We start from the raw sequence: 112,281 nt of genomic DNA on the forward strand, positions 1-112,281 counted from the left end.
GCTGTGACGCGTTGTGGGCTGCGGCGGTGGCGCTACGGGCTGCGGCGGCGGCGTTGCGGGCTGCGGCGGGGCTGCGGGGATGCGGCGGGCCCGGGTGCCCCATGCGGACATCTCGCGGAAGCCCGGTCACAACACCGATAGCCTGGCTCCCGCGGGACACACGCAGGAGCAATCTGGACTCCGCCGCGCTCCCACCGCAGCCGCGCCGAGGGTCTAACGTCTAGGTGGTCCCGCGCGCGCTCGGCCGGGGCCACCGACTTTCGGAGGTAGGGTCCGTGCAACTGGAGAACACCTTCACCGTGCCCGTGCCGGTCGACCAGGCGTGGGCGGTACTGCTGGACATCGAGCGGATCGCCCCCTGCATGCCCGGGGCAACCCTCACGTCGGTCGACGGCGACGACTTTACCGGCACCGTGAAGGTCAAACTCGGCCCGGTCAGCCTCACCTTCAGGGGTTCCGGAAAGTTCGTCGAGCGCGACGAGGCCGCCCACCGCGTCGTCATCAGCGCCAACGGGGCCGACAGCCGCGGCGGCGGCACGGCCCGGGCCACGGTCACCGCGACGCTGATAGCGGAGGGTGACGAGACGCGGGTGAACGTCTCCACCGACCTCGACATCACCGGCAAGGCCGCCCAGTTCGGCCGCGGTCTCATCGGCGACGTGAGCGGCCGGCTCATCGGCCAGTTCGCCGACTGCCTGGCCGGAAAGCTCGCCGCCGGGTCCTCAGCCCCGTCGTCGCCCTCTTCCTCGCCGCCGCCGTCATCCTCCCCGTCGTCCGCGCCGTCGGTCTCCGCCTCGGCCGGTTCCTCCACGCCGAGTCTCGCGCTGGACGAGTCGCGGGCCGGGGAGCCGATCGCACCGGTGCAGCCCGAGGCCGAGGCGATCGACCTGCTCGCGGTCTCCGGCGTCGGGGCGGCCGTGCGGCGCGTGGTGCCCTACGTGGTGACCGCAGCGGCGGGGTTCGCAGTGGTCTTCGGCATCGTCTGGTGGATCCGCCGCCGCTGACCCGATCGCTCCCGCGTTGCGCAGCTGCTCGGTCCGCGCTGCATGTGCTCGGCGCGTTGCCGTGTGCCCGGCGCGTTGCGCACGTGCTCCTGACCGCGCTGGGCGGTCTTGATCCACAGTGCCGGTTGGTCCGATATGGTGACACTGAGTTACTGTCGGACAACCGAAGGTGATGTCATGCGCGACACCGGTAGACGGCGCCGCCTGGGCACCGTGGCGCTCGCGGCGGTCGCCGTGCTCGCCCCGGGACTCCCGGCGAGCGCCGCACCGCCCATGGGGATCGTGTTCAACGAGGCCGCGGCGGGCGAGTCCAACGGCTACGTGGTTCTGCTCAAGGAGCCGCCGGGGGCCCAGAGCGCCGCCCAGGCCCAGGCCGCCGTTGCGGACGCTGCCGAGAAGATCGCCCAGCAGTACGGTGGGGAGGTCCGCGAGCAGTACAGCAGCGCGGTGCGCGGCTTCGCGATCGACAATATCGACGAGACGAAGGCCGCGCAGATCGCCGCCAACGCCAACGTGGTGAGCATCGAGCGCAACATCCTGCTGCACGCCGACGCCACCCAGGCGTCGCCGCCGTGGGGCCTGGACCGCATCGACACCCACCCGAACGCCCGCGACAACACCTACACCTACCCGAACTCGGCCCCGGACGTCACCGCGTACATCCTCGACTCCGGCATCCGGATCAGTCACAACGACTTCGGCGGCCGCGCCTCCTACGGGCGCAACTTCGTCGACCGCAACGTGAACTACTACGACAACCCGGACAACGCCGACAACAGCAACGACCCGGCCAACGCCGCCGACTGCGACGGGCACGGCACGCACGTCGCCGGCACGATCGGCGGCACCAGCTACGGCGTGGCCAAGCAGATCTCGCTGGTCGCGGTGCGGGCGCTGGACTGCAGCGGCAACGGCTACCTGTCCGAGGTCGTCCACGGCGTCGACTGGATCACCGCGTACGCCGTGCACCCGGCCGTGGTCAACATGAGCCTCGGCTCGGACACCCCGACGATCATGCTCGACGCCGCCCTGAAGCGCTCCATCGCCTCGGGGCTCACCTGGTCGGTCGCGGCCGGCAACGGCGACGCCAACAACAACCCGACCAACGCCTGCAACAACTCGCCCGGCAACATCGCCGAGGCGATCGTGGTCGGCGCGGCGACGATCGACGACAAGCCGGTGCGCTGGTCCGACTACGGCCCCTGCGTGGACCTCTACGCGCCCGGCGTCGGCATCACCTCCGACTGGATGACCAGCGACTCGGCCACCAACACCCTCGACGGCACCTCGATGGCCTCACCGCACGTCGCCGGCGCGGCCGCCCTGATCCTGCAGGACCACCAGGGCTACAGCCCGCGGCAGGTCCGCGACGCGCTCGTGCAGGGCTCGTCGGTGGGCGTGCTGAACATGTCGTCCTACCCGGCGTACGCGCGGGTCGGCACCCCGAACCGGCTGCTGTTCATCCGCCAGAGCGACCCGCCGCGGCCGGTCGGCAAACCGCAGAGCCTGTTCAACCCGAAGTACGGCACCACCGAGGTCTACGCGCGCTCCGACGCCGGCGACCACCTGATCTACGCGTACTGGTCCGGGGACTGGTCGAACTGGACCGACCTCGGCGGCTCGCTGCAGGGCGACCCGGCGGTGCTCTACAACCCGCGGTTCGGCACGACCGAGGTCTACGCGCGGCTGGCGAACAACCATCTCGGGTACCGCTACTTCTCCAGCAACTGGTCGGCGTGGATCGATCTCGGCGGGAACCTCGCGGGCAGCCCCGCGGTCATCTACAACCCGAAGTACGGCACGACCGAGGTGTACGCCCGCACGGCGAGCGGCTCCCTGGCGTACACCTACTACTCGGGCGGCTGGCAGGGCTGGATCGATCTCGGCGGGACGCTCACCGGCGACCCCGGTGTCCTGTACAACCCGAAGTACGGCACGACCGAGGCGTACGCCCTGACCAGCGCCGGCCTCTCGTACGTCTACTACCTCGGGGCCTGGTCCGGCTGGATCAACCTCGGCGGCACGGTCCAGGGGACACCGGCGGTGCTGTACAACCCGAAGTACGGCACGACCGAGGTGTACCTGCGCACGGCCACGAACGAGCTCGCGTACGTGTACTACCTGGGCGGCTGGTCCGGCTGGACGGGGCTCGGCGGCTCGCTCGACGAGGACCCGGGGGTCGTCTACAACCGCTCGTCGGGCACGACCGAGGTGTACGTCCACACGCCCGGCGACGAGCTCAAGTACGTGTACTACCTGGGCGGCTGGTCCGGCTGGAACAACCTCGGCGGCAACACCGACGGCAGCGCTTCGGTGCTGTACAACCCGCGGTTCGGCACCACCGAGGCCTACACCCGCCAGCAGGACGGGCACGCGTACTACAAGTACTACGCCGGCGGCTGGTCGGACTACATCGACCTGACCCCGTGATCCTCGGCTGATCCGGTGGCCCGCGCTTCGTTTCGGCAGGCGCGGGCCGCCGCTGTTCAGGCCGGTCCGGACCCCGGGTACGGGTAGCCGTACGGCGCCGGCGGCAGCGTGAACGTCGCCACCTCGTCCGGCGCGCGCCCCGAGGCGGCCCAGCCGGCCAGCGCCGCCCCCGTCGCCGGTGCCATCATGATCCCGGTCGTGAAGTGCCCGCCGGCGAACCAGCCGTTGGTGACCCCGGGCAGCCGGTCCACGACGGGCTGCCGCTGCTCGATCTGCGGCCGGAAGCAGCACCACCGGTGGCTGATCTTCGCGTCGGCGGCCGCCGGGATCAGGGTCGCCAGGGCTTTCGCCATCGGGTCGGCGATCTCGGGCCGCACGTCGCGGCTGTGGTCGCCCTCGTCGAACGTCCCGCCGCAGACCACCCCGCCGCCGGGCAGCGGTGTCCCGCCGCCGAAGGGCCCGGACAGGACGCTGCCGAGCCGCCACGGCCCGGGCGCGACCGCGAGCATATGGCCCTTGACCCAGCGCTGCGGCACCCCCCGATGCCACGGCGGCGGCACCAGCCCGGTGGCCACGATCAGCGCGCCGGGGGTGAAGTCGCCGGCCGTCGTGTGGACGGTGCCGACCCGGTCGCCGCGCACGGACACCCCGAGTAGCCCCACACCGGTCACCACCTGCCCGGCCCGCGCCGCGAAGGCCAGGGCCAGCCGCAGCGGGTCGACGGCGAGCTGCCCCTCGGCCAGCAGCGCCTCGGCCCCGTCGGGCAGCCGCACGTCCGGCTCGAGCTCCCGCACGTCCCGCTCGTCCAGCAACCGCAGCCCGCCCTGGTCGCCGGGGCTCGGTCCGGCGAGGTTGGGTCCGGCCAGGTCGGGCGCTCGCCGGTGGGCCTGGTCCGCGAGGGTGCCGGCCGGGCGGATGTCCAGCCAGCGGGTCGGCCAGGTGCCGATGGCGCCGTCCCATTCGGCGTCGAGGTCACGGTACAGCTGCCGGCTCCCGCGCCCGAACGCCACGAACTCGGGGCTGTCCGTGAGCACGTGCAGGTCCGGGGCGATCGCACCGCCGTTGCCGGAGGACGCGCCGGGCGCCAGCCGCAGCGCGCGCTCGATGAGCACCACCCGCCCGAGCCCGGCCCGCCGGGCGAACACGGCCGCGGCGAGCCCGATCGCGCCGCCGCCGACCACGAGGACGTCCGGGCTGCGGTCGAGGTCCTGCGGCCGCCCGGGCGCGAGCAGGCCCCGCTCGTCCGCGTTCAGCCGGTCATCCCAGACAGTCACACGTTCCACCCGGCAATTGTTCCTCACGTATGGGCAATTTTGGATCACGGTCGGTCCCGCTTCGGCCGCGCTCGATCGAGTCCGGCTCGTTCCGCGTGATCGACTCCGGCGGCTTCGCTTGATCGGCCCTGGCCGCACTGGCCGCCCGGCCCGGCTTGCGCAGCATGATCGGCCTCGGCTTTCTGATCAGCGGAAAGCTGCGCTGCGAAATAGACCGTCTGCGATCTAGACTGAGTGCCGGGCCAAAGGAGGTCTCCGATGTCACTGCTATCGGCGCTGGACTCCAGGCACACGGTCGCGCCCGAGGGCTACAGTCGCTGGCTCATCCCGCCGGCGGCGCTCTCGGTCCACCTGTGCATCGGTCAGGCGTACGCCACGAGCGTCTACAAGAATTCGCTCATCGCCCACTTCGGCGTCAGCCAGACCGCGATCGGCATCATCTTCAGCATCGCCATCGTCATGCTCGGCCTCTCCGCCGCCGTCGGTGGCACCTGGGTCGAACGCAACGGACCGCGCAAGGCCATGTTCGTGTCGGCGTGCTTCTGGGGCGCCGGGTTCCTCGTCGCCGCCCTCGGGATAAGCACAAAGCAACTGTGGCTGGTGTACTTCGGCTACGGCGTTCTGGGCGGCATAGGTCTCGGCATCGGGTACATCTCGCCGGTCTCGACGCTCATCAAGTGGTTCCCGGACCGCCCCGGCCTCGCCACGGGCCTGGCCATCATGGGCTTCGGCGGCGGCGCGCTCATCGCCAGCCCGCTGTCGCGCCAGCTCCTGTCGCTCTACGACGCCGGCTACGACCCGGGCGACGCGAAGTCCGTGGCCGGCGGGTCCGCCCTCGTCCTGCTCTTCGTGACGCTGGGCATCGGCTACTTCCTCATCATGATGTTCGGGGTCTTCAACGTCCGCGTCCCCCGCGACGGCTGGCGCCCGGACGGCTTCGACCCGGCCGCGATCCGCGAGAAGCCCCTGGTCACCACGGCCAACGTGAGCGCCGCCAACGCGCTGCGCACCCGCTCGTTCTGGCTCCTGTGGGTCGTGCTGTTCTGCAACGTCACCGCCGGCGTCGGCATCCTGGAGCAGGCCAGCCCCATGATCCAGGACTTCTTCCGCGACAACGGCGCCTCGACCGTCACCGTCGCCGCCGCCGCGGGCTTCGTGGGCGTCCTGTCCCTGTTCAACATGGCCGGCCGCTTCGCCTGGTCCTCCACCTCGGACGTCATCGGCCGCAAGCCCATCTACATGATCTACCTGGGCGTCGGCATGGTCCTCTACGCCCTCCTGGCCTCGGTCGGCCACACCGCCACCGCGCTGTTCGTCCTGCTGGCGGGCTTCATCCTGTCGTTCTACGGCGGCGGCTTCGCCACCGTCCCCGCCTACCTGCGTGACCTCTTCGGCACCTACCAGGTCGGCGCCATCCACGGCCGCCTCCTGACCGCCTGGTCCGCCGCCGGCGTCGCCGGCCCCCTGATCGTGAACCGCTTCCTGGACGCGCAGGGCAAGCCCGGCACTCTGACCGCGTCGGCCTACCAGCCGGCCCTGTTCACCATGGTCGGCGTCCTGGCCGTCGGCTTCATCGCCAACCTCCTCATCCGCCCGGTGCCACAGCGCTACCACGAACCCGCCCCCGAGCCCGAGAAGGTGGCGACATGAACAACCCGCAGTCGACCCGCTTGATCGTGAGCTGGGCCCTGGTAGCCGTCCTCCTGGGCTACGGCATCATCGAAACCATCATCACGGCCGTCAAACTGTTCGGCTGACGCCCAGCCGAGCCGGGGCCGACCGCACCCAGCCCGGCCTTGCCGTCAACGTAGTCGCCGCAACGTCGCATCTACCGCGGCGTTGCGGCCGACCCGGCCTGACGCCGCCCTTCCTCGAAGAACGCCAGCAGACCGGGCAGCTCCCGGACGGGATGCGCGGCCCCGAACGACACGTTCCAGAACTCCCCGCTCCGAGCCTCCCAAGGCCCCACGTACGCATACGGCTCGTCGATCGTGGCGTCCCCGGCCGACACCCCGTAATTCACCTCGTCGAGCGAGACCCCGAGGTCGAAATGCTCCGGCCAGAGCACCGGCACGACATCACCGCTGAAGGCCCGCAGAGCAGCATCCCCAGCCGCGAACGCGTCAAGAATCCCCGCCGCGTCATCAACGACGACAAGGTCCTCCGCCGAAGCCCCCGACCCATCCGGGTAGAGACCCTCCGGCGCCCCGATCTCAACGCCGGCCGCCGCCGCCACCTCACCAAGCGTCAACCCGGCGAGGGCCACCCGCCGCCCGTCACCGAGCACGAGCGAGTCAGCCGTCACCACCAACTCCGGCGCGGCCACGGTCCCAAATCCGCCGCCCTCCACCCGCAGCCGAATCGTCTTGCTGGCCCGATACTGCGGCCCGGCCAGCACCAGCTCCGCCAGCCCATGAAGAGAACGTCGCGTCAGGTTGCTCACCACCCCATGATGCCTGCCCACCAACCCGCGAGCCCTCGCACCCGCGTCTCCTCGGTGATGAAGCTGCGCACTTTTCCATCAACCACCCGACAACGTCGCGTTGTGACGGCGGCCAGACCCGGCTCGCTCGCCCACGCACGACGGCCGCGCCACACGACGGCAAGGGGCTCTGCGCCACGGCCGTGCGGATGGTTCAGGCCGGGTCGATGCCGTTCTTCGCGATCACGGTGCGGTACCACTCGGCGCTGGCCTTGCGCCGGCGCTCCCTCGTCTCCGGGTCGACCCGGATCAGGCCCCAGCGCTGCGAGTAGCCCTCGGCCCACTCGAAGTTGTCCAGCAGCGACCAGACGTGGAAGCCCTGCAGGCGCACGCCGGCCTGGATGGCCTTGTGCGCGGCCGTGAAGTGGTCGCGCAGGAACGCGATGCGGTCGTCGTCCTTGATGTCGTTCGTGGTCGGCATGCCGTTCTCGGTGATCGTCAGCGGGATGTCGCCGTAGTCCCGCTTGATGCGGGTCAGCAGGTCGTACAGGCCGTCGGGGTAGATCTCGAGCCAGGTCGCCTGCGTCGTCGGGTGCTTCGTGACCCGGCCGCCCTGCGCGGTGACGAACACGGGGTTGTAGTACTGCACCGCCAGCAGGTCCGCCTTCTCGCCGATGATGGCCGGGTCGCCGTCCCGGACGGCCGTGCGGATGGGTGCGTTGGTGGGCTGCCCGGCCAGCCACCCGTCGGGGTACTTCCCCAGCAGCACCGGGTCCAGCCAGCGGCGGTTCTCCTCGACGTCGACGGCGGCGGCCTGTTTCGCCGCTCCCGCCGAGCCGTCCACGGGGTACACCGGGGACAGGTTGAGGGCGGCGCCGATCGTGCCCTTCCGGCCGGTACCGCGGAACGCCTTCACCGCCAGGCCGTGGGCCAGCAGCAGGTGGTGGCCGGCCACGGTGGCCGCGCGCCGGTCCTTCTTGCCCGGGGCGTGGATGCCGGTGGTGTACCCGAGCGACACCACCGTCTTCGGCTCGTTGAGGGTGAGCCAGGTCGTCACCTTGTCGCCGAGTGAGTAGAACATCTGCTGGGCGTAGTCGGCGAACCACTGCGCACAGTCGCGCTGCTCCCAGCCGCCCTTGTCCTGCAGCGCCTGCGGCGTGTCCCAGTGGAACAGCGTGGCCATCGGCGTGATGCCACGGGTGAGCAGGCCGTCGACCAGCCGGTGATAGAAGTCGAGACCCTTGGCGTTGAGCGCACCCTGGCCCTGCGGCATCACCCGGGACCAGGAGATGGAGAACCGGTAGCTCTTCAGGCCCAGGTCCTTCATGAGGTCCAGGTCCTCGTACACCCGGTGATAGTGGTCCGCCGCGACGTCACCGGTGTCGCCGCCGAGGGTGCGTCCGGGCTGGTGGCTGAACGTGTCCCACACCGACGGCCCGCGACCGTCCTCGGCCGCGGCCCCCTCGACCTGGTACGCGGAGGTCGAGGCGCCCCACGCGAATCCCTTCGGGAAGGCGAGGCCGCCGGGTCCGAGCGTCGGTGCTTCGCCGGCTGTCCGCGCCGGCGTGCCCGTGGAGGTGCTGGCTCCGGGCTTGTCCGGTGAGCAGCCGGACACGACCGCACTGACGGCGGCGAGGGTGAGCACGTGGCGCCGTCGCATCCCAAAGACGGTAACGGGTCCGCGCCAGCGTTCCTTACTTGTCCCTATGCAGTTGGCGCCGGCACGGAATCCCTCGCGCGCCGCCGGGTTTGATGACGGCCCTGCGGATGGCCCGTCTTCAGCGCCCCGAACGCTAGACCCGGGGTACGACACTTTTCGGGCGACCCGCTCCGACCAGGCCGCACACCGCTGCACGGAGGACCGCGGACAACGAAGAGGATCGCGGAGCCGAGGGCCGGAGACGACGAAACGGCCGCCCCCGAAGCGGGGAGCGGCCGTCGCGGTGACGCCGGGATCGAACTCAGTCGGCGAGGTTGACGATGCCCTGAGCCCAGCGGAAGTACTTGTTCGTGCCCAGGTCACGGACGGTCTTGATGTTGAACGCGGCGAGCAGCTTCTCGGCGTCGCCCTCGCTGACGCCGGCGATCGCGGTGACGGGGGCGTTGGCGATCTCCTGCGCGCTCTTGCCTTCCCATTCCTTCATGAGCTTCTTTTCCAAACCAAGCATGTCGCGCTCCTTCTCTCGGTGGAAACCCGCGTCAGGCTACGTCGCGGGCCTACCCGCTGCAACGTCAGAGGTCGCGGCCGAGTGTGCCGTTGTGCTTGCCACATCGGCCGTTTCGTGGAGATGATCGGCTGATGAACAGCCAATGGGGGCTGACGATCCCGCTGACCGGGGTCCCGCTGCCCGATCACGCTGCGTTGCTCGCAACGTTACCGGACCTCGGGTTCACGGACGTCTGGACCTCCGAGGTCGCCGGCACGGACGCGTTCACCCCGCTGGCCCTCGCGTCGGCCTGGTCACCGCGGTTACGGCTGGGCACGGCCATCGTCCCCGTATACACCCGCGGCCCCGGTCTGCTGGCCATGCAGGCGGCCACGCTCGCCGAGACCGCACCCGGCCGGTTCGCTCTTGGCATCGGATCGTCGTCACCGGTTGTGGTCGGCGACTGGAACGCGGTACCTTTCGAACGCCCGTTCGAACGGAGCCGGGATGTCCTCCGGTTCCTGCGATCGGCGTTGGCGGGCGAGCTCGTCAACGGGTCCTTTGACACCTTCACAGTGCAACGCTTTCGCCTCGAGCGCCCACCGGCCGTACCGCCGAAACTGTTGTTGGCCGGTCTTCGTGGGCGCATGCTGCGCCTGGCGGCGGCCGAGGCCGACGGTGCGGTCCTCAACTGGCTGTCCGTCGAGGATGTGGCGACCGCGCGCGCCGAGCTGGCCGGCGCGCCCGAGGGCTTCGAGATCGCGGCGCGCATCTTCGTATGTCCGACGGAGGATGCCGACGAGGCCCGGACGACCGCCCGGCGGATGATCGCGGCATACCTGACCGTGCCCGCATACGCGGCGTTCCATCGGTGGCTGGGACGTGGCGCGGTGCTGAAGCCCATGTGGGATGCATGGGCGGCCGGGGACCGCAAGGGAGCACTGGCGGCGATTCCGGATGAGGTCGTCGACCAGCTGATCGTCCATGGCTCGGCCGATGTGTGCCGAGCGCATGTCGAGCGGTACGCCGCGGCGGGGGTGACGACGCCGGTGATCGCGCTGCTGCCGACCCGGGAGCTCGTGGCCGGTGGAGCGCCGGCACTGCTGGAGACGTTGCGGCGCCTGGGAGCGCGGACGTGAACGGTCCGAAGAGGGTGCGAGAGGTGAGGGCGCGGGCGTGAAGGTCGACGGGAAGGTCGTTGTCATCACCGGAGCGGCCGGTGGCATCGGAGCCGCACTGGCCCGGCGGTTCGCAACTGCACAAGCGGCGGCATTGGTACTGGCTGATCTCGACGGATCCGCGGCGTCCGCCCTGGCCTCGTCCCTGCCGGGGGAAGCGATCGGCGTCGAGGCGGACGTCACCAGCGAAGAGCAGGTCGCCGAGCTGGTCCAGGAGACGCTCGGACGCTACGACCGCATCGACCTGTTCTGCGCGAACGCCGGCATCACGAGCGGTGCCGGGCTCGAGGCGCCGACGGAGCTCTGGGAGCGGACCTGGGCGGTGAATGTGCTGTCCCATGTGTACTCCGCGCGCGCCGTGCTGCCATCGATGCTCGAACGAGGGTCCGGCTACCTGCTGCACACCTGCTCGGCCGCCGGGCTGCTCACGGCGGTCGGCGACGCACCGTACGCGGTGACGAAGCACGCGGCGGTGTCGTTCGCGGAGTGGCTGTCCATCACCTACGGCAGCGACGGTATCAAGGTGAGTGCGCTGTGCCCGCAGGGCGTCGACACGCCGATGCTGCGCGACGGGCTCAAGGAGGGGCACATCGGTGCCAAAGTGACGGCGGCGGGTGGGGCGGTGCTGTCGGCCGAGGACGTGGCCGAGGCGGTCGTGGAGGGGCTCGACGCCGAGAAGTTCCTGATTCTGCCGCACCCCGAGGTGGCGAAGTACTACCTGCACCGCGCCACGGATACGGATCGATGGCTCACCGGGATGCGCGGCCTGCGCGACAGTCTCGCATGAGCATGCGGCAACCTGACGTGCTGCAGGCGGCGCTGGATGTGGTGGTGCCGTTCGTCCGGGGGCGGCCGGGGCGGTCGATCGTCGGCATCTGCGGGCCGCCGGCCGCCGGGAAGTCCACGCTGTCCACCGCCCTCTCCGAGGCGCTGAACGTCCACGATGGACTGTCGAGTGTGGCGGTGCCGATGGACGGGTTCCACCTGTCCAACGTGGAGCTCGATCGGCTCGGGCTGGCCGATCGCAAGGGGGCGCCGGAGACGTTCGACTCCGCCGGGTTCGTGCACCTGCTGCGGCGGTTCCGGGCCGGTGAGGACCTCGTCTACGCGCCGAGCTACAGCCGGGCCCTGCACGAGTCGATCGGCGGCGTCATCCCGGTCCCGGCGGACGTGCGGGTCATCGTCGTCGAGGGCAACTACCTGCTGCTGGACCACGGGCCGTGGGCGTCCGTACGCGGCCTGCTCGACCTGGTGCTGTATCTCGACGCGCCCGACTCCGTCCGGCAGGAGTCGCTGGTCCGGCGGCAGATGGCCAAGGGGCTCGAGCTGCCCGAGGCCAAGGACTGGGTGTTCCGCAGCGACGAGCGCAACGCCGCCGTCATCGCCGGCACCCGCGACCGCGCCGACCTGATCCTCACCCGCTGACCGGACCAGCCTCAAGCCCGAACCGGCGCCAGGCCTGAAGCGGCGCCAGATGCCGGCCGAACCGGCGCCGAGTGCGAACCGGCACAAGTGCGGGCCCGCGACGAATGGGGTCGAGCTGCCGGCTAATCCAGTCCGGTGCCGAGGGTCCAGTTGGCGGCGATGCCGGTCAGAAGTTCGGTCAGGTCCTGCTTGGTCCGGCCCCGGACGAAGATCCACGGGGATTCGAACTGGTCGACCCGCAGCAGCTTGCCCGGGGCCGACAGCCAGAGCGTCGGGCCGGTGCCCGGGCTGGGGTACGTCCGGTATTCGGGGAAGGGCACAGTGGCGTAGGTGCCCTGGAGCTGCTCGACCAGGGCGGGTTCGACCTCCGCGCCGTTGTACAGGTCGTCGTCGGCGAAGACGGTCTCGCAGAGGGCGAAGTCGGCGGCGGCGAGCGAGAACCGGTCCAGGTACGGCTGCCAGGGCTCGCCTTCGTGCCGGTAGAGGACCGGTGGGTCGTCCTGGTGCAGGTCCGCCACGGCCCATTCGGCGGTGTACTGGTTCTCGTCCCTGATCACCACGAACCCGTCGTCGACCTCCAGCCGCGCCGGCGCGACGATCGGGTCCTGGCCGTCCGTCAGCTCGGGGCGGCGGCCGAACCGGCGGTAGAAGGCCGCGACGGCGGCGGGTAGTGGGAGCGCCGCCGCGGCGAGCTCCTCGGCGGTGCAGCCGTCGGCGGGCGCGACGGGACGGCCGAACGCGGCGAACAGGTCGGCGATGAACAGCCAGGCGTCGTCGGGCGTGCGCAGCCCGGGGCCCATCAGTCGGGCGACATCCACGCGGCGGAGCATACGGCGGCGTCGCCGGTATCGGGAGGGTCGGCGTCAGCGGGCGGGTAGGGGCTCGTCGTCGGGATCGTCCACGCCGAACAGCCGCGCGGCGTTGGTCCAGCAGACCGCCTGGAGCCAGTCCTCGCCCAGGTCCAGGCGCTCCAGGGATTGGAGCTGGTGCTCGTACGGGTACGGGATGTTGGGGAAGTCGGTGCCCAGCAGTACGCGGCCGGCCACGCCGAGTTCGCGGAGCCGGGGCAGGAGCGCGGAGGGCGGGGCGCCGAAGAAGTCGGTGAAGACCATGGTCGTGTCCAGGTGTACCCCGGGGTACCGCTCGGCCAGGTCGAGGAAGCCCTCGTACTCGGGGGCGCCCAGGTGCGCGATGATCGCCACCAGGCCGGGGTGGCGGCGCAGGACCTCGCCGAACGGGTCCGGGCCGGTGAAGCCGTTGGCCACCGGGTCCGAGCCGGCGTGGACGACGACGGGGACCCGGGCCTGGGCCAGGCTCGCCCACACCGGGTCGAGGACGGGGGTGCGCGGGTCGTAGCCGCCGACCTGCAGATGGGCCTTGAAGACGCGGGCGCCTCCGGTCAGGGCCCGCTCGACGTACCGGGTCACGTCGGGCTCGGGGAAGAACGTGGCGCTGGACAGGCAGCCGGGGGTCCGGGCCGCGAAGTCCATGGTCCACGTGTTGAGGTCCGCGGCCAGGCCGGGGCGGTGGGCGTAGGCGAGGGCGGTGAAGTGGCGGACGCCGAAGCTGCGCAGGAGGGCCACGCGCTCCTCGTCGGAGCCGCGGTAGCGGATCGGCCAGGGGCGGCCGATGAGCGGGCCGGCCTCGTCGAAGTACGCCCAGATCCGGCGCAGCAGCCGCGGGGGCAGGAAATGCGTGTGGACGTCGAAGAGCCTCATACGCACGTCACCGTTCCCCGCGGCCGCCGCCTCTACACGCTTCGCAGTCGCTTAACGCGGGGACTCCCAGGTCGACGGCGACTCGCCCGGCAGCACCGTCTTCTTCGCCTCCTCCGGGTCCGGGACGCACGGGCAGATCACATCGCTGGCCAGCGGCGCCAGCCTCGCCCGCACGGCCGGGAAGTCGGTGGCGCAGGGCAGGTCGAGCCAGAAGCTCGCCGGCAGGCTCTCGGGAAAGGTGGCGGCGATGAGCTCGGGTGCGTCGGCGAAAGCCACCTTGAAGCGCTCGTAGGCCTCCTCGCGGGACTCGAAGCGGTAGGTGGAGATCTCGGGCGAGTGGTCGATCGCGGCGCGGAGCTGCTCCGTCTGCTCCGCAGTGGCATCCGAGCGCAGGACGGCGCGGGCCTCGGCGGGGGTGCAGACGGACGCAGCCGGCTGCTGGCCCGGCGGATCGAGGGTGAGCCAGAAGCCGCCGGTGATCGCGAGCAGCAGGGCGGTACCCCCGGAAATGGCTGTGTAACGACGGCGGCGCGCGACCGCGGGAATGCGGTCCGCTCCCGAGGGGTGCAGAGTCGAGCGGGCGTGTTCGCCCAGGTCGCCGAGGGCGGCGCGGAGGCGGTCGTCGTCGAACTGCTCGTCGGCGTCAGGCACGGTCGTCCACCTCATCCGTCAGGTGCTTGGCCAGGGCGATCCGGGCTCGGTACAGCCAGGTGCGGACCGCACCCTCGCGCACGCGGCAGAGCTCGGCGATCTCGGCGACCGGGAGGCCGGCGAGGTAGTAGAGGACCACGGCGCGGCGCTGGTCGGCCGGGAGCGTGGCCAGGGCGCGCTCGAGCGCCACCCGTTCCGGGCCGGGGCCGTCGACCGGTTCGGCCCGCTGGCCGCGCCAGTGCCGCAGGGCGATGCGGGCCCGGCGGATGCGGCTGGTGGCGAGGTTCCAGGCCACCCGGCGGACCCAGGCGGCGGGGTCGTCGTAGCGGGAGATGCGTCCCCACCTGGTCCAGGCGCGGGTGAACGCCTCCTGCGTCACCTCCTGCGCCTCCTCGGCGCTGCCGAGGTACACCGCGAGCTGGCCCGCGATGGTCGCGAACGAGGCGGCGTAACACTCCGCGAAATCGGGCGGCATGGCCCTCCCGGCGACGGCCGGCGGCGGGACGCCGTCGAGCGTGTGGATCGTCGTCATACCACCTACACGCCCGGCGGCACCCCGGCGTCACACGGTTCAGGCCGGATTGTCGGCGTGGGTCAGCGTCTCCCACGCGACGAACAGGTTGTTGCTGCCGGCCGGGCGGGACTGCTCGGTCAGCCGCTGCGTGTTCGTCATCGCGATGCCCAGGCGGTTGTGCAGGGCGTTGTAGCCGACCTCGGTGATCGGGCCCAGGCCGAGGTTGAGTTTGCCGCCGCACAGCCAGGACGGGACGCCCTCGCCCAGCTGGTACTTGCTGTGGAAGCCGAGGGCGTGGCGCAGCCGGTCGGCGATCTCCGGGTACACGTCCTGGCCCTGGATGCGGGTCGTCTCGGCGATGTGCGAGATGGCCGAGATGCCGTAGCCGGTGTGGGTGAAGTCGCGGCACGTCTCCTGGGCGATGCCGTCGGCGAAGGTGCCCTGGCCCTGCCAGTAGTTGACGATCTCGGATTTCGTGTCGATCGAGCCGATGCCCTTGGGGTAGGCGCCGTCGGTGGCCAGGTACAGGTAGGCGGGGACGCGGGCGCGGAACTTCGTCATCACCTTGTCCCAGCTCGCGCGGTCCTCCAGGAACACGGAGATCCCGATCGCGGCCTCCAGCATCGACAGTTCCCAGTTGCCGTTGCTGGTGCTGCCGGCGATGACCTTCGGGAGGTACACGGTGCGCAGCATGGTGGCGAAGCGCGCCTGGTTGGGCCAGGTGCCGTAGGTGTACCGGATGATCTCCGCCGCCCGCGGCCAGGACGACCCCGCCCAGCCCGTCTGCAGCGGCGCGTTGCTGTTGGTGTGCTCCTTGATCGTGGCCGACCAGGCGTCCATGATCGCGATGGCCTTGTCCGCGTACCGGTTGTCGCGGGTGATGAACCAGGCGAGCGAGAGCGTGTAGGCGGCGATCGCGTCCTCGCGCTCATCGGTGCAGCCGTTGTTCGGGTTGGAGTAGGAGCCGCACTCGACCGTCGCCCGCGGCTTCGGGGTGCGGGTCAGGGACGCGTACTTCGAGCCCATCATCTGGTCGTACGCCGGCTTCCAGGGCTGGGCGCCGGCCTGGACCTTCCCGCGGACGAAGTCGAGCTGCGCCTGGCTGACCAGGACCCCTGGGTGGGCGAACGTCGCCGGGGCGGCGGCCGCGGCCACGGTGGCGGTCTGCGGGGCCCGGGCGGTGGAGGAGGCGGCGGAGGCGTACGTGGCGCCGGCCACCGCCACGGCGGCCGCGAGACCGGCCGCGCCGAGCAGGATGATGCGTCGTCTCATGACAGGGAAGCCTCTCGTAACTGTTAGGCAGTCTGCCTAACGCGTCGCGAGCTGCCCGGGGAAGTCGGCACATCGAAACTTAAGAGTTCGTTGGGGTGCCGATCAGGTAGCGGACCCAGCGGCCGGGCGACCGCTGGGCTTCGCTGGCAGACTGTGGCCTGTGCCGAATGAGAATCCGACCGGGGTCGTCATCCCGAGCGTCGACGGCCGGGCCAGCACCTCAGCGCTGGGACGCTCCGTCGTCGCCGACGCGCTGCGCGGTGTCGACCCGGTCGGGGCCCGGGGCGCGGAGTCGTCGACGAACTGGCGCCAGGACTACCTGGTGCACTTCCGGCGGCTGATCGAGGCCGGGCTGCCGTCCCGCGAGGCAGCCCTGACCATCGCCCGGGACGGGCTCGCGTCACTGCATACGCGGATGCGGTACCGCGGAAAAGCCGACGGCGCCGAAGAATCCCTCGACGCCGCGTTCAGCGCCGCGGGTCCGCCGCTCACCACCGTCACCGTCACGGGCCGGGGCGAGGCCGAGCGGGAGCTGACGGTGCCGTACCGCGGGCAGCGCCTCGCCGGGGCCGAGCTCGACCGGCAGCTCGAACGCTGGGTCGCGGCCGGCACGATCGAGCGCTCCTGCGCCGACACGGTCCGGACCGTCGCCGCCAACCCGGACTGGCTGTCGCTGCCCGACCGGCGCGTCGCCGTCCTCGGCGCCGGCGCGGAGATGGGGCCGCTGCGCGCGCTGCTGCGCTGGGGCGCCGACGTGGTCGCCGTCGACCTGCCCCGCCCGGCGATCTGGCAGCGGCTGACGACCCTGGCCGAGCGGTACGCGGGCCGCCTGCACCTGCCGGCCGCCGGCGACGAGCGCGGCGCCGACCTGCTGCACGACCTCGGCCGGGTCAGCGACTGGATCGAGGGCCAGGAGGGGCGGCTGGTGCTCGGCAACTACGTGTATGCCGACGGAGCCCTGAACGTCCGGGTCGCCATGGCCGTCGACGCCCTCACGACCCGCCTGCGGGAGCGCCGCCCCGACCTGGCCCTCGCGTTCCTGGCGACCCCGACGGACGTGTTCGCGGTCCCGGACGACGCGGTCGACGAGTCCACCCGCCGCTACGCCGAAGCGACCGGCATCGGCCGGTTCCGGCGGCCGCTGCGCCTGGTGAGCGCCGGGCGCCTGCTCACCCGCAACTACCCGCCCGGCCTCTACCCGGGGATCAACGACAGCCTGGTACCGCAGCAGGGCCCCAACTACGCGCTCGCCAAACGACTCCAGCGCTGGCGAGCGGCCGAGGCCCGGGCCGCCGGCCTCCCGGTCTCCCTCGCCGTCGCCCCGGCCACCCGCACCCGCAGCGTGGTGAAGAACCGCCTCCTGGCCGCCGCGTTCGCCGGCGCCCACCGCTTCGGCATCGAGATCTTCGAACCGGCGACGAGCAACACGCTCATGGCCGCCCTCCTGGTCCACGACCTCACCGCCAACCGCCCGGCCGAGGACCACCCCTGGCAGGACGAGGCGTTCGCGGCGGCACACGGCGGCCTGTGGCGCCAGCCGTACTCGGCCCGCAGCGCCCTGGGCATCGCCGTCCTGATGGGCATAGGCGCGACCCGCAGCTGACGGACCGCGCGCACCGGCAGCGGGCCCCGGGGCACCGGCAGCGGTGTCAGCGGTGCGGGCGGTCGCGTCAGGGCGCTGGCGGGGCCGTGTCAGCCGGGGCCGCGAAAGTGGGTGCATCGAACACACCGCTGAAGGAGCGCCCACCATGACGATCACCCTCACCGACCAGGACAAGACCACCCTGCGCATCGCCGCCTACGGCGCCATCACCCTGCTCTCGGCGGCCGGCGCGGTCGGCGGCTCACCGCACCGGATCGCCACCAACGGCAGCCTGGCTTTGGGCTCCGCCACCGGACCGATCGGGCACGTCCTCGCCGACTACCCGAAGGGCAAGGACCTCAACGGCAAGTCGGTCGCGGAGATCGCCGACCGGGTCCTGCCGGCCCTGACCGCGGCCATGGCCCTGCTGCGGGCTCAGGACCCCGACGAGGCCGCCAACTTCCGCGGCACCGTCGTCACCGCCATCGAATCGGCCGTGCACAACAGCCAGCCCACCCCGGTCATGACCGACCTCATCCGGAAGATCACGCAGGCCCTGGACGCCGCCTGAGCGCCGGCGGACCGCCGACGAGCGTGGGCCACAGGACCGCGATTGGTCCTGTGGCCGTCGTCGCTGCGGGTCGCGGTGGCCGTCGCGGGCCGGAACCCGGAGGTCAGCCGAGCCAGCCGGGGCGGACCAGGCCGGCCTCGTAGGCGAAGACGACCAGCTGGGCGCGGTCGCGGGCGCTGAGCTTGATCATGGCTCGGCTCACGTGGGTCTTGGCCGTGGCCGGGCTCACGTACAGCTTCGCGGCGATGTCCTCGTTGGACAGGCCCGCGCCGACCAGGGCCATGACCTCGCGCTCCCGGTCGGTCAGCGTGTCCAGGGACATCGGGGCCAGGGGTGCGCGGGAGCGGCTCGCGAACTCCTCGATCAGGCGCCGGGTGACGCCGGGGGAGAGCAGGGCGTCGCCGGCCGCGACCGCGCGCACGCCGCGCAGCAGGTCCACCGGCTCGGTGTCCTTGACCAGGAAGCCGCTGGCGCCCACGCGGAGGGCCTCGAAGACGTACTCGTCGAGGTCGAACGTCGTGAGGATGACGATCCGGACGTCGGACAGCGCGGCGTCGGCGGCGATCTGGCGGGTGGCCTCCAGGCCGTCCAGGATCGGCATCCGGATGTCCATCAGGACCACGTCGGGGCGGGTCCGGCCGGTCAGGCGGACGGCCTCGGCGCCGTCGGCGGCCTCGGCCACCACCTCGATGTCGGACTGGGCGTCCAGCAGCGCCCGGAAGCCGGCCCGCACCAGGGCCTGGTCGTCGGCCAGCAGTACCTTGATCACGGTGCCTCTTCCTCGCGCAGGGGGATGCGGGCCACGACTTCGAACCCGCCGTCCGGCCGGGGGCCGGCCTCGACCGAGCCGCCGAACGTGGCCGCCCGGTGCCGCATGCCGGGGATGCCGTTGCCGCCCGGCTGGGGCTCCGCCGCTGACGCCGCTGACGCCGGTGGCGCCGGTGGCGCCTGGGGCGGCTGAGCGGACGCCTGGGGCGGCTGAGCGGGGCTGTCCGGCGCGCCGACGCCGTTGTCGGACACGGTCAGGGTGAGCTCGCGCGGAGCGTAGGCGACCACGACCGTGGCGGTGGCCTCCGGGCCCGCGTGGCGGCGGACGTTGGTCAGGGCCTCCTGGACGATCCGGTACGCCGCCCGGTCGACCTGCGGCGGCACGGGCCGCACCGGCCCCACCGTGTCGACGGTGACCGGGAGACCGGCGCCGCGGGCCTCGCCGGCCAGCCGCTCCAGGTCGGCCAGGCCCGGTGCGGGCGTGCGGGGAGCAGCCTCGCCGGGGTTGAGGCCGGCCAGGACGGCCCGGGTCTCGCGCAGCGCCTCGGCGCTGGCGTGCTTGATCGCGGCCAGGGCGACCCGGGCCTGCTCCGGCTGCTCGTCCATGAGGTGCAGCCCGACACCGGCCTGGACGTTGATCAGCGAGAGGTGGTGGCCGATCACGTCGTGGAGCTCGCGGGCGATGAGGAGGCGCTCGTCGCTGGCCTGGCGACGGTGCTGCTCCTTGCGGGCCTTCTCCTCCTCGGCCCGCGCGAGGGCCTCCTGGTGGGCGCGGTCCCGGGCCATCTGGGCATACCGCTGGCCGCGCACCCGCGCCCCCTCGCCGAAGAACGCGATGATGACGCACCACACGCCGATCGCGATCAGGTGGCCCAGCGAGGCGTTGGGCAGGACCAGAACGACGAAGGTGGTGTACGCCGCTATCACCGCCAGCCACGTGAGCCAGCGGAAGCCGGCCGACAGTGCCGTGAAGACGGCCACGATGGCGGCGATGAAGCCGGGGCCGTTCGGGTAGAGCAGCGCGAAGTAGGCGACCGTGGCACTGAGCGCACCCGCGAGGCTGAGCAGCGGGGACTTGTGCCGGAAGAGCAGGGCGGCGGGGCCGGCGACCAGCAGCAGGTAGCCGGTGCGGTCCAGCGCGTCGGGGTCGGCGCCGAAGGCCGCGGCCCGGGTGCCCAGGACCTGGATGAGCGCGATGAAGATGACCAGCGGGATCGGGTGCGGGCCGTTGAAGTGCCGGCTGCCGCGGCGCTCGATGCGCTCTTCGAAACGCTTGAACTTGCGCTCGAGGCGCGCGGCACGGTGCTCGCTGGCCCAGGGCGCATGTCTCACAGCTCAAACCGTAGTGGAGGCGGCTCACCAGCGGCATCGGCTCCGGGGTGCGGCGGGCGTACTCCCGGGGGAGTACACGGCGGCCGCGGCTGCGTCGCCGGTGGTACCGCACGAGCCGTCCCCGGTGCGACGCGCTCGCCGCCGCGGTTCGGCACGCTGGAGTCCATCAACGGAAGGGGGCCGAGAACATGGCCGGCGAGAGAGTACGTGCTTCGGACGAGGAGCGCGAACAATACGCCAACATGGTGCGGGCCGGCATGACCGAGGGCCGGCTCACGCTCGAGGAGGGGGAGGAGCGGCTCGCGGGGGTGTACGCCGCGAAGTTCCGGGACGAGCTGCCGCCGCTCACCGGGGACCTGCCCGAAGGGGGCCGGCGCGGGCTGTACGAGACCCCGGACGCCAAGGAGCGCTTCGCCAAGGACTCGCGCCGCCACCTGTGGGGGCACGCGGGCTTCGTCGCGGTGATCGCCGCCGTGCTGACCGGGCTGTGGGCGCTCTCCGGCGCGCACTTCTTCTGGCCGGCGATCCCGCTGTTCTTCATGGCGTTCGGCCTGGCCCGGCACGCGCGCTGGCGGGCGTACGGCGGGCACCCGCGCTTCGGCCGCGGGCCGTGGGGCCACCACATGCATCACCAGCGCGGACCGTGGGGGGCCGCGTCCGACCGTCAGCAGGGCTGGAGCCGCTGACAACCCCGGGGGCCGCCGTCGCCACACGGCGGCCCCCGCGTGACCAGCAACGCCGGAGAAAAGCCCCGCGTGACATTTGCAAGGTCAGCAACGTCGAAGAGCAGAAGCCGCCGACTCGGGGAGAGCGTCGTGTTTGCATCATCTCTGGAGCTCAAGGGCCGGACCGCGGTCGTGCTGGGCGGCCCGGACGGGGTGGCCGCCGCCGTGTGCCGGCTGCTGTCCGAGCGGGGCGCCCGGGTCGCCGTGGTCGGCGCCGACGAGGCCACCCTGGGTGACCTGGTCGACGAGCTGCGATGGAACGGCGCGGAGGCGGTCGGGATCGCCGCGACCGGCCTGGAGTGCGCGGACGCGGCGGCCATGGACGCCGTCCGGCTCAGCGTCCTGGTCGAGCTGGGGGCGCCCGAGCTGCTGTTCGTCCTGCCGGGCCCGACCGGCGGCACCGGCTGGCAGCGGACCGTCGACAGTGGACTGACGTCGACGTTCCTGGCGCTGCAGGCGTTCGTGCCGGCGATGGCCGAGGCCGGATACGGCTCGGTGGTGACGCTCGCACCCGTCGGGGCCGACCCGGCCACCAACGCGGTCGGCGGGGGCGTGACGGCGCTCACGCAGCACTACGCCCGGCTGTTCGCGACCGCGGGCGTGCGGGCGAATGTCGTGTCCTGGACACCGTGCGACTCGACCGTCGACGACGCCGCCTTCGCCGCCCTCTACCTGGCCTCGGACGCCGCGGCGCGGATGACGGCAACGACACTCGACGTTGCGGGCACATTGATGCGGCTGTAGATCCTATGTACGAATGACCGTCCACCTGGGATAGTCACTGCGCATGATGGGCTCGTCGCACGCGCTTTCCGGTGCGGCCGTCTGGTTGACCGGATCCCTCGCGCTGGACCAGCTCGCGGGCTTCCACCAGACGCCGCTGCAACTCGCCGTCGGCACCGCGATCTGCGCCGGCGGCGCACTCGTGCCGGACCTGGACCTTTCCGGCCGGGTCACCCGCCGGCAGGGCGGCGCGACGGTGGCGCACACGTTCGGCGTGTTCTCGCTGTTCCTGGCCGAGTGCATCGAGAAGCTCTCGCTCGGCGTCTACCGGCTCACCCGGATGAAGTACGACCCGCCGCGGCGCAACGGCCACCGCACGCTCACGCACACCATCGTGTTCAACGTCGGCGTCGGCTACGGCACCCTCGCCCTGTGCGAGGCCTACGGCAAGTGGGCCGTCATGGGCGTGCTCTTCTTCGCGTTCGCCCTGGCCCTGCGCGGCCTGTTCGAGCGCTGGGCGGAGCGGGCCGGCTGGCTCATCGTCACCCTCGCCTCGGCCGGTGCCGCCTTCATCGTCTACGAGCGCCTCCCCGGCGACCGCGGCTATCCGCTGCTGGGCGTGGCCGTCGGGGTCGGCGGCCTCATCCACCTGCTCGGCGACATGATCACCCGGCACGGCTCGCCGATCCTCTGGCCGATCCCGACCGGCCGGCGCATGTGGCGCTGCTTCGGCCTGCCGCACCGGATCGCGCTGACCGCCGGCGACAAGACCGAGACGGTCCTGCTGCGCACCGTCTTCGCGACCGTCGCCGTCTTCGCCGGCGCGTTCCTGGTGGCGCCGATCCTCCTGCACCGCTTCGACATAACCTTGGGCACGTGAGCGAAACCCGGCTGGTCATCGTGATGCGCACCGACCTCGGCATGGGCAAGGGCAAGATCGCCGCGCAGGCGGCCCACGCGGCGGTCGGGGCGGCGATGCGCAACCAGCGCACGGCCGCGTTCGCCGACTGGTGGCGGGCCGGTCAGCCCAAGGTGGTGCTCAAGGTCGCGGACGAGGACACGCTCGGCCTCGTCGTCGCGGCGGCCGAGGAGGCCGGGCTGCCGGTCGAGGTCATTCACGACGCGGGCCGCACCCAGGTGGAGGCCGGCACGGCGACCTGCGCCGCGATCGGCCCGGCCCGCCAGGACGCCCTGCAGCCCGTCACCGGGGCACTGTCGCTGCTGTGACCAGCTCGGCCAGGCGCTCGGCGTCGCGCTGGGCCTGGCCGGCGCAGCACGTGTTGATGAGCACGTGGACCTCGTCGGCGTCGGCGGCCAGCATGTGCAGCCGCTCGGCCCAGTCGGCCAGCTCCCGCTCCGAGTAGGCGTAGCGGAACTTGTCCTCCTTCGAGCCGCGCTCCCAGGCCGGGCTGTGGCCGTGGAACCGCACGACGGCCGGGGAGGCGGTGACGGCCAGCAGCGGCGGTACCGACGAGGAGAAGCCCTGTGGCATGTCGACCGCGACGAACGACGTGCCCGTGCGCTGCAGCATGAGCAGCGTCTCCAGGGACCGCTGCGAGTTCGCGAACCAGGAGCCGTGCCGCAGCTCGACCGCGGCGGCGAGCGGGCGGCAGCGGGCGATCGTGTCCTCGATGCGGCGGATCGCGGCCTCGCCGTACGCCAGCCACGGCGGGAACTGCAGCAGCACCGTCCCGAGCCGGTCCCGCAGCGGTTCGAGGGCGGTGTGGAAGCGCCGCCACAGCTCGTCGAGCGTCTCCGCGGGCAGGTCGGATCGGCGCAGCATGCCGGTGGCGCCCGGCGGGCGGAGGTCGGCCGGCAGGGTCCGAGCCTGCGCCGGATGCCCGGTGAGCAGCGCGTACGCCTTGACGTCGAACGTGAACCCGGGTGGTGTGGCGGCCGCCCAGCCGGCCGTCATCTCCGGCGCCGGAATCGCGTAATAGCTGGTGTCGGCCTCGACCAGGTCGAACCGGCCCGCATAGAAGGCCAGCCGCTGGGCCGAGGTGCGGACTTCGCGGGGGTACCACCCGGAGGCCAGCAGTTGCCGATCCGCCCACGACGCCGTGCCGAGCCGAATCACACCCATGTAATTCAGTGAAACCCGTCAGCGCCGACCCCGCCACCCGAGCGGACCCCGATGGTGTGCCGAGCTCCACACCCGCATGAACCGCCTGGGGCTACCACCAGTAGTTGTCCTGCGGGGTGTAGGGCTGCTCCAGCTCGGCGATCTCGGCATCGGTCAGGGTGAGGTCCAGGGCGGCGACGGCGTCGGCCAGGTGGTGCGGCTTGGTCGCGCCCACGATCGGCAACGACACCACCGGCTTGGACAGCACCCACGCCAACGCGACCTGAGCCATCGGCACACCGCGGGCCTCGGCAACGGTGTGGACGGCGTCGACGACCGGCTTGTCGACGTCGCGGTCGAAGGCCTTGGCCACGGCGTCGGTCGACGAGCGGGCGGTCTGTTCGCCCCACGGCCGGGCCGCGCGACCCTTCGCAAGGGGTGAGTACGGGGTCAGCCCGACGCCCTGGTCCAGGCACATCGGGATCATGTCGCGTTCTTCCTCGCGCTTGAGCACGCTGTACTGGTCCTGCATGGCCGAGAAGGTCGTCCCCCCGGCCAGCACTGAGGCGTGCTGCATCTTCGCGAACTGCCACGCCCACATTGACGACGCCCCTAGATAGCGCACCTTGCCCGCCCGGACCAGGTCATGCAGGGCCGACATCGTCTCTTCCACCGGCGTTTCGGGGTCGAAGCGGTGAACGTAGTACACGTCGATGTAGTCGGTACTCAGCCGCCGCAGCGAGGCGTCCGCCTGCTCCAGGATCGCCTTACGGGACAGGCCGCTGCCGCCGGGCCCCTCGTGCATCTTCCCGCTGACCTTGGTGGCCAGCACGATGTCTTCTCGTCGAGAAAACCGGGTGATCGCCCGCCCGACGAACTCCTCCGACGTACCCGCCTGGTAGACGTTCGCGGTGTCCCAGAAGGTGACCCCGAGTTCGACCGCCTGCCGGAAGAACGGCGCCGCGGCGTCCTCGTCCAGCGTCCACTGGTGCATGCCGGTGGCGGCGTTGCCGTAGCTCATGCACCCCAGCCCGATTCGGCTCACCCGGAGCCCGGTGCGACCCAGCCGTGTGTACTGCACCTCCGACCTCCCTCTCATTTGTCCCGTTTGATTCGTTCCGGCCGCACGAGCCGGCCGCCGCTATCGCCCCGGAACGGGCATGCCGGCGTAGCCGGTGCCATCCCGACCGGCGTCCTGCGTGATGCTGGGGCGGCAACCCATGCGGGTGCCTGATCGTGTCATCTGGTCGTGCCGGTGCGCCGCTTCTGGGTCATGGCCAGGTGGGTCGTTTCGGAGTTGAGAGCGTGGGCCGGCAGTGGTGTGGGGTCTGGGCGATCACCGCGGACGCCGTCGAGCATCATCGTCAGGTAGCGCTCGTACAGCGTGGGCGCCAGGTCGCGGGTGCGCTCCATGACGGCGGACATGGCGGTTTGGATGAATGCCACGTCGGTCGGGGCGAAATCACGGCGCACGGCTCCGTGCTCCTTGGCCCGGTCAACCAGGGCAACGACCAGGGGTGCGATGCGCACGCGGACGTCGTTGATCCGGACGTCGCCGAGCGTGCGATCGTTGAGGATCTGGTCGAGTCCCCGGTCGGCGAGCTGCAACCGCAGGGTCCGTTGCAGGTACTGCGCCAGCCCCTGCCAGGCGTCGGGCACCTGCAATGCTTCGTGAGCGGCCGCCTCGACGGCCTCCAGCCGCTGCTCGAACACCGCGTCGATCACCGCTTCCTTGTTGGGAAAGCGCCGGTAGGCCGTCCCCACGCCCACGCCGGCGTGGTGGGCGATGTCGTTCAGGGTGACGTCCAGCCCGCGCTCGGCGAACAGCTCGCTGGCAGCGTCAAGTAGCCGTTGCCGGTTGGCTTCAGCGTCGCGGCGCAACGAGCGGGCAGCGGGGGTCATGACCCGAATCATAACAGCAAGCGGATATTCGATATCCGTTTAGGTGCTACGGTGGAGTAAGCGGATATGCGATATCCGGTACGCAGCACTTCCCGTCTTTGACGGCAAGGTCGCGAACCACAGGCTTGAGCAGGAACGAGGGCCCCTGTATGACGGCGGCACCAACCACGGCAGCTCCGGCGATGGCTACCCAGGGGCAGGTGAGCAGCCCGCGTCGTGCGCTGTTCGCCGCGCTGCTCGGCTTCTTCATCGTCACGTTCGACGCCGTGGTGGTGAACGTCGCGCTGCCGACGATCAGTCACGATCTGCGGACCAGCATCGCCGGTCTGCAGTGGGTCGTCGACAGCTACACGTTGCTGTTCGCCGCGTTCCTGTTGACCGCCGGCGCCCTGTCGGATCGTGTCGGCGCGCGACGTGCCTTCGGCATCGGCGTGGCGCTCTTTGTCGCGGCGTCGCTCGCGTGCGGGCTGGCGCCCAGTCTGCCGGTGCTGGTCGCCGCGCGCCTGGTCCAAGGCGCGGCAGCCGCGGTGATGATGCCCTCCTCCATGGCACTGATCAGCCAGGCGTATCCGGATCCGGTGCGGCGCGGCCGGGCGGTTGCCCTGTGGACCCTCGGCGGCGGGGTGGCCTCATCGTCGGGCCCGGTACTCGGCGGCCTGCTCAGCGCGGCGAGCTGGCGCTCGATCTTCCTGATCAACATTCCGGTCGGCGTGCTGACGTTGTACGCGCTGCGCGGCGTCGGGCGCTCCCCGCGCCGTGCCGCCTCGATCGACTGGGTCGGTCAGGTCACGGCGATGCTGGCGATCGGCGGCTTGACGTTCGGCGCCATCGAAGCCGGCGCCATTGGCTTCGCCCGGTGGCCGGTCCTGCTGGCCTTGGCCGTGGCGGTGCTCGCCATGGTGATCTTCGCGATCAGCCAGTTCCGCGGTCGCCATCCGATGCTGCCGGCACACGTGGTGGCCAACCCGACGGTGCGGATCACCGCCGCGATCGGCTTCGCGTTCATGGTCGGCTACTACGGCTTGCCGTTCGTGTTCACCCTGTACCTCCAACAGGTCCGGGGCCTGTCGGCCTTCGCGACCGGAGTCCTGTTCGTGCCGATGATGTTGGTCGGCGCAGCGCTCACCTCGTTCGCGTCGCACATCGTCGAACGCCTTGGCTACCGTGTCCCCGTCATCGGCGGGCTTGTCGTCATGGCGATCGGCCTGATCGTGCTCGGCTGCCTGCCCGCGTCGGCACCGGTCGCCGTGCTGTCCGCGGTGATGATCCTGATCGGTCTCGCCGGCCCGCTCGTCATGCCCCCGACGATGGGCGTGTTGCTCAACAGCGTGCCCGAACACAGCTCCGGCATCGCCAGCGGCGTGTTCAACACCAGCCGACAAGTAGGCGGAGCCCTCGCCATCGCGGTCTTCGGCGCCCTGCTCGCACAGCCGGCCAGCTTCATGACCGGCGTGCGCGACAGCCTGATCGTGGCCGCTGCCGTGGCTGTGCTGGCGGCAATCACCGCACTACGACTACCCCACCTACCAGCTGGCCAGCCGGATAAGCGCGTCGCCCACGGCACGGCCTGATGGCCGAACTGGACGCCCGGAAGCCGCGCCCGCACCAACCGTCCCATCGAGCCCGCTCAGCCAACGAAGGAGAACGCACATGACGCAGACAGGTCAGGAACCTTCGGGCGCCCAGAAGATCTTCGGCGACTTCGCGCCCGGACTGGTCCACTTCACCGACGACGTCCTGTTCGGCGAGGTCTGGACGCGCAGCGAACTGTCACCGCGCGACCGCAGCCTCGTGACGGTGGCCTGCCTGGCCACCAACGCACGATCCAGGCAAGGAGAAACCCGATGCGGCTGATACCGCTCAACAGCACCGTCAAGACACCGGCCGAACGCTTCACCGGTGACGTCTACCTAACCATGATCAAGACGCCCGAGCCGCCGTCACGGCTCGTCGCCTCGCTGGTGCGGTTCACGCCGGGCGCCCGCACCAACTGGCACGCCCACGCGGTCGGCCAGACGCTGTACTGCACCGAAGGCGGCGGCTACGTCGTCAACCGCACCGGTCAGGTCATCGTCCTACGCGCCGGCGACAGCGTCTGGACCCCACCCGGTGAAGAGCACTGGCACGGCGGCACAGCCGACAACTTCATGTGCCACCTGGCCCTGCTCGAAGCCGGCGAGCACGGCGACGGCACGACCTGGCTGGAGCCGGTCACTGACGACGACTACCGGGCCGCCGCACGCCGGGCCGGACAGCGATGAAAATCGCGATACTCGGCACCGGCACGACGGGGCCGCCTCCGCCACAGTGACGATGATCGCTTAACCTTCCCGGGACTTCGGGAGGTCGCGGGTGAGTGCGCTGGTCATGCGGCACAGCCGGGAAACCGGTGTCAGCGAATGCTTTGCGCTGCGGCTGGCCGACGAAGCCGGCATGGTGCAGGCGGTGAACGTAGTGCGGGCCGCCGGGCTGCCGCTCGAACTGGCGGCCGCCGCGCGGGCGATGCCGCCCTATCGCGGCCAGCGCAGCAACCAGGGCCTGTGGTGGCTGGCCACGACCGGCCGGCACGTCGGCTACGAGTCGTGGCTGGAGCGGGACCACCTGACGCTGCTGGCGGGGTAGGGGCAACCCCCGAGCGGTCCGGGTGGTCAGCGGGATCGAGCGGAATCGGTGAGCCGCGAAGAATGATCTCCATGACCACCCAGGATGATCCCCTGACCGCGCAGAGCATTTCCCGGTTTCGCCGGGCTGCCCTTGCCCTCGTCGTACCGCTCGCCGTGGTGGTGACGGTCGCTGCGTGTGGCGATTCGTCGGCGCCGACAGCGGCGCCCGCCGGCTCGGCCGCTTCGGCGTCGGCGAACGCAGCCGGGCCGGCGAGCTCGGCTCCGGCGGCGGGCCTGCACATGATCAGCAACAACGGGCACCGGCTCGCGTTCTACGTCACGCCGGGGCACTTGCCGGCCATCGTGTTGGACTCCGGTGGCGGCGAGGATCACACGCAGTGGAAGGACATCGTCCCGCAGCTGTCGAAGGCGACCGGGTCGCAGATCATCACGTACGACCGGGCGGGGCTGGGTGACAGTGACGAGGTGAAGAGCCCCTGGGACGGCCAAGCGGCCGCCGCTGATCTGCAGGCCGGTCTGCGTGAACTCGGCGTCACCCGCAACGTGGTCCTCGCCGGGCACTCACAGGCCGGAGAGGTCGCCCACTACTTCGTCCTCGCGAACCCAGGCGTGGTCTCCGGGGCGGTCCTCATCGACGCGAACCTGCCGCAGTTCTTCACCGAAACGGAGAACCAACGTCTCGTCGCGCTGAACGCACCGCAGATCGAAGAACTTAAGAAGGCGCCCTCGACCAAAGCGAACCGTCAGCTCATCGCCACGGCTGACAACTTCGGTCCCACGCACGACGCGTTCCACAAGGTTTCCTGGCCCGGCAGCGTCCCGGTCATCTACATCGTGTCGGAAAAGACGCCCTTCGACGGATCCCCGCAGGACGTGCAGCTGTGGCGCGATGCGGCCGCCGCGTTCATCAAGGCCGGGCCCGACCGCACACTCGTCACCGCCGAGGGAAGTTCGCACGAGAGCCCGACGGACAAGCCTGCCCTGGTACTCAAGGAAATCGAGCAGATGGCCGCCACGGTCGGGTGATGGCTGTCGGGCCGCGGATGTCAGGGCCGGCGAGGCGGGTTGACCGCCTTCGCCGGGACGGGCCGGCAGCGGCCGGTGATGGTGCTGCGGTACTGGTCGGAGCTGTCGGAGCGGGAGATCGCCGAGGTGCTGCGAGTCTCCCGCGGTACCGTGAAGTCGACCGCGAATCGGGCCTTGGCACCGTCGCGGCCGCCGTCCCCGGAGCCGCTGTCACCGTCACCGAGCGCGCGCGGTCAACGGCGGCGGTGCCAGCGCAGCGGTCGGGGGTCGAACGTCCACAGGAGACGGCGCCACCACGGGCGGCGGGCGCGCAGGTCGTCCACGTAGGCCGTGGCCTGGGTCGTGGCCCGCACGGCCTGCGGCTCCCCGGCGCCCCCGGCACCGGCGAACGCGACCGCGTTGACCAGGGTGGCCAGCTCGTCGACCGGCGGGACCGACGGGCGCAGGGCGCGGCCCGGGGCGTGGGCGCGGGGCTCGGCGGCGCTGGCGGCGTAGCGGGCGATCTCCCCGGCCGTCAGGTGCGCCGGGGCGGGGCGGCCAGCCTGGCGCAGGCCGACGAGGACCTCGTTCCAGGCGGCGTCGATCCGCACCGACGGCGGCCCGGTGGAGAACCGCTGCCGGCGGCGGCGCGCGACGAGCAGCGGTATGGCCACGAAGTACGCGATGAGCAGGAGTAGCACGGCACCGGCAGTACCCCCGAACAGCACACGACTGTCAGCGGAAGCCTCAATCGGCGCCGTCGACGCGCCCGCCGAGTGGGAGGCCGGCACGCTTGTCACGTCGGACGGCGGGGGCACCGACGGCGGCGGGGGGTTGGAAGGCGGAGCCTTCGGCTTGAAGTCGTCCTCGACCGGGCGCTGGACGGTGTCCGACTTCGGCAGCGGGTCGAACGCCACCCAGCCGAAGCCCTTGAACTCGACCTCCGGCCACGCGACCGCGTCGGCGCCCTTGATCTCCGCCGAGCCTTTGTGGGTCTGGAAGCCCACGGCCACCCGGGTCGGCAGGCCGGCCAGCCGGGCCAGCACCGCGAACGCGGCGGTGAACTGCTCCGAGGTGCCCTTCTGGCCGCCGAGCTGCTTGTTGCCGAAGAGGAAGTGCTCGACGTTCGGGTAGGAGTGCCCGCTCGGCGCGTCCGCGACCAGCTTGTAGTGCTCCTCCAGCCACTGCTGGATGGCGAACGCGCGCTGGTACGGGTTGGAGACGCCCTCGCCGAGGTGGCTGCCGAGCTGCGCGATCGAGTCCGGGACCTTGCCCGGCAGGGCCAGGAAACGGCCCGCCTCCTCGGGGGCGGGGACCTCGGCGACGAAGAGTTCCTGATCGTCGGGGCGGGGCTTCTGACGGGACGTGACGGTGTACTGCAAGCCTCGGCGCAACGGATCGGCGAGCGCGATGGTGCCGGTGTCGGCGTCGTAGGCCACCCGCACCCCGTCGACCCGCTCGGGGGTGGCGATCCCGGGCAGCAGCCGGCCGTCGAGCCCGTCGATCGTGATGGTCTGCGTCACCTCCGGACCCTCGCCGTCGGAGCGGCCCAGGACCCGGCCGGCGTTGCGGTACACGGAGCCGATCCGCCACGTGACACCGTCGTAGTCGTTGAGGACCGCCAACCGGATGACGGGCTCCTGCTGCGCGCCCGGCCCGGGGGTGACGACGGCGTCGAAGAGGTGCTGGTCCTTGTTCAGGTTCCAGCCCGACAGGCGCACGAGCGGGTTCTCGTCGAGGGCGTCCAGCTGCGGCGGGGTCACGTAGTTGCGCGGGTCGACGGGGGTGTCGTTGCCCTGTTCGGCGACGGTCGGGCCGAGCAGCTGCGACAGCAGGACGATGACCGCGAGCCCGGCCGCCGCGCCGCCGCCGACGCGCAGGCCCAGGGTCCGGCGCTGCCGGCCGGTGAGGGTGTCGCCGCCGAGGTCCGGCCGCGCGCTCGCGATCAGGCCGAGGATGGCGAGGGCCGCGTAGGCCATCGGGGTCCACGTCGTCGCCCGGGCCGCGGTCGTGTCCGGCCCGACCAGGTAGAGCGCGGCGCCGAAGAGCGCGGTCGGCGCGCTGTAGGACAGGAGCACGCGGTGGTACCGCACCCCGGCCTCGGCCGCCGCCAGCCCCGCGAGCCAGGTGGCGATCACCGGCAGCAGGACCGTGTCGGGCTGCGGCTCGATCGGGATCAGGGCCGTGAGCAGGCGCGGGATGCTGTTGGCGAGGGCCTCCCGGGCCACCTGCGGCACCGCGCCGGAGACCTGTCCGGCCTGGGCCGACACGCGCACGGTCACGAACACCATCACGGCCAGGCCGAGGACGGAGGCGGGCGCGGCGGTGTATGCGGGCAGCCGGCGCACGGCCACGCTGATCAGCACCGAGGCGGCGGCGGCGATCGTGACCAGCAGCGGCAGCAGCGTGCCGTTGTAGATGGGCGCCAGCTGCAGCCCGCTCAGCACCAGCAGCCCGAACAGCACCACCGGGACGACAACCCGTCTCACGACGGTGCCTCCGCAGGCTCCGGCACCGCCGCGTCCTCCCTGTGCCGCTGGGTCGCGGCCACTCCGCTTCGCTCCGTACCGCTCACCACTGCTGCACCCCGTCCCAGGCGGCGGCGAACTCTTCGCCGTCGCGCACGGCGAGCACGACGACCCGCTCCAGGGCCGGCCGGGCGTCGCCGAAGACGCCCGCGACCAGCGTCGGGTAGGCCGTGCGCAGGGTGCTGACGTGCGACAGGTCCGGGTCCCCGGTGAGGTAGATGAGCGTGTCCCCGACCCGCTGCGTGCGCAGCTCCTCAATCGACACATCCGAAAAATCGGAAATGTCGGCTTCGGCCAGCAGGTCGAGATAATCGCGAGTGGTGCGACCGGTGGCGGACCGTCCCGACAACAGCCGCAGCGCGATCGGCAGTTCGTCCCGGAACGCGGCCATCACCAGCGAAGCCGCGGCCTCGCAGGCCGACTCGAACAGCGACGGGTCGGGGTAGGAGGAGCGGCGGTCGTCCAGCAGCACCGCCAAGCGCGGCAGCGACGTGTCCAGCTGCTCGCGGACCATCAGCTCGCCCACCTTGGCCGAGGTCCGCCAGTGCACGCGGCGCAGCTCGTCGCCGACGACGTACTCCCGCAGCGTGTCGAACGTGATCGTCCCGTGCGGCACGCGGTCGTCGCGGCCGTCGAGGGAGCGGGTGATGCCCGTCGGCACCGCGGTGAGGCGGTGCACCCGCGGGTACACCCACACCTGCGACGTGCCGCCGTAGCCCCGGGCCAGGGCCATGAGCCCGAGCGGGTCGCGGCGCACCACCCGGAGCGGGCCGATCGCGACGACGCCGCGGCGGTCGGTCGGCACCGGATACTGCGCGGTGGTCTCTCCGCCGGCCTTCAGACGCAGCAGGGGTACTGCCACAGTGCTCGCCCCGCACCGGTCGTGCGCGATGAGCGTGGCGCCCCGCACCCGGCTCGCGTTGCCGACCCGCAGCGTCACCGTGCTGGACTCGCCGCGCATGACCCGGTCGGGGTCGACGGCGCGGGCGACGGTGAGCCGGGGCCGGAACCAGACGTATCCGGCCGCGAAGAGCAGCGACGCCACGCACGCGGTGCCGAGGACGACGAGGTGGCGATATCCGAAGACGAGCCCGGCGACGAGCAGCACCGCGGCCGCCGCGACCAGGCCGGCCCCGCGCGGGGTGAGCCGCATCAGGCCGCCCCGCCCGCGAGGATCGGCGCCAGCACGTGCGCGGTGCGGCGCATCAGGCCGCGACGGGGGAGGGCACCGGCACCGCCTCGAGCACCTGGCGGACGACGTCGGCCGGGGCCACGCCGCGCACCTGGGCGTCGGGGGAGAGCACGAGCCGGTGCGAGAACACGGCCTCGGCGAGGGCCTTGAGGTCCTCCGGCACCACGTAACCGCGGCCGTCGGTCAGCGCGTAGGCGCTCGCGGCGCGGGTCAGCGCGATGATGCCACGCGGGCTGACGCCGATGCGGATCTGCGGGTGCGCGCGGGTCGCGTTGCCGAGCTTGACCGCGTAGGCGAGCAGCGGGTCGGCGATGTGCGCGCGCCGGGCCAGCCGCACCAGGTGTGCGACGGTGGCCGTGTCGCTGACCGGGTCGAGGGCCTCGGGGGAGCGGGTCACGGCGCCGCGCAGCACCTCGATCTCGACCGCCTCGGCCGGGTAGCCGATGGAGAGCTTCATCAGGAACCGGTCGAGCTGCGCCTCCGGCAGCCGGTAGGTGCCGTCCATCTCGATCGGGTTCTGCGTGGCGACGACGAGGAAGGGCCGGGGCACGCCGTGGCGGACGCCGTCGACGGTGACGTAGCGCTCCTCCATGACTTCGAGCAGCGCCGACTGCGTCTTCGGCGAGGCCCGGTTGATCTCGTCGGCGATGACGATGTTGGCGAACACGGGGCCGGGGTGAAACTCGAAGCCGCGGGTCGCCTGGTTGAAGATCGTGACCCCGGTGACGTCGGAGGGCAGCAGGTCGGGTGTGAACTGGATGCGCCGCCACTGGCCCTGCACGCTGGCCGCGATGGCGCGGGCCAGGGTGGTCTTGCCGACGCCGGGGACGTCCTCGAGCAGGACGTGCCCCTCCGCGAGCAGCGCGGTCATGGTCAGCCGGACCACGTGCGGCTTGCCGAGCACGATCGACTCGACGTTGCGCGCGAGCCGGCCCACCAGCTCGGTTGCCGCTGCGAGCTCCTCGGCGCTCGGCGGGCCCTGTTGCGTTGACTGCTGTTCAGCCGAGACGACCACGGTGCTCCATCAGCATTGCTTGAGCGGCGTTGTGCCGTTGGGCAGATTCAACCAGGCGTAGGGGATGTAGTTCTCGCCCTGGAACGCGATCTTGATCCAGATCGCGGTCTCCTTGCCGCCGTAGGGCTTGGCGTTGATGCTCGTGCCCGTGCTGGAGTTGGCCCAGCAGATCGCGGTCCAGCTCTCGCCGTTGAAGGTGTCGCCGATGCCGGAGCCGGACTGCGAGGGCGCCTTGTAGACCCAGATGCCGCCGCCGCTCGCGGTCTTGCCGCAGTAGCCGGGGTCGTTGCACACCACGGTGCCCTTGTAGACCGGCGTGCTGACGGACCCGGTGCCGTTGGCGGTCATGCCCGCGCCGTTGGTGACGGTGACCGTGTAGGCGTAGGCGGTGTTGGGCCACAGGCCGCCCAGCGTCAGCGAGCCCGAGCAGGCGCCCGAGGTGCTGGTGCCGCCGGCCTCGAGCTTGCACGTGCCCGGTGAGCCGCCGTCGGTCGCGGTGAAGCGCACGGTGATGGAGTTGAGCGCGGCGGTGGCGCCGGCCACGGTCATCTTCGGCGCGGCCAGCGTGGCCCCGGAGGCGCTGGCCGCCGCACTCTGTCCCGCTTTGTTCACCGCCCGCAGCTGGATCGTGACCGCCTCGGCGTCCTTGAAGCCGGTGAACTCGTGGGTGAGCGCGGTGTTGATGGTCGACTTGGTGCCGTTGACGGTGGCCTCGTAGCCGGTCAGCGGCGAGCCGTTGTCGGCCGGCGCCTTCCAGGTGGCGACCACGGTGCCGCGCTTGCTCGTCGAGGCCTTCAGGGTCAGCCCGGTCGGCGCGCCCGGCTTGTTGAACGGCACCACCGACGGGCTCAGCGGCGACTGCCCGGAGCTGCCCCCGATGTCGTTGATCGCGGCGACCTTGAACGCGACCTGCGTCCCGTACGGCAGCTCCCCGGCCGGCACCGCGAACTCCGGCTTGGCCGACTCGAACGTCTTGGCCTCGCCGCTGCCGACGGTCGTGATGACGTACTTCGCGATCTTGTGCCCCTGGCCGTTGGCCTCCGGCCACGTCACCGCGACGGTCCCGTCCGGGTTGGCCGTCGCGGCCACGCTCACCGGCGCGTCGGGGACGTCGCGGGTCGGGGTGACCGGGTTCGCGGCCTTCTTCGGCCCGTTGCCCTTGGCATTCACCGCGTAGACCGTGAATTTGTACTGCGTCCCGTTGGTCAGCCCCGTGATGTCGATGGCCCGCTGGCTGGCACCCACCTCGTGCGGGGCCGCCCCGTCGCCCTCGACCACGTACTTCGTGACGGCGCTCCCGTTCGGCGGCGCCGCCGTCCAGGTCACCCGGGCGGTCGTGTTGCCGGCGACGGCGTTGACCCGGGCCGGCGCACCGGGCGCGGTCACCGGCGGCTTGGTCTGCTGGGCCGGCGGTGGCGCGGGCGGGGCGTCACCGCCGAGGACGTCGTTGGCGTACTTGTCCACCGTGGTCACGTGGTTCTTCGCGTCCACGACCCGGGCCGTCGAGCCGCCGGGCGCGTTGATGAACATCCGGTCCTCGCGGACCTCGATCTCCAGGGGTTTGCCGCCGGCCTGGATGCGGATCGGGTCGAGGGCCTTGCCCTGCGCGTCGAGCACGTAGACGGTGCCGGAGGCGTCGTCGGCGCAGTAGAACCGGGCCGACCAGGCGACGCAGGGCTGCAGCTTCGGGCTGTCGCCGGGCACCGTGAAGTCGCTGACCTTGTCGTTGTCGACGACGTAGACGTGGCTGCCGTCGACGACGGTCACGGGCACGTCGCCGCCGACGGTCCGGTCCGGCATCCCGCCCTCGCCGTCGAGCTTCAGCGGCACCTTCTTCACGGCGTCGCCGCGCACCGTGGTCAGCGTCGTCGCGGTCTTGTCGAGCACGGCCACGCCGGAGTCGAGGATGGACAGCGCCAGGTCGTGGTTGGGGTCGGCCACGCCGACGGTCCTGACCTTGGCCGGGTTGCCGGTGGACCCGCCGCCCTGGCCACCCGCGCCCTGACCGCCGGCGCCACCCGCGGGCGAGGCCGGTGTGATCTTGGCGGCGTCGATGCCGACGACGGTGCCCTCGGACGGCACCAGCAGCCACAGCCGGCCACGGTCGTCGAACGTGCCGGCGGAGATGCCGGGCGGGAAGCTCAGCGTCTCGCCGACCGGCAGCAGCGTCATCGGGTCGAGCTGGCGGACCTGGCCCTGCACGGTGTCGACGATGAAGGCGGTGTCGTCATGCACGGCGACGGTCACGCCGAGCCCCGGCGTCGACTGGGTGGTCGCGCCGAGCGTCAGGCTGGACAGGTCGAGCACGCTGACCTTGCCGGTGTTGAGGTCCCGGAGGATCACGAAGCGGTCACTCTGCGTGACCTGCATGCTGTGCCCCTGGGCGTCCGCGATCTTCGTGCGGGTGTCCACCTTGCCGGTGACGCCGTTGACCCGGGCGACCTCGCCCTTGTCCGCGCTCCACAGCCAGGCGCTCACGTCGAAGCTCGCCACGGCGTGGTTCGCCGCGCCGGTGCCCCACAGCGTCAGGCCCAGCACCGCGACCAGAGCGACGATCGTGCCGCCCGTGATCAGCGCACCACTGCGACCGGACCGTAGATTTATCGCCACTGCTCCACCGCCATCCCGGCCCCCTCCGGCAAACCGGCGCCCATCATATTCCCGTCGATGAGTGCCCGATACCCGGTCACGGAGCGTGGTTGTTGCACTATTTGCGCTTCGTGCATACGAGGTCGGACAGCTGGACGTCAGAGGTGCTGTAGACGGCGGCGACGGTGAAGCAGTATTCGAGCTTGGCGTTGAGGCCGTTGATCGTGTACTTCGTGGTGCCCGCCGGAAGCCCCTGGAGCTGGCGCATCGCGCCCTCGGTGCCGCCGGCCACGATGAACGGCGACGCCCCCTTGGTCGGGTCGGTCCAGGTCAGCGTGACGCTCGTCTTGTCGTCCTTGAGCTGCAGGTTGCCGGGCGCCCGCGCGTTGCCGGGCGCGGCCGCGGTCGGGGACGGCGGCGGTGACGGCGGGCCGGACGCGGGCGCGGCGACGGTCCCGGCCGGCTCGGCCCCGGGATCGTCCCCGCCGGCCGAGATGAACGCCACCGCGGCCGCGATCCCGCCGCCGATCACCGCCACGATGATGATGACCAGCACGGCGATCATGGGGGAGCGCCGCCGGGTCGCGTCCGCCACCGGGCGCGGCCCGACCGGCACCGGACCCGGCGGTGACGACACCGGTCGATCGAACCGAGGGGGCCCGGACACCGGCTGATCCGCCCAGGACGCCGGCGGTGGCCGGTCGGACCAGGACGTCGGCGGCTGCTGGTCGGCCCACGGTCCGGACGGCCGCTCGGCCGGCCACGGCGGCGCGGACGCGGGCGGCTGGCCGGTGCGCTCCGCGAGCCCGGACGCCGCCCGCTGCCACGGGGCGGGCTGATAGTCGTCCTCGTCGTCGTAGTCCTCCACGACGGGATCGGGCTCGGCGTACGCGGGCTCGGCGTACGCGGCGGCGGGCGGGTGGCGCTCCTCCTCGCGCGGCGCCGGCCGGAAGATCGGCCCCTCGTCCACCGGTGGCCGCGGCGACAGCGGCGTGAGCGGGTCGAACGTCACCGGCGGCGGTGGCACGTGGACGTCGCCCTCCGGGTCCGGCAGCCCCAGGTACTCCCGCGCCGCCCGCACGCTCGGATGCCCCGCGCCCAGCGCCTGCGGCCCGTGCGTGACGACGAGGTTGTAGCGCCGCTTGGCCTCGAACACGTTGCCGAGCGCGTCGGCCACCCGGGCCAGCTCGAACGACAGCCCGAGCATCGCCGGGTGCCCGTCGCCGAGCCGCTGGTAGCCGGCCGCGAGCCCCTCCTCGAGGACCCGCCGCGCGTCGTTGAGCTCGCCGATCTCGGCGTGGTAGCGGGCGAGCTGCACCGTCGCGGTGAGCACGTCGGGGTCGTCGCTGCCGGCGCGGGCCGCGGCGTCGTCGACCGCCTTGTCGAGCAGCACCAGCGCACCCCGCTTGTCGCCCTGCGCGGCGATCGCGCGGGCGCCCTGGACGGCGTTGGCGAGCTGTGCGGACGTCGACACGCGAACACTCTGCACTGTTCCGAGGCCCGTCCGCCACTCGCCGGGGGTGCAGGGGGCGGAAGCCCCCTGCTCGGGGCGGGAGCGAAGCGGCCCCGAAATCCCCTGCTTCTGGATTTGAGCCCCGTTTGGTGGATCGACCGATACTTGTCGTATGGCGACCGATTCGCTTGGCCAGCTGCCCGGTGCCCGTGAGGGCCGCGACCCCCGGCGGGCCATCAAGCGCGGCCCGAACCGGCTTCCGCCCGAGGTCGTGGCGGCCAACCAGCGGGAGCGGCTCTATGACGCGCTCGTGCACACGGTCGCGGAGAAGGGTTACGCCAACGCCACGGTCAGCGACATCTGCCGGGCCGCGGGCGTGACCCGGCCCGCCTTCTACGCGCTGTTCGCGGGCAAGGACGACGCGCTGATCGCGACATACCGCCACGGCACCGGCCTGCTGTTCAAGATCATGGATGACGCGTACCGGGCCGAGCCGACGTGGCGCGCGGGGGCCCGGGCCGCGCTGCGGGTGATGCTGCAGGTCCTGGCCGAGCTGCCGGCGTTCGCCACCACGGCCGTGGTCGAGATCGACGCGGCCGGTCCGCACGGCCGGGCCGAGCGGGCCCGCATGCTGCGCCGGTTCGACCGGTTCTTCGCCGACGCGCCCCGGACGGCCGGCGTGGCGATGCCCGAGGAGCTGGTCGAGACCATCGTCGGGGGCATCTACGCCACGGTGTACCGCTACGTCGCGAGCGGCCGCGTGGAGCAGCTCCCGGCCCTGCTGCCGACGATCGCCTACTTCACGCTCGTGCCGTTCGTCGGCCGCGAGGAAGCCGCATTGGAGTTGCCCGACCGTGGCCTTCCGGGCCCGGCGAAGCCCGCGGAGTGCCGCATCACACCGTGACCTTGGAATGCGATTTACCCGATATGTCCGCAGCGATCGGGCGTCGCATTCTTTCCTTTTACTCTCCCGGCGGCCCGGGCGTTACCTCAATTGGTGCGCTCGGTTACTCAACAGCGCTTCGGGCGCCGTTTCAAGAGCGTTTCAAGAACGAAGAGCCGTCACGAGGTGTACCGCACCCTCGCACGCTTCGTCGAACGCGTCCTGCGATCCGGCCGCCCGCGCGAGCACGTACCCGCCCTGGACGGTGGCGACGATCGCCGCCCCGACCGCGCGGCCGGGTCCGCCCCGCCCCGCCCCGCCCCGCAGCTCCCCGGAGGCCTGCCACTCGCGTTCCTACCGGTAGGGACGTTCCCCCGATCGAGCTAAGCACCTGTTCCCGATCGAGTGAACGCACGTGCCAAGTCTTCAAGGCGTGCGTGCGGCCCGGAGTGCGTACGTGCGCGGGCCGTTCCAGCGAGTGCGGGCGTCGGCCGGCTCAGGCCGTGCGCGGCGTCAGCCGGCCGGGCAGGGCCGAGCGCTGGTGCGGCACCCGCGGCGCGTGGGTGCGGTGCAGGGCGGCGCGGAAGTTGCCGGGGGACTGGCCGGTCTCGCGGGCGAAGAAGCGGCCGAAGTTCGTCGGCTCCTCGAAGCCCAGCTGCCGCCCCACGTCGGCCACCGGCAGCTCGCTGATGGCCAGGACGCGCTTGGCCTCCAGGGCCACCCGCTCGTCGATGAGCTGCTTCGCGCTGCGGCCGGTGACGGCCAGGCTGGCCCGGGTCAGGGTGCGCACCGAGCAGCGCAGCTGGTCCGCGTAGTCCTCGACCCGCCGGTGGCGCACCTCGCGCTCGAGCTCCCGCCGCAGCTGGCCGATGAGCAGGTCGGCGGGGCTGCGCCGGGGCACCGGGGCGAGGGCCGAGATCCGCATGAGCAGGACCGCCACCGAGTGCCCGATCAGGGTCGAGCCGAACGCCGTCCCGCCGAAGCGGACCTGGTCGACCCCGATCTGGGCGATCTCGGCGACGATGGCGTCCTCGTCCTCGCCCGCGGGCTGCCAGCAGGCCGGTGCGAACGGGTCGGCGAGCAGCTCGGGCAGCGGCAGCTCGGGCAGGATGGCCGCCGGGAACGTCAGCACGGTGGCGTCGAAGCCGGCCTGGCGGCCGAACTGGTGGACCTGCCCGGGGCGGCCCCACAGCAGCGTGCCGGGGCGGCAGGCGTAGGTCACGAAGTCCAGCGCGTGCGTGCCCTGCCCGGCGGTGACCAGGATGATGACGTGGTCCGCCGTCTGCACGGCCGAGTGACCCAGGGGCAGGTCGCTGAGGCGCGCCGCGCCGACGGGGTCACCGGAAAGGCCGCCGAAACTGACCATGACCTGCCCGACTGTACCGAAGGCTCGCCAATAGGCAACCTGAGCAGAGCGTTTACACCCGGATGCCGGCGACCGCGAGCTCGGCGATGCGGACCGCCTCGAACGCCGTCCCCAGCTCGTCCAGGCGTTCCGGGGAGAGCGCTTCGCGCAGCTCCGGCAGCAGTACCGCCTCCTCGTGCTCCACGTGGTGGCGCACGGCGGCGATGAACTCCTCGAGCTTGTCGTCGAAGTCCGGCCCCTCCGGCGAGATGCGCTGCAGGTCGTGCAGCAGCCGCTCGGCCTCGTGATGCTCGTCGGCGCCGTGGTGCGCCTCGTCGGCCGAGGGCAGGTGCGGGTACACCTGCTGCTCCTCGGCGTGGCTGTGTGCGGTCAACCGGGCGGCGCACTCGTCCAGCAGCAGCTGGCGGTCGCCGTCGGCGGTGCGGAGGCGCTCGAAGAGCTGCTCCATCATCCGGTGGTCGGTCGTGATCAGCGTGACGGCGTCGGAAGCCATGTGGTCCCTCCTTGTTTCGTCCCTTCCACGGTCGCGCGTGGGGCCGGGTCGTCGCGGCCGAATGGCCGAAACGGGTCCGGCACCTGAAGATCAGAGGATGGTTTCGTACCTGTTCGTCGCCGGTGCCCGGCCCGCCTCCCTCGACGACGTGGCCCCGATCGGCCCGGGTGGCTGGGTACGGCTCCCGGCGGGTGAGCCGGGCCTGCGGGCGACCAGGGCCGTCGTGACGCCCGGCCTCGCGGGGGTGTGCGCGCCGGCGGCGGCCTCGGCGTCGGAGCTGGCCGCGCTGGGGGCCGCCCTCGCCGAGGCCGAGGAGGCGGCCGGCCTGGCGATCGGCCAGGTGCCTGTCATCCCGGTGGTCGAGACGGCGGCCGGGCTGCTGGCCGCGGCCGAGCTGGCCCGGGCCCCGCGGGTGGCCCGGCTGCTGCTCGGTGAGGCCGCGCTGGTCCGAGAGCTGCGCCTGACGCCGGGCCCGGACGAGCGGGAGCTGCTGTGGCCGCGCTCGATGGTGGTGGCGGCGAGCGCGGCGGCCCGGATCGGGGCCCCGCTGGCGGACATATGCCCTGATCGCGACCGGTTCGCGGAGTCCTGCGCGGGGCTGGCCCGGCTCGGCTTCGGCGGCCGGATCTGCGCGGATGACCATCAGCTGAAGCTTGCCGCTGAGATATTTGCCTGCGCATGAACATTGTCGGTTAATCATATTTTCTAACGACAATGAGTAACAGTATGTGTTGTCGACAATGCATTCTGTTACCATTGCGGCGGAGTAAAGTAAACATCACACGAGGGTTGCTCATATCGGAAGACATCAGTCGGAAATCGGTCCGGTCCAGCCGTTTGGGTCCGTACGGGTTGACATAGCACCGGCGAACGGATGAGGCGGAAACAGGCGATCGTCGTTCGATCACGTACGTCGGTATTGACACAGATCGGCCGCTCTGTGATTGTGCACAACGTCGATGCGACAGCCGGGAGATTGGGCCTCTTGCCCTGCTCGGCTCGGTCCGCGTTCGACGCGCATTGTCAATCTCGGATGCCTGCGGGGACTTTTCGTGACCCAAAGCCAGAGTTCGTTGCCCGTGCCCGCCCAACGGCAGGGTCGCGACCCTCGGCAGAGCCCCGACCGTCGGCCGACCCGCCACACCGCCGCTCTCGCCCGCCGCGACCAGTCGCTGCCTCCGGGTCGCGGCGCTGACGAGCGGCGCTCCGGGCAGCGGGCCGGCCGCCGCATCGTCGACCAGCTCCGCCTCATCGTCGCCGTGCCCCTCGTCGCCGTCGTCGTCTTCGCCGGTGTCGCCTTCTTCTCCACCGTCCAGGAGGTGAACCAGGCGCGGACCCTGCAGGACCTCTCCGCCCTGGCCACCGACGCGGGCGGCCTGGCACACGCGCTCCAGCGCGAACGGGCCGCGGCCGTCAACGTCGTCCTGCGCAACGAGGCGACCCAGCAGGACGCGTTCCAGCAGCAGGTGCTGCTGACCGACGACGCCGTGCACAAGTACGGCAACCAGCGCGACAACCTCGCCGGTGGCGGTGACTCCGACACCCTCGGCCGCATCGACCAGGGCCTCGGATCGCTGTCCAAGCTGCGCGACCAGGTCCGCAACGGCAAGCAGGCGTCCGTCTCGGCCGTCGCGTTCTCCTACCGGATCATGATCGCCGACCTCCTGGACTACCGGGAGTCGGTGGCCCGCTCCGGTGCGCCGACCGACCTGGCCGACGAGATCCGGGCCGCCGCCGCGCTCGCCCGGGCCGCCGAGGCCGTCGGGCAGCAGCAGGCGGCCGTGCTCCGCGGGATCGCCGCGGGCGAGCTGACCCCGGCGCTGCAGCAGGAGATCACCGCGACCCGCACGAGCTTCACGGAGCAGTCGGTCGCCTTCAACGCCCTCGCCCCGGTCGAGTGGCGGACCTGGTACGAGCAGGCCGGTATGGGCGACCAGGTCGTCGCCGCCCAGCGCCAGCAGGACCAGGTCGGCCGCACCCAGCCGGGCACCCGGATCAACCTCGACTCGGCCGCCTGGATCAACGCGATGTCCGGCTACGAGGGCCTGCTCTACCAGGTCGAGCAGCAGGTCGACGAGAGCATCGAGCAGTCCGTCGCGGTCGTCCACGACGACCAGATGACGCGGGCCGCCCTGCAGACCGCGGGCGTGGTCGTCGTGCTCCTCGTCGCCATCGTGCTCACCGGTTTCGTCGCCCGGCGCCTGACCCGGCGGCTGCGATACCTGCAGGACGCGGCCCGGACGGTCGCCTACGACCAGCTGCCCTCCGTCGTGGCCGAGCTGCGCGCCGCCGCCCCCGGCACCGTCGACCCGGACGAGGTCGCCGACCGGGCGTCCTCGACCCTGGTGGTGTCCGGCTCCGACGAGGTCGCCGACGTGGCCACGGCCTTCCGGGCCGTCCACCGCGAGGCCGTCAAGATCGCCGGTGAGCAGGCCGTCATGCGGTCCAACGTCGCCGAGATCTTCGTCCACCTGTCCCGCCGCGAGCAGCGACTGGTCGACGCGGTCCTGGCCCAGGTCGACCGGGTCGAGCGCGACGAGACCGACCCGGACCGGCTGCAGGAGCTCTACCAGCTCGACCACCTGGCCACCCGGATGGCCCGGATCAACCTGAGCCTCCTGGTGCTCGGTGGCTCCGGCGCCGCCCGTGTCCGCCGCGAGGACGCGCCCCTTGGCAAGGTCCTGCAGGCCGCGATCTCCCAGATCGAGCACTACGTGCGGGTCCGCTTCGGCAGCGTCGACGACGACGTGGCCGTGGTCGCCGAGGCCGTCGACGAGATCGTGCACCTGCTCGCCGAGCTGCTCGACAACGCGACCGGCTACTCGCCGCCGGAGTCCGAGGTGTGGGTCACCGCCCGCGGCCTGGGCGACCGGGTGATCGTGCAGATCGTCGACACCGGCGTCGGCCTCTCGCCGTCGCGGCGGGAACAGCTCAACGAGCTGCTGTCCCGGCCGCCGGCGATCGACATCGCCGCTGTGCGCGCCATGGGTCTGACCGTGGTCGGGCACATCGCCGCCCGGTACAACATCCAGGTCGCGCTGCGCCCGGGCCAGCACACCGGGACGCTCGCCGAGATCATCATCCCGAAAGAGGTCTTCCGCCCGATCCTGGCCTCGGAGCGGGGGCCGCAGCTCACCACGGCGACCGTCGGGGCGCCCAACGGCAACGGATCCCGGCCCGGCGGTGGTGGTGGCGACCTGTTCACCCCGCAGCCGCGGTCCGAGCCGAGCCTGTTCGAGGTCCCGGCCCCGGCCCAGCAGTGGGCGACCCAGGAGCTCACGCCGATCAACTCCTCGGCCGCGACCCAGGTCTTCCAGGCGCCGGACTACGACGCGCCCTACGACCCGGCTCCCTACGAGTCCGCCGCCACGACCCAGGCCACCTCGTCCTACCCGCCGGTCCAGCCGGCGCCGCACGCCCAGCCGGCCCCGCCCGGGCCCGGCATGTGGCCGCCGCTGCCGGAGCCCGAGGTCCCGGCGATCCTCGCCTCGGCCGAGGACGACGCGATGGAGCTGCCGATCTTCAAGTCGGTGAGCGGCTGGTTCCACGTGGACACGCCGCCCGAGCTGCAGGCCGAGGCTCCGGTCAGCGCGCAGCCGGCCATGGCGACGGTCGCGGCGGCGGCCGCGGCGCCGGAGCCGAAGAACTGGGAGTCGTCGGCCGACGCCGGCTGGCGCACCGCCGCGGAGGCGGCGACACCGCAGGTCAGCTCGACGACGGCGGCGGGTCTGCCGGTCCGGGCGGCCGGGCGGCACCTGGTGCCCGGTGCGGCCGAGCCGACCCAGCAGCAGCCGGGCCGGCAGGTCGAGACCGGCACGCCCAAGCGGGACCCCTCGCGGGTGGCCGCGGCGATGTCGGCATACGCACGTGGCGTCGCCAACCGACGCCCGCAAGGCTGATGGGCTCCGGGGGGAACCGTTGGGATGGATATGCAACAGCTGGAGAGGACCACTTCTGTGACCGACCCGAGTAATCTCGGTTGGCTGCTGGATAGCTTCGCGAGCCGCACCCCCGACGTCAGCCATGCGCTGGCGATCTCCACCGACGGTCTCGTGCTGGCCCACACCCGGGCCCTGCCCCGGGACCGGGCCGACCAGCTCGCCGCCACCGGCAGTGGTCTCGTCGCGCTCCTCGCCGGCGCGGCCCGCTTCTTCGACGCCGGCCAGGTCATCTCCAACGTGACCCAGCTCGACGGCGGCTTCATGTTCTGCATGGCGTTCAGCGACGGCGCATCGATGCTGGTGCTCGCCTCGCCGAACGCCGACGTCGGCAAGGTCTCCTACGAGATGACCGAGCTCGCCAACCGGATCGGCGACGCGCTGACGCCCGCGATTCGGGGCCAGATGTGACCGATCCGAATCGGCGTGGTCGCCCGACCGCCGTCAAGATCATCATTGCGGGCGGCTTCGGCGCGGGCAAAACCACGCTCGTCGGCGCGATCTCGGAGATCCCGCCGGTGACCACCGAAGCCGTCATGACCGCCGCCAGCCTCGCGCACGACGACGCGTCGCTGGTGCCGGACAAGGGCAGCACCACGGTGGCTATGGACTTCGGCCGCATCACGCTGTACCAGGACCTGGTCCTGTACCTCTTCGGTACACCCGGCCAGAAGCGCTTCTGGTTCATGTGGGACGAGCTGTGCCGGGGTGCCATCGGAGCCGTCGTCATCGCCGACACCCGGAGGCTGGCCGACTGCTTCGGCGCCATCGACTACTTCGAGAACCGCCGCCTGCCCTACGTCGTCGCCGTCAACAACTTCGAAGGCGCGGCGCGCTACCACCTCGAGGACATCAGGGACGCACTCGCTGTGCACCGCAGTGTCCCGATGCTCGATGCCGACGTGCGGTCACGGTCGTCGGCCAAGGAAATCCTCGTCGCCGTGACCGAGCACGCCCTGGCGCAGCGCGCCGGCGTACGCCGCTAGAAACCCCCCTCAAGGAGAGTAATGTTCCTGCCCCGACGTTTGGTCAGCATCGCGCTGGCCACCGGCCTGGTGCTCGCGGGCGCCGGATGCGCCAAGGATGACGACGCGAAGTCCGACAGCGCCGGCGCGGCGTCCACCCTGAAGATCGGCTTCCTCGGCTCGCTGACCGGCACCTACCAGGCCGTCGGCACCGACCTGAAGAACGGCTTCGAGCTCTACCTGAGCCTGCACGGCAACAAGCTCGGCGGGCACCCGATCGACCTGAAGGTCGCCGACGAGGGCGACGGCGCGCAGACCGCGGTCCCGGCCGCGACCAAGCTCGTCAAGGAGGACCAGGTCCTCGCCGTGACCGGCATCGTCGGCGGTGGCTCGGTGGCCGCCGTCGCGCCACTGCTGAGCCAGGCGAAGATCCCGCTGATCGGCTCCAACGGCCGCCCCGAGCTCAAGGACCTCAACGGGGTGTGGACCACGAGCTTCATGTCCTCGGACCCGGGCCAGTCGATCGCGCAGTACATCAAGGACAAGGTCAACGGCCCGGTCTTCGCGATCGGCCCGGACTACCAGGGTGGCTACGACGAGGTCGGCGGCTTCACCACCGAGTTCGCCAAGATCGGCGGCCAGCTGGCCAACAACGGCGGCAAGACGCTGTGGACGCCCTTCCCGGCGACCACCAACTTCCTGCCGTTCTTCAGCCAGATCAAGGCCAGCGGGGCCAAGGCGGTCTACACCTTCTACGCCGGCAAGGCCGCGATCGACTTCGTGAAGCAGTACAAGACCTCGGACATCAAGGACCTGCCGCTCTACGGCGCGTTCCTGACCGAGGGCTCGGTCCTGCAGGCCGAGGGCGACGCCGCCAAGGACGTCTACACCACCTGCAACTACTCGCCCGACCTCGACAACGAGGACAACCGCAAGTTCGTCGCCGCCTGGCGGCAGAAGTTCCCTGACGTCACCCCGACCACCTACGCGGTCGCGTCCTACGACGCCGCCGCCGTGCTCGACCGGGCCATCGCCGCGGCCGGCAGCAACGTGACCTCGGAGACGATCAACGAGCAGGTCGGCAAGCTGGGCCAGATCACCAGCCCGCGCGGCCAGTGGCAGTTCGGCAAGAACCACGCGCCGGTCCAGAAGTGGTACCTGCGCCAGGTCCGCAACGACGGCCGCGCGCTGGCGAACACGCTGGTGCAGGACCTCGCGACGGTCGGCCAGTAGTCAGTTGGACGCGTACCTGATCCCGGCGGTCGACGGCGTGGCCTATGGGCTGCTGCTCTTCGTCGTCGCCGCCGGGCTCACCCTCGCCTTCGGCGTCGGTGATGTGCTCAACCTCGCGCACGGGACGCTGTTCGCGTTCGGTGCCTACGCCGCCGCGAAGATCAGCGACGGCAGCTGGGGCTCTCTCGCGCTCGCGGTGCTGGTCGGCACCGCGGCCGCGGGCCTCGGCGGCGCACTGCTCTCCGTGCTGCTCGTACCGCTGGCCGGTCGCGGCCACCTCGCCCAGGCGCTGCTCACGTTCGGCGTCGCGCTGGTGGCCGGCGACCGGCTCACGGCCCTGTTCGGCAAGGACGACCTGCCGATCGCGGTGCCGCCGGTGCTCGACCGGTCGATGGACCTGTTCGGGCACACCTACCCGCGCTACCGGCTGGCCCTGATCCTCGTCGCCGCGCTCATCGCGGCCGGGCTCGGCCTGATCGTCACCCGCTCCCGGGCCGGCAACTTCGTGCGCGCCACCGTCGACGACCGCGACATGGTCGCCATGCTCGGCGTCTCGCCGATGACCGTGCGCACCAGCGTCCTGGCCGGTGCCGGCGCCCTGGCCGGCCTGGCCGGTGCCCTCGGCGCCCCGATCATCGGCGCCGGCCCCCGCACCGGCGACCAGGTGCTGCTGCTCTCCCTGGTCGTCGTGGTCCTCGGCGGCATGGGCTCGATCGCCGGCGCGCTCGTCGCGGCCATCGCGGTCGGCGAGATCCAGAACATCATCGCGCCCAACTGGCCCGCCGTCGCCCCCTTCGCGCTGTTCGGCGCGATGGCGATCGCCCTGGCCGCCCGGGCCCGTGGCCTGCTGCCCTCGGGACGGTCGGCATGAGATTCCTGAAGTACCTCCTCACGGTGGCCGTGCTGGGCCTGCTCGTCTCGTTCGCGTGGACGCTCGACCGCTACGCCACCGGCATGCTGACCCGGATGCTCATCATCGGCCTGCTCGCGGTCAGCGTCGCCCTCCTCACGGGCGTCGCCGGCCTGCCGACCCTGGGCCAGACCGCGCCGTTCCTCGTCGGCGCCTACACGACCGCGATCATGGTCAGCAACGACATCAGCGTGGGCCTCTGGCACCTGCTGGCCTCCGCCGGTACCGGCGCGGTCTTCGCCCTTGTCACGGCACCACTGGTCGTCTATGCCCGCGGTGTCGTGGTCCTGATGATCACCCTCGCGCTCGGCGAGCTCACGTCGACGATCGCGGGGCAGTGGAAGTCCCTGACGCACGGCACCGACGGGTTCACCAGCTTCGCCGCCATCCAGCCGCTGCCGGGCCTGGTCGACCTCGACACGGACGCGTCGCGGTACCTCTACACGCTCGCCGTCGTCGCCGTCCTCGTCGCCGTGGTCCTGCTCGTGCTGCGCTCACCGGCCGGCGCCCTCCTGCGGGCCACCCGCGACGACGCCCGCCGGATGAAGGCCAGCGGCCACCCGGTCGCCGGCTACCTCACGGTCGCCTACGTCGTCGCCGGCGCCCTGGCCGGTGTGGCCGGCGCGCTGCTGTTCACGGTGCAGTCGTACGTCTCGCCCGGCGACGGCGGCTTCGACGTCGCCGCCCTCATCCTCCTCGCGATCGTCATCGGCGGCGCGACGTCGATGATCGGCGCCCTCGTCGGTGCCGGCCTGGTCGTCGCCACCCGGGACTGGGTCGCCGAGGCCGGCCACGCCCCGCTGCTCTTGGGCCTGCTGTTCATCGCCTGCGTGTACCTCCTGCCCAACGGCCTGCTGGGTGAGCACGCGGCCCTGTCCTTCCTGGGCCGCCTCGGCCGCCGCCGCCCGCCGGCCAGGATTCCGGCCCAGCGGAGCCCGCGCTCCACCGAGCAGGAGGTGGCCCGATGATCCTGCGCGTGGAGAACCTCGGCCGCCGCTACGGTGACCTGGCCGCCCTCGACGGCGTGGCGCTGCGGCTGGCGCCCGGTGAGCGCCGCGCCCTGATCGGCCCCAACGGTGCCGGCAAGTCGACGCTGCTCAACCTCGTCGCCGGCGCCCAGCGCCCGACGACGGGCCGGATCCACTTCAACGACCGCGACGTGACCCGCGTGGGCGCCGCCCGCCGGGCCCGCCTCGGCATCGGCCGCACCCACCAGCACCCGGCCGTCTACCCGACGCTCACGGCCATGGACAACGTCCTGGTCGGGGCCCGGCGCCCGTGGGGCCGGCTGCGCCCGAACGCCCGCGAGTACCTGGCCACGGTCGGCCTGGCCGACGTGGCCGGGGTCAAGGCCGGAAGCCTGTCCCACGGCCAGCGCCGCCAGCTCGAACTGGCGATGGCCCTGGCCGGCGAGCCCGCCCTGCTCCTGCTGGACGAACCGGCCGCGGGCCTGGCCCCGCCGGAGATCGAGCTGCTGGCCGGCCTGCTGGCGACGATGCCGAAGACGGTGGCGGTCCTGCTGGTCGAGCACCACCTGGACCTGGTGTACGGCTTCGCGGACAACGTGACCGTGCTGCACTCGGGCCGGCACGTGCACACCGGCACCGTCGCCGAGACCAGGCGCTCACCGGAGGTCAAGGCCGCCTACGCAGGAGTGACACCATGACTTTGACCGTCGAGGGCGTCCACTCCGGCTACGGCGGCGGCACCGTCCTGCACGGCGTCGACCTGTCCATCCCCACCGGCGCGGCCCTGGCCGTCCTGGGCCGCAACGGCGCCGGCAAAACCACCCTGGTCCACACGATCTGCGGCCTCATCAAGCCGAAGGCCGGCCGGATCACCCTGGACGGCAACGAACTGGCCGGTCGTCCCGCGCACCGAGTGGCAAGAGCGGGCATCGCACTGGTACCGCAAGGACGCCGCGTGTTCCCGAGCCTGACGGTCGCGGAGCACCTGACCCTGTCCCGCCGCCGCGGCGAGTGGACCGTAGCGCGCGTCCTGCAACTCCTGCCCCGCCTGCAGGAGCGCATGCGCAACCGCGGCAACCAGCTCTCCGGCGGCGAGGCCCAGATGCTCGCCATCGCCAGAGCCCTGCTGACCCAGCCGACGGTCCTCCTGCTGGACGAGCCGTGCGAGGGCCTCGCCGTCGACCTGGCCGACCGGGTCCGCGCCGTGGTCGCCGAACTCGCCCGCGCCGGCCTCACGGTCCTACTGGTGGAGCAGCAGCCGGAGCACGCCCTGGCGGTCGCCGACCGGGTGGCCCTCCTGGCCGACGGCATGGTCGCCGCCACCCACACCGCCGCCGAACTCCGAGCCGACCCCTCCCTGACCGACCACGTCCTGAGCGTCGCCAGCCACGCGTAGCCGCTCCCGCGTCACGGCCGCATCGTAGGAACCGGCTCCGCGGCCGCGGCGGCCGGTTGCGGTTGCTTGCGGCGCGTGGACAGGATCGAGCCGGCCAGGATCAGGGTGAACGCGACCCCCGTCAGCCAGGTCACCTCCTCGCCCAGGACGAAGAAGCCGAGCACGACGGCCACCGCCGGGTTCACGAACGTGATGACCGTGGCCCGCACGCCGCCGACCTCGGCGATGAGGGCGAAGAACAGGACGAAGGCGAGGGCCGTGCAGATCACCGCGAGTGCGACGGCGGCCAGGGCCGGGCCCGCGGTGACGTGCCGGGCCAGGTCGGGCAGCTTCGGCACCGACACCGGCGCGAACATCACCGCGCCGGCGACCAGCGAGGCGGCGGCGACACCGTAGCGCGGTACGTCCGAGAGCCAGCGCTCGATGATGAGCGGGCCGCTCGCGTAGCAGACGACGACCCCGCCGAGTTCGAGCAGCGCCACCGGGCCGCCGCCGCCCGCGTGGAACCCGAGGAGCACGGCCACGCCCGCGAAGCCGACCAGCAGGCCGCCGACCCGGGCCGCGGTGAGGCCCTCGGCCCGGTTGGTGAGCCGGGCGATGACCGCGGCCACGAGCGGCGTGCCGGCGATGACCAGCCCGGTGAACGAGCTGTCGACGTGCCGTTCGGCGTCGGAGAGCAGCAGCCACGGCAGGCCGATCTCCACGATCGTGTACGCCAGCAGCGGCAGCCACGGCCGCACCGACGCGCGCAGCTCCTTGCGGGCCAGGGCGATCGGCAGCAGCAGGACGGCCCCGATCGCGGTGCGCACGAAGACCAGCTCGGCCGGCCCGATCTCCCGGACCGCGACCTTGATCAGCAGGTATGGAATGCCCCACACGACACACATGGCGCCGAACAGGAGCCAGCCACGACGACTCATGCCCCCGATTCCACGCCCGCCGGTCGCCTGCGGTCTTGAACGCTATTGCGGAACGCGCCCGGTGTGACGCCCGTGACCCGTTTGAACCACCGCGTCAGGTGGGCCTGGTCGGCGAAGCCCACGACCCCGGCGACGTCGGCCGGTGAACGCCCCGCGGCGAGCAGATGCCGCGCATGACACACCCGCTCCAGCACGAGCCACGCGTGCGGCGGGAAGCCCGTCGCTTCGCGGAAGACCCTCAGCATGTGGTACGGCGACAGCTCCACCCCCGCCGCCAGTTCCCGCAACGACGGTGCGCACCGCAGGTTTGCGAGGAGCCGGTCGCGGATCGCATCCACCTTGCGCAGCGCCGCCGCGTCAGCCGCCTTGAGCCCGCGCTCCCCACCTCCCCGCCCCTCGGACCGCCGCTCACCGTGCCGCTGGATCACCGCCGCGAACGCCCACGCCAGCCGCGACTGCGCGGCGAGCGGGTCCACTCCGGAGGTCAGCTCCACGTGCGCGGCCCGGATGAGGTGCACGCTGCGCGGATCGGTGACGACCGGCTCGCGGAAGTGCGCCCGCTCGGGGTGACCCTCGAAGAGCAGGGACTCGCTCGGGTACAGCACCCGGTAGGCCCACCCCTCCGGACGCACCCCCATGCCGTCGTGCGGCTCACCCGGCTCCAGGATCGCCAGGCTCCCGACCCCGGCCCGGCGCAGTGCACCCCGGTAGTGGAACTGCTCCTCCCCGCACGTGACGACCCCGATCGCGTACGTCGCATGACTGTGCCGCACGAACTGATGCCGCCGATAGCTGGCGGTCAACAGGTCGAGCGCATGCCGCCCGTCGTCGACCCGCGTCCATTCCGCCGACTCCGCCATGCTGCGAACGTAGCCCTCACACCGGTCACTTGACAGACCCCGCCAGGGCGCTCGATATGTCGGGCGCTGCGCGCCCCGCTTCGCTCGACATATCGGATTTATACCCCGACGGGTCCCGTGCCGGACTTCGTACCACGTTCGCCAGGTCACTATCGGGAAGGGTTGTCGCCGATAGGTTCCCGATATATCGTCGAACTATCAAGAAGACGATGAGCCGCCAACCGTTGGCGGCGAGCCAGCGAAATGGGGGATGCGACATGCGGTCGCAACACGGATTCTTCGACACGGGCGCCTGGCAGCGCGGGTTCGGCAGCTTCATCCCGCCGTTCCCGCCCGAGGGCGGACGCGGCGGCTGGGGCGGGCGTGGACACCACGGCCACGGGCGCCAGAGCGGACGGGGCCGCGGTGGCCGCCCGAACGTCCGCAACGCGGTGCTCGCGCTGCTCAACGAGCGGCCGATGCACGGATACGAGATGATCCAGGAGCTCGAGCAGCGCACCGGCGGCATCTGGCGGCCGAGCCCGGGGTCGGTGTACCCCACGCTGCAGATGCTCGAGGACGAGGGGCTGATCGTCGCCGAGGAGAGCGGGGGCCGCAAGCGGTTCGTGCTCACCGAGACGGGCCGGCCCGAGGCGGAGACCGCGGCGCAGAACGCGCCGTGGCAGGAGTACGGCGACGAGAACGTCTCGCAGGCGCAGGAGTTCCGCGACGCGGCGTTCGGGATCATGGACGCGCTGCGGCAGGTGGGCTTCAACGGCACGCCCGAGCAGCGGGCCCAGGCGCTCGAGGTCCTCACCGAGACCCGGCGCAAGCTGTACGCCATCCTCGCCGACTGACCCGGCACCACAACCAGTTCCCACAGACGCGATCCCCGGGGCGTGCGGGCCCCGGGGATCGACTGACTGCGCAAAGGACTGCCGCCATGCGCTGGTGGACCGTTCGCTCAGACCCGTCGCTCGCCGATCCGTCGCTGGCCGGGCTGTCGCTCGCCGGGCCGCCGCGGGAGCCCGCTCAGCCGGCCCCCGCCGTCCTGGCCACACAGGAACCCGCCGCGGCTCTCGCGGCGGCGGCTGGACTGGAATTTCGTATTACGGCCGGTGAGCCGGGTCCTCGTTGCGCCCGCCCAACGCCGCCCACACCTCGTTGACCGTCTGGAACTGGGTTCCGGCCGGAAGGGCTTCCAGAGCGTCGAGTACCTCGTCGGGGGCCTCCAGCTCCGTGGCGCCGGCGATCAGGTCGTCGCGGTCGCCGGGAAGGCTCGCCATCGGGATGTACCGGCCGAGATTGCTTCTGGCTTCGACCTCATCCGGCGTCATGCCGACCGGTGCGCCGCCCGAGCGGTCGCCCTCGCCCTCGGGGTCGACCTGGCGGGCCTCGAGTGCGTCTTCGCGCCGGAGCCGCTCGTCGAGCGCGGCGCCGTGCTTCGTGTTTCCTCGTTCCATGAAGACGCAGCTACCCGGGCGAAATCCCCCGAAACGGGCTCACCCCCGATTGAGAATCTCCGCGCCTGGGTAGCCGTTCACCATCCGCCCGACATACCCGGACTCCGAACCCCCCGAAGTGCCGGCCGGGCGCGTACCAGGAGGTGAGAGCACAGTGGCACGCATCGGGCAGCTGTTCGGCGGTCGCGGCGCGACCGACCGGGACGGCGACGGGGTCGACGACCGCGCCGAGAGTCCCGCCGTCGACCGCAACCACAACGGCGTGGACGACCGGGCCGAAGCCGCGAGCGAGACCCGGACGTGGCGCCTCAGGAGCCGGCACGACAAAGACGGCGACGGGGTGGACGACCGTACCGAGGCGAAGACCACGGGCACCATTCCGGCCGTCGGGGTCATGGACCGCGACACCGAGACGCCCACCATGCGCCGCACCATCGACCGGGAGCCGGTCACGGAGCCGGTGACCGAGCCGGTGCCGGTGCGCCAGGCCCCCGCGCGGGTGAGCCTGCTCGCCACGCTCGGCGTCATGCTGGGTGTCGCGGGCGTGGCGGTCGCGCTGACCGGTCTGCTCGCGCCGTGGGCGATCCCCGTCGGCGCGCTCGGGCTGCTGTTCTCGTTCGGCGGGATCATCGCCGGCGTGCGGCCGAACGTGGCCGGCCGCGGGCTCGGGACGCTGGGCGTGCTGATCAGCGGTACCGCCGTCGTCTTCGGCATTTTGGCCATGACCGGCCAGGTCGGCTGGCTCGACAGCAACGTCGACCAGGTGGCGCGGCTCAACGACTGGCTGGACGCGCAGCTGCCCTGGATGAAGGACTGGTGAACCTGATGGCTCCCCGCAAGCCGCGCGACAGTGACCTGCCCTCGACCCTGCAACGCTCGGACAAGCACGCGCAGGCGACCTGGCAGAAGACTCACGACTCGGCCGCCGAGCAGTACGGCGACGGCGAGCGCGCGCACCGCACGGCCTTCTCGGCGCTCAAGCACACGTACGAGAAGGTCGGCGACCACTGGGAGCCGAAGGACGAGGCCGGCCCGAGCGACGCCCAGTCCGCCCAGCGCGGGGCGGCGGCGCGCAACCGGCCGAAGGAGACCGCCGAGGGCGTGGACGCCAACGCCTCGAAGCAGCACCTGCTGGACCTCGCGCGGCGCCTGGAGATCCGGGGCCGCTCGCGGATGACGAAGGCGGAGCTGGTCGAGGCGCTGATGAAGGCCAACCGCCGCGAAACGGCCCGCGCTCGCGACTAGCGACGACGCACGCGCGATGCCCGCCGGATCGGTCCCAGGACCGGTCCGGCATTCGCGTGCCCGAGCCGCGCACCAGCCCCGATGCGAACAGGTCGCCACCGCCCAGCGGAGCCGCGTGCGTGCTTCGCGCCATCTGCAGCGGCAGTGCGACACCAATGCGATCGTTATGAGCGCCAGGTTCTTCGCAAATGCGATATATGACCTGTCAGGGTATAACCCGATATGTCGAGCGGAGCGCGGCTCCGAAGCGGCCGACATATCGAGCACACCGTCATCGTCACCACCGCTTGAAATTCGACCGCCGCAGGCCCCACGAATCGTCAAGCCGTTGCCGCGCGGAAATGTTCGTCGACTCGCGTGCGCATGGGCCGCCGGTCGGAAATTGGCCGGTTCGAGGGGCACCGCAAATGTGCGCTCGGCCGATGGTGAGTACCGGAGTAGTGTGGGCGCGACCGTAGTTTGGTTGCGCGATCGGTGGTTGCGGTCCGTCTGGCGCTGCGTGGCCCGTCGTGGTCGGTATTCGGTGGTGACGATTCGTGGCGCCTGCGCGGTGGAGGAGATGATTGCCGTTCGTGGGTGGTGCTGTTTGTCGTGGTCGGTGTTGGTGGTGATGATTCGGGGCTTCTGCGGTGGTGAGCAAAGAGATTATTGCTGCTCGCGGGGACTATTTACGCTTGCAGTGCGGCGGCTTTGTTCAGCAGTACTGCCCGTTCCCGCTCGTTCGTGCAGAGCCGGGCGGCCAGTTGCAGTTCCGCGCGCGCTTCTGATGCGCGGCCGAGGCGGGTCAGCAGTTCGCCGCGGACGGTCGGCACCAGGTGCGAGCCGGGGAGGCGGTTCTGCGCCACCAGTTCGTCGACCATGGTCAGGGCGGCGGCCGGGCCGGTTGCCATGGCCACCGCGACCGCGCGGTTCAGCTCGACCACCGGGGACGGGGCCACGCGGCCCAGGGCCTCGTAGAGGACCACGATGCGGTCCCAGTCCGTCGCCTCGGCCGTCGGCGCGGACGCGTGGGTGGCGGCGATCGCGGCCTGCAGGCCGTATGGGCCCAGGCCGCGGGTCGAGGCCTTCACCAGGGCGGTCAGGCCGCGCCGGATGGCGGTGTGGTCCCAGCGGCGGCGGTCCTGGTGATCGAGCAGGACCGGGGAGCCGTCGGGGGCGGTGCGGGCCGGGAAGCGGGCGGTGGTCAGTTCGAACAGGGCGAGCAGGCCGTGTACCTCCGGCTCGTCCGGCTGCAGCGCGGCCAGGGTGCGGGCCAGGCGGACCGCCTCGTACGCGACGTCGGGGCGCAGCAGGCGGTCGCCGGACGTGGCCGTCGAGCCCTCGGTGAAGATCACGTAGAGGACGCTGAGGACGCCGCCCAGGCGGTCGCGGCGTTCGCTCGCGGCCGGGAGCTCGAACGGGACACCCGCGGCCGCGATCGTCTTCTTGGCCCGGGTGATGCGGGCCTGGATCGTCGGGACGGGCGCCAGGAACGCGCGGGCGATCTCCTCGGTGGACAGCCCGGCGACCACGCGCAGGGTCAGCGCCACCCGGGCCTCGCGGGAGAGGACCGGGTGGCAGCTGATGAACATCAGCGCGAGCACGTCGTCGTCGATGCGGTCGGGGTCGAGGCCCGCGTCGGCCGGCGGGTCCGCCGGTGACGCCAGCTCGGGGTCGGCCGCCAGCAGGGCGTAGCGGTCGTGCAGGGCGGCCCGGCGACGGATCGCGTCGATCGCCCGCCGCCGGGCCGTGGCCATCAGCCAGCCGGCCGGGTTGGCCGGGGCGGTGGCCGGCCACGACACGAGTGCCTCGGCCACCGCCTCCTGTGCCGCGTCTTCCGCCAGCCCGAAGTCCCCCGTGAACCGGGTCAGCGCGGCGACGATCCGGGCCGACTCGATCCGCCAGACGGCTTCGACGTCGGCCGGGCCCATCAGGCGTCGCCGCCCAGCGGCTTCTCATCGTCGCCGGCCACCCGCCGGACCTCGATCTTGGAGCCGCGGACCGACGGAATCCGCCGGGCCCACTCGACCGCCTCCTCCTTCGAGGCGACGTCGAGCAGGAAGTAGCCGCCGAACAGCTCCTTCGTCTCGCCGTAGGGGCCGTCGGTGACGACCGGGGTCTCGCCGCTGAAGTCGACCACGACGCTGTTGTCGGCGGTGTCCAGGCCCTCGGCGGCCAGGAACACACCGGCCTTGACCAGCTCCTCGATGTAGGAGTAGGTCTTCGGGGCGAGCTCCTCGAAGTTGGCCATGATGGCCGCGTTCGACTCGTCGGTGCCGCGCATGATCAGCATGTACTTCGACATCCCGCTGCTCTCCTCAACTCGCGACGGCCGCCGGTCGGCCCTCGCACACCCCCTTGTCGAACGGGCGGCCCCTGGATCGACACGGCCCCGGAATTTTCTACAGCGTGATCACCGTGCGGAGCACCTCGCCGCGCTCCATCTTGTGGAAGGCCTCCTCCACGTCGCCGAGGGATGCGGTCTCGGAGACGAACTTGTCCAGCGGCAGGCGACCCTGCAGGTGCAGGTCGACGAGCATGGGGAAGTCGCGGGAGGGCAGGCAGTCGCCGTACCAGCTGGACTTGAGCGCCCCGCCGCGCCCGAAGACCTCCAGGAACGGCAGGGTGAGCTGCATGTCGGGGCGCGGCACGCCGACGAGGACGACGGTGCCGGCCAGGTCGCGGGCGTAGAAGGCCTGCTCGTAGACCTGCGGCAGGCCGACCGCCTCGATGACCACGTCGGCGCCGAAGCCGCCGGTGAGGGACTTGATGGCCTCCACCGGGTCGGTGTCGCGGGAGTTGACGACGTGGGTGGCGCCGAACTCCTTGGCCCATTCGAGCTTGCGGTCGTCGAGGTCGACGCCGATGATCGTCGACGCGCCGGCGAGGCGGGCCCCGGCGATGGAGGCGTTGCCCACGCCACCGCAGCCGAAGACGGCCACGGAGTCGCCGCGGCCCACGTTGCCGGTGTTGACGGCGGCGCCGATGCCGGCCATGACGCCGCAGCCGAGCAGGCCGGCGACGGTGGCCGGGGACTCGGGGTTGACCTTCGTGCACTGCCCGGCGGCGACCAGCGTGTGCTTGAGGAAGGCGCCGATGCCCAGGGCGGGGGAGAGCGGGGTGCCGTCCTTGAGCGTCATCTTCTGCTTGGCGTTGTGGGTGTTGAAGCAGTACCAGGGGCGGCCCCGCAGGCAGGCGCGGCACTGGCCGCACACGGCCCGCCAGTTGAGGATCACGAAGTCGCCCGGGGCCACCTCGGTGACGCCGGGGCCGACGGACTCGACGACGCCGGCCGCCTCGTGGCCGAGCAGGAACGGGAAGTCGTCGCTGATGCCGCCTTCGCGGTAGTGGAGGTCGGTGTGGCAGACTCCGCAAGCCTGCACCTCGACACGTGCTTCACCCGGTCCCGGCTCGGGTACAACGATGGTCTCCAGGCTCACGGGGCGGCCCTTGCCGAGGGCAACGACACCTTGCGTCTCGATTGGCATACCTGCCGTCCTATCAGAGAAAGTTGGTAAGAAGGCGCGATGAGTGCGGAAGATCTGCGGCGGGTCGCCAAGGAGAGTTTCGGCTGGGAACGGCTCCGCGACGAACAGTTGCGCGCGATGGAGGCGCTCATGGCCGGGCGCGATGCCCTGGCCGTGCTGCCCACGGGCGCGGGGAAGTCCGCCATCTACCAGGTGCCGGCGCCGCTGCTGCCGGGGCCCACGATCGTCGTGTCGCCGCTGCTCGCGCTCCAGCAGGACCAGATCGCGTCGCTGACCGCGCGCAACCACGAGGACCTGGTCGCGGTCCGGCTGTCCTCGGCCGAGGGCAAGACCGAGCGCGAGGAGGCCCTGGAGTCGCTGCGCAAGGGCGACGCCGAGTTCGTGTTCCTGACGCCGGAGCAGTTCGCCGACCCGGCCCGGGTGGCGCAGATCAAGGCGCTGAAGCCGAGCCTGGTCGCGGTCGACGAGGCGCACTGCGTGTCGGCCTGGGGGCACGACTTCCGCCCCGACTATCTGCAGCTCGGCCAGTTCATCCGGGAGCTCGGCCGCCCGCCGATCGTCGCGCTGACCGCGACCGCCTCGCCGCCCGTGCGCGAGGACATCATCGAGCGCCTCGGCCTGCGCGACCCCGAAGTGGTCGTCACGGGTTTGGACCGCCCCAATTTGTACCTCGAGTCGGTCCACTGCGCCGATGAGGACATCCGCTACCGCCGTCTGGTCGCCCGCATCCAGGAGTCGGAGATGCCGGGCATCGTCTACGCCCCGACCCGCCGCGCCACCGAGGAACTGGCCGAGGCGCTCACGAAGGAGGGCCTGGACGCCGTCGCCTACCACGGCGGGATGAGCGCGGGCGACCGCGAGCGGGCCCACGAGGCGTTCCTGGCCGACCAGGTCCCGATCATGGTGGCGACGACCGCGTTCGGCATGGGCATCGATAAGCCCAACATCCGCTGGGTCAACCATGTCTCCCTGCCCGACTCCCCGGACTCCTACCTGCAGGAGATCGGGCGAGCCGGCCGCGACGGACAACCCGCGCACGTGCTGCTGCTGCACCGTACCGAAGACACGGGTTTGCGGAAGTTCTTCAGCAACGTCTCCGTCGACACGGACGAGGTCGCCTCGCTCGCGGCCCTGCTGCGGGCGGCCAAGGAGCCGCTGACCCGCGCCGAGCTGGAGGAACAGACCGGGCTGGGGGAGCGCAAGCTCGGGCAGCTGCTGGGCCTGCTGGAGGAGGTCGGCGCGGTGCGCATGCTGCACGGCGGGAAGGTCAAGGCGCCGCGCTGGGCCCCGGCCCCGGCGAAGGCGGCCGAGCTGGTCGCGGCCCAGGCCGAGCGGCAGCAGACGACGAGCCGGTCGCGGCTGGACATGATGCGCAACTTCGCCGAGACGGAGCAGTGCCGCGGGCGGACCCTGCTGGCCTACTTCGGTGAGCACCTCGACGGCACCTGCGGGCACTGCGACAACTGCACCGACGGCAGCGCCGAGGCCGGGCTCGCCGCCGCCGAGGACGCCCCGTTCCCGATCCACGCCGAGGTCCGGCACGGAGAGTGGGGCAAGGGCGTGGTGTTGTCCTACGCGGGCGAGCAGATGACGGTGCTGTTCGAGCAGGTCGGGTACAAAACCCTCTCCGTTCCGGTCGTCAAGCAGCACCGGCTGCTGCGGAAGGCGTAGTCCCGCGCAGGACGCCGCCGGACTCGGTGAGCACCGCGTCGAGGTCGGCGGCCGGCAGGGGCCGGGAGAAGTGGTACCCCTGCGCCTGCGGGCAGTCCAGCTGGCGCAGTCGTTCGGCCTGCTCCGGCGTCTCGACGGCCTCGGCGATGGACGACAGGCGCAGGCTGTTGCCGAGCTCGACGATCGCGCGGGTGAACGCCAGCTCCTCGGCGACCTCGCCGCCGGGCGTGAACGCGCGGTCGATCTTGAGGATGTCGACCGGCAGGTGGCGCAGGTAGGACAGTGACGAGTAGCCGGTGCCGAAGTCGTCGACGGCGATCCGCACGCCCTCGGCCCGCAGCCGGAACAGCAGGTCGGTCACCTCGTCGGCCTCGGCCGAAACCAGCACCGTCTCGGTGATCTCCAGGATCAGCGCCGCCCCGGGCAGCCCGGCCGCGTCGAGGGCCTCGATGACGGTGTCGGCGAAGCCGGGCTCGCGCAGCTGGCGGCCGGAGACGTTGACGGTGACCGAGATGCCGAACCGGTCGTGCCACGCGCGGGCGTCCCGGCACGCCTGTCGCAGCACCCAGGCGCCGATGGGCACGATCAGGCCGTACTGCTCGGCGACGGGCACGAAGTCCAGGGGTGGGATCGGAATGCCGTTGCGGGACCAGCGCAGCAGCGCCTCGACGGCGGTGACCCGCCCGGTCGCCAGGTCGACCACCGGCTGGTAGTTGACGGTGAACTCGGCGGCCGCGATCGCCCGGCGCAGGTCCGCGGCGATGCGCATGTGCTCGGTGCGCTCGGTCGCGAGCCGCTCCTCGTAGGCCGCGAGCCGGTTCTTGCCGGCCGCCTTGGCCGCGTAGAGGGCCAGGTCGGCGTTGCGCAGCGCCTCCGACGGGGTGGCCGGGGCGGCGAAGAGCAGCGACCCGACGCTGGCGGTGATCGACAGTTCGCGCTCGTGGACGACGAACGGCTGGCCGAGGTCGTCGATCACCTGCCGGCCGGCCGCCGCCACCCGCTCCGGGGTCGCCTCCTCCATGAGGATCGCGAACTCGTCACCGCCGAGGCGCACGAGCGTGTCGGACACCTCGACGACGCCGACGAGCCGGGCCGCGACCTCGATGAGCAGCGCGTCGCCGGTGGGGTGGCCGTAGGAGTCGTTGACGTCCTTGAACCCGTCCAGGTCGAGCAGCAGCAGGCCGTGCATGGCGTGCGTGCGGGTGAGCGAATGTTCGAGCCGCTCCTGCAGCAGTGCGCGGTTGCCCAGGCCGGTGAGCGCGTCGTGCAGGGCGCGGTGGGTCAGCTGCTGGCGCAACGCGTCCTGTTCGCGCAGGGCCTCGCCGAGCGCGACGGCGTGCGCGTCGAGCTCGAGCACGCGGCGGTTGGCGAAGCGGACGAGCTGGCTGAGCCGGGCGATGAACAGGACCGACGTGACGACCGAGGTGGCGAGCGGGACGATCACCCACGAGCGGGACGGCAGCGGGGCGGCGACCAGGAGCATGGCGATGGCGACGACCGGGCCGACGAGGGCCAGCACGGAGTACAGCCAGACCCGGTGGCGGGGGATGACCAGCTGGGACCGCTCGGGCCGGCCGGCCGCCGCGGCCATCGACGGGTGCAGTGCGGCCGTGCCGATCAGGGTGTACGCGCACAGGTACAGCGACGTCGAGAAGCTGTCCCCGCCGGGCCGGCCCGTCCACGCGAGCGCGGCGTAGTAGACGACGTCACCGGCGATGACCGTGGTGATCGCGGCCGACACCAGGGCGTGCGCGGGACTGCGCACGCTGGCGGTGAACATCATGCGCGCGGTGAGCACCACGAGCACAAGATCGATCGAAATGTACGTCACGTGACTGATCGCGGGCCCGGTGCCGACGTGCCGCTCGAACAGCAGCGGATAGACGATGAACGTCCAGGCGAGCGCGGCCACGCCGGAGGCGACGATCCCGGAGTCGATGAACCGCTCGGCGCGCGGGCGGGCCGGGTCGGGCCGCACCCAGCGCAGGGTGCCCAGCGCCATGAGGACGTACGAGCACAGGAACGGCCCGTCCTTCCAGGCCGGGGTGGTCAGGTGCCCGGTGATTCCGTACTGCGCGGCGTAGACGACGGCCGCCGCGACGGAGCACCACAGCCCGGCCGCGAAGTACGCCCAGCCGCGCCGCTCGGCCGGCCGGAACCGGCGCATCCCCGCGGTGACGGCGGTCGCGGCGGCCACCCCGATCAGCGTGTACAGCCCCTGCCGCGCGAGGACCGGCAGGAACCCGCCGGCGGCGACGGCCCCGAGCCCGAGGCCCGCGTACCAGCGCCATCCCGCCATGGTCTCCTCGCACTTGCCTTTTTGTCCGTTATGTTCATCAGGTGGTATCGGCAGTCCAGGCATGTTCGTGAGGATTCGCGCGGGGGCGCGGGGGTAGGGAGCGCGGCATGAAGGTGGCACTACTCGGACCCATCGCCTGGCGCACGCCGCCGCGGGCCTACGGCCCCTGGGAGCAGGTCGTCTCGCTGCTCGCCGAGGGCCTGGCCGCGCGCGGCGTCGACGTCACGCTGTTCGCGAGCCTGGACTCGGTGACGGCGGCCCGGCTCGACGGCGTCGTCGCGCACCCGTACAACGAGGACAGCACGTATGACGGGCGGGTCTGGGAGGCGATCCACATCGCGCACTGCTACGCGCGCAGCGCCGAGTTCGACCTCGTGCACAACAACCTGGACTGGCTGCCGCTCGCGATGAGCGATTTCTGCGGTACCCGCCTGCTGACGACCGTGCACGGGTTCTGCTCGGAGGCCATTCTCCCGGCCTATCAGCGGGCCCGGTCGCAGTATGTGTCGATCTCCGACGCCGACCGCGGCCCCGGCCTCGACTACGCCGCCACGATCTACCACGGCATCGACGTGCGGCAGTTTCCGTTCCGCGCGGAGCCGGGCGACACCCTGGTGGCGTTCGGGCGCATCCACCCCGACAAGGGCACCGCCGAGGCCGTGAAGATCGCCCGCGCGACCGGTCGCCGCCTGCTGATCTGCGGCCCGGTGCACGACCGGGCATACCACGAGGCGGAGGTACTGCCACACGTCGACGGTGAGCAGATCGTCTACGGCGGCAACGTCGGCCCCGCGGAACGGGCCGAGATCCTGGGCTCGGCCGCCGCCCTGCTGCACCCGATCGGGTTCGCCGAGCCGTTCGGACTCTCGGTGGCCGAGGCCATGATGTGCGGTACCCCCGTGATCGCTTATCCGCTTGGCTCTATGCCCGAGATCGTCGACGAGGGGGTGACCGGATATCTCGCCACCGGATCGGCGGAGGCCGCCGGAATGCTCGACGACGCCCTGAAGCTGGACCGGGCCCGGGTCCGCGCCCGCGCGCTCGAACGCTTCTCGGCCGACCGCATGGTCGACGACTATCTGGCGCTCTACCAGCGAATCGTTGGCGGATAGTACTTAAGGCTCCCGGCCGTCGGCCGAACCTGGACAGTGTGTGGCGGCCGCGACTTCTCGCGGTGACGCGGACGGCTCGGCTCCGGCAGCGACGTGGCAGGCTGCCGGAGTCGACGCCATCCGGAATCTTTGCGTGATCGAAGGCTGGCATTGCGTCACCGGCAACCCTAAGCTCTCGGGGGCGGAGGGATGCTGTGAGTACTGTCGATGTCACTGAGCGTTTGGACGCGGTCGAGCGCCTCATCGTCGGCTGGGACTTCCCCGGTGCCCGCGAGGAGGTCCAGCGGCTGCTCGACGAGCCCGGCCTGGCCGACGACGACCGCCTGACCGCCCGCCGGCTGCTGGCCGAGGTGCTGCGCGAGCTGGGAGAGCTCAACGCCGCCTACGACCTGGCGGAGGCGGTCGCGACCCAGGCCGAGCGCCGCTACGGCCAGCTCGACCCGCGCACCGTCCACGCCGTCGCCGTGCTCGCCGCGGTGCGCCACGACCACGACGAGTGGGACGAGGCCGAGCGGCTCTACCACCGGGTCCTCGACAGCGGCATCGACGAGGACGGCACCGACCCGGTCGGCCGCGCCGTCCGCCTGGCCCGGGTCAACCTGGCCCTCCTGCAGCGCGACCGGGGCGAGACGGGCCTGGCCCTGGCGATGCTGAACGCCGCCTACGTCATCCACCGCCGTGAGTACGGCGCGGACGACCTCGACACCATCCGCATCGCCGCTGAGCTGGCCGCGTTGCAGTACCAGACGGGGGATGTCCTGCAGGCGCGGCGGCTGTTCACGCTCGCGCACGCGGCGGCGCGGGCGCGGCTCGGGACCCGGCATCCGTTCACGAAGGCGGTCGAGTGGGAGCTGGCCGCCGTCGAGCCGCCCATGCCGTCGGCGCCGTTCTCCGTGGTTCCGGTGCCGGTGGTGGTGGACCCGGTGGTCGTGCCGCCGCCTCCAGCTGCGCCGCCGCCCTCGGTTGCGCCGCCTGCGGTTGTACCGCCTGCGGTCGTTGGGGAAGGTGCGTCTTCGCCGTCGCCGTCGCCGTCTCGCTCGCTGTGGCCGCTGATGTCGCTGGTGGTCGTGCTGGTGCTGGCGGTCGGCGTGGTGGCCGGGTTCTTCCTCCTGCACCGGGGCGGTCCGGCCGCCGTGCCGCAGGCCGCGTCGTCGACCAACGCCGGGATCTCTTCGGCATTGCCGACTTCGCCGGCTCTGTCGACTGTATCGACTTCGTCGGCTTTGACAGCGTTTGTCGTGCGGGACTTACAGGTCCAGGCGGCCGGCAAGGAGCTGACCGTCACCTGGGTCGCGCTGCCCGTGAGCGTGGTTGTGGCCCTGTCCCGGGGCGGCGCGCCCGCGACCGTGCTGGGGACGGTGCCGCCGGGCACGACACGGTACGTGGTGAAGGACATCGACCCCTCCGCCGCCTACTGCGTCGTGCTCGGCCCGGTCAACGAGGCGGTCACCATCACCCCCGCGACGTCAGCGTGCACGTCCGGTCGCTGACAGTTTCCTGCGCAGATTCCGCTACCGGGCTAGGCGTACGGTCAGGTTTGCCGGGTATAGTCGCCGCGATGCGGCTTACAGACCGGACCCTCAATCTGCTGCCGAGGCAAGTAGCGGAGCTACTGCGTAAGAAGCGCGAGACGGTGAAGTTCATCATCGTCGGCGGTCTCTGCTACGTGGTCAGCCTGGTCCTCAACTACGGCCTCCGGTTCACGGTCTTCGAGGAGAAGCCGGTGACCGCGCTGACCATCGCCAACGTCGTGGCGACGGTCGTCTCCTACTTCCTCAACCGCGAGTGGTCCTTCCGCACCCGCGGCGGCCGCCGGCGCCACCACGAGATGCTGCTCTTCTTCGTGGCCAACGGCATCGGCGTCATCCTCAACTCGGCGCCGCTCTGGGTCGCGCAGTACGTCTTCGGCCTGCACAAGCCCAACATCAGCTCCGCCGCCGAGGAGCTCTCCGACTTCATCTTCGGCATGATCATCGGTGTCGCGGTGGCGATGGTGTTCCGCCTGTGGGCCTACCGCGTCTGGGTCTTCCCCCACGACGACGTCCGCCCGGCGCCGAAGCGCTACGAGCCCCCGGTCCAGGCCGCCGCCGTCCCAACCCCGACGGCCACCGACTCGTCGAACGCGTAAGTTTCGCCGTCTCTTTTTGCTCGCTTCTGCCTTCCCCGACCGCCGCCGCATCGGTGTGTGCTTTCAGGGCGACGAAATGTGGGTGCTTCGCGCCGCGACATTGTCGGGTTGTGCTCTCAGGGCGACGAAATGTCGGGCGCTTCGCGCCGCGACATTTCGGACTTATACCCCTTCGCCGGATATTTCTGATTCGCACGAATTGTGCTTACGCTGAGCTTATGGCGGGCTTGGGAGAATCGTTGTGTGGCTCGGCAACTGAGTTTGTTCAATCGGGTGGAAACGGCTTCGATGCGCGACCGGACCAGGTCGCGGAATTATTCTGCGGTGAACGAGCAGTTCCGCCGGGAACATGCCAGGCATCGCACCTGGGGACTCACGCAACGACACGCCGAAAAGCTGCGCCGGAATGAGGAAATTCGAAACGCGGCGGCGGCAAGGGCGGCGGCGGTGGTTGCGAGCACGAGCGCGGGCGCGGAAGACGATTGTCGGCGGCTTCCAATATCGTCGGCCCGACCGCTGGCCCGACTTGAGCAGCCTCGGCAGATCGAAGGCTCCACCGAGCGGTTGCCTGATCGGCATGAACAGACTGAGGGCTCCACCGAAGGCTTGTCCGAGCAACCTGGGCGGGTGGAAGGCTCCACCGATGGTGTGCTTGAGCAGCCTGGACAGGTCAAAGGCCCCGCTGGGCGCTCATCGGAGCGGCCTCGGCATCCTGCCGGCGCCATCGAGTGCTCGGTAAACCCATCGCCTCACCGCACCGACGCGCGGCGGCCGCACAAAATCATGCCGTATGGCGTTCGAGGCGCAATTACTACGGGTCGGAATCTGCTTTTTTCGCCGCAGGCGCCCACGGATCCGGGACCATCGAATGGTGACCACGACGAGCCCGGCAGGAAACGACGGACCCCGGCCACCGATCGGGCGACCAAACTGCGGTCGCGCCTACACTACTCGGTAGTTTGCCCGCGGGGACGTCACGTGTTGCGGTGCAAGTCCGAGCCCGGTTGGAGGGGCACCGCAATTGTGCGCTCGGCCGATGGGAACTACCGGAGTGGCGTGGGCGCGACCGTAATCTGGTTGCGGTTCGTTGGTTGCGGTCCGTAGGTCGGTGCCGGGTCCGCCGTGGTCATCGTTCGGTGGTAACGATTCGAGGGCGCCTGCGGCGACAAAAACAAAAGGTTGCGATTCGTTGTTGGCGCGAGCCTGATGGTGGTGGACGCCGGGGTGGTGGGTACCTCGCGCTTACGCCGTTGAGCCTTGGAACGGTCGCCCTCGGACCGGGTCGCCCTCGGACCGGTCGCCTTCGGAACGGTCACCCTCGAAACAGTCAGCCTCGGACCGGTCGCCTTCGGAACGGTGGCCCTCGGACCGGTCAGCCTCGGAACGGTCGCCCTCGGAACGCAGCCTCGGATCGGCGTGCGGATCTGGCTGAGCGGTGAGCCCTCGCTGTGCGTCGCTTCCTTCGTGGGGGTGCGGTGTTTGCGGCAGGGGTCTCCCGCGTGTTTCTGCAGCGTGCGGGTCAGGTCTCCGCGCTGGTCAGAACGTGATGTGGTCGGCGTCTGGCTCGGCGGGGGCGCCCAGGAGTTCGTGGACTCCGGCTATGCGTAGCTGGCGGTGGACGAACGGGCTGGCCCTCGACACGACCAGGCGGACTCCCTCGGCGCCGGCCTCGCGCTGGGCTCCGACCAGGGCGCCCACGGCCGCCGAGTCCAGGAATGTCACGAGGCCCAGGTCTACCCGCAGGGAGCTTGGGCGGCGGTCAGCTGCGGCGGAGACGATTTCCTGACGCAGCGTGGCCGCGTTGCTGTGGTCGATCTCGCCGCGGACGGAGAGTACGGTCGATCCGTCCATCATGACGTTGACGGTCACCGACATACTCATGGCGTGCCCCAGGCTGTCACGCGAACAGCATAAGAGCACTTCCCGCCGGGCGCAGCGGGCGGCGTGCCAAGGTTCACCGCTGCGTGCACTACGGCACATCGCGTCGGCCATTGGTGCAAGAGCGTGCACGGAGCGTGTCGAAAGCTCCCCGGGGAATGCGCACGGAGCGTGCGGACGGAGGCGGGGGTGCAGGGGGCGAAGAGCCCCTTGCCCGGGGCGGGAGCGAAGCGGCCTCGGAATCCTCTGCGGTTTGCCCATGGTCTTTTCCATGGTCCAGACCGGCAGCCTCGGGAATTCGCGCCGGAGGTGAGCAGGGACCGGCCGGGTCAGTGTGCGGGTTTTGGTGGTTTGTGCGCGAGGTGGGCTGGAAGCGGCCGTGTCAGTGCGGCGGGGTTGGTCGTTTTGTGTGCGAGGTGAGCTGGGACCGGCCCTGTCCGTGCGCGGGCTTTAGTGGTTTGTGCGCGAGGTGAGCTGGGACCGGCCCTGTCCGTGCGCGGGTTTTGGTCGGTTGTGCGCGAGGTGGGCTGCAAACGGCCGTGTCAGTACGCCGGTTTCGGAGGTTCGCCCGGGATGTGGTCGGGGCAGTGCAGGCGCAGCTCGCGGTAGCCGAACGGGGCGTCGACGAACCAGCAGTGGTGTGGCGTCGGGGTGCCGGGGTGGCGGTAGCCGTCGAAGAAGCGACACGACACGCACATGCGGGTGACGGGGATGCTGCCCTGTTGTTGCAGCAGGCCGATCCGCGCGGTGACCATCCGCAGGAGGCGGGCCTGCTGCGCGTCGGAGAGGCCCTCGACCTCGGAGAGCAGCTGGTCGGCCCAGTTGGCCGGGGCGGGAGTGGTCGCGAGGCCGCGGTCGGTGGCGGCGACGAGCATGTCGCGCGCCGCGTAGGACGGGGCGGGGCGCATCTCGACCAGGCCGTCGGCGATCAGCGGGGAGAGCAGGGCCATCGTCGCGGCGACCGTCGAGCCGAGCTCGCCGGCGAGGTCGGAGAGGCGGTACGCCCGTTCGCGGCGGCCGAGCAGCAGCATGATCTGCCGGTGGGCGGGCGGGAGGCCGTGTGCGGGCGCCGGTCCGTCGACGGGGGCCATCACGGCCACCCGGACCAAGCCGGCGACGAGCTTCTGGGCCTGCGCTTCCATCGGCACGGTACAACCTCCCAACCATCGCAACATTAGTCCGGCACGTCGATCAACAGGGACGGCGACGCGAAAAACTGACGCTAACGAGATCTTCGTTTATCCGGCAATATCGGACAAAAGGGCGTACGCTCTGCGCACCAAGTTCGGTTGCAATGGGGGTACAGCATGGGTGTTACACGGGCCATCGCGTCGGCGGCGGTGCTGCTGACGGCGGTCGGGGCGGCGGAGGCGGCGGTGCCGGGCGCGGCGCAGGCGGCCGGTGCGGCAACGAACGCGCGGACGATCCGGCTCGTGTTGACCGTGGCCAAGGGCGAGTCGACGGTCCCCGCGCAGCAGCGCGCGTCGCTGACCTGCCAACCGGCCGGCGGCAGCCACAAGCAGGCCCGGACCGCATGCGCGGAGCTGGCCAAGGTCGGCGGCCGGTTCGACCGTCTGCAGCTGGCCGGCGGCGCCTGCACGATGGTGTACGACCCGGTCACGGTGACCGCGAGCGGCCGCTGGAAGGGCCGCAAGGTCGCGTACCAGCACACGTTCGGCAACGCCTGCACGCTCACCACGACGACGGGTGCGGTCTTCAGCTTCTGAGCACTTGCCGAGTGCTGCATGTTTGCGCCGCTACAGACGGCCGTGGTGCTGCCGATGAGCAGGGCAGATCCGACCGTTTTGGGGGCTCGACATGCCCGGAGTGCTCTCCTGGCTCATGCCGAAGGTCAGGCTCAGCGACGCCGCGTACCGCTCACGGCACCGCGCGCTGACCGTCGTGCTGTGGCTGCACCTGCCGATCCTGATCGTTGTGAGCGTCGTCAACGGCCACAATGTCGTCGGCGCGCACGCGCACGGTGAGGCCTGGCTGGTCTGGTGCTTCAACGCCGGCGTGCTCCTGTGCGCGCTCGCCGGCGGCATGGCCCGCACCCGGCGCGGCGGCTCGGTGGCGGTCTCGATCGGGCTGCTGCTCGGCGCGATGGCGCTCGTGCACGCCGGCAACGGGCTCACCGACCTGCACTTCCACTTCTTCCTGGTCGTGGGGCTGGTGAGCCTGTACCAGGACTGGGTTCCGCTCTTCCTCGGTGTCCTGCTGGTCGGGGTGCATCATCTGGCGATCGGCATGACGATGCCGTGGATGGTGTACTCCACGCCACTGGCTCGCGCTCACCCGATCTGGTTCTCGCTGCTGCACATCGTGTTCGTGGTGGGCATGTGCCTGACGCAGCTGGCATATTGGCGCTTCGCGGCCGTCGCCGAGGCGGAGGCCGACATCGAGCGTGAACACGTCGCCGCCGAGAATCAGTTGCAGCTGCGTGCGGCGGCCGAGAGCGCGACCCAGCGCGAGGAGCGGGCGGCCGCGAACGCCGCCGAACAGGTTGCTCGCAGTGAACAGCTCGGCCGTCGCCTGGAGACCGTTCTGGCCGACGTGGCCGACGCCGGTGTCCGTCTGGGCGCCGAGGCCGGCTCCGCGATGGAGAGTTTCGAGTCGGCGCTGGCCGGTATGAACACCACCGTGCAAGGCGCCGTGCACGACGTGGAAGCGGCGCTCACCGACTCGAACCATGCGCGTTCGGTCATCGGCGAACTGGAGACGGCGATCGCGGACATCGCCACGGTCGCCGGCCTGATCCAGGCGGTGGCCGACCAGACGAAGCTGCTGGCGTTGAACGCGACGATCGAGGCGGCCCGGGCCGGGGAGGCCGGCAAGGGCTTCGGCGTCGTGGCCAACGAGGTGAAGGAGCTGGCCGCGCAGACAGCGGCGGCGACCAGCCGGATCGAGGCCACGGTCGGCCAGGTGGTGGCGGGCGCGACGGCGGCGGCCGGTGCGGTTGGCGGCGTCGCCGATCGCCTCGGCACGGTGGCGACGGCCCAGCGCGAGGTGGCCGCATCCCTGCACGAACAGACATCCCTGGCGGCGACAACGCGCAGCTCGGTGGCGGCCGCCGCCGAAAAGGTGAGCGCGACCGCACACCAGTCCTAGGCGTCCGCTCAACGCATGACCTCTCCCGCGGTGAGCACGATCTTCCCGGTGGTGGAGCCGCGTTCACCCAGCTCGTGGGCCTTCACGACCTCCTCGAGGGGCAGCACGGCGTCCACCCTCGGCCGCAGGAGCCCGCGCTCGACCAGATCGGCGACCGCGAGCATGCCCGCGCGGTCCGCCTCGACCACCATGAACACGGCGCGCCGCCCCTGCGCGGCGGCGACCGGCCCCAGCGCGGCCTCGGCCGGCGAAGCGAGCGACACGACGAGGCCACCGGGTCGAAGGGTTCGCAGCGACCGCGGCCCGTACTCGCCGCCGACCGGGTCCACGACCACATCCACGTCCGAGACGACCTGGGCGAAGTCCTCGGCCCGGTAGTCGACGACCCGGTCGGCACCGAGCGAACGCACAAACTCGTGCTTGGCCGCACTGGCCGTGGCGACGACCTCGGCCCCCAGCGCCTTGGCGATCTGCACAGCGACGTGCCCGACCCCACCGCCGGCGGCATGAACGAGCACGCGCTGACCGGGCCGGACCCGCGCGACGTCCACCAGCGCCTGCCACGCGGTGAGCGACACGAGCGGTAGCGCCGCCGCCTCCTCGTGCGACAGTGCGCGCGGCTTGCGGGCCAGGTGCCGGGCGGGGGAGACGACGAACTCGGCGTACGTGCCGGCGGGCTCCGGCTGCCGCGGCATCCCGAACACCGCGTCGCCGGGCGCGAACAACGTGACCCCGGGCCCGACCGCCTCGACCACGCCGGACACATCCCACCCGAGCGGCACGATCCGTCCGAGCATCCCGCCGGAAGCGCGATGCCAGAAGTCGGTCGGATTCACGCTCGTCGCGCGAACTCTGACCAAAACCTGCGCGAATCCCGCCTCCGGCCTGGCCTGCTCAACCACGCGCAAAACCTCGGGCCCGCCGAACACATCCTGGCTGATCGCTCTCATGACGACGATCGTGCCGTCCGCACCGCGACCCTTCGAGTGGCCGGATCGCCAACATGTGCGAAGATCCGGCCATGCCTCCGCACCGTGTCGTCGTTCTGGCGGTCGACGGCGTCTATCCGTTCGAAATGACCATTCCCAAGCGCATCTTCGGTACTGCCCAAGCGCCGGACGGTTCCCCGCTGTACGAAGTGCTCACCTGCGGCGTGCACCCGGGCTCGGGCCCCGGCACAGTGCGCACGGACGCCGACTTCAGCCTCGCCGTCGACCACGGCGCGGAACTGCTCTCCACAGCCGGCACCGTCGTGATCCCGCCGTTCGTGGGCTGCGGGGACGACTCGCGCGGCGCGGACGCGTTGCGTGGCTTGGACGACGCGCGCGATTCGCGTGGCTCAGACGCATTGCGCGATTTGCGCGGCGCGGACGGCTTGCGTGGCGTGGACGGCTTGCGTGGCGTGGACGGCTTGCGCGGCTCGACTAACTTGCGCGACGCGGACGGCTTGCGTGATTTGCGCGGCGCTGACGGCTTGCGTAACTTGCGCGGCGCGGACGGCTTGCGTAACTTGCGCGGCGCGGACGGCTTGCGTGACTCGCGCGGCGCGGACAGCTTGCGCGGCTCGCGCGGCATGGACGGCTTGCGTGATTTGCGCGGCGCGGACGGCTTGCGTGGCGCGGACGAGTCGGTGGCGGCGGGTGGCTCGGGTGACGAGTGGCTACCGCCGTTGCTGGCTGCGGCTCTCGACCGGATCGCTCCTGGTGTGCGGATTGTGTCGATCTGCACCGCCGCGTTCGCGCTGGCTGCCGCTGGACGGTTGGACGGACGGCCGGCGACGACCCACTGGAATCGCGCCGCCCGGTTTCGAGCGGCGTTTCCGCAGGTCGAGCTTCGTCCGGATGTGCTGTTCGTCGATGACGGTGACGTGCTGACCGCGGCCGGTGTGGCTGCCGGGGTGGACGTGTGCCTGCACCTGGTACGCCGGGATCACGGCAGCGAGGTCGCGAACCGGGTGGCTCGGCTGTGCATCGTGCCACCGTGGCGGGACGGTGGTCAGGCGCAGTACGTGGAGCAGCCGGTACCGTCGGCGGAGTCGACCGGCACCGCGGGCGTGCGCGAATGGGCCCTGGAGCATCTGCACGAACCTCTGACCTTGGCCGCGCTGGCCGCGCAGGCCCGGATGAGCGTCCGGACCTTCAGCCGGCGGTTCCGCGACGAGGTCGGCCTGACGCCGCTGCAGTGGCTGACGGCCCAACGGGTCTCGTACGCCCGCAAGCTCCTGGAAACCACCGACTGGCCGGTAGACCGCGTGGCCGCGGCGGCCGGCTTCGGAACCGGGGCCTCGCTCCGCCTCCACCTGCACGCGACACTCGGCGTCGCACCGATCGCCTACCGCTCGACATTTCGCGCCACCACCTCCACCGCGTCCACTGCGCACGCCGTGCAAGCGACCGCCACGTCCGCTGTGCGCGAGGTGTAAGCGACTGCCATGTTCACCGTGGAAGTGTGCTTGCGGCTTCCACGTCCGCTGTGTCACTGGGCGCGCCGTGCCAGCGACTGCCATGTCGTCCTGAGTGCGTTCGTGTGTGCGGCCTGCGGTTTGCGCGGGTCGGCGTCGGCCGCGTGGAAGGGCGCGTCGCTGAGCGAATCGGTTGTGTCGTGCGCTACTCGGGCGGGTCGTTGTCGTTTGGCGGCGGCGGGAGGGCTTGGTCCGCGCCGGTGAGGTGGCGGAACACGGGGCGTAGGAGGGCGATGACGGCGTCGGGGTTGGCGGTTTCCAGGCCGCTCAGTTTGAGGAGGTACCGCTCGATCAGGATGCCGTGCGTGATGGCGCCGATGATGCCGGCGCGTAGGCGGGCGTCCTCGCCGGCGATCGCCTCGGTCAAGCCGTCCAGGCGGGGGGCGGCGGCGGCTCGGAAGCCCTCCTCGGCGTCGTCGTGGGTGAGCATGGAGCGCAGCACGGCCAGGGAGCCGACCGGTTCGTCGTGCAGGCGCCGCGCCAGGGAGGCCAGGAGTTGCTCCGCGACCTGGTCGGGCGGGCCGTACGGGTCCTGCTCCGCGCTCAGCTCGGCGGCCCGGGTGAACAGTTCCACCTTCGAGCCGAAGTAGTGCATGACGAGGCCGCCGTCCACGCCCGCTGCCGCCGCGACCGCGCGGATCGTTGTGCGCTCGTAGCCGACGTCGGCGAACATCCGCTTGGCCGCCTCCAGGATGCGGGCTTCGGTGTTGCGGCGCTGCTCGGCGCGGGTGGACATCGGGCCATTCTATGAACGCACAACCAGTACCCCCAAATTTGATTGAACGCACGTTGACTGAACTATCGTGTTCGTTCTACGCTCGTTGAATGAAACCAGATGTGGTGGCGAAGGCTTCGCGATCGGTGGTCGAACGGGTGCTGGAGGCGGGAAAGCGGCAGGACTCGGCGGCGTTCGTCGCGCTGCTGGCGCCGGACGCGGTGATCGAGTGGCCGTATCGGCCGGAGGGCGTGCCCGGTCGCCTGCAGGGTCGCGCGGAGATCTTCGCGTTCATGGACCGGGCGGCGCGGTCGCTGGTGACGTTCGACGAGTACCGCGACGTCGTCATCCACGAGACCGCCGACCCCGAGGTCACCATCGTCGAGTACGAGGTGTTCGGCCGCGTCACGAGCACGGACGGGCCGTTCCACCAGACAGTCATCGCGGTGATCCGGGTCCGCGACGGCCTCGTCGTGTCCTACCGCGACTACATCAACCCGCTGCCGCTGATGGCCGTGCTGGCCGCCCAGCAGCAGACCGAAGCCGGGCCGGACGCGAACTAGCTCGCGGGGTCCGGTGCGTGCGTGCGGAACGCGGGGGCCAGGACCACGATGCCGGCGGCCAGGATCGCCGGGATCACGAACGCCCAGCGCAGCGACAGGCTCTCGGCGACGGCGCCGATCAGGCCGGCGCCGACGATGAAACCGACATAGTTGAACAGGTTGACGCGCGCGATCGCGATGCCGGTGCCGGCCGGGTCCAGGCGACCCGCGGCCGAGAAGGACTGGGGGACGACCAGGGACAGGCCCAGACCGACCACGGCGAACCCAGCGATGCTCAGCGCGGGCGTGCCGGACGCGGCGACCAGGATCAGGCCCAGCCCGCCGACCACGCCGCCGACCGAGACGACCGCGGTCGGGCTGAACCGGCTCACCAGGCGGTCACCGGCGGTGCGGCCGAGGAGCATCGTCGTCTGGTATGCGGCCAGGCCGAGCGCCGCCACGCTGGTGCTGGCGTGCAGGACCTTCTCGATGAAGACCGAGCTCCAGTTGGACACGGCCGAGTCGGCGATGAACATGAGCATCATGGCGATGCCGATCAGGACGATCGGGCGCCACGGGATGCTCGCCTCGACGGCGGCCTGGGTCGCGGCCGGCGCTTCGAGGGCCTCCTCGGCCCGCCGGAGCTGGCCCGGGCCGGCGATGAGGGCCAGGAGCACGCCGATCGCGCCGACCGTGGCCAGGGACGCGCCGATCGACCAGTGCAGCCGGGCGGTGCCGGAAGTGGCGAGGGCGCCGAGGATCGCGCCGGCGCTCCACACGGCGTGGAAGGAGTTGAGGACCGGGCGGCCGTAGCGGCGCTCGACGCCCACACCCTGCATGTTCATGGTCGCGTCGACCAGGCCCAGCATCAGCCCGACGAACACCAGCGCGAGGTACAAATGCCACCGTTGCGCGGCGAAGCCGGTCAAGGCGATGGCCAGGCACACGCCGGGCCCGCCGGCGCGCAGGACGGGTGAGCTGCCGAACCGGGTGCTCAGCAGGCCGGCGACGACGCTGCCGATGCCGGACACCACCGGTACCGCCAGCAGGACCAGCGACAGCTGCGTGTCATCGAAACCGAACTTCTTCTGCAGCGTGGCGACCTGCGTGAGGAGGCCGGCGAAGCAGAACCCCTGCACGAGGTACGCCCCGGCGACGGCGATGCGGGCACGGCGGTCGCGCGGGCCGACCTCGTCGCTCGCGGTGGCCGAGAGCTGATCCACTGGCCGGCTCCTCGATGAAGAGAAGTGAAATTAATTCGGAAGCATTGCCGACCGTGCGGCCTTGCGCAAGAGCACCATACGGTGCGCTTGGACCGTCGCGGCGTACCCGACGAGCGTCAGCAGGTGAAAGAGGTACAACCAAAGCCCCACGGCCACCGTCGCGCCGACGCCGTCGAGCCCGCCGAACGGCGTGCCGAGGTCGAGCGGAAGTGCCCAGAAGAGCACGAAACCGTGCGCGAATCCGGAGACATTTGCCGCCGTGAACGAGCCGACGGCCGTCGTGACCGCCCAGCTCGGGCGCAGGGGTGCGATCAGGCGGTACACCAGGATGACCACCGGGCTCAGCGCCAGCCAGACGATCAGGAAGCTCAGGACCACCGACCACACCGCCGTCCAGCCGCCCGCACGCAGGTGCCGGGCCGGCCCGCCGAGCGCGGCCAGCAGGGCGAGGACCAGCACCGGCCCGCAGGCGAGCAGCGGCAGGACGAGCAGCCGCCCGAGCCACCCGGTCGTCGCCCCGCCGGCCTCACCGGACAGCGAGGCCAGGCCGCGGCGCAGCCCCTCGCCATACAGCGTGGCCGGCACGAGCGCGACGAGCGTCAGCCACCACGACATGCCGATTCCGGCATCGAGCAACACATTCGCACCGGCCGCCATGCGCGTGGGCATGGCGGCCACCACCGGTTGCGCGAGACGGTGCACGTTTGCGCCGCCGACCAGCCCGGCACCGAGCCGCAGCACGAGCAGCCCCACCGGCACGACCGCGATGCCGGCGTAGAAGGTGATGGCAGCCGCGTGCAGATTGAGGTCACGCCCGCGGAAGAACTTGCCAACCAGCCGCGCGAAACGAACGATCACTCCGGAGAGGTACCCACCTGAGCGCGAAGCAGAACCGCGAGAAAATTGCGCAGCAGGTTGATGCCGTCGAAGCTGAGTACCGATTCGGGGTGAAACTGCACACTGGCGAACGTCCGCCCGCGCAGCGCGTGCACATCCCCGTTGGCGGGATCGCACGCGACCTCCACCGGCCCGTACGCGGTTTCGAGCACCGTTCGCCGGTCCACCGCCGCCGCCGACTGCAGGTCACGCACGCCAATGACCGTGGCGCCAGGTCCGAGTCCGTCTATCGAGCGTTCGTGCGGTGCGCGTTCGTGCGGTGTCTGTTCGTGCGGTGTCTGTTCGTGCGGTGCGCGTTCGTGCGGTGTCTGTTCGTGCGGTGTCTGTTCGTGCGGTGCGCGTTCGTGCGGTGTCCGTTCGTGCGGGGCGCTTGCCGTCGCGGTGTCGTGCGGTGCGGGTTCGTACATCGTGGTTGCCGATGTGGGTTCGTGGGTGGCGGTGAAGGTTGAGTAGAAGCCGACCCGGGTGCGTTCGCCGAACAGGTCGATCTCGCGCTGCATGCCCTGGTACGGGTGGGACTTGCGGTGCAGTGGCAGGCCGAGCAGGCCGGCGGTGAGCTGGTGGCTCAGGCAGATCGCGAGCATGGGCTGTCCGCGTTCGAGCAGGCCGGACACGAGTTGGCGCATGCGGGCGATCTTCGGATCGTCCAGCTGTCGCGGATCCCCCGGGCCGGGTCCGGGAATGACCAGGTCGAACTGTTCGTCCGGGATTTCGCGGTGGTACTGCACGAGCGTCGTCGACAGCCCGAGCACGCGCAGTTGATGCACGAGCATGCCGGTGAACGTGTCCTCGGCGTCCACGACTAGCACGCGCCGGCCGGCGAGTTGCGGATCCACGGCCATTCCGTCACGCGGCTGCAACCAGAACGGCGCCAGCGACACGTTTCTGGCCACGAGCGCCGCTTGCACTTGCGGATCCGACACCAGGGTCGCGGGCGGCGGCGTCGGCGTCGCGGGCTCGTCGTTGCCGAGGCCGAGTGCTCGCAGTACCCCCGCCGCTTTGGTGTGGGTTTCCAGCACCTCGCCCTCCGGCGTGGAGTGCCGCACGAGCGTCGCCCCCACCGGGACTCGGATGCGGCCGGCGGAACTGATCTCCGCGGTGCGGATCAGGATGGGTGCGTCAAGCGTCTGCCGGCCCCGGGCGTCGCGGCCGACCAGGGCCAGGACCGCGCCGTAGTATCCGCGGCCGCGGCGCTCGTGGCGGGCGATGACCCGGCAGGCGTTCTCGAGCGGGCTGCCGACGACCGTCGGCGCGAACATCGTCTCGCGCAGCACGTCGCGGACGTCGCGGGAGCCGCGGCCGGCCAGCAGGTACTCGGTGTGGACGAGATGCGTCATCTCCTTGAGGTACGGGCCGATGACCTGCCCCCCGAGGTCGGCCACGGTGGCCATCATCTTGAGCTCCTCGTCGAGCACCATCGACAGCTCGTCGATCTCCTTGCGGTCGGCCAGGAAGTCCAGGACGGCCGGCTTCGACGGGGCGCCGCGCAGGGTACCGCTGATCGGGTTCATCATGACCAGGCCGTCGTCGACACTGACGTGTCGTTCCGGCGTCGCGCCGACGAGCGTCCGAGCACCCGTGTGCACGAGGAATGTCCAGTACGCGCCGCGTTCGTGCGTCAGCAACCGGCGGAAGACGGTCAGCGCGGCCGCGAGGGGGTCGCCTTGCAGCGTCGCCTCGAACACGCGGTGGATGACGAAGTTCGAGCCCTCGCCGCGGCCGATCTCCTCGCGCAGCACAGTCTCGACGATGGACGCGTACTCGTCGTCGCTGATGTCGAAACGTGCGTCTTCGAGCGCGATCGGCGTCTCCGGCAGCCGGGCGATCAGGTCGGAAACGCTCACTTCGCGCCGCTCGGCGATGTGCAGGACGGACAGCGGGGTGCCATCGTCGATGCAGTCGAATGCACGTTCGCGCACTTGGCGGAACGGCACGAGCGCCAGGCACTCATCCGGGATCTCGGCGAGCGTCTCCACCACGGACACCGGCCCGGTGAGCACTTCGACGACGTCCCGGCCTTCCCGCCGCAACAGAGCGAACGGCGAATCCATGGCGAACGGCGTGTTCACGGTGGACGGCGTGGACTGCGCGGACGGCGTGTCCAGCCCGAGCGGCGTGTTCACCGTGGACGGCGTGTTCAGCGCGGACTGCGGGGATGGCGTGTCCAGCCCGAGCGGCGTGTTCACCGTGGACGGCGTGTTCGGTGCGGACTGCGCGAGCTGCGCGGACTGCGTGTTCAGTGCGGACTGCGCGGATGGCGCGGATGGCGTGTTCAGTGCGTGCGGCGAGTCCGGGCCGGGTGGCGTGCTCGGGTCGGGTGGCGTGCTCGGGTCGATCAGCTGCATGGCTTTCCCTTCGGGATCGGGAGGCGGTCGCCGTCCGGGTCCCCGGGAAATGCGAAGCGGCCGCCTCAATGGGCGGCCGCGGAAGAATGTCGCGCGGAAGTGGGCCGCCTGGTCAGGCGGGCCACCAACTGGTCATTCGCGCGGTCATGGGCAAGAGCGTACGGGAAGCCACCGCCGGCCGTACACCCTCGCCCACCGATCAGGCCGGTGTCGCCCGAACTGTCCGCCCGCCCGCGCCGGCGTTCACTTGTTCACCGACCCCATTTCGGCGTACCGGGCGCCGGCCACGTCCCGGCCGATCGACAGCTTCTCGATCGCGGCGAGGTCGTCCCGCCCGCGCTGGCGTTCACTTGTTCACCGACCCCATTTCGGCGTACCGGGCGCCGGCCACGTCCCGGCCGATCGACAGCTTCTCGATGGCGGTGAGATCGTCCCGCCCGCGCTGGCGTTCACTTGTTCACCGACCCCATTTCGGCGTACCGGGCGCCGGCCACGTCCCGGCCGATCGACAGCTTCTCGATCGCGGCGAGGTCGTCGGCGGTGAGCGAAACGTCAAGCGCGGCCACGTTCTGCTCCAGATACGTGCGCCGCTTCGTGCCCGGGATCGGCACGATGTCGTCGCCCTGTGCGAGCACCCAGGCCAGGGCGAGCTGTGCGGGCGTGACGCCCTTCGCCGTGGAAAGTTGCTGCACCTCAGCCACCAGATCGAGGTTCTTCTGGAAGTTCTCGCCCTGGAACCGCGGGTTCGTGGCCCGGAAGTCGTCCGCGCCGAACTGCGACGGGCTGGTGATCTCGCCGCTGAGGAAGCCGCGGCCCAGCGGGCTGTAGGCGACCAGGCCGATGCCCAGCTCCCGGAACAGCGGCCGAATCGCGTCGTCAGGGTCGCGGCTCCACAGTGAGTACTCGTACTGCCCGGCCGTGATCGGATGCACGGCGTGCGCACGGCGGACACTGTCCGGTGACGCCTCGGAGATGCCGAGGTGGCGTACCTTGCCCGCGGCGACCGCCTCGGCGAGCGCGCCCCACGTCTCCTCGACGGGGACGGTCGGGTCGACGCGGTGCTGGTAGTACAGGTCGATGTGGTCCACGCCGAGCCGCTGCAGCGACGCGTCGACGGCCTGGCGGACATACTCGGGCCGGCCGTTGATGCGCCGGGTTCCGCCGTCGCGCTGGATGCCGAACTTGGTGGCCAGCACGACCTGGTCGCGGCGGCCGGCGATGGCCCGGCCGACGAGCTGTTCGTTTGTGAACGGACCGTACATGTCGGCGGTGTCGAGCAGGGTCACGCCGAGGTCGAGTGCGCGGTGGATGGTGGCGATGGACTCCGCGTCGTCACCGGGCCCGTAGAACTCGCTCATGCCCATGCAGCCGAGGCCGAGCGCGGATGTCGTCAGTGCACCGAGGTTTCTGTTCCGCATGCCACCAACGTTGCCCCTTCGAGCGCGCTCGAAGTCAAATAAACCGGAAGTCCAGCAAACCGACGACAGACAAGACCGACGTCGGACACAAACCGACGTTCGACGGCAGACAAAGTCGGCGTCGGACACACAAACCGACGTCCGACGACAGACAAGACCGACGTCGGACACAAACCGACGTTCGACGGCAGACAAAGTCGGCGTCGGACACACAAACCGACGTCCGACGACAGACAAGACCGACGTCGGACACAAACCGACGTCCGACGGCAGACAAAGTCGGCGTCGGACACAAACTGACGGCGGACACAAGCCGACGTCCGGCGGCGGACAAAGCCGCGGCAGACACAAGCCGACGTCAAATAGACTTGCCCGACATGGAAGCGGGTTGGACCATCGCCGAGGCGTCCGAGCGCACCGGCCTCACGGCGCACACATTGCGCTACTACGAACGGGCCGGACTGCTGGCGCCGCCGGAACGAGCGACGAGCGGGCATCGGCGGTACTCCGAACAGGACCTCGGCATGCTGCGAATCCTGACTCGGCTCAAAGCCACCGGCATGTCGATCGCCGAGATGCGCCGCTACGCCGAGCTGTGCCGCATCGGCCCGGAGACGTATGACACGCGGCGGGTGCTGCTGGAGGAGCATCGCCAGCAGGTCCTCAGCCGGATCACCGCCCTGCAGACCGACCTCGAGCTGATCGAGGCCAAGATCAAGCACTACGCGGAAGGGGACACCCGCGACCTGGCCAGGCCGTAGAGGCACACGAGCGCGGCCAGCACCATCGGCGTCCCGTCCCGGATCAGCCCGTCCGGACCCAGCAGCAGGTAGCACAGCGCCGGCTGCACCAGCAGGACGAAGACGGAGATGCAGCCCAGCAGCAGCCGGGCCCAGCCGTGCCCGAACAGCGTGACGAAGCTGATGATGCCGGCCACCAGGCCGATGACCAGGCCGAGCACGAACCACGAGACGACCAGCGGGACCGAGATCTCCGGCCGCAGCCGCGGCGTCGCGAACAGCGAGCCGAGCGCGACCAGGCACGGCACGAACATCAGCGCGGAGTAGGACAGGGCCGCCACCCGGGCCGTCAGCACCCACGGCGGGATCGGCCGGCGCGGCTTGCGGCGGGTCAGGTGCTCGTCGATGCCGGGGGAGCGGAACAGCATCCACACCACCGCCGTGCACAGAACGCCAAGGACGGCCAGTCCGGCGAGCACCGGTACCCGGGGCAGGAAATCGCCCTCTTTGGGCTGCACGAGTCTGGCCGAGGCGAACACCGTCGTGACGGCCAGGATCAGCCCCAGCGGCCGGGCGGTGAGCCGGCCGAACCGGACCTCGCGCATCAGGAACAGGAACCCGATCGCCCGCAGCAGCGCCCAGAACGTGCGGACGCCGAGCCCGAAGCCCCCCTCGGCCGAGTACTGCAGGTTGATGACGTCGACGGCCATGGTCGCGACGGCGGTGAGCAGCAGCAGCCGGCGCAGGCGGCGGCTGGCCGGTGTGGGCGCAGGCGGCCGCTCGAACCGCACGAAGTCGCCGAGTGAGCGCCCCTCGCCAGTCATGCAATCGCACGCTACGGCATGGATGATCGCCGCGCTCCGCGACAGGTGTGCGCGCGTGTGACAGTGTGCGCGTCCTGTGGTCACTGGTGACTCGCGCTTCGGGGTTTGGTACCGCGAACACGGGTATGACTTCTCGTCGCAGCACATATCGTTGGTGCATGCTCGAGCACCTGCGCGTCCTGGTCGTCGACGACGAGCCGGATCTGTGCGAGATCGTGCGCCGAGTGCTCAGCCGGGCCGGGGCCGAGGTCCTGACCGCGTCCGGGCTGGCCGGGGCCGAGCGGGTCCTGGCCGACCACCCGAAGAGCATCGACCTGGCGATCACCGACCTGAAGCTCAACGAGGGCTCCGGCGTCCAGGTGGCCGAGGCCGTCCGCGCGAGCAGCCCGGACGCCCTGGTCATGTTCATGTCGGGGCTGCCGTACTTCGACGCCGCCGTCATCGATCTCGGGCCGGACGCGTCCGTCATCGCCAAGCCGTTCCGCGCCACCGAACTGGTCGACACCGTGCAAACCGCACTGATCAGGGCCGGGAGGGTCCCGCCGGAGGGTTAACGGGCGGGCGCGCCGGGGCATAGGGACCGTGGAGGTGGCGCTCGTGACCGCTGAGACCGAAGACTCGAGCACGCACGCGTTGGCGAGTGCGCACGAACAGGCCCGTGCGCGCGAGCAGCAGCGCGCAAGCGGGCATAAGCCGGGCGACGACGGGCGCGACCAGGACGATGACGGGCGCCGGCGGGACGAGGATCCGGTGGAGGGCGGCCCGGACAAGCCCACGGAGCTGAGCAAACGGACCTGGTTCGGCGTGCTCAAGCGCACCGTCAAGGAGTTCAACAACGACAACCTCAGCGACTGGGCCGCCGCCCTGACGTATTACGGGGTGCTGTCCATCTTCCCGGGCATCCTGGTGCTCCTGTCGGTCTCCGGGCTGCTGCTGACCGGCAAGACCCAGACGGCGGTACTCGACAATGCCCGCCAGCTGTTCCCGGGCTCGATCGCCGGCCCCATGACCGACGCCATTGGCGAGCTGCAGAAGGGTGCCCACGTCGCGGGTCTCTTCGCCATCATCGGCCTGCTCGGCGGGGTGTGGACGGCCTCGGGCTACGTCGGCGCGTTCATCCGCGCCGCGAACGCCATCTACGACGTGCCCGAGGGCCGCCCGATCTGGAAGGTCCTGCCGATCCGCCTCGGCATCACGATCGCCGTCGGCACCCTCATCGCCGCGGCCGCCCTGAGCATCGTGTTCACCGGCAAGTTCGCCGAGCAGGCGGGCGGCTGGGTGGGCCTGTCCAAGCAGTCGGTGCAGGTGTTCGACATCGCCAAGTGGCCGGCGCTGCTGGTCGTGGTGATGCTGATCCTGGCCATCCTGTACTGGGGCGCACCGAACGCCCGCCACCACGGCTTCCGCTGGATCACCCCGGGCGGCATCCTGGCCGTGTTCATCTGGCTGGTCGCGTCGGCCGGGTTCGCCGTCTACGTGTCGAACTTCAGCTCCTACAACAAGACCTACGGCGCCCTGGGCGGCATCATCGCCTTCCTGGTCTGGCTGTGGATCTCCAACATCGCGATCCTGCTGGGCGCCGAGTTCGACGCCGAACTCGAGCGCGGCCGCGCGATCGAGGCCGGCCTGGAGCCGGAGGAGGAGCCGTACGTCCCGCTGCGCGACGACAAGCACATCAAGCAGGACCAGGCCCAAGGACTGAGTTCGTGAAATCCAGAAGCTAGCGCGTCGAGGGTGTGAGGGCGGCGCCGACCTGGCCGGCCAGGCCGGACATCTCGTAGGCGACCTGAGCCACGTCGCAGCCGTATCGGGCCAGCGACGCCAGGCTGGCCAGGGTGTCGCCCTCGCCGAGCGCGATCACGAACAGCAGGCTGTGCCCCATCTCGACGATGGTCCGCACGACCGGGCCGGAGTCGGTGGCGGCCGACAGGCCCTGCGCGAGCGACACGATCCCGGCCACCATCGCGGCCAGCTGGTCGGCCCGGGCCGGTGACAGCTCGTTGGAGGCCGCGACCAGAATTCCGTCCCCGGACACGGCGACGGTGTGCAGGACGCCGTCGACGCGGGACGTGAATCCGGTGAGCAGCCAGTCCAGCCCCGTGGTCGGTGTCATGCCGACTTTCGCCCCTCCGTGATCGCGTGCCGGTATGCGGGCGGCTGGAATTCGGTCATCAGGTCCCGCACGGCCTCCGGTTCGAGGACCACGGTAGGCCCGTCGGGCGTCTGGACGAGGCCCGGTACGACGGGTACGAGGGTCGAGCGCGGGTGCGGCACATCGACGGGTTCGCCGCCGGGGAGGGCCTGGCCGCGTTCGAACGGGCGGGGCGGGAGGCGGCGGGCGACCGGCGGGTCGGTGGCCGGCGAGGGGGAGTCGAGGACGAGGTCGGCGGGCAGGTGGACGACCGCCCGCAGGCCGGTGCCGGACGGCGGCGGGCGCAGGGTGACCGTGAGGCCGTGGCGGGCGGCCAGGCGGGCGGCGACGGCCAGGCCGGTGTGGTGGGCCTCGGCCGCGTCGAGCGGGGGCGGGTCGCTGAGGCGGGCGTTGAGCTCGGCCAGGCGCTGCGGGTCGAGGCCGGGGCCGCGGTTGGCGACCTCGACGACGGCGGCGGTGCCCTCGCGGCGGCCCTCGACCAGGACGGGGCGGTCGGGCGGGCCGTAGCGGGTGGCGTTGTCGAACAGTTCGGCCAGCAGGTGCACGACGTCGTCCACGGCGTCGGGGGCCACGTGGACGTCGGGCGCGATCATGGAGTACTCGATGCGGGGGTAGTCCTTGATCCTGGACTGGGCGGCCCGCAGCAGGTCGAGGAGGGTGACCGGGTCGCGGCGGCCGATGCTCGTGTCGGCGCCGGCCAGCACCAGCAGGCTCTGGTTGTCGTGGCGGATCCGGGTGGCGAGGTGGTCGAGGGCGAACAGCTGCGACAGCCGGTCCGGGTCGGCCTCGTCGCGCTCGGCCGCGTCCAGGTGGTGCACGAGTTCGTCGGCGAGGCGCTGGCTGCGCCGGGCCAGTCCGATGACGGCGGCCGAGGTGCCGACGCGTAGGGCCGTCTGCTCCGCGACGGCGCGCGCGGCCTCTTGCCGTACCACCTGAAATGCTTCTGGATCGATCGGCGTCGTGGACCGGGGGCGCGGCGCCCGGGTGGTCCGGACGGCGAGCAGGATCGATGCGACGATGACGGCGAGCAGGGCGGCCAGGCCGATGGCGAGGGTGCGCTGCTGCTCGGCCCGGGCGGCGCCGGCGGTCGCGGCGGCGTCCGTGCCGGTGAACCCGGTGAGGGTGGTGAGGGCGTCCAGCGCGGGCTGCGGGTCGCCGCCGAGGCCGTTGGGGACGTGGGCGAGCCGCTCGCGCCAGGACGCGGGCGCGGTCTCGCCGAAGCGGCGCAGGGCGTCGAGGTGGGCGGCCTGGTGCGCGGCCAGGCTCTCGTGCCACGCCGGCGTGTCGGCGCCGCGCCGCTCGAGGATCTGGATCTGCGCGAGCTGCTCCCGGGCGACGGCGAGCCAGCCCGACGCCCGCAGCAGGCCGTTGACGGCGGCCGGCGCGGGGCGGCGCGGAAGATCCTGACGCAGCTCGACGACGTCGCTGATCATTTGGGTGTACTGCATGAGAAAGCCACCGGCCGCGACTTCCTGCGGCGCGGCGGCGACCCGTTCCCGCAGCTCGGCCAGGCCGGCCGGCACCTGCGGCAGTTGCTCGTCGGTGGCCGGGAACTGCGCGGTGTACGCGGCCCGCGCCTGCCCGGTCCCGGTCAGCAGGAGCGTCAGGGCGGTGTAGCGCTCCTTGCTCAGCTCGGTCACCGCCCGGTCGGCCGCGCCGCCGGTGCTGACGAGCGCGCGGGGGTCGTCGAGGCGGCCGCTCGGCCCGGCGTACAGGTAGGCGGCCACCCCCGCCGCCGCGAGCAGCCCGAGCAGGGGCAGCAGGAGAATCGTGACGAGCCGCGGGCGCCCCGCGGGAGCAGCATCGATCGGCACCGCTACCCCCTGCCATAGTCCGGTTACCTATGGGTACCACCCTTCGCGTTGGGTATGGAAGAGATGACTTTGAGTGACTTTGAGTGAAGGGCCCATTTGTACGCATTCATCTGCATGGCCGCGGCACTTAAGCAAAAACAAAGGCAAAGTTGAACCGGGCGCGCACCGGCCGCCTTGAGGGCTGATCAGCCGCTCACTAGATTTTGCACCGTGCCAGAGCGGCTCTTCTCGGATGACCCGGGCGACGCGCCCAAGCAGGCGAAGGGCGCGTTCTTCTCCGACTACACGGGTGAGTTCCCCGTGCCCCGGGCCCTGCAACACGCCGGCGGCGCCGCCGACGACACCGCGGCCGACCCGGCAAAAATCAAAAGGGCAGCTGGTCCGGTACCGGCCTGGCTGCGCGCCGGCCGCCCGACGCTGCACGAGCTGACCCGTAACCGCCGCCAGGCCCTCATGGCGCTCGGCGGCGGCGCCGTCGCCCTCGGTGCGATCGGCACGACCGCCGCGGCCGTGTTCGGACCGCCGTCGGCCGACCCCGACGACTTCGTCAAGACCGGCAGCGGCGGCGGCAACATCTCCCCCCGCGACGCGGGCTCGTTCTCCAACCGCGACGCCAGCTACACCAGCGGCCAGGGCGACCTCAACGACCTCGGCGCGTCCGGCACCGCCGACACCCCCTCGGCGGCCGCGGTCGCCGCGATGCGCGCCACCCCGCGGTTCCCGACCCCGCTCAACCGCGACCCCGTCCTGCACCTGCTGCGCCGGGCCACGTTCGGCCCCACCCCGGCCGACATCGCCCTGGTCAAAGAGGTCGGCATCGACGCCTGGATCGATCGGCAGCTGGACTGGGAGCAACTCGCCGACCCGGTCGCCGACGCCGCCCTCAAGGCCGTCCCGACCGCCACCATGACCACCGCGGAGATCCGCTCCACGGTCAAGGACGGCGACAACAAGCCGCAGACCGACCTCACCAAGGCCGTCATCGCCCGGCAGCTGTGGAGCAGCCGCCAGCTGCTCGAGGTGATGGTCGACTTCTGGAACAACCACCTGAACGTGACCAGCCCCTTCGACGGCGGCTGGGACGTGCGCGGCCCCTACGACAGCGGCGTGATCCGCAAGCACGCCCTCGGGAAGTTCTCCGACCTGCTCATCGCCTCCGCGCGGGACCCGGCGATGATGCGGTACCTCGACAACACGTCCTCGGACCGGCGCAACGTCAACGAGAACTACGGCCGCGAACTGCTCGAGCTGCACACGGTCGGCATCGACGGCGGGTACAACGAGAAGGACGTGCGCAACTCGGCCTACCTCATGACCGGGCGCACCGCGACGCGCGACGGGGTGTTCAAGTACGAGCAGAACAAACACTGGACCGGAGCGGTCAAGGTCCTCGGGTTCCAGCACGCCAACAAAGCCGCCAAGGACGGCCTCGCGATCGGCGACGCCTACCTGATGTACCTGGCCACACACCCGTCGACGGCCCGCTACATCGCGCGCAAACTCTGCGTGCGCTTCGTCTGCGACACCCCGCCGCAGGGCCTGGTGGACCGCCTCGCGAAGACCTACCAGGAGAGCGGCTCGGCCATCGTCCCGGTCCTCAAGGTGCTGTTCCGCTCCCTGGAGTTCTGGATCGCCACCGGCCTGAAGACCCGCCGCCCGCTCGAGAACTTCATCGCCACCGGCCGCGTCGTCGGCACCACGCCGGGCGCGGACACCGCCAAGGCCCTGGACGACATGTACCAGTTCACGAGCAAGCTCGGCCAGCCGCCGCTGGGCTGGGGCCCGCCCGACGGCTACCCCGACGTCGCCAACGCCTGGAGCTCGGCCGCCGGCATGCTGGAGACGTGGAACGCGCACCGGGCGTTCATGCAGCAGCAGTGGAAGGGCCTCAACAACCCGACGGCCGCCAGCCTCGTCACCCAGCCCGCCGCCACCCTGGGCACCTACCTCGACGTGCTGGCCAACCGCCTCGTCTTCCAGCCGATGCAGCCGGCCGAGAAGGACGCCCTGATCAAGTTCCTGGGCTCCAAGGCCGACACCCGGATCACCGACACCAACCTCGGCGGCAAGCTGCCCCTCCTGGCCCCGCTGATCCTCGACTCCGTCTACCACGCGCTGCGGTGAGGTTCGATGAGTGACGTCCCGGACGGCGAGCGCCGTCCCCAGAACCTCGACGAGCTGCGGCGGCACGGGCCGAACCTCTGCGAAGCGGCCCTGCGGGTGCACGCCGAGAAGGTCACCGACGAGCTCGCCGCCGAACGCGACCGCTGGAGCAAGGGCTTCACCCGCCGCCGCCTCGTCCAGGGCGCCGGCTTCGTCGGCGTCGCGGCGCTGGGCACCCAGCTCGTGACCAGCCGCGTCTCGTTCGCCGCGCCCGAGGACAACAAGAACACCCTCGTCGTCATTTTCCTGCGCGGCGGCATGGACGGCCTGTCGGTCGTGGTCCCCGGCGACGACGCGAACTACAAGCAGATGCGGCCCAACATCGCCGTGCCGATGGCGTCCATGAAGGCCGTCGGCCGCGGCTTCGGCCTCAACCCGGCGATGACCTCCCTGTATCCGCTGTGGGACGCCGGCAAGATGGCCGCCGTCCACGCCGTCGCCTCCCCGGACGCCAGCCGCAGCCACTTCCAGGCCCAGGACGCCCTCGAACGCGGCGCCGCCTCGGTCGCCGTGCGCACCGGCTGGCTCGACCGGGTCCTGGCCCAGATGGGCCCCGGCACCACGTTCCGCGCGATCGCACAGGGCTCGGCCCTGCCGCGCTCCCTCGTCGGCGGCGAGCAGGCCATCGTGCTCAACGGCATGCGCGACTTCCGCATCGACAACGACAACATGCGCACCCAGACCATGGACGCGCTCAAGACCCTGTACACGGGCCTCGACCACCCCCTGTCGACCACCGCCGGCTCCACCCTGCAGGCGATCTCCACCGCGCAGAAGCTGGCCACCACCCAGTACCGCCCGGCGGAGGGCGTCACCTACCCGGGCGGCGGCCTGGCCGACCGCCTGCGCGACATCGCCCAGCTGCTGAAGGCCAACGTGGGCCTGCGCATCGCCGCCCTGGACGTCGGCGGCTGGGACATGCACACCAACCTGGGCAGCATCAACGGCGGCGACATGAAGAACTCGCTGACCAACATGTCCGACGCGATCGCCGCGTTCTGCACCGACATCGGCCCCCTGCTGGAGAACACGACGATCGTCACGATGAGCGAGTTCGGCCGCCGGGTCCAGGAGAACGGCAACGCCGGCGTCGACCACGGCCACGGCAACGCGATGCTGCTCTTCGGCGGGGGCATGAACGGCAGCAAGGTCCACGGCAACTGGCCCGGCCTGGCCGCCGGCAGCCTCGACCAGGGCGACGTGGCCGGCGCCAACGACTACCGCGACATCCTGGCCGAGATGCTGAAGAAGCGCTTCAGCGTGGCCGACTCCGCCGCCATCTTCCCCAACCACGACTTCAAGCAGCTCGGCGTCTTCAAAGGCTGAGGCCGGCCGCCCGGGGCCCGGGCGGCCGGCAGTGCAGCGTGGGCTCAGCCGAAGTGGGCCGGTGCGGCCTCGGCCCCCGACGGGGGGCGGTCGCCGGCGTTGTTGCGGACCATCAGGATGACCACCGCGGTCGCCACCGCCATCAGCACGGCGCTGGCGATGAAGGCCACGTTGTAGCCGTGGATCGCCGCGTGCGCCTGGGTCAGCGGGGAGCCGGCCTCGGTCGCGTGGTCGGTGATGTACCCGGCGACCGCCGTCGTGAAGATGGTGTTCAGCAGCGCGGTGCCGAGGGAGCCGCCCACCTGCTGGGTCGTGTTCACCATCGCGCTGGCCACACCGGCGTCGTGGTCGGCGATGCCGGCCAGCGCGAGGCTCGACATCGGGACGAAGACCAGGCCCATGCCCAGGCTCATCCCGATGAACGCCGGCAGGATGCTCACCGCGTAGCTCGAGTCCAGGTCCAGGCGGGTGAGCCAGACCATCGAGGCGGTGGCGAGCACGCCGCCGACCGACATGAGGACCTTCGGGCCGGTGCGGGGCAGCAGGCGCGAGGCGATGACGGCGGCCGCGATGATGCCGCCGGAGAAGGGCATGTAGGCCACGCCGCTCTTCAGGGCCGACCAGCCCATCGTCTGCTGCAGGTAGAACGTCATGAACAGGAACATGCCAAGCATGCCGGCGCCGAGCAGGACCGAGACGAGGTAGGAGGCGCCGCGGTCGCGGTCGAACAGCACCCGCAGCGGCAGCAGCGGATGGGCCGTGCGCGCCTCCCAGAAGAGGAACGCCGCGAGCAGTACCACCGCCGAAGTCAGCCAGGCGATGGTGACGCCGGAGCTCCAGCCGTCGGTCGCGGCCTTGGTGAAGCCGTAGACCAGGGCGACCTGTCCGGCGGTGGCCAGGACGGCGCCGGGGATGTCATAGCGCGTGTCACCGGTGGCGCGGCTCTCCCGGACCAGGGGTACGGCGGCGGCGAACGCCAGGATCGCGATGGGAATGTTCACCAGGAGGCACCAGCGCCAGTCCGCGTATTCGGTCAGCACACCGCCGGCCAGCAGCCCGATCGCGGCGCCGCCACCGGAGATGCCGCCGAACACGCCGAACGCCTTCGCGCGCTCCTTGGGCTCGGTGAACGTGACCGTGATGAGCGACAGGGCGGCCGGAGCGAGCAGGGCACCGAAGAGGCCCTGCAAGGCCCGCGCGGCGAAGAGTGTCTCCGCGTTGACCGCGGCCCCGCCCAGGGCCGACGCGCCGGCGAAGCCGAGCAGGCCGATGAGGAACGCGCGCTTGCGGCCGAAGTAGTCGGCGACGCGGCCGCCGAGCAGGAGCAGGCCGCCGAACGTGAGCGTGTAGGCGGTGACGATCCACTGCCGGTCGACGGTGGAGATGTCCAGCGCCCGCTGGGCCGACGGCAGTGCGATGTTCACGATCGTGCCGTCGAGGACGACCATCAGCTGGGCCACGGCGATGACGGCCAGCGCGAGCCAGCGCCGCGGATCAGGCGGTACCAAAGAAGATGATTTATCGGTTATGTCCGTCGTCAGGACAGCATCGTTCGCCATGAAAACCGCCTTTTGGGGCGCACGCCCCCGAAGTGAAAGGTCCCTCAGCCGCGCTGAAGGACAGGAATCAGCACGCCGTCGATGAGCCGGGTCACGAAGGCTTCGTCGAGCGGGCCGTTCTGCCACATGCGCCGGCTCGTCACCATCGCGTGCAACACCTCGTGCAGCAGCTCGGCCGACGTGCCCTCCGGCACCTCGCCGCGCTCCGCCGCCCGTTTGAGCATCGACTCGTACATGCTGTGCTTGGTCTCGTATGCACACCTGAACAGGACCTCGGCCAGCTCCGCGTTGTGCGTCGCCGCCGTGAGCAGCCCGGTGAACACCGCGCCGTCCGCCCCGCAGGCGGCCGTGCACACGGCGCTCAGCTGAGCGTAGAGATCACCGCGCAGGGAACCGGTGTCGAGGGGCTCCGTTGCCCCGCCGTATCGGTGCTCGACCGCCTCCATGACCAGGTCCGGCTTGCTCGGCCAGCCCCGGTAGATGGTCGCCTTGCTGGCGCGGGCCCGCGCCGCTACCGCGTCCATCGTCATCCGGTCGTAGCCCACCTCGCCGAGCAGTTCGAAGACCGCGTCGCAGATGGCGGCGCGGCGCTCCAGGTTGCCGGTCGTGATAGGCACGGGATCAACGTAACCCGTCCGGCCCACCGAAACGAAACGGTTTCGTACACCTCTTGTGTGAGGGGTGCCACACGGTAACTTTCAGCGCCGGATCCTGGTCAAAAGTGTCGCCGGTGACCGCTCCTTGACCGTCCGTTATGCACACCGCGAGCGTGTTGCGACATGAGGCGCTCACTCGCCATTGCGTGCATCGCCGTCGCCACCGCCACCGGGGGTGCGGTCATCGTGACGCAACCCGCGTTCGCCACCGCCGGCTGCACCGTGAAGTACACGATCGGCACCCAATGGCCGGGCGGCTTCGGCGCCACCGTCGAGTTCACCAACACCGGTGCCGCCCTGAACGGCTGGCGCCTCGAGTGGGACTTCGTGGCCGGACAGGGCGTCCAGCACATGTGGCAGGCCGCGCCCAGCGTCGCCGGCCTGCACGTCACGGCGAGCAACGCCTCGTTCAACGGCTCGGTGCCCTCCGGCGGGAAGGTCGTGTTCGGCTTCAACGGGTCGTGGACGACCAGCAACCCGGTGCCGGCGGTGTTCACCCTCAACGGCGTCACCTGCAACGGGGGCGGGCCCAGCGGAAGTGCGAGTGCGAGCCGGTCCGCCAGCGCCAGTGCGAGCCCGTCCGCCAGCTCCATTCCGGATGCGCATGTCGACAACCCGTTCGTGGGCGCCAAGGGGTACGTGAACGCTGACTGGTCGGCCAAGGCGGCGGCCGAGCCGGGTGGCGGCCGGGTCGCGGACACGCCGACCGCCGTGTGGATCGAGCGCATCGCCTCCGTCCCGGACGTACGCCGCCACCTCGACGCCGCCCTCGCCCAGGCGACCACCACGAAACCGGTCGTCATCCAGTTCGTCCTGTACGACCTGCCCGGCCGCGACTGCACGGCACTGACACCCACCGGCGAGCATTCGATCGACGACAACGGCCTGATCTGGTACAAGACCGAGTTCATCGACCCGATCGCGGCGATCATGGCCGACCCGAAGTACAGCCGCCTGCGCATCGTCAACCTCGTCGAGGGTGACGCCCTGGCCGACCTGATCGTCGGCGAGCACATGCCGTCCTGCAACCTGGCCGCGGCCAGTGGCGTCTACGTACAGGGCATCCAGTACGCGCTCAACAAGCTGCACCGCGCGAACATCTACAACTATCTCGGCATCGGCCACCACGGGAAGCTCGGCTGGGACACCGAGTTCGGCCCCGCCGCCACCCTGATCACCGACACCGTCCGCGCCACCACCGCCGGGCTGAGCTCGGTCGACGGGTTCGCCGACAACACCGCCGACTACGGCGCGACCACCGAGCCGTACTTCACCATCAACACCACCGTCAACGGCGTCCCGGTCCGGCAGTCCCGCTGGGTCGACTGGAACATGTTCGTCGACGAGTCCACGTACACCCAGGCCTTCCGCGCCGCCCTCATCGCCAAGGGCTTCCCCGCGACCACCGGCATGCTCATCGACACCTCCCGCAACGGCTGGGGCGGCGCCGCCCGGCCCACCGGCCCGAGCACCTCGACCTCGATGGACACGTTCGTCGACGGCAGCCGCGTCGACCGCCGCGCCTACGCTGGCAACTGGTGCAACCAGATCGGCGCCGGCCTGGGCGAACGCCCGCGCGTGAGCCCCGCCCCCGGCATCGACGCGTACGTCTGGATCAAGCCCCCGGGCGAGTCCGACGGCCCCGGCACGCCCGGTGCGGACGGCTTCACGTACATGTGCGACCCGACGTGGACCGGCAGCGGCGGCGGCTACCACCCCACCGGCGCGATGCCCGGTGCCCCGGTCCGGGGCGCGTGGTTCCCCGCGCAGTTCCAGCAACTCGTGACCAACGCCTACCCGGCGTTGTGACAAATGCGGAAAGCTCCGGTGGTACTGCGCGAGCCCGCTGCCGCCTATCGTCAGGTCCATGACAGAGCTGTCGACCGAGCGCCGCCTGTGGTCGCTCTATGAGCCCCTCCACGCGGTCAGCTACTTCGCCCCGCAGGGCCGGGCCGCGTTCGAGGAGGCCGGCGTCCGCGGATTCTGGCGGGGGTACTTCGCCGGCCGCGCCGCCCCGCTCGGACCCGTCGGCGCCGCCCCCGTCATCGCCGCGTTCTACGGCTTCGCACCGCAGATGGTCCACCGGGCCCTGCCCGACATCTGGACCCGCATCACCCCCGAGGCCGCCCTCGAAGCCCGCCTCGAAGGTGCCCGCCGCGCCCTGACCCCGGCCGTGGCCGGACTGTCCGGCATCGACGAGGCCGCGGCCCTGCTGCGGGAGGCCGCCTCCGCCGCCGAGGTCTACGGGCGCATCCTGGCCGCCGCGAACGCCGCCCAGCCGTGGCCCGGCGACGACCTCGGCACCCTCTGGCTGGCCGCGACCGTCCTGCGCGAGCACCGCGGCGACGGCCACCTGGCCGTGCTGCTGGTCGAGGGCCTCGACGGGGCCGAGGCGATGGTGTGGCGGGTGGCCCTCAACGACGGCCGCGGCCGCAAGCTGGCCCAGCCCGCCCGCGGCTGGAGCGACGAGGAGTGGGACGCCGCCCGTACCCGGCTCCACCAGCGCGGCTACCTCGACGGCGAGGGCACGGCGACGGAGAAGGCACGGTCGGCGTACAAAACCCTGGAAGAAACCACCGACCAGCTCGCCGCGCGACCGTGGCAGGTGCTCGGCCGGGACCGGACCGAGCGCCTCGCGGAGCTGCTCGCCCCGGTCGCCGAACGGATCAACGCGGAGCTCGGCCCGTTCTACCCGAACTGGATCCAGCTGCCGACGCCCGCACGGGGCGCTTCCTGACCTAGGCCAGCTCGGGGTGTTTCTTGAGGTAGGCCGCGATGAACGGGCACTGCGGCACGATCCGCCGGCCGGCGTCCTTGGCCAGGGTCAGGGCGCCGTTGGCGAGCTTGCTGCCCACGCCCTTGCCCTCGAACTGCGGCTCGACCTCGGTGTGCGTGAACACGATCTCGTCGTCGGTCGCCTTGTAATATGCCCCGCCGGCCAGCTCCCCGTCGACCCGGATCTCGAACCGGTGCCGGTCCGGGTTGTCGACCACCTGGAAATCCATGTTCAGGACGCCTCTCCGCGCACGTCGGCGTGCGCCGCGGGGATGCTGCCGAGCCGTCCGGCCTGGTAGTCCTCGAACGCCTGCGCGACCTCGGCCTTGGTGTTCATGACGAACGGACCATACATCGCGACGGGCTCCCGGATCGGCTGCCCGCCGAGGAACAGCACGTCGAGCGCGGGGTGGCTGGGGTCCTGCTTGGCGTCGGCGGTGAGGGTGACGAAGTCGCCGTCGCCGAACACGGCCAGCTGCCCGAGCCCGATCGGCCGCCCCTTGGCCCCGACGGTGCCCTTCCCGGCCATCACGTAGGCGAGCGCGTTGAAGTCCTTGCGCCACGGCAGCGTGAGCGACGCACCGGGCGAGATGGTGGCGTGCACCATGGTGATCGGCGTGTAGGTGACCCCGGGCCCGGCGTGCCCGTCGAGCTCACCGGCGATGACCCGCAGCAGCGACCCGCCGTCGGGGGAGGTGAGCAGCGAGACCTGCCCGCCCCGGATGTCCTGGTAGCGCGGTGCCACGAGCTTGTTCGCCTTGGGCAGGTTGACCCACAGCTGGAACCCGTGGAACAGCCCGCCGCTGACGACGAGGTGCTCGGGCGGCGTCTCGATGTGCAGGATTCCGGACCCGGCGGTCATCCACTGGGTGTCACCGTTGGTGATCGTCCCGCCGCCACCGTTGGAGTCGTGGTGGATGAACTCCCCGTCGATGATGTAGGTGACCGTCTCGAACCCGCGGTGCGGGTGCCAGGGCGTTCCCTTCGGCTCACCCGGCGCGTAGTCGACTTCGCCCATCTGGTCCATGTGGATGAACGGGTCGAGCGCGCGCAGGTCGACGCCCGCGAAGGCCCGGCGGACGGGGAAGCCCTCGCCTTCGTACCCCTTGGGCGCGGTCGTCACCGACACGACCGGCCGCGCCTGCGACGCGATCGGGTCGGGCGTGCCGACACGGGGCAGTGCGAGAACGTTGTCAACGGTGATCGCGGGCATTGGGAGGCCTCCAAAACTTCCGGCTCTGACGCCACCTCAAACGGTACTTGCTGAGCAAGTATTCCGCAAGTCAACAAAATCTGGGTTCGGTCCGGACCGAACGATCGGCGGGGAGGATGGGGGCTATGAGTTCCGACGCCGCTGACCTCGCTTCGCTGGCCATGCTGCTGGCCGATGAGACCCGGGCGGCCATGTGCCTGGCGCTGCTCGACGGGCGGGCGTGGACGGCGGGGGAGCTGGCCGCGCACGCCGGGGTCGCCCGGTCCACCGCGACCGAGCACCTCGATCGGCTGGTCGGCGGCGGGCTGCTGGCCGAGGAGCGGCAGGGGCGGCACCGGTACGTCCGCCTTGCCGACGCGTCCGTGGCGCACCTCATCGAGGACCTGTCCGCGCGGCTGCCGCCGCGGCCGCCGGCGCCCCGGAACCTGCGGCAGGCCACCGCGGCGGCGGCCATGAAACGGGCCAGGACCTGCTACGACCACCTGGCGGGGGAGCTGGGGGTGGCGGTCGCCGACGCCATGACGGCACGGGGGTTGCTCAACCAGCGAAGCGGGTTCGCGCTGACGGACGCGGGGCTGGCCTGGCTGACGGCCGAGGCCGGGGTCGACGCGGCGCGGTTGCAGGGGCGGCGCCGGCCGCTCGCCCGGGGGTGCCTGGACTGGACCGAGCGGCGGCCGCACCTGGCCGGTGTCGCGGGCGCGCAGCTGTGTGCGCGGTTCCTGGAGCGGCGGTGGGTGGTCCGGATCGGGTCGACGCGGGCGGTGAAGGTGACGCCGGAGGGGCGCAGCGGGCTGCGGGCGCTGCTGGGCATCGATTAGTTTCCGGAGCGCCTGGGTAGACAGCGGTCAACGCAATGACGTGACCTCTGGAGGCTGACGTGTTCGCTGTGATCGCCGCGATCCTGTTCGCGGTAGCCCTGCTGGTCGACCTGCTCGGCGCCGATACCGGGCCGATCTTCGATGCCGGGACGCTGAGCCTGGCCGGGTTCCTGTGTATCGCGCTGCACCTGGCCGGTGTGGGCGCGTGGACCTCCAGCCGCTGGGGGAACCGCCGCCGGGCCGGGCGGCGATAGGGTTCCACCCATGGACGGTGCTCTGGCGCTGCTGCTGGTCTTGAGTGTGTTCGCCGCCGTCTGCGCCGGGCTGGTCCTGCTGGCCCGGCGCATCCGGTCGCGCAATCTGCACGGCGGGCTCATGAGCGTCGCCGAGGAGCTCTACCTGCCGTCCGCGAAGCGGCTGCGCGGGGAGACGCAAGAGGTCCGCCAGGCCGAGCAGAAGTCCGGCGAGAAGCCGTAGTTCTACGCGGTCCAGGCGGACAGATCCGGGCCCTTCGGCACGACGCCGGACGGGTTCAGGTTGGCGTGGGTGCCGTAGTAGTGGCGTTTGATCTGGTCGAAGTCCACCGTTTCGCCGAACCCCGGTGTGTTGTACAGCTCCCGCGCATACCGCCACAGGTGCGGCATCTCCGCGAGCTTGTTGCGGTTGCACTTGAAATGGCCGTGGTACACGGTGTCGAACCGGACCAGCGTCGTGAACAGCCGCACGTCGGCCTCGGTGATCCGGTCGCCGAACAGGAACCGGCGGTCGGCCAGCCGGGCCTCGAGGGCGTCGAGGCGGGCGAACAGGCGCTCGTACGCCTCGTCGTAGGCCTCCTGGGTGGTGGCGAACCCGCAGCGGTACACCCCGTTGTTGACGTCCTCGAAGATGTCCTGCATCAGCTGGTCGAGCTCGGGCCGGAGGTCGGCCGGCAGCAGGCCGGGATCGCGGGTGGCCAGGGGCGCCCAGTCGGCCGAGAGGTCGAGCGTCAGCTGCGGGTAGTCGTTGGTGACGACGTGGCCGGTGACGGTGTCGACCAGCGACGGGACGGTCACCCGGCCCGCGTAGGCGGGGTCGGTCGCCGCGTAGGCCTCGGCCAGGAAACCGATGCCCAGCACCGGGTCGCGGCCGCCGTCGTCGAGGGTGAAGCGCCAGCCGCGCTCGTCGCGGATCGGATCGACCGTGGCGAGCGAGATCGCGTCCTGCAGGCCGAGCAGTCCGCGGACGATCACCGCGCGGTGCGCCCACGGGCACGCCCGCGACCAGACCAGCCGGTAACGCCCGGGCTCGAGTGGCCAGCGGCCCTGGTCGTCGGGGCCCTCGCCGGGCCCGGCCGCGGACTCGGCGGTGACCCGGCCGGTGAACCGGTTGGGCTGCCGGACGAACGCGCCGCGAGCAGAGGTCTCCGCCGTTGTCATATCACCCAGACTAGTCCGCGTGACCGTTCGTGTTGAGCGCCGTGAGCGCGGCGGAGTGGCGCATTGCACGGGGCCGCCCGCTTCGTGGCCGGCGAGGGACACCACGGTCAAGGCATAGGGTGATCGGCGTGGTGAACAGGAATGACGTGGAGGCGGCGGCCCGGCGGATCGAGGGCTACATCCGGCCGACCCCGTCATACGAGGTGCGGCCGGGCCTATGGTTCAAGCTGGAGCTGCTCCAGCACAGCGGCTCGTTCAAGGCGCGGGGCGCGTTCAACCGCATCCTCACCGCCCGCGAGGCGGGGACGCTGCCCGCGGCCGGTGTCGTCGCCGCGTCCGGCGGCAACGCGGGGCTCGGCGTGGCCTACGCGGCCGCGACCCTCGGGGTGCGGGCCGAGGTCTTCGTGCCGGTGACGGCGCCCGCGACGAAGGTGGCCCGCCTGCGGGAGCTCGGCGCGCACGTCCACCAGCACGGCCGCGAATACGCCGAGGCCTACGCCGCCTCCGCCGCCCTGGTCGCGCAGACCGGGGCGATGTTCGTGCACGCCTACGACCAGCCCGAGATCGTCGCCGGGCAGGGCACCCTCGGCCTGGAGCTGCCGCCGGCCGACACGGTCCTGGTCGCGGTCGGCGGCGGCGGGCTCATCGCCGGGGTCGCGGCCGCGATCGGCGACAAGACCCGGATCGTGGCGGTCGAGCCGGTCGGGGTGCCGACCCTGCACGCCGCGCTGGCCGCCGGAGCGCCGGTCGACGTGGGGGTGGACAGCGTCGCCGGCGACTCGCTCGGGGCCCGCCGGGTCGGTGCGATCGCGTTCGACCTCGTGGTCCGCAACAACGTCGCCAGCGTCCTGGTGAGCGACGACGCGATCGTCGAGGCCCGCCGCCGCCTCTGGCGCGAGCACCGCCTCGCCGTCGAGCACGGTGCCGCGGCCGCCCTGGCCGGCCTCGACCAGATCGACGACCCCGGCACCACGGTGGTCGTCCTGTGCGGCGCCAACACCGACCCGTCGACGCTGTACGCCGAGCCGGCGCATGCCGCCGGATGAGGTCTTCGACGCCGCGCTGCAGAAGTTCCTGGCCCAGCAGCGGGTCGACATGCGCGCCCTCGCGGCCGAGCTCGGCATCGGCCGGGCCACCCTCTACCGCCGCGCCGGCGGCCGCGACCAGGTGCTGGGCCACGTGCTGTGGTACCTCACCGACCGCAACCTGGACCGCGCCGTCCGCGCCGCCGAGGGCCGCACCGGCGCCGAACGCATCACCGCGGTCATCGGCCACTTCCTGAACACGGTCAAGGACCAGCCAAGCCTGCGCCACTTCCTGGCCACCGAGCCCGAGGCGGCGCTGCGCATCCTGACGTCCAAGCGCGGCATCGTCCAGGGCCGCGTCGTGGACCATCTCGAAGCGCTCATGCACGAGGAGATCGCGGCCGGAAACTTCTCGCCGCGGCCGGATGCCAGAACATTGGCGTTTGTACTCGTCCGAATCGGGGAGAGCTTCCTCTACGCCGACGCGATAGCCGACGGCGAGCCGGACGTCGAGGCAGCCTTGGACGTGATCGGGCGGCTGCTCTCGGGATAGGAGCGGCCATGCTGGTGAAGGCCGATGTGTGCATTGTGGGCGGCGGCCCGGCCGGACTGGTCCTGGCCCTGCTGCTGGGCCGGGCCGGCATCGACACGGTGGTCCTGGAGAAGCACGCGACGTTCCTGCGCGACTTCCGCGGCGACACCGTCCACCCGTCGACCCTGCAGCTGATGGACGAGCTCGGCCTCGGCGCCGAGCTGGCCCGGCTCCCGCACCGGATCGTGCGCGACTTCCGGATCACCTACGAAGGCGGCGGCACGTTCCGCCCGGCCGACTTCACCCGGCTCAATGTGGCGCACCCGTACATCATGATGCTGCCGCAGTGGGACTTCCTGGAGCTGCTGGCCCGGCACGGCGACTTCGCCCTGTACCGCGGCTGCAACGTCGTCGCGGTGAACCGCCGCGACCGCCGCGTCGTCGGCGTGACCGCGCAGAGCCCGGACGGCCCGGTCGAGGTCGTGGCCCCGCTGACGGTCGCCTGCGACGGGCGGCATTCGACGGTACGGCGAGATCTGGGCCTGCGATCACGTGACTTCGGCGCCCCGATCGACGTGCTGTGGTTCCGCCTGCCCCGCGAGCCGACCGATCCCGAGGGCCTGGCCGGCCGGATCGGCGCCGGCCGCCTCTTCATCGGCATCGACCGTGGCGACTACTGGCAGCTCGGCTGGGTCGTCCCCAAGGGCGGCGACCAGCGCATCCGCGCCGCCGGCCTGGAATCGTTCCGCGCCGCCATCGCCGCCGGCGTCCCGTACCTGGCCGAGCGCGTGAGCGAGTTGCGGGACTGGGACCAGATCAGCACGCTGACGGTCCGGGTCGACCGCCTGTACCGCTGGCACGTCCCCGGTGCCCTGCTGATCGGCGACGCCGCCCACGCGATGAGCCCGGTCGGCGGCGTCGGCATCAACCTGGCCATCCAGGACGCGGTGGCCGCCGCCCACGTCATCACCGCCGCGTTCGCGAAGGGCCACCCCCCGACGGACCGGGACCTGGCCGCCGTCCAGCGCCGCCGCACCTTCCCGACCGCCGGCACCCAGCTGCTGCAACGGGCCTTGCAACAGGCAGTCCTGATCCCCGCCGTGACCGGCCGCCCGCTCCGCCCACCGCTCCCGGTCCGCCTCCTCGACCGCTACCCACCCCTGCGCGCCATCCCGGCCCGCCTGCTCGGCATCGGCCTGCGCCCCGAACACGTCTGAAGGTTCGTCAGCCTCCGTCAGGCGGCCAGTCCGTGGCCGGCCGCATGACCGGGCCGTGCTCGTCCACCTGGACCATCGGCTCGGTGGCGGGCTCGGCGCTCGCGATCAGCGCGCTGGTGTCGTTGTTCAGGAACCAGTCGCCGATCTCTTCCTTGGTCATGGCCGCGAAGTAGGGCAGTTCACTCATCGTTGCTCCTTGCGAGCCAGGTCTCGAACTCGGCGGCGCTCATCGGTCTCGCGAGCACCACCCGCCACGAACCGCCCAGATAGCTTAGGGCGCGAATGACTTGTAGGGCCATAGGGCCATCTAGCGCTGCCATGAGCGGCAGGTGGGCGATGGCGCCTGGCGAAAATTAGTACATGTCGGATTCGTCCATAGACCGTGGAGACTGCGGCTGGACAGAGGCAGTACCTTCTTCGCATGGCCACGGTGCTGCTGGTTGAGGACGACCATGTCGTGCGGGGTGCTCTGTTGCGCTCCCTGACCGACCGGGGTCACACGGTGCACGCGGTCGGGACCGCTCTGGAGGCGCTGCGCCGCTTCGCCGCCGAGACGCCCGACCTGGTCGTGCTCGACCTCGGGCTGCCCGACCTGGACGGGGCGGACGCGCTGCGGATGCTGCGCGGCATCGCGGACACGCCCATCATCATCGCCACCGCCCGCGACGACGAGGCGGAGATCGTGCGGCTGCTCAAGGCGGGCGCCGACGACTACATGATCAAGCCGTTCACCTCGGCCCACCTGGACGCGCGGATGACCTCCGTGCTGCGCCGCACGGGACGGGCGAGTCGCGAGGAGCCCACCGCCATCGAGGTGGGAGGCTTGCGGGTGGACATCGGCCAGCGCCAGGCATACCTGCACGGCGAGCCGCTGACCCTGACCCGCAAGGAGTTCGACCTGCTGGCGTACCTCGCCGCCCGGCCCGGCCGGGTGGTCTCACGCCGTGAGCTGTTGGAGGAGGTATGGCGGCAACCCTCAGTGGGCGAGGACCAGACGATCGACGTGCATCTGTACTGGCTACGCCGGAAACTTGGCGAGAGCGCGTCAGCACCCAGATACCTGCACACCGTGCGGGGCGTGGGCTTCAGGTTCAGCGCCCCGGACTGAGGCGCACCCTCGCCTACGTCTCGGCGGCGGTCTCCACGATGGTGGCGCTCGCCTTCCTGATCCCGCTGGGGCTCGTCGTCCAGCAGCTCGCCCGCGAACGTGCCCTCGCGGACGCCGAACGCCAGACCGCCGTGGTCGTGGCGGTCCTCACCGTGACCACCGACGAGTTGAGCATCGAGCGGGCCATCGCCAGCACCGGCGGTCCGGCGGTCACCCGTGTCTCGGTGCACAATCTGGGCGAGTCCGGAGCCGAGATCGGCATGGGCCACGCCGCGGCCGGTGACCTCACCCGGGCCGCGGACGCCGCGGCGCCGGTCATCGCCGACGTGCCGGGCGGGGAGTCCTACCTGGAGCCGGTCGACCTGGGCGCCGGGCGCACGACCGTGGTCGAGGTGTTCATCCCCTCGTCCGAGCTGTCCAACGGGGTCGCGGGGGCCTGGTGGGCGCTCGGCGCGGTCGCGCTGGGGCTGATCATCGCCTCGGTGTGGGTGGCCGACCGGCTGGCCTCGCGGATCATCGTGTCGGCCCGGCAGCTGGCCGGGGCGGCGGGCGCGCTCAGCGAGGGGTACCTCGATGTGCGCATCGACCCGCAGGGCCCGGCCGAGCTGGCCGACGCGAGCACCGCGCTCAACCTCATGGCGGACCGGATCATGGCGCTGCTGTCCAACGAGCGCGAGCTCGTCGCCGACCTGTCGCACCGGCTGCGCACCCCGCTGACCGCGCTGCGCCTGGACGCCGAGACGCTCGACGACTCGCAGGACGCCGACCGCATCCGCGACGCGATCGCCGCGCTCGAGGTCGAGGTCGACAAGCTGATCCGGGCCATGCGCGAGCCGATCGACGCGCACTCGCCGACCCCCGACCGCGGCGAGCGGGCCGACGGGGCGGCCGCCACGACCGGCGACGAGGGCTGTGACGTGGCCGAGGTCGTCCGGGACCGGATGATGTTCTGGTCCGCAGTCGCCGGTGACCAGGAGCGCGACTGCAAGTCGATCGGCACCGACGCCCCGGCCCCGGTCAACGTGCCCAAGGGCGAGCTGGCGGCCGCGCTCGACGCGCTGATCGGCAACGTCATCCGGTACACCCCCCAAGGTGTGCCCTTCGAGGTCGCCGTCACGCGGCGGGAGGACGGTTACGTCGTGCTCCGCGTCGAGGACGGCGGCCCCGGCATCCCCGACCCGGAGCTGGCGATGCAGCGCGGCGAGAGCCAGCAGGGCTCGACCGGCCTGGGCCTGGACATCGTGAAGCGGGTCGCGATCGCCGGCAACGGCACCGTGAACATCGGCACCAGCTCGACCCTGGGCGGGGCGAGCGTGGTGATCGTCATGACGGACGCCGACCCGGCGCCGCAGGAGGAGGCCCCGCCGCCGCCGCGCTGGCTGGTCGGGCGGCTGTCCAAGGAGCCCAACGAGCGTCGATCCCGTCGCCGTCAGTCATAGGCAGACACTCGGCCATATGACGGGAACAAGTTTCATTTAGGTCTGTCTTAACTGGGTCCTTTCGAGTGGAACGCGGCCGTGCCACGTGGCTATGGTCAGCGCGTTCCCACGTGGACGCCTGGCCCTCACCCGCCTTGCCACCCTCGAAGGCCCGGCGTCCCGCGCGCGGCGCGGATCGGTACTTCTGCCCTGTGCCGATCCCCGCCGCGCGCCTCTTTTCCCTCCGGAGGACCCGAGCGTGCAAGCGCGACCCGAGAAGCCCCGCCGCCTACGCCGCATCGTGATGATCTCCGCGGTCGTCACGCTCGCCGCGGGCGCGGCCATCGCCGGAACCGGCTCCCTGTTCCACGAGAAGGACCGCGGCAACAACCCGACGGCGATCGCCCAGGTCCCGGGGAACGACCCCGACCAGGGCCTGATCTACGAGGGGCTGACGCCGGCGAAGAAGGGCGAGCCCTGCGTCGGTGGCTACGTGCTCACGGAGCGCGACCAGTGCAGCCACGGCCCGGACAAGCCGCCCGCGGGTCTGAACGTCAAGACCGTCGCCGCGCCGATCGCCGGCGCGACTAAGGACGACCTGCCGGCGGTCGACACCGCCGCGGTACCGCAGGAGCAGACGGTCCTGGCCGACGAGAACGTCGCCGAGGGCGCCACGGACGGCTTCGCGGTACTCCCGGACGCGGTCGCCGCCGACGGCACCGCCAACTTCACGATCGGCGCCAGCGGCGTGGCCTGCGACGGCGACGGCGTGACCGGCAAGCGCGTCCAGGTCCTCTACGTGCGCGACGTCAACACGGCCAGCCAGTTCGCGAAGTACTTCGAGTCCTTCCGGACCTGGTCCGCCGGGGTCGACACGATCTACAACGCCAGCGCCCAGGAGACCGGCGGCGAGCGCCACGTGCGCTTCGTGACCACCGCCGACTGCAAGGTCGACGTGCGCGAGGTCGAGCTGCCGGCCGGCGGCCTGGCCACTTTCGACGCCACGATCAACGGCCTCAAGGCGCTCGGCTACAACCGCACCGACCGCAAGTACATGATCTTCGGCGACTCCAAGGTCTACTGCGGCATCGGCACCTGGGCCGGCGACACCCAGGCGGGCGTCAACAACCGCAGCAACGGCGGGCCCGGCTACGGCCGCAGCGACAGCGGCTGCTGGGCCGCCTCCGTCGCCGCCCACGAGCTCGGCCACAACCTCGGCGCGGTCAACAACAACGCCCCGAACTCCAGCAAGCACGGGCACTGCGTCGACGAGAACGACCTCATGTGCTACGAGGACGCCGACGGCGTCGTGATGCAGTTCAAGTGCGGCACCAAGACTGAGCGCAGCCACGACGTGCGCCTGGACTGCAACCACGACGACTACTACAACACCAACCCGAGCCCGGGCAGCTACCTCGCGAACAACTGGAACGTGGCCAACAACCAGTTCCTGATCTCCGGTGGCGCGTCCACGCCGCCGCCGACCCCGACGCCGACGACGGCCGCCCCGACGCCGACGAAGACGACCGCTTCGCCGACGCCGACGAAGACCACGTCCTCTCCGACGCCGACGCCGACCACCGCTTCGCCGACCCCGACGAAGACGGGCACGGCCACGCCGACGCCGACCCCCACGCCCACCAAGACCTCCACCGGTGGTCTGAAGGAGCTGCGGACCAGTGCTGTCGATGCGACCTCTGTACGTCTGTCCTGGGACGGTGCCGGGGCGGGCACCCGCTATGCCGTCCTCGTCAACGGCCGTACCATCGGCCGGGTGGCGGCAACCAACGTCCGGATCGTCGGCCTGCGCCCCGACACCGATTACCAGATCGGGATTTCGGTCGCGAAGAACGGCACCCTGACCCAGTTCACCAACACGGTCGCGGTGCACACGGCCACGGCGAACACCCCGGCCGTCGGCGCCTGGACGGTGTTCGGCAACAGCCTCACCGGCGGTGCGGTCGACGTCTTCGGCGCCCGCCGCGCGGCCGGCACGCCGGCGATCCTGTACAGCCGGCACAACGGCGCCAACCAGCAGTGGAAGCTCGAGCAGACCGGCAATGCGTTCATCGTCCGCTCGAAGGCGACCAACGAGTGCCTGAGCACGGCCGGTGACAAGGACGCGGCCGGCGCCACGGTGGTGCAGACGGACTGCGGCACGGCGCTCAAGTGGACGGTCACCAAGACCGACTACGGCATGGCCCTCACCTCGCCGTCCGGCCTGGTGGTCGGCGTGAGCAACAACGAGTACTTCGGCAGCCGCCTCCTGGTGCTGCAGAAGGCCTCCGGCGCGAAGTACCAGAGCTGGGTGCCCCAGCAGGTATGACGCACCCCCTGAACGACCGTCCCGGCCCGGCGCCCCTGTGGCGCCGGGCCGCGGCGTGCGTGGTGGCGACGCTGATCGCCGTGCTCGGCTTCGCGAACCCGGCGGCCGCGCACGGCGGTGTCGTGCTGACCCTGCACGGTGACGGGGCCGGCTCGGTCTGGGTCACCGCCGTCTGGGAGGACGGCCACCCGGTCACCGAGCCGATCGGCATGACGATGCTGGCGACGTCCGGCACCGGCCAGCGCGTCGGCCCGGCCGCGCTCAAACGCAACGGCGACGCGGTGACGTACACCGGAACCCTGACCCCCGGCGATTGGACCGTCGTCGCCGACATGGGCACCCCGGCGATCGGCCGCTGCGAGGGCGTCCTGCACGTGGCGGCGGCCGGCGCGACCCCGGCCCCCGATGAGAAGACCTGCGCCCCGCCACCCGCCTCGGCTTCCCCGGCCCCGCAGCCGTCTTCTTCTTCCTCATTGTCCTGGCTGTGGTACTCCCTGGGCGCGATCGGCGTGCTGGGCGTTCTCGCGCTGCTGTTCCTCCGCCCGTCCAAGCAACGCCCCAAGCCCGCGCGTTCGTCCCGCGGCTCGTCGTCCTCGCGCTCGAAACGGCGCTGACCAGCCTCTTTCGTCGCTTTACCGATATAGACTTGACCGGTACAGCGGGTCGGGTCTACTGTCCTTTTACAGGCAGGTTTACCGGTACAGACGGAGGAGATCCGCGATGAGTACGTTCCCGTTCGCCATGATCGTGTCCCAGTCCGCCCTCTCGGAGCAGTACGGCTCCGCGTGGAACGGCGAGCAGTTCGAGTACCACAGCGCCCTGCCCCACGCCCCGGTGATGGTCCACGACATAGCGGTGCGCCCACCCCGCGCCTACCGCACCCGGGCCGCCCTGGCCGCGACCCTGCGCCGGGCCGCCGAGGTGGTGTCCCCGGCCCCGGCGGTGCGTTCGCGGCCGGCGCGTTAAGGTTCTGCGGGGAGTGCACAAATATCGACAATGGGGAGGCGCTGCGGTGGGAAGGGTGACCCTGCAGACGATCGCCGACCGGGTCGGTGTGAGCCGGATGACGGTCTCCAACGCGTTCTCCCGCCCCGACCAGCTGTCCCCGACCCTGCGCGACCGGATCCTGGCCGTCGCCGACGAGCTCGGCTACGTCGGCCCCGACCCGGCCGCGCGGGCCCTCGCGCGCGGCACCACCGGCGCCGTGGGCATCCTGCTCACCGACTCGCTGAGCCAGGCCTTCGGCGACGAGGTGGCCACCACGTTCCTGGGTGCCATCGCCGACGAACTGGCCCCGACCGGCCTGGGCCTGACGCTGCTGACCACCAACCAGGCCGGCAGCGTCATCCCGGCCCGGGACGTGGCCATGGACGGCGCTCTGGTCTACTCGTGCGACCCGGAGAACACCGGCGTCGAGTGGCTCGTGCGCCGCAAGATCCCCCTGGTCTTCATCGACCAGACCCCCGCCGAGGGCATCCCCGCCGTCAACGTCGACGACCGCGCCGGCGCCCGCGCCGCCGCCCAGCACGTGGTCGACCTGGGCCACCGCCGGGTAGCCGTGGTCACCTCGGGCGTCCGCGGCCGCCACGGCCTGATCGGCCCCGACAACACCGGCGACATCATCGACGGCTACGTGGCCGCCCAGCGCCTCTCCGGTTGGCTGGACGCCCTGACCCCGGCCGGCATCAGCCCCGCCATCGCCCGCGAGCCGCACGGCGACCCCGACTCGGGCTACCGCGCCGCCCGCCGCCTCCTGGACGCCCCCAACCCCCCGACGGCGATCGTGTGCTTCTCCGACGCCCTGGCCCAGGGCGTCATGGGCGCCGCCGTGGACGCCGGCCTGTCCGTCCCCGACGACCTCTCGGTGGTCGGCTTCGACGACAGCCCCGCCGCCGCCCGCATGCGCCCCCCACTGACCACCGTCCGCCAGGACATCCTGGCCAAGGGCCACGCCGCCGCAGCCGCCCTGACCCAGGCCATCGAGGCCGCCCGCGTCGGCGAACCCCCCGCCGCCGAACACCTCCGCCTCCCGGCCGACCTGATCGTCCGAGCCAGCACCGCTGTGCCTCCAACAGCAGGTGGGTAGACGAGCCTCCACCACACCCCTCACAATCCACGCCGCTAGGTCACGGCCTCAAAGGGGCTGCGCCACAATCCGCGCTGTGTCTCCCAAAAAGCAGGTGGGGAGACGAGCCTCCACCACACCCCTCACAATCCACGCCGCTAGGTCACGGCCTCAAAGGGGCTGAGCCCAAATCCGCGCTGTGTCCCATCTTGCGGGAGAACGGCCTCACGAACGCGACCTCGATCTCGTTCATCCCCCACTGCTGCCTGGACGCCGGTCGCGTCCAGGGGCCGGACGGTTCGGCCGCCGCCGAACGATCGAGGTCATAGCGTGAGGCCATGCTTTCCTTCCCAGTGCCGGAGCCGGACCCGGCGTCGAATGGCATCGGCTGGCTGCGGGCAACGGTCAGCCGCTTCGCCAACGGCCCGGTCCACGCCCGCCGCCGCGCCATCGTCGAGGAGTTGGTCGCCGGCGTCGACCCCGGCGACCTGCGCCGGCCGTACGCCGGGCATCCGGTCGCGCCGCTGGCCCGGGCGCTGGGTGTCACGGAGCCGGCGATCGTGAACGTCGTTGCGGATGTCCGGGTGGCGGCCGCGGCGTACCAGACGGGGGACACCGCGGCCGACCCCGCGGTCGACCGGCTCGTGTCGGTGTTCGGCGGCCGGTACGACGAAGCGACGGCCGCGCACATCCAGTTGCTCGTCCAGGCCTGCGACGCCACCGCGAGCCTGATCGAACGCACCCGGACGCGCATGTCCGGCGAGCGTGCGCGAACGCACACCCGGGACGAGCGTGCGCGAACGCATACCCCGGACGAGCGTGCGCGAACGCACACGTCGGACGAGCGTGCGCGAACGAACACCCGGGACGAGCGCGCGCGAACGCATAACCCGGACGAGCGTGCGCGAACGCACACGTCGGACGAGCGTGCGCGAACGAACAGCCGGGACGAGCGTGCGCGAATGAGCACGGTGGACGAGGTCTTGCGCGACGATCCGCCCGTGCTCGCCACCCGTCGGGTCGATCCGGACGGCAATGTTGTCGCGGTTTCGCTGTCCGGGATGCCGTTCGGTGCGGGTCCGCGCGCGTGTCCCGGTCGCGAGTTGGCCATGGCGCTCGTGGAAGGGGCGCTGCGGTGAGCCCGGATGGGGTGGGCGGGGATGCGGTGAGCGGGGATGCGGTGAGCCCGGATGCGGTGGGCGGGGAAGCGATGGGCGGGGATGCGGTGAGCCCGGATGCGGTGGGCGGGTTCGCGCACCTGCATGTGGCCGGACGCCCGCTGATCCTGCCCAATGTATGGGATGTCGCCGGAGCCCGGGCCTTGGCCGCCGCCGGGTTCGCCGCGGTCGGGACCACGAGTCTCGGTGTCGCCGCCGCGCACGGCATGCCCGACGGCGAGGACGCGAGCGTGGGCCAAACCATCGCGCTCGTCGCTCGCCTGGCCGGGCTGCCGATCCACGTTACCGCCGACATCGAGCGCGGCTCCGTCGCCAGTGCGGTGGCCGCCGCGGAGGCCGGGGCGGCCGGAGTGAACATCGAGGACGGTTACGGCGATCCCGACGTGCACGCCAAACTTGTCCGCGACATCAAACGCGCAGCGCCTGGGCTGTTCGTCAATGCGCGAACGGACACGCACTGGCTGCGCGCGGGCGACATAAGCGAAGCGATTCGACGCATCCAGATGTATCGCGACGCCGGTGCCGACGGCGTGTTCGTGCCCGGCGTGCGCGAACCTGCCGACATCGCGCAACTTGCGGCGGCGACCGAGGCGCCGCTGAACGTGCTCGCGCTACCGGACGGGCTCACCGTCGCGGAGCTGGCCGCGCTCGGCGTGGCGCGGATCAGCGTGGGGTCCCTGCTGTTCCGGGCCGCGCTCGCTGCGGTGGTGGAGACGGCTCTGGCAGTACAAAGGAATCAGGCGGTCAGAAAGGATCTTCCGACCTATCGGGACGTCAACCCTTGACGGTTCAGGCGGGCAGCGGGCGGGTGCTTTCGCGGCGGATCAGGGTGGCCTGGGCCGGTTCGATCCGCGGGGCGTCCGTGTTGTGGGTGTCCAGGGCCATCGACATTGCGCGGGCGCCCATCTCGGCCAAGGGGAGGCGGACCGTGGTCAGGGGCGGGGTCACGTCGCGGGCGATCGGCATGTCGTCGAAGCCGATGAGCGAGATCTGGTCCGGCACGGTGATGCCGCGGGCCCGCAGGGTGCTCAGCGCGCCGACCGCCATCTGGTCGTTGAGGGCCACGACGGCGGTCAGGTCGGGGGAGGAGTCCAGCAGCGCGGTGATCGCCTCGGCGCCCCCGTCGCGGTCGAAGCCCGCGTATGCCACCCGCCGGGCCGGGACCGTGCCCCGGAACTCGCGGGCGGCCCGGCGCAGACCGGCCAGGCGGTCCGTGGTCGTGGTGAGCACTTTCGGGCCCGCGATGACGCCGACCTTGCGGTGGCCGCTGCCGAACAGTTCGCAGCCGGCCAGGTAGCCGCCCTCTTCATTGGCCGGCATCACCGCGTCGCCGGGCAGCTCGTGGCGGCCGATGACGCTGACCCGGCCGCCGGTGCGGGTGTATGCGGCGAGTTTCGCCTTGAGGGCCTTGGTGAAGGCGGCGTCGTGGTACCCGGAGCCGGCGAGGACGATCGCGGCGACCTGCTGGGCCCGGAGCAGTTCGACGTACTCCAGCTCGCGGGCCGGGTCGCGGTAGCTGTTGCAGATGATGACCAGCCGGCCGTGCGTGGTGGCGACCTGCTGCAGGCCGCGGGTGATCTCGGCGAAGTAGGGGTCGGAGACGTCGTGCACGATCACGCCGACCGCGGTGCGCTGGGCCCGGGCCAGGAGCTGGGCGTGCGCGTTGGGCACGTATTGCAGCTCGTCGACGGCTCGCAGTACCCTCGCCCGCAATTCGTCTGTAACGAGTTTCGTGCTGCCGCTGATGATCCGGGAGGCCGTTGCCGGTGACACACCCGCGCGGCGGGCTACGTCGGCGAGCGTTGCCATCGCGATGACCCCTATCTGTCCATCTCACCGTTGAACGGGCCGCGGCGACAACTTTGTGCATTGACCCGTGCTCAGCGTACCGGCTAGCCTCAGGAAAGCGGTTTCCTGCACTGGGGGTACGCCATGAAATCCTATTTGCCGGGCGCGGTCGGCGTGTCCCGCCTATCCGTGTATGACACCACTGCACCCGACGGGCTGCACGGTGGCACGCCGCACATGCATCTCACATGCTCCGAGGGGTACGTCGTGATCGCCGGCGAAGGCCATGTGCAGACGCTGTCCGGGGAGGGGTACCGCGAGACGCCGCTCAAGCCCGGAACGGTCGCCTGGTTCCGGCCGGGCACCATTCACCGGCTCGTCAATGAAAACGGCTTGCAGCTGGTGGTGCTCATGCAGAACGCGGGGCTGCCGGAGGCCGGCGACGCGGTACTGACGTTCCCCGTGGACGTACTGGGCGACCCGGACCGCTACACCGCCGCGGCCACGCTGCCCGGCGGCCCCGACCCCGGCCCCGCGTACCGCCGCCGCGACCTGGCCGTCACCGGTTTCCTCGCGATGCGCGCGGCCGGGCCGAAAGCGTTTACCGAGTTCTGCCGCGCGGCCGCCGCGATCGTCGCCCCGAAGCTCGGCGACTGGCGCCGGCGCTGGGAGACCGGCCCGCTCGAGGTGGCGCTGGAGACCGGCCGCCAGCTCGACGCCCTGGAGAAGTCCGACGTCGCCCACCTGGCCGGTGGCGGCATCGAGGTGCTGGCGAAACCCACCGAGTCCGGCAAGCACGGCATGTGCGGCCTGCTCGAGACCTATATCCCTGTTTCTGATTGACCTCCCAGTTTTTCCGCGTAAAGGAGTCTCGTGAACCGCGTTCCGATCGGCATTGTCCTCAACGGCGTGACCGGCCGCATGGGGTACCGCCAGCACCTCGTCCGCTCGCTGCTGGCCATCCGGGAGGAGGGCGGCCTGCCCGCCGGTGACGGCCGCCGCATCTGGCCCGAGCCGATCCTGGTCGGGCGCAACCCGGCCAAGCTGCAGGAGATCGCCGAGCGGCACGGCCTCACCGACTGGACCACCGACCTCGACGCGGCCCTGGCCCGCGACGACGTCCAGATCTACTTCGACGCCCAGGTGACCCAGCAGCGCGAGAAGGCCATTCGCGCCGCGATCGAGGCCGGCAAGCACATCTACACCGAGAAGCCCCTGGCCGATGACACCGCGGCCGCCGTCGACCTTTATCGCGCGGCCGTCGCCGCCGGGGTCAAGCACGGCGTGGTGCAGGACAAGCTGTTCCTGCCCGGCCTGCGCAAACTGGCCCGGCTCGTGGAGGGGGGCTTCTTCGGCCGCATCCTGTCCGTCCGCGGCGAGTTCGGCTACTGGGTCTTCGAGGGCGACTGGCAGACGGCCCAACGCCCGTCCTGGAACTACCGGTCCCAGGACGGCGGCGGCATCGCCGTCGATATGTTCCCCCATTGGCAGTACGTCCTGGAGCGCATCTTCGCGCCGGTCCGCTCGGTGCAGGCGACCATCGTGACCCACATCCCGTCGAGGGTCGACGAGGCCGGCGCCGTGTACGAGGCGACCGCCGACGACGCGGCCTACGGCACGTTCGAACTCGAGGGCGGGATCGTCGCGCAGGTCAACTCGTCGTGGGCGGTCCGGGTGTACCGCGACGAACTGGTCGAGTTCCAGGTCGACGGCACCCACGGCAGCGCGGTCGCGGGCCTGCGTGAATGCCACATCCAGCACCGGGCGGCGACCCCGAAGCCGGTGTGGAACCCGGACCTGCCGGCCACCGAGCAGTTCCGCGCGCAGTGGCAGCGGGTGCCGGACAACGAGGAGTTCGACAACGGCTTCAAGGTGCAGTGGGAGCAGTTCCTGCGCCACGTCGTCGACGATGCCACCTTCCCGTGGGACTTCGCCGCCGGCGCCCGCGGCGTCCAGCTGGCCGAGCTGGGCCTGGAGTCCGCCCGCACCGGCCGCCGCATCGAGATCCCGTCGCTGGACCTGTAAGGCTCGGCAAGCCGGACTTAACCGAAACATCCGATATATCCGTTGCGGAGCGGCGGACATATCGCGCACAAGGCGCGCGTTCGCAAGTGTTCATTCGTGCAAGACGCGTGCGCGAGCGTGCGTTCGAACGTGGCCGTGTGCGTCTGGGCTTGCGC

At 71.3% G+C, this 112,281-nt stretch carries 108 protein-coding genes; 62 read left to right on the top strand and 46 right to left on the bottom strand.

Translation table 11 applies throughout. The annotated features are described in order from the left end of the window. The first annotated feature begins 275 nt into the window (after positions 1-275). Together ACIA8L_RS15490 and ACIA8L_RS15495 are read left to right on the top strand one after the other, a co-directional pair. Positions 276-1,004: an SRPBCC family protein gene (locus ACIA8L_RS15490; RefSeq protein WP_395904724.1), complete on the top strand. Its 729-nt coding sequence runs from the start codon at positions 276-278 to the stop codon at positions 1,002-1,004. Between the two features lie 177 nt (positions 1,005-1,181). Further along, positions 1,182-3,434: a S8 family serine peptidase gene (locus ACIA8L_RS15495; RefSeq protein ID WP_395904726.1), complete on the top strand. Its 2,253-nt coding sequence runs from the start codon at positions 1,182-1,184 to the stop codon at positions 3,432-3,434. Between the two features lie 56 nt (positions 3,435-3,490). On the opposite strand, the gene ACIA8L_RS15500 is transcribed toward ACIA8L_RS15495, so the two are convergent. Next, positions 3,491-4,717: an NAD(P)/FAD-dependent oxidoreductase gene (locus ACIA8L_RS15500; protein ID WP_395904727.1), complete on the bottom strand. Its 1,227-nt coding sequence runs from the start codon at positions 4,715-4,717 to the stop codon at positions 3,491-3,493. A 255-nt stretch (positions 4,718-4,972) separates the two neighbouring features. Between ACIA8L_RS15500 and ACIA8L_RS15505 the strand changes: the two genes are divergently transcribed. Continuing rightward, complete coding sequence (locus ACIA8L_RS15505) at positions 4,973-6,358, top strand: OFA family MFS transporter (RefSeq protein WP_395906286.1); 1,386 nt, start codon at positions 4,973-4,975, stop codon at positions 6,356-6,358. Between the two features lie 178 nt (positions 6,359-6,536). Here ACIA8L_RS15505 and ACIA8L_RS15510 read toward each other — a convergent pair whose 3' ends face one another. The 3 genes from ACIA8L_RS15510 to ACIA8L_RS15520 form a co-directional block, all read right to left on the bottom strand. Further along, positions 6,537-7,151: a hypothetical protein gene (locus tag ACIA8L_RS15510; RefSeq protein ID WP_395904729.1), complete on the bottom strand. Its 615-nt coding sequence runs from the start codon at positions 7,149-7,151 to the stop codon at positions 6,537-6,539. Between the two features lie 193 nt (positions 7,152-7,344). After that, positions 7,345-8,790, bottom strand: coding sequence for a GH1 family beta-glucosidase (locus ACIA8L_RS15515; RefSeq protein ID WP_395904731.1), 1,446 nt, complete (start codon positions 8,788-8,790; stop codon positions 7,345-7,347). 301 nt (positions 8,791-9,091) lie between these two features. Then, positions 9,092-9,298, bottom strand: coding sequence for a hypothetical protein (locus ACIA8L_RS15520; RefSeq protein WP_395904733.1), 207 nt, complete (start codon positions 9,296-9,298; stop codon positions 9,092-9,094). A gap of 149 nt (positions 9,299-9,447) precedes the next feature. Here ACIA8L_RS15520 and ACIA8L_RS15525 point away from each other — a divergent pair, with 149 nt between their 5' ends. The 3 genes from ACIA8L_RS15525 to ACIA8L_RS15535 are packed head-to-tail and all read left to right on the top strand — an operon-like array spanning position 9,448 to position 11,880. Further along, positions 9,448-10,416 (top strand): LLM class F420-dependent oxidoreductase, encoded by a 969-nt coding sequence (locus tag ACIA8L_RS15525; RefSeq protein WP_395906288.1) that lies wholly within the window; start codon positions 9,448-9,450, stop codon positions 10,414-10,416. A 37-nt stretch (positions 10,417-10,453) separates the two neighbouring features. Next, a complete protein-coding gene (locus ACIA8L_RS15530; RefSeq protein WP_395904735.1) occupies positions 10,454-11,242 on the top strand; it encodes an SDR family oxidoreductase in 789 nt (262 codons plus the stop codon). A 2-nt stretch (positions 11,243-11,244) separates the two neighbouring features. Continuing rightward, the gene (locus ACIA8L_RS15535; RefSeq protein ID WP_395904737.1) at positions 11,245-11,880 is read left to right on the top strand and encodes a nucleoside/nucleotide kinase family protein; all 636 of its coding nucleotides are present in this window, start codon (positions 11,245-11,247) and stop codon (positions 11,878-11,880) included. Between the two features lie 122 nt (positions 11,881-12,002). Here ACIA8L_RS15535 and ACIA8L_RS15540 read toward each other — a convergent pair whose 3' ends face one another. The 5 genes from ACIA8L_RS15540 to ACIA8L_RS15560 are packed head-to-tail and all read right to left on the bottom strand — an operon-like array spanning position 12,003 to position 16,035. Continuing rightward, a complete protein-coding gene (locus ACIA8L_RS15540) occupies positions 12,003-12,698 on the bottom strand; it encodes a hypothetical protein (protein ID WP_395904739.1) in 696 nt (231 codons plus the stop codon). A gap of 45 nt (positions 12,699-12,743) precedes the next feature. Then, a complete protein-coding gene (locus tag ACIA8L_RS15545; RefSeq protein ID WP_395904741.1) occupies positions 12,744-13,598 on the bottom strand; it encodes an amidohydrolase family protein in 855 nt (284 codons plus the stop codon). 51 nt (positions 13,599-13,649) lie between these two features. Further along, complete coding sequence (locus ACIA8L_RS15550) at positions 13,650-14,249, bottom strand: permease-like cell division protein FtsX (RefSeq protein ID WP_395904743.1); 600 nt, start codon at positions 14,247-14,249, stop codon at positions 13,650-13,652. Further along, complete coding sequence (locus tag ACIA8L_RS15555) at positions 14,242-14,781, bottom strand: RNA polymerase sigma factor (RefSeq protein WP_395904745.1); 540 nt, start codon at positions 14,779-14,781, stop codon at positions 14,242-14,244. The genes ACIA8L_RS15550 and ACIA8L_RS15555 overlap by 8 nt, the downstream gene beginning before the upstream one ends. Before the next feature lie 39 nt (positions 14,782-14,820). Then, positions 14,821-16,035, bottom strand: a complete 1,215-nt coding sequence (locus ACIA8L_RS15560; protein ID WP_395904747.1) for an alginate lyase family protein — start codon at positions 16,033-16,035, stop codon at positions 14,821-14,823. Between the two features lie 160 nt (positions 16,036-16,195). On the opposite strand from ACIA8L_RS15560, the gene ACIA8L_RS15565 reads away from it, so the two are divergent. After that, positions 16,196-17,638 carry a hypothetical protein gene (locus ACIA8L_RS15565; protein WP_395904749.1) on the top strand — a complete coding sequence of 481 codons (1,443 nt, stop codon included), beginning with the start codon at positions 16,196-16,198 and terminating at the stop codon, positions 17,636-17,638. A 145-nt stretch (positions 17,639-17,783) separates the two neighbouring features. After that, positions 17,784-18,188 carry a hypothetical protein gene (locus ACIA8L_RS15570; RefSeq protein ID WP_395904750.1) on the top strand — a complete coding sequence of 135 codons (405 nt, stop codon included), beginning with the start codon at positions 17,784-17,786 and terminating at the stop codon, positions 18,186-18,188. A gap of 103 nt (positions 18,189-18,291) precedes the next feature. Here ACIA8L_RS15570 and ACIA8L_RS15575 read toward each other — a convergent pair whose 3' ends face one another. Together ACIA8L_RS15575 and ACIA8L_RS15580 are read right to left on the bottom strand one after the other, a co-directional pair. Then, positions 18,292-18,957, bottom strand: a complete 666-nt coding sequence (locus tag ACIA8L_RS15575; protein ID WP_395904751.1) for a response regulator — start codon at positions 18,955-18,957, stop codon at positions 18,292-18,294. Continuing rightward, the gene (locus ACIA8L_RS15580; protein WP_395904753.1) at positions 18,954-20,288 is read right to left on the bottom strand and encodes a sensor histidine kinase; all 1,335 of its coding nucleotides are present in this window, start codon (positions 20,286-20,288) and stop codon (positions 18,954-18,956) included. Before ACIA8L_RS15580 ends, ACIA8L_RS15575 begins: the two co-directional genes overlap by 4 nt. A gap of 188 nt (positions 20,289-20,476) precedes the next feature. Here ACIA8L_RS15580 and ACIA8L_RS15585 point away from each other — a divergent pair, with 188 nt between their 5' ends. From ACIA8L_RS15585 to pth2, 4 genes are all read left to right on the top strand, one after another. Next, positions 20,477-20,974, top strand: coding sequence for a DUF1707 domain-containing protein (locus tag ACIA8L_RS15585; protein ID WP_395904755.1), 498 nt, complete (start codon positions 20,477-20,479; stop codon positions 20,972-20,974). Between the two features lie 129 nt (positions 20,975-21,103). Further along, positions 21,104-21,757: an SDR family NAD(P)-dependent oxidoreductase gene (locus ACIA8L_RS15590; RefSeq protein WP_395904756.1), complete on the top strand. Its 654-nt coding sequence runs from the start codon at positions 21,104-21,106 to the stop codon at positions 21,755-21,757. 43 nt (positions 21,758-21,800) lie between these two features. Then, complete coding sequence (locus ACIA8L_RS15595; RefSeq protein ID WP_395904758.1) at positions 21,801-22,616, top strand: metal-dependent hydrolase; 816 nt, start codon at positions 21,801-21,803, stop codon at positions 22,614-22,616. After that, positions 22,613-22,963 carry a peptidyl-tRNA hydrolase Pth2 gene (pth2, locus tag ACIA8L_RS15600; protein WP_395904760.1) on the top strand — a complete coding sequence of 117 codons (351 nt, stop codon included), beginning with the start codon at positions 22,613-22,615 and terminating at the stop codon, positions 22,961-22,963. The genes ACIA8L_RS15595 and pth2 overlap by 4 nt, the downstream gene beginning before the upstream one ends. On the opposite strand, the gene ACIA8L_RS15605 is transcribed toward pth2, so the two are convergent. The 3 genes from ACIA8L_RS15605 to ACIA8L_RS15615 form a co-directional block, all read right to left on the bottom strand. After that, on the bottom strand, positions 22,938-23,819 hold the full coding sequence (locus ACIA8L_RS15605) for a DUF72 domain-containing protein (RefSeq protein WP_395904762.1): 882 nt from the start codon (positions 23,817-23,819) through the stop codon (positions 22,938-22,940). The two genes, pth2 and ACIA8L_RS15605, sit on opposite strands and share 26 nt — an antisense overlap. Positions 23,820-23,910: 91 nt before the next feature. Continuing rightward, positions 23,911-24,879 (bottom strand): aldo/keto reductase, encoded by a 969-nt coding sequence (locus ACIA8L_RS15610; protein ID WP_395904764.1) that lies wholly within the window; start codon positions 24,877-24,879, stop codon positions 23,911-23,913. 158 nt (positions 24,880-25,037) lie between these two features. Continuing rightward, positions 25,038-25,700 carry a TetR/AcrR family transcriptional regulator gene (locus ACIA8L_RS15615; protein WP_395904766.1) on the bottom strand — a complete coding sequence of 221 codons (663 nt, stop codon included), beginning with the start codon at positions 25,698-25,700 and terminating at the stop codon, positions 25,038-25,040. A 200-nt stretch (positions 25,701-25,900) separates the two neighbouring features. Here ACIA8L_RS15615 and ACIA8L_RS15620 point away from each other — a divergent pair, with 200 nt between their 5' ends. The 6 genes from ACIA8L_RS15620 to ACIA8L_RS15645 all read left to right on the top strand — a co-directional run bounded on the left by ACIA8L_RS15620 (position 25,901) and on the right by ACIA8L_RS15645 (position 29,677). Next, the gene (locus ACIA8L_RS15620) at positions 25,901-27,271 is read left to right on the top strand and encodes an MFS transporter (protein ID WP_395904768.1); all 1,371 of its coding nucleotides are present in this window, start codon (positions 25,901-25,903) and stop codon (positions 27,269-27,271) included. 79 nt (positions 27,272-27,350) lie between these two features. After that, positions 27,351-27,554 (top strand): carboxymuconolactone decarboxylase family protein, encoded by a 204-nt coding sequence (locus ACIA8L_RS15625; RefSeq protein ID WP_395904769.1) that lies wholly within the window; start codon positions 27,351-27,353, stop codon positions 27,552-27,554. After that, entirely contained in the window at positions 27,545-27,961 is a 417-nt protein-coding gene (locus ACIA8L_RS15630; protein ID WP_395904771.1) for a cupin domain-containing protein, read from the top strand. Before ACIA8L_RS15625 ends, ACIA8L_RS15630 begins: the two co-directional genes overlap by 10 nt. A 91-nt stretch (positions 27,962-28,052) precedes the next feature. After that, a complete protein-coding gene (locus ACIA8L_RS15635) occupies positions 28,053-28,322 on the top strand; it encodes a hypothetical protein (protein WP_395904773.1) in 270 nt (89 codons plus the stop codon). Positions 28,323-28,393: 71 nt separating this feature from the next. Next, positions 28,394-29,350, top strand: coding sequence for an alpha/beta fold hydrolase (locus tag ACIA8L_RS15640; protein ID WP_395904775.1), 957 nt, complete (start codon positions 28,394-28,396; stop codon positions 29,348-29,350). 39 nt (positions 29,351-29,389) lie between these two features. Further along, entirely contained in the window at positions 29,390-29,677 is a 288-nt protein-coding gene (locus ACIA8L_RS15645; protein ID WP_395904777.1) for a sigma factor-like helix-turn-helix DNA-binding protein, read from the top strand. Here ACIA8L_RS15645 and ACIA8L_RS15650 read toward each other — a convergent pair. The 5 genes from ACIA8L_RS15650 to ACIA8L_RS15670 form a co-directional block, all read right to left on the bottom strand. Next, positions 29,584-31,818: a DUF3488 and transglutaminase-like domain-containing protein gene (locus tag ACIA8L_RS15650; RefSeq protein WP_395904779.1), complete on the bottom strand. Its 2,235-nt coding sequence runs from the start codon at positions 31,816-31,818 to the stop codon at positions 29,584-29,586. The genes ACIA8L_RS15645 and ACIA8L_RS15650 overlap by 94 nt on opposite strands. A gap of 82 nt (positions 31,819-31,900) precedes the next feature. Then, a complete protein-coding gene (locus ACIA8L_RS15655) occupies positions 31,901-33,010 on the bottom strand; it encodes a DUF58 domain-containing protein (RefSeq protein WP_395904780.1) in 1,110 nt (369 codons plus the stop codon). Between the two features lie 52 nt (positions 33,011-33,062). After that, positions 33,063-33,989: an AAA family ATPase gene (locus ACIA8L_RS15660; RefSeq protein ID WP_395906290.1), complete on the bottom strand. Its 927-nt coding sequence runs from the start codon at positions 33,987-33,989 to the stop codon at positions 33,063-33,065. A gap of 84 nt (positions 33,990-34,073) precedes the next feature. Further along, positions 34,074-36,674 (bottom strand): fibronectin type III domain-containing protein, encoded by a 2,601-nt coding sequence (locus ACIA8L_RS15665; RefSeq protein WP_395904782.1) that lies wholly within the window; start codon positions 36,672-36,674, stop codon positions 34,074-34,076. Between the two features lie 97 nt (positions 36,675-36,771). After that, a complete protein-coding gene (locus tag ACIA8L_RS15670; RefSeq protein ID WP_395904784.1) occupies positions 36,772-38,127 on the bottom strand; it encodes a hypothetical protein in 1,356 nt (451 codons plus the stop codon). A 151-nt stretch (positions 38,128-38,278) separates the two neighbouring features. Between ACIA8L_RS15670 and ACIA8L_RS15675 the strand changes: the two genes are divergently transcribed. Then, complete coding sequence (locus ACIA8L_RS15675) at positions 38,279-39,010, top strand: TetR/AcrR family transcriptional regulator (protein ID WP_395904786.1); 732 nt, start codon at positions 38,279-38,281, stop codon at positions 39,008-39,010. A gap of 475 nt (positions 39,011-39,485) precedes the next feature. Here ACIA8L_RS15675 and ACIA8L_RS15680 read toward each other — a convergent pair whose 3' ends face one another. Continuing rightward, positions 39,486-40,355, bottom strand: a complete 870-nt coding sequence (locus ACIA8L_RS15680; RefSeq protein ID WP_395904788.1) for a helix-turn-helix domain-containing protein — start codon at positions 40,353-40,355, stop codon at positions 39,486-39,488. Positions 40,356-40,407: 52 nt separating this feature from the next. Next, a complete protein-coding gene (locus tag ACIA8L_RS15685; RefSeq protein ID WP_395904790.1) occupies positions 40,408-40,848 on the bottom strand; it encodes a hemerythrin domain-containing protein in 441 nt (146 codons plus the stop codon). 97 nt (positions 40,849-40,945) lie between these two features. Between ACIA8L_RS15685 and ACIA8L_RS15690 the strand changes: the two genes are divergently transcribed. From ACIA8L_RS15690 to ACIA8L_RS15730, 9 genes are all read left to right on the top strand, one after another. After that, the gene (locus ACIA8L_RS15690; protein ID WP_395904792.1) at positions 40,946-41,530 is read left to right on the top strand and encodes an aldolase/citrate lyase family protein; all 585 of its coding nucleotides are present in this window, start codon (positions 40,946-40,948) and stop codon (positions 41,528-41,530) included. Between the two features lie 397 nt (positions 41,531-41,927). After that, positions 41,928-44,747, top strand: coding sequence for a nitrate- and nitrite sensing domain-containing protein (locus ACIA8L_RS15695; protein ID WP_395904794.1), 2,820 nt, complete (start codon positions 41,928-41,930; stop codon positions 44,745-44,747). 57 nt (positions 44,748-44,804) lie between these two features. Beyond that, positions 44,805-45,197 carry a roadblock/LC7 domain-containing protein gene (locus ACIA8L_RS15700; RefSeq protein WP_223102326.1) on the top strand — a complete coding sequence of 131 codons (393 nt, stop codon included), beginning with the start codon at positions 44,805-44,807 and terminating at the stop codon, positions 45,195-45,197. Beyond that, a complete protein-coding gene (locus ACIA8L_RS15705; protein ID WP_395904796.1) occupies positions 45,194-45,772 on the top strand; it encodes a GTP-binding protein in 579 nt (192 codons plus the stop codon). The genes ACIA8L_RS15700 and ACIA8L_RS15705 overlap by 4 nt, the downstream gene beginning before the upstream one ends. Positions 45,773-45,793: 21 nt before the next feature. Beyond that, on the top strand, positions 45,794-46,984 hold the full coding sequence (locus ACIA8L_RS15710; protein ID WP_395904798.1) for an ABC transporter substrate-binding protein: 1,191 nt from the start codon (positions 45,794-45,796) through the stop codon (positions 46,982-46,984). A 4-nt stretch (positions 46,985-46,988) separates the two neighbouring features. Beyond that, positions 46,989-47,855, top strand: coding sequence for a branched-chain amino acid ABC transporter permease (locus ACIA8L_RS15715; protein WP_395904800.1), 867 nt, complete (start codon positions 46,989-46,991; stop codon positions 47,853-47,855). Continuing rightward, complete coding sequence (locus ACIA8L_RS15720; RefSeq protein ID WP_395904802.1) at positions 47,852-48,862, top strand: branched-chain amino acid ABC transporter permease; 1,011 nt, start codon at positions 47,852-47,854, stop codon at positions 48,860-48,862. Before ACIA8L_RS15715 ends, ACIA8L_RS15720 begins: the two co-directional genes overlap by 4 nt. Then, positions 48,859-49,560: an ABC transporter ATP-binding protein gene (locus ACIA8L_RS15725; protein WP_395904804.1), complete on the top strand. Its 702-nt coding sequence runs from the start codon at positions 48,859-48,861 to the stop codon at positions 49,558-49,560. The genes ACIA8L_RS15720 and ACIA8L_RS15725 overlap by 4 nt, the downstream gene beginning before the upstream one ends. After that, positions 49,557-50,258 (top strand): ABC transporter ATP-binding protein, encoded by a 702-nt coding sequence (locus ACIA8L_RS15730; protein ID WP_395904806.1) that lies wholly within the window; start codon positions 49,557-49,559, stop codon positions 50,256-50,258. Before ACIA8L_RS15725 ends, ACIA8L_RS15730 begins: the two co-directional genes overlap by 4 nt. Positions 50,259-50,269: 11 nt before the next feature. Here the strand turns inward: ACIA8L_RS15730 and ACIA8L_RS15735 are convergent, their stop codons facing one another. Both ACIA8L_RS15735 and ACIA8L_RS15740 read right to left on the bottom strand, forming a co-directional pair. Then, positions 50,270-51,178, bottom strand: coding sequence for a DMT family transporter (locus ACIA8L_RS15735; RefSeq protein WP_395904808.1), 909 nt, complete (start codon positions 51,176-51,178; stop codon positions 50,270-50,272). Continuing rightward, positions 51,175-52,038, bottom strand: a complete 864-nt coding sequence (locus tag ACIA8L_RS15740; protein ID WP_395904810.1) for a helix-turn-helix domain-containing protein — start codon at positions 52,036-52,038, stop codon at positions 51,175-51,177. The genes ACIA8L_RS15735 and ACIA8L_RS15740 overlap by 4 nt, the downstream gene beginning before the upstream one ends. 257 nt (positions 52,039-52,295) lie before the next feature. Between ACIA8L_RS15740 and ACIA8L_RS15745 the strand changes: the two genes are divergently transcribed. After that, positions 52,296-52,874, top strand: a complete 579-nt coding sequence (locus ACIA8L_RS15745; RefSeq protein WP_395904812.1) for a PadR family transcriptional regulator — start codon at positions 52,296-52,298, stop codon at positions 52,872-52,874. A 252-nt stretch (positions 52,875-53,126) separates the two neighbouring features. Here ACIA8L_RS15745 and ACIA8L_RS15750 read toward each other — a convergent pair whose 3' ends face one another. Then, on the bottom strand, positions 53,127-53,480 hold the full coding sequence (locus tag ACIA8L_RS15750) for a DUF2795 domain-containing protein (RefSeq protein ID WP_395904814.1): 354 nt from the start codon (positions 53,478-53,480) through the stop codon (positions 53,127-53,129). A gap of 154 nt (positions 53,481-53,634) precedes the next feature. On the opposite strand from ACIA8L_RS15750, the gene ACIA8L_RS15755 reads away from it, so the two are divergent. Both ACIA8L_RS15755 and ACIA8L_RS15760 read left to right on the top strand, forming a co-directional pair. Continuing rightward, the gene (locus ACIA8L_RS15755) at positions 53,635-54,300 is read left to right on the top strand and encodes a hypothetical protein (RefSeq protein ID WP_395904816.1); all 666 of its coding nucleotides are present in this window, start codon (positions 53,635-53,637) and stop codon (positions 54,298-54,300) included. Between the two features lie 5 nt (positions 54,301-54,305). Beyond that, positions 54,306-54,725 carry a ChaB family protein gene (locus ACIA8L_RS15760; RefSeq protein WP_395906291.1) on the top strand — a complete coding sequence of 140 codons (420 nt, stop codon included), beginning with the start codon at positions 54,306-54,308 and terminating at the stop codon, positions 54,723-54,725. Positions 54,726-55,393: 668 nt separating this feature from the next. Here ACIA8L_RS15760 and ACIA8L_RS15765 read toward each other — a convergent pair. From ACIA8L_RS15765 to ACIA8L_RS15775, 3 genes are all read right to left on the bottom strand, one after another. Further along, positions 55,394-56,635, bottom strand: a complete 1,242-nt coding sequence (locus ACIA8L_RS15765; protein WP_395904818.1) for an RNA polymerase sigma factor — start codon at positions 56,633-56,635, stop codon at positions 55,394-55,396. Beyond that, positions 56,635-57,009, bottom strand: coding sequence for a YciI family protein (locus ACIA8L_RS15770; protein WP_395904820.1), 375 nt, complete (start codon positions 57,007-57,009; stop codon positions 56,635-56,637). The genes ACIA8L_RS15765 and ACIA8L_RS15770 overlap by 1 nt, the downstream gene beginning before the upstream one ends. Positions 57,010-57,106: 97 nt before the next feature. Continuing rightward, the gene (locus ACIA8L_RS15775; protein ID WP_395904823.1) at positions 57,107-58,192 is read right to left on the bottom strand and encodes an S-(hydroxymethyl)mycothiol dehydrogenase; all 1,086 of its coding nucleotides are present in this window, start codon (positions 58,190-58,192) and stop codon (positions 57,107-57,109) included. Positions 58,193-58,231: 39 nt separating this feature from the next. On the opposite strand from ACIA8L_RS15775, the gene ACIA8L_RS15780 reads away from it, so the two are divergent. Beyond that, the gene (locus ACIA8L_RS15780) at positions 58,232-59,863 is read left to right on the top strand and encodes a RecQ family ATP-dependent DNA helicase (protein WP_395904825.1); all 1,632 of its coding nucleotides are present in this window, start codon (positions 58,232-58,234) and stop codon (positions 59,861-59,863) included. Here ACIA8L_RS15780 and ACIA8L_RS15785 read toward each other — a convergent pair. Continuing rightward, entirely contained in the window at positions 59,832-62,162 is a 2,331-nt protein-coding gene (locus ACIA8L_RS15785) for a putative bifunctional diguanylate cyclase/phosphodiesterase (RefSeq protein ID WP_395904827.1), read from the bottom strand. The two genes, ACIA8L_RS15780 and ACIA8L_RS15785, sit on opposite strands and share 32 nt — an antisense overlap. A gap of 107 nt (positions 62,163-62,269) precedes the next feature. Between ACIA8L_RS15785 and ACIA8L_RS15790 the strand changes: the two genes are divergently transcribed. The 3 genes from ACIA8L_RS15790 (at position 62,270) to ACIA8L_RS15800 (ending at position 65,402) form a co-directional block, all read left to right on the top strand. Then, the gene (locus tag ACIA8L_RS15790) at positions 62,270-63,274 is read left to right on the top strand and encodes a glycosyltransferase family 4 protein (protein WP_395904829.1); all 1,005 of its coding nucleotides are present in this window, start codon (positions 62,270-62,272) and stop codon (positions 63,272-63,274) included. Positions 63,275-63,468: 194 nt separating this feature from the next. Next, positions 63,469-64,764, top strand: coding sequence for a tetratricopeptide repeat protein (locus ACIA8L_RS15795; protein ID WP_395904831.1), 1,296 nt, complete (start codon positions 63,469-63,471; stop codon positions 64,762-64,764). Positions 64,765-64,832: 68 nt separating this feature from the next. Next, the gene (locus ACIA8L_RS15800; RefSeq protein WP_395904833.1) at positions 64,833-65,402 is read left to right on the top strand and encodes a GtrA family protein; all 570 of its coding nucleotides are present in this window, start codon (positions 64,833-64,835) and stop codon (positions 65,400-65,402) included. A gap of 1,536 nt (positions 65,403-66,938) precedes the next feature. Here the strand turns inward: ACIA8L_RS15800 and ACIA8L_RS15805 are convergent. Next, the gene (locus tag ACIA8L_RS15805) at positions 66,939-67,283 is read right to left on the bottom strand and encodes an STAS domain-containing protein (protein ID WP_395904834.1); all 345 of its coding nucleotides are present in this window, start codon (positions 67,281-67,283) and stop codon (positions 66,939-66,941) included. Positions 67,284-67,822: 539 nt separating this feature from the next. Further along, entirely contained in the window at positions 67,823-68,428 is a 606-nt protein-coding gene (locus ACIA8L_RS15810) for a MarR family winged helix-turn-helix transcriptional regulator (RefSeq protein ID WP_395904836.1), read from the bottom strand. Positions 68,429-68,587: 159 nt separating this feature from the next. Between ACIA8L_RS15810 and ACIA8L_RS15815 the strand changes: the two genes are divergently transcribed. Together ACIA8L_RS15815 and ACIA8L_RS15820 are read left to right on the top strand one after the other, a co-directional pair. Beyond that, complete coding sequence (locus ACIA8L_RS15815; RefSeq protein ID WP_395904838.1) at positions 68,588-69,007, top strand: SSI family serine proteinase inhibitor; 420 nt, start codon at positions 68,588-68,590, stop codon at positions 69,005-69,007. A gap of 91 nt (positions 69,008-69,098) precedes the next feature. Then, positions 69,099-70,388, top strand: a complete 1,290-nt coding sequence (locus tag ACIA8L_RS15820; protein WP_395904840.1) for a methyl-accepting chemotaxis protein — start codon at positions 69,099-69,101, stop codon at positions 70,386-70,388. 8 nt (positions 70,389-70,396) lie between these two features. On the opposite strand, the gene ACIA8L_RS15825 is transcribed toward ACIA8L_RS15820, so the two are convergent. Further along, a complete protein-coding gene (locus ACIA8L_RS15825) occupies positions 70,397-71,338 on the bottom strand; it encodes an NADP-dependent oxidoreductase (protein ID WP_395904842.1) in 942 nt (313 codons plus the stop codon). A gap of 71 nt (positions 71,339-71,409) precedes the next feature. On the opposite strand from ACIA8L_RS15825, the gene ACIA8L_RS15830 reads away from it, so the two are divergent. Continuing rightward, entirely contained in the window at positions 71,410-72,810 is a 1,401-nt protein-coding gene (locus tag ACIA8L_RS15830; protein ID WP_395904844.1) for a helix-turn-helix domain-containing protein, read from the top strand. Between the two features lie 184 nt (positions 72,811-72,994). On the opposite strand, the gene ACIA8L_RS15835 is transcribed toward ACIA8L_RS15830, so the two are convergent. Beyond that, positions 72,995-73,585 carry a TetR family transcriptional regulator gene (locus tag ACIA8L_RS15835; RefSeq protein ID WP_395904846.1) on the bottom strand — a complete coding sequence of 197 codons (591 nt, stop codon included), beginning with the start codon at positions 73,583-73,585 and terminating at the stop codon, positions 72,995-72,997. Positions 73,586-73,674: 89 nt separating this feature from the next. On the opposite strand from ACIA8L_RS15835, the gene ACIA8L_RS15840 reads away from it, so the two are divergent. Beyond that, positions 73,675-74,127, top strand: a complete 453-nt coding sequence (locus tag ACIA8L_RS15840) for a nuclear transport factor 2 family protein (RefSeq protein ID WP_395904848.1) — start codon at positions 73,675-73,677, stop codon at positions 74,125-74,127. Here the strand turns inward: ACIA8L_RS15840 and ACIA8L_RS15845 are convergent. The 4 genes from ACIA8L_RS15845 to ACIA8L_RS15860 form a co-directional block, all read right to left on the bottom strand. Beyond that, positions 74,124-75,329, bottom strand: coding sequence for an MFS transporter (locus tag ACIA8L_RS15845; RefSeq protein WP_395904850.1), 1,206 nt, complete (start codon positions 75,327-75,329; stop codon positions 74,124-74,126). The genes ACIA8L_RS15840 and ACIA8L_RS15845 overlap by 4 nt on opposite strands. Before the next feature lie 30 nt (positions 75,330-75,359). Beyond that, positions 75,360-76,187 (bottom strand): YhjD/YihY/BrkB family envelope integrity protein, encoded by an 828-nt coding sequence (locus ACIA8L_RS15850; RefSeq protein ID WP_395904852.1) that lies wholly within the window; start codon positions 76,185-76,187, stop codon positions 75,360-75,362. Then, positions 76,184-78,277: a chorismate-binding protein gene (locus ACIA8L_RS15855; RefSeq protein WP_395906293.1), complete on the bottom strand. Its 2,094-nt coding sequence runs from the start codon at positions 78,275-78,277 to the stop codon at positions 76,184-76,186. Before ACIA8L_RS15855 ends, ACIA8L_RS15850 begins: the two co-directional genes overlap by 4 nt. Before the next feature lie 743 nt (positions 78,278-79,020). After that, the gene (locus ACIA8L_RS15860; protein WP_395904854.1) at positions 79,021-79,989 is read right to left on the bottom strand and encodes an aldo/keto reductase; all 969 of its coding nucleotides are present in this window, start codon (positions 79,987-79,989) and stop codon (positions 79,021-79,023) included. A gap of 377 nt (positions 79,990-80,366) precedes the next feature. Here ACIA8L_RS15860 and ACIA8L_RS15865 point away from each other — a divergent pair, with 377 nt between their 5' ends. After that, positions 80,367-80,750, top strand: a complete 384-nt coding sequence (locus ACIA8L_RS15865; RefSeq protein ID WP_395904856.1) for a MerR family transcriptional regulator — start codon at positions 80,367-80,369, stop codon at positions 80,748-80,750. Here ACIA8L_RS15865 and ACIA8L_RS15870 read toward each other — a convergent pair. Continuing rightward, positions 80,711-81,553 (bottom strand): hypothetical protein, encoded by an 843-nt coding sequence (locus ACIA8L_RS15870; protein ID WP_395904858.1) that lies wholly within the window; start codon positions 81,551-81,553, stop codon positions 80,711-80,713. The two genes, ACIA8L_RS15865 and ACIA8L_RS15870, sit on opposite strands and share 40 nt — an antisense overlap. A gap of 158 nt (positions 81,554-81,711) precedes the next feature. On the opposite strand from ACIA8L_RS15870, the gene ACIA8L_RS15875 reads away from it, so the two are divergent. Both ACIA8L_RS15875 and ACIA8L_RS15880 read left to right on the top strand, forming a co-directional pair. After that, the gene (locus ACIA8L_RS15875) at positions 81,712-82,107 is read left to right on the top strand and encodes a response regulator (RefSeq protein WP_395904860.1); all 396 of its coding nucleotides are present in this window, start codon (positions 81,712-81,714) and stop codon (positions 82,105-82,107) included. A gap of 43 nt (positions 82,108-82,150) precedes the next feature. Beyond that, complete coding sequence (locus ACIA8L_RS15880; RefSeq protein ID WP_395904863.1) at positions 82,151-83,263, top strand: YihY/virulence factor BrkB family protein; 1,113 nt, start codon at positions 82,151-82,153, stop codon at positions 83,261-83,263. Positions 83,264-83,273: 10 nt separating this feature from the next. Here the strand turns inward: ACIA8L_RS15880 and ACIA8L_RS15885 are convergent, their stop codons facing one another. Both ACIA8L_RS15885 and ACIA8L_RS15890 read right to left on the bottom strand, forming a co-directional pair. After that, positions 83,274-83,666 (bottom strand): roadblock/LC7 domain-containing protein, encoded by a 393-nt coding sequence (locus tag ACIA8L_RS15885; RefSeq protein ID WP_395904865.1) that lies wholly within the window; start codon positions 83,664-83,666, stop codon positions 83,274-83,276. Next, complete coding sequence (locus ACIA8L_RS15890; protein WP_395904867.1) at positions 83,663-85,519, bottom strand: ATP-binding protein; 1,857 nt, start codon at positions 85,517-85,519, stop codon at positions 83,663-83,665. The genes ACIA8L_RS15885 and ACIA8L_RS15890 overlap by 4 nt, the downstream gene beginning before the upstream one ends. Before the next feature lie 210 nt (positions 85,520-85,729). Between ACIA8L_RS15890 and ACIA8L_RS15895 the strand changes: the two genes are divergently transcribed. Further along, positions 85,730-87,643, top strand: coding sequence for a DUF1800 domain-containing protein (locus ACIA8L_RS15895; protein ID WP_395904869.1), 1,914 nt, complete (start codon positions 85,730-85,732; stop codon positions 87,641-87,643). Between the two features lie 6 nt (positions 87,644-87,649). Further along, entirely contained in the window at positions 87,650-89,008 is a 1,359-nt protein-coding gene (locus tag ACIA8L_RS15900; protein ID WP_395904871.1) for a DUF1501 domain-containing protein, read from the top strand. Positions 89,009-89,052: 44 nt separating this feature from the next. Here the strand turns inward: ACIA8L_RS15900 and ACIA8L_RS15905 are convergent, their stop codons facing one another. Further along, positions 89,053-90,567 (bottom strand): MFS transporter, encoded by a 1,515-nt coding sequence (locus ACIA8L_RS15905; RefSeq protein WP_395904873.1) that lies wholly within the window; start codon positions 90,565-90,567, stop codon positions 89,053-89,055. A gap of 44 nt (positions 90,568-90,611) precedes the next feature. After that, positions 90,612-91,184: a TetR/AcrR family transcriptional regulator gene (locus ACIA8L_RS15910; protein WP_395904875.1), complete on the bottom strand. Its 573-nt coding sequence runs from the start codon at positions 91,182-91,184 to the stop codon at positions 90,612-90,614. A 162-nt stretch (positions 91,185-91,346) separates the two neighbouring features. Here ACIA8L_RS15910 and ACIA8L_RS15915 point away from each other — a divergent pair, with 162 nt between their 5' ends. Further along, positions 91,347-93,032 (top strand): glycoside hydrolase family 6 protein, encoded by a 1,686-nt coding sequence (locus tag ACIA8L_RS15915; RefSeq protein ID WP_395904877.1) that lies wholly within the window; start codon positions 91,347-91,349, stop codon positions 93,030-93,032. Between the two features lie 58 nt (positions 93,033-93,090). Continuing rightward, the gene (locus tag ACIA8L_RS15920) at positions 93,091-93,960 is read left to right on the top strand and encodes a hypothetical protein (protein WP_395904880.1); all 870 of its coding nucleotides are present in this window, start codon (positions 93,091-93,093) and stop codon (positions 93,958-93,960) included. Position 93,961: 1 nt separating this feature from the next. Here the strand turns inward: ACIA8L_RS15920 and ACIA8L_RS15925 are convergent, their stop codons facing one another. Together ACIA8L_RS15925 and ACIA8L_RS15930 are read right to left on the bottom strand one after the other, a co-directional pair. Beyond that, positions 93,962-94,228 (bottom strand): GNAT family N-acetyltransferase, encoded by a 267-nt coding sequence (locus ACIA8L_RS15925; RefSeq protein WP_395904882.1) that lies wholly within the window; start codon positions 94,226-94,228, stop codon positions 93,962-93,964. Between the two features lie 2 nt (positions 94,229-94,230). Beyond that, entirely contained in the window at positions 94,231-95,211 is a 981-nt protein-coding gene (locus ACIA8L_RS15930) for a pirin family protein (RefSeq protein ID WP_395904884.1), read from the bottom strand. Between the two features lie 125 nt (positions 95,212-95,336). Between ACIA8L_RS15930 and ACIA8L_RS15935 the strand changes: the two genes are divergently transcribed. Genes ACIA8L_RS15935 through ACIA8L_RS15945 form a run of 3 tightly spaced genes read left to right on the top strand, consistent with a single transcriptional unit; the run spans position 95,337 to position 96,506 of the window. Next, positions 95,337-96,029, top strand: coding sequence for an ArsR/SmtB family transcription factor (locus tag ACIA8L_RS15935; RefSeq protein ID WP_395904886.1), 693 nt, complete (start codon positions 95,337-95,339; stop codon positions 96,027-96,029). A gap of 59 nt (positions 96,030-96,088) precedes the next feature. Next, positions 96,089-96,283, top strand: a complete 195-nt coding sequence (locus tag ACIA8L_RS15940) for a hypothetical protein (RefSeq protein ID WP_395904889.1) — start codon at positions 96,089-96,091, stop codon at positions 96,281-96,283. A 10-nt stretch (positions 96,284-96,293) separates the two neighbouring features. Further along, entirely contained in the window at positions 96,294-96,506 is a 213-nt protein-coding gene (locus tag ACIA8L_RS15945) for a hypothetical protein (RefSeq protein ID WP_395904891.1), read from the top strand. Between the two features lie 2 nt (positions 96,507-96,508). Here the strand turns inward: ACIA8L_RS15945 and ACIA8L_RS15950 are convergent, their stop codons facing one another. Further along, positions 96,509-97,444, bottom strand: a complete 936-nt coding sequence (locus ACIA8L_RS15950; RefSeq protein WP_395904893.1) for a glutathione S-transferase family protein — start codon at positions 97,442-97,444, stop codon at positions 96,509-96,511. Between the two features lie 128 nt (positions 97,445-97,572). On the opposite strand from ACIA8L_RS15950, the gene ACIA8L_RS15955 reads away from it, so the two are divergent. Genes ACIA8L_RS15955 through ACIA8L_RS15965 form a run of 3 tightly spaced genes read left to right on the top strand, consistent with a single transcriptional unit; the run spans position 97,573 to position 100,218 of the window. Next, positions 97,573-98,490, top strand: coding sequence for a threonine/serine dehydratase (locus ACIA8L_RS15955; RefSeq protein WP_395904896.1), 918 nt, complete (start codon positions 97,573-97,575; stop codon positions 98,488-98,490). Beyond that, on the top strand, positions 98,477-99,022 hold the full coding sequence (locus ACIA8L_RS15960) for a QsdR family transcriptional regulator (protein WP_395904898.1): 546 nt from the start codon (positions 98,477-98,479) through the stop codon (positions 99,020-99,022). Before ACIA8L_RS15955 ends, ACIA8L_RS15960 begins: the two co-directional genes overlap by 14 nt. Before the next feature lie 14 nt (positions 99,023-99,036). Then, positions 99,037-100,218 (top strand): FAD-dependent oxidoreductase, encoded by a 1,182-nt coding sequence (locus ACIA8L_RS15965; RefSeq protein WP_395906294.1) that lies wholly within the window; start codon positions 99,037-99,039, stop codon positions 100,216-100,218. Between the two features lie 7 nt (positions 100,219-100,225). On the opposite strand, the gene ACIA8L_RS15970 is transcribed toward ACIA8L_RS15965, so the two are convergent. Further along, positions 100,226-100,405 (bottom strand): hypothetical protein, encoded by a 180-nt coding sequence (locus ACIA8L_RS15970; protein ID WP_395904901.1) that lies wholly within the window; start codon positions 100,403-100,405, stop codon positions 100,226-100,228. A 234-nt stretch (positions 100,406-100,639) separates the two neighbouring features. Between ACIA8L_RS15970 and ACIA8L_RS15975 the strand changes: the two genes are divergently transcribed. The 8 genes from ACIA8L_RS15975 (at position 100,640) to ACIA8L_RS16010 (ending at position 109,098) form a co-directional block, all read left to right on the top strand. Continuing rightward, the gene (locus ACIA8L_RS15975; RefSeq protein WP_223102380.1) at positions 100,640-101,326 is read left to right on the top strand and encodes a response regulator transcription factor; all 687 of its coding nucleotides are present in this window, start codon (positions 100,640-100,642) and stop codon (positions 101,324-101,326) included. Positions 101,327-101,364: 38 nt separating this feature from the next. Then, a complete protein-coding gene (locus tag ACIA8L_RS15980; protein WP_395904903.1) occupies positions 101,365-102,765 on the top strand; it encodes a sensor histidine kinase in 1,401 nt (466 codons plus the stop codon). Positions 102,766-103,003: 238 nt separating this feature from the next. Then, complete coding sequence (locus tag ACIA8L_RS15985) at positions 103,004-105,070, top strand: ricin-type beta-trefoil lectin domain protein (RefSeq protein ID WP_395904905.1); 2,067 nt, start codon at positions 103,004-103,006, stop codon at positions 105,068-105,070. Beyond that, positions 105,067-105,684 carry a hypothetical protein gene (locus ACIA8L_RS15990; protein ID WP_395904907.1) on the top strand — a complete coding sequence of 206 codons (618 nt, stop codon included), beginning with the start codon at positions 105,067-105,069 and terminating at the stop codon, positions 105,682-105,684. Before ACIA8L_RS15985 ends, ACIA8L_RS15990 begins: the two co-directional genes overlap by 4 nt. Positions 105,685-105,790: 106 nt before the next feature. Then, entirely contained in the window at positions 105,791-106,036 is a 246-nt protein-coding gene (locus tag ACIA8L_RS15995; RefSeq protein ID WP_395904909.1) for a hypothetical protein, read from the top strand. Positions 106,037-106,091: 55 nt separating this feature from the next. Continuing rightward, positions 106,092-107,156, top strand: coding sequence for a LacI family DNA-binding transcriptional regulator (locus ACIA8L_RS16000; protein ID WP_395904913.1), 1,065 nt, complete (start codon positions 106,092-106,094; stop codon positions 107,154-107,156). A 332-nt stretch (positions 107,157-107,488) separates the two neighbouring features. Beyond that, positions 107,489-108,274, top strand: coding sequence for a hypothetical protein (locus tag ACIA8L_RS16005; RefSeq protein ID WP_395904915.1), 786 nt, complete (start codon positions 107,489-107,491; stop codon positions 108,272-108,274). Beyond that, a complete protein-coding gene (locus ACIA8L_RS16010; RefSeq protein ID WP_395904918.1) occupies positions 108,271-109,098 on the top strand; it encodes an isocitrate lyase/phosphoenolpyruvate mutase family protein in 828 nt (275 codons plus the stop codon). Before ACIA8L_RS16005 ends, ACIA8L_RS16010 begins: the two co-directional genes overlap by 4 nt. A 4-nt stretch (positions 109,099-109,102) precedes the next feature. Here the strand turns inward: ACIA8L_RS16010 and ACIA8L_RS16015 are convergent, their stop codons facing one another. Continuing rightward, complete coding sequence (locus tag ACIA8L_RS16015) at positions 109,103-110,122, bottom strand: LacI family DNA-binding transcriptional regulator (RefSeq protein ID WP_395904920.1); 1,020 nt, start codon at positions 110,120-110,122, stop codon at positions 109,103-109,105. A 123-nt stretch (positions 110,123-110,245) separates the two neighbouring features. On the opposite strand from ACIA8L_RS16015, the gene ACIA8L_RS16020 reads away from it, so the two are divergent. Together ACIA8L_RS16020 and ACIA8L_RS16025 are read left to right on the top strand one after the other, a co-directional pair. Continuing rightward, positions 110,246-110,944 (top strand): cupin domain-containing protein, encoded by a 699-nt coding sequence (locus ACIA8L_RS16020; protein WP_395904922.1) that lies wholly within the window; start codon positions 110,246-110,248, stop codon positions 110,942-110,944. A gap of 30 nt (positions 110,945-110,974) precedes the next feature. Next, positions 110,975-112,126: a Gfo/Idh/MocA family protein gene (locus ACIA8L_RS16025; protein WP_395904924.1), complete on the top strand. Its 1,152-nt coding sequence runs from the start codon at positions 110,975-110,977 to the stop codon at positions 112,124-112,126. Positions 112,127-112,281 lie beyond the last annotated feature (155 nt).

This window comes from Dactylosporangium sp. NPDC051541 (genome assembly GCF_044454505.1).
GTDB lineage: Bacteria > Actinomycetota > Actinomycetes > Mycobacteriales > Micromonosporaceae > Dactylosporangium.

Coding starts and splice junctions, on each gene's coding strand:
- ACIA8L_RS15495 (WP_395904726.1), top strand. CDS start 1,182: ATGCGCGACACCGGTAGACGGCGCCGCCTGGGCACCGTGGCGCTCGCG.
- ACIA8L_RS15515 (WP_395904731.1), bottom strand. CDS start 8,790: ATGCGACGGCGCCACGTGCTCACCCTCGCCGCCGTCAGTGCGGTCGTG.
- ACIA8L_RS15520 (WP_395904733.1), bottom strand. CDS start 9,298: ATGCTTGGTTTGGAAAAGAAGCTCATGAAGGAATGGGAAGGCAAGAGC.
- ACIA8L_RS15535 (WP_395904737.1), top strand. CDS start 11,245: ATGCGGCAACCTGACGTGCTGCAGGCGGCGCTGGATGTGGTGGTGCCG.
- ACIA8L_RS15545 (WP_395904741.1), bottom strand. CDS start 13,598: ATGAGGCTCTTCGACGTCCACACGCATTTCCTGCCCCCGCGGCTGCTG.
- ACIA8L_RS15555 (WP_395904745.1), bottom strand. CDS start 14,781: ATGACGACGATCCACACGCTCGACGGCGTCCCGCCGCCGGCCGTCGCC.
- ACIA8L_RS15560 (WP_395904747.1), bottom strand. CDS start 16,035: ATGAGACGACGCATCATCCTGCTCGGCGCGGCCGGTCTCGCGGCCGCC.
- ACIA8L_RS15570 (WP_395904750.1), top strand. CDS start 17,784: ATGACGATCACCCTCACCGACCAGGACAAGACCACCCTGCGCATCGCC.
- ACIA8L_RS15585 (WP_395904755.1), top strand. CDS start 20,477: ATGGCCGGCGAGAGAGTACGTGCTTCGGACGAGGAGCGCGAACAATAC.
- ACIA8L_RS15595 (WP_395904758.1), top strand. CDS start 21,801: ATGATGGGCTCGTCGCACGCGCTTTCCGGTGCGGCCGTCTGGTTGACC.
- ACIA8L_RS15605 (WP_395904762.1), bottom strand. CDS start 23,819: ATGGGTGTGATTCGGCTCGGCACGGCGTCGTGGGCGGATCGGCAACTG.
- ACIA8L_RS15615 (WP_395904766.1), bottom strand. CDS start 25,700: ATGACCCCCGCTGCCCGCTCGTTGCGCCGCGACGCTGAAGCCAACCGG.
- ACIA8L_RS15625 (WP_395904769.1), top strand. CDS start 27,351: ATGACGCAGACAGGTCAGGAACCTTCGGGCGCCCAGAAGATCTTCGGC.
- ACIA8L_RS15630 (WP_395904771.1), top strand. CDS start 27,545: ATGCGGCTGATACCGCTCAACAGCACCGTCAAGACACCGGCCGAACGC.
- ACIA8L_RS15640 (WP_395904775.1), top strand. CDS start 28,394: ATGACCACCCAGGATGATCCCCTGACCGCGCAGAGCATTTCCCGGTTT.
- ACIA8L_RS15655 (WP_395904780.1), bottom strand. CDS start 33,010: ATGCGGCTCACCCCGCGCGGGGCCGGCCTGGTCGCGGCGGCCGCGGTG.
- ACIA8L_RS15675 (WP_395904786.1), top strand. CDS start 38,279: ATGGCGACCGATTCGCTTGGCCAGCTGCCCGGTGCCCGTGAGGGCCGC.
- ACIA8L_RS15680 (WP_395904788.1), bottom strand. CDS start 40,355: ATGGTCAGTTTCGGCGGCCTTTCCGGTGACCCCGTCGGCGCGGCGCGC.
- ACIA8L_RS15685 (WP_395904790.1), bottom strand. CDS start 40,848: ATGGCTTCCGACGCCGTCACGCTGATCACGACCGACCACCGGATGATG.
- ACIA8L_RS15690 (WP_395904792.1), top strand. CDS start 40,946: ATGGTTTCGTACCTGTTCGTCGCCGGTGCCCGGCCCGCCTCCCTCGAC.
- ACIA8L_RS15710 (WP_395904798.1), top strand. CDS start 45,794: ATGTTCCTGCCCCGACGTTTGGTCAGCATCGCGCTGGCCACCGGCCTG.
- ACIA8L_RS15720 (WP_395904802.1), top strand. CDS start 47,852: ATGAGATTCCTGAAGTACCTCCTCACGGTGGCCGTGCTGGGCCTGCTC.
- ACIA8L_RS15725 (WP_395904804.1), top strand. CDS start 48,859: ATGATCCTGCGCGTGGAGAACCTCGGCCGCCGCTACGGTGACCTGGCC.
- ACIA8L_RS15730 (WP_395904806.1), top strand. CDS start 49,557: ATGACTTTGACCGTCGAGGGCGTCCACTCCGGCTACGGCGGCGGCACC.
- ACIA8L_RS15735 (WP_395904808.1), bottom strand. CDS start 51,178: ATGAGTCGTCGTGGCTGGCTCCTGTTCGGCGCCATGTGTGTCGTGTGG.
- ACIA8L_RS15740 (WP_395904810.1), bottom strand. CDS start 52,038: ATGGCGGAGTCGGCGGAATGGACGCGGGTCGACGACGGGCGGCATGCG.
- ACIA8L_RS15745 (WP_395904812.1), top strand. CDS start 52,296: ATGCGGTCGCAACACGGATTCTTCGACACGGGCGCCTGGCAGCGCGGG.
- ACIA8L_RS15750 (WP_395904814.1), bottom strand. CDS start 53,480: ATGGAACGAGGAAACACGAAGCACGGCGCCGCGCTCGACGAGCGGCTC.
- ACIA8L_RS15760 (WP_395906291.1), top strand. CDS start 54,306: ATGGCTCCCCGCAAGCCGCGCGACAGTGACCTGCCCTCGACCCTGCAA.
- ACIA8L_RS15765 (WP_395904818.1), bottom strand. CDS start 56,635: ATGGGCCCGGCCGACGTCGAAGCCGTCTGGCGGATCGAGTCGGCCCGG.
- ACIA8L_RS15770 (WP_395904820.1), bottom strand. CDS start 57,009: ATGTCGAAGTACATGCTGATCATGCGCGGCACCGACGAGTCGAACGCG.
- ACIA8L_RS15775 (WP_395904823.1), bottom strand. CDS start 58,192: ATGCCAATCGAGACGCAAGGTGTCGTTGCCCTCGGCAAGGGCCGCCCC.
- ACIA8L_RS15780 (WP_395904825.1), top strand. CDS start 58,232: ATGAGTGCGGAAGATCTGCGGCGGGTCGCCAAGGAGAGTTTCGGCTGG.
- ACIA8L_RS15785 (WP_395904827.1), bottom strand. CDS start 62,162: ATGGCGGGATGGCGCTGGTACGCGGGCCTCGGGCTCGGGGCCGTCGCC.
- ACIA8L_RS15790 (WP_395904829.1), top strand. CDS start 62,270: ATGAAGGTGGCACTACTCGGACCCATCGCCTGGCGCACGCCGCCGCGG.
- ACIA8L_RS15800 (WP_395904833.1), top strand. CDS start 64,833: ATGCGGCTTACAGACCGGACCCTCAATCTGCTGCCGAGGCAAGTAGCG.
- ACIA8L_RS15805 (WP_395904834.1), bottom strand. CDS start 67,283: ATGAGTATGTCGGTGACCGTCAACGTCATGATGGACGGATCGACCGTA.
- ACIA8L_RS15815 (WP_395904838.1), top strand. CDS start 68,588: ATGGGTGTTACACGGGCCATCGCGTCGGCGGCGGTGCTGCTGACGGCG.
- ACIA8L_RS15820 (WP_395904840.1), top strand. CDS start 69,099: ATGCCCGGAGTGCTCTCCTGGCTCATGCCGAAGGTCAGGCTCAGCGAC.
- ACIA8L_RS15825 (WP_395904842.1), bottom strand. CDS start 71,338: ATGAGAGCGATCAGCCAGGATGTGTTCGGCGGGCCCGAGGTTTTGCGC.
- ACIA8L_RS15830 (WP_395904844.1), top strand. CDS start 71,410: ATGCCTCCGCACCGTGTCGTCGTTCTGGCGGTCGACGGCGTCTATCCG.
- ACIA8L_RS15835 (WP_395904846.1), bottom strand. CDS start 73,585: ATGTCCACCCGCGCCGAGCAGCGCCGCAACACCGAAGCCCGCATCCTG.
- ACIA8L_RS15840 (WP_395904848.1), top strand. CDS start 73,675: ATGAAACCAGATGTGGTGGCGAAGGCTTCGCGATCGGTGGTCGAACGG.
- ACIA8L_RS15855 (WP_395906293.1), bottom strand. CDS start 78,277: ATGGATTCGCCGTTCGCTCTGTTGCGGCGGGAAGGCCGGGACGTCGTC.
- ACIA8L_RS15860 (WP_395904854.1), bottom strand. CDS start 79,989: ATGCGGAACAGAAACCTCGGTGCACTGACGACATCCGCGCTCGGCCTC.
- ACIA8L_RS15865 (WP_395904856.1), top strand. CDS start 80,367: ATGGAAGCGGGTTGGACCATCGCCGAGGCGTCCGAGCGCACCGGCCTC.
- ACIA8L_RS15870 (WP_395904858.1), bottom strand. CDS start 81,553: ATGACTGGCGAGGGGCGCTCACTCGGCGACTTCGTGCGGTTCGAGCGG.
- ACIA8L_RS15875 (WP_395904860.1), top strand. CDS start 81,712: ATGCTCGAGCACCTGCGCGTCCTGGTCGTCGACGACGAGCCGGATCTG.
- ACIA8L_RS15885 (WP_395904865.1), bottom strand. CDS start 83,666: ATGACACCGACCACGGGGCTGGACTGGCTGCTCACCGGATTCACGTCC.
- ACIA8L_RS15900 (WP_395904871.1), top strand. CDS start 87,650: ATGAGTGACGTCCCGGACGGCGAGCGCCGTCCCCAGAACCTCGACGAG.
- ACIA8L_RS15905 (WP_395904873.1), bottom strand. CDS start 90,567: ATGGCGAACGATGCTGTCCTGACGACGGACATAACCGATAAATCATCT.
- ACIA8L_RS15915 (WP_395904877.1), top strand. CDS start 91,347: ATGAGGCGCTCACTCGCCATTGCGTGCATCGCCGTCGCCACCGCCACC.
- ACIA8L_RS15920 (WP_395904880.1), top strand. CDS start 93,091: ATGACAGAGCTGTCGACCGAGCGCCGCCTGTGGTCGCTCTATGAGCCC.
- ACIA8L_RS15925 (WP_395904882.1), bottom strand. CDS start 94,228: ATGGATTTCCAGGTGGTCGACAACCCGGACCGGCACCGGTTCGAGATC.
- ACIA8L_RS15930 (WP_395904884.1), bottom strand. CDS start 95,211: ATGCCCGCGATCACCGTTGACAACGTTCTCGCACTGCCCCGTGTCGGC.
- ACIA8L_RS15935 (WP_395904886.1), top strand. CDS start 95,337: ATGAGTTCCGACGCCGCTGACCTCGCTTCGCTGGCCATGCTGCTGGCC.
- ACIA8L_RS15945 (WP_395904891.1), top strand. CDS start 96,294: ATGGACGGTGCTCTGGCGCTGCTGCTGGTCTTGAGTGTGTTCGCCGCC.
- ACIA8L_RS15950 (WP_395904893.1), bottom strand. CDS start 97,444: ATGACAACGGCGGAGACCTCTGCTCGCGGCGCGTTCGTCCGGCAGCCC.
- ACIA8L_RS15960 (WP_395904898.1), top strand. CDS start 98,477: ATGCCGCCGGATGAGGTCTTCGACGCCGCGCTGCAGAAGTTCCTGGCC.
- ACIA8L_RS15970 (WP_395904901.1), bottom strand. CDS start 100,405: ATGAGTGAACTGCCCTACTTCGCGGCCATGACCAAGGAAGAGATCGGC.
- ACIA8L_RS15975 (WP_223102380.1), top strand. CDS start 100,640: ATGGCCACGGTGCTGCTGGTTGAGGACGACCATGTCGTGCGGGGTGCT.
- ACIA8L_RS15980 (WP_395904903.1), top strand. CDS start 101,365: ATGGTGGCGCTCGCCTTCCTGATCCCGCTGGGGCTCGTCGTCCAGCAG.
- ACIA8L_RS15990 (WP_395904907.1), top strand. CDS start 105,067: ATGACGCACCCCCTGAACGACCGTCCCGGCCCGGCGCCCCTGTGGCGC.
- ACIA8L_RS15995 (WP_395904909.1), top strand. CDS start 105,791: ATGAGTACGTTCCCGTTCGCCATGATCGTGTCCCAGTCCGCCCTCTCG.
- ACIA8L_RS16015 (WP_395904920.1), bottom strand. CDS start 110,122: ATGGCAACGCTCGCCGACGTAGCCCGCCGCGCGGGTGTGTCACCGGCA.
- ACIA8L_RS16020 (WP_395904922.1), top strand. CDS start 110,246: ATGAAATCCTATTTGCCGGGCGCGGTCGGCGTGTCCCGCCTATCCGTG.